69 protein-coding genes, 3 tRNA genes and 1 riboswitch are annotated in these 82,999 nt (G+C 62.8%); of the genes, 31 read left to right on the top strand and 41 right to left on the bottom strand.

Annotated elements, in window-relative coordinates:
• Window positions 1-321: 321 nt before the first annotated feature.
• The 6 genes from HMPREF2757_RS09055 to HMPREF2757_RS09030 form a co-directional block, all read right to left on the bottom strand.
• Window positions 322-1,530, bottom strand: coding sequence for an MFS transporter (locus HMPREF2757_RS09055; protein ID WP_070576345.1), 1,209 nt, complete (start codon window positions 1,528-1,530; stop codon window positions 322-324).
• 97 nt (window positions 1,531-1,627) lie between these two features.
• Window positions 1,628-3,286, bottom strand: a complete 1,659-nt coding sequence (pgm, locus tag HMPREF2757_RS09050) for a phosphoglucomutase (alpha-D-glucose-1,6-bisphosphate-dependent) (protein ID WP_070575690.1) — start codon at window positions 3,284-3,286, stop codon at window positions 1,628-1,630.
• A gap of 292 nt (window positions 3,287-3,578) precedes the next feature.
• Window positions 3,579-3,908, bottom strand: a complete 330-nt coding sequence (locus HMPREF2757_RS09045) for a rhodanese-like domain-containing protein (protein ID WP_070575687.1) — start codon at window positions 3,906-3,908, stop codon at window positions 3,579-3,581.
• Between the two features lie 2 nt (window positions 3,909-3,910).
• Entirely contained in the window at window positions 3,911-5,416 is a 1,506-nt protein-coding gene (locus HMPREF2757_RS09040; RefSeq protein ID WP_218079089.1) for an acetyl-CoA hydrolase/transferase family protein, read from the bottom strand.
• Window positions 5,417-5,445: 29 nt separating this feature from the next.
• Window positions 5,446-6,102 carry a DUF421 domain-containing protein gene (locus HMPREF2757_RS09035; protein WP_070575679.1) on the bottom strand — a complete coding sequence of 219 codons (657 nt, stop codon included), beginning with the start codon at window positions 6,100-6,102 and terminating at the stop codon, window positions 5,446-5,448.
• A gap of 9 nt (window positions 6,103-6,111) precedes the next feature.
• Window positions 6,112-6,756, bottom strand: coding sequence for a TetR/AcrR family transcriptional regulator (locus HMPREF2757_RS09030; protein WP_070575676.1), 645 nt, complete (start codon window positions 6,754-6,756; stop codon window positions 6,112-6,114).
• 111 nt (window positions 6,757-6,867) lie between these two features.
• Here HMPREF2757_RS09030 and HMPREF2757_RS09025 point away from each other — a divergent pair, with 111 nt between their 5' ends.
• Window positions 6,868-8,514, top strand: a complete 1,647-nt coding sequence (locus HMPREF2757_RS09025; protein ID WP_070575673.1) for a thiamine pyrophosphate-binding protein — start codon at window positions 6,868-6,870, stop codon at window positions 8,512-8,514.
• Window positions 8,515-8,569: 55 nt separating this feature from the next.
• Entirely contained in the window at window positions 8,570-9,331 is a 762-nt protein-coding gene (locus HMPREF2757_RS09020; protein ID WP_070575670.1) for an SDR family NAD(P)-dependent oxidoreductase, read from the top strand.
• Window positions 9,332-9,479: 148 nt separating this feature from the next.
• Here the strand turns inward: HMPREF2757_RS09020 and HMPREF2757_RS09015 are convergent, their stop codons facing one another.
• Both HMPREF2757_RS09015 and HMPREF2757_RS09010 read right to left on the bottom strand, forming a co-directional pair.
• On the bottom strand, window positions 9,480-12,071 hold the full coding sequence (locus tag HMPREF2757_RS09015) for an excinuclease ABC subunit UvrA (RefSeq protein ID WP_070575667.1): 2,592 nt from the start codon (window positions 12,069-12,071) through the stop codon (window positions 9,480-9,482).
• A 90-nt stretch (window positions 12,072-12,161) separates the two neighbouring features.
• Window positions 12,162-12,773, bottom strand: a complete 612-nt coding sequence (locus HMPREF2757_RS09010) for a hypothetical protein (RefSeq protein WP_226829387.1) — start codon at window positions 12,771-12,773, stop codon at window positions 12,162-12,164.
• A gap of 94 nt (window positions 12,774-12,867) precedes the next feature.
• Between HMPREF2757_RS09010 and HMPREF2757_RS09005 the strand changes: the two genes are divergently transcribed.
• From HMPREF2757_RS09005 to HMPREF2757_RS11720, 7 genes are all read left to right on the top strand, one after another.
• A complete protein-coding gene (locus HMPREF2757_RS09005) occupies window positions 12,868-14,133 on the top strand; it encodes a sensor histidine kinase (RefSeq protein WP_070575662.1) in 1,266 nt (421 codons plus the stop codon).
• Window positions 14,121-14,765, top strand: coding sequence for a response regulator transcription factor (locus tag HMPREF2757_RS09000; protein ID WP_070575658.1), 645 nt, complete (start codon window positions 14,121-14,123; stop codon window positions 14,763-14,765). Before HMPREF2757_RS09005 ends, HMPREF2757_RS09000 begins: the two co-directional genes overlap by 13 nt.
• A 1-nt stretch (window position 14,766) precedes the next feature.
• Window positions 14,767-16,017, top strand: coding sequence for a hypothetical protein (locus HMPREF2757_RS11930; protein WP_070575655.1), 1,251 nt, complete (start codon window positions 14,767-14,769; stop codon window positions 16,015-16,017).
• 26 nt (window positions 16,018-16,043) lie between these two features.
• Window positions 16,044-17,531 (top strand): amino acid permease, encoded by a 1,488-nt coding sequence (locus tag HMPREF2757_RS08990; protein WP_083304217.1) that lies wholly within the window; start codon window positions 16,044-16,046, stop codon window positions 17,529-17,531.
• Between the two features lie 156 nt (window positions 17,532-17,687).
• The gene (idi, locus tag HMPREF2757_RS08985; protein ID WP_070575651.1) at window positions 17,688-18,200 is read left to right on the top strand and encodes an isopentenyl-diphosphate Delta-isomerase; all 513 of its coding nucleotides are present in this window, start codon (window positions 17,688-17,690) and stop codon (window positions 18,198-18,200) included.
• Window positions 18,193-18,936 carry a ribonuclease FAU-1 family protein gene (locus HMPREF2757_RS08980; protein ID WP_256278302.1) on the top strand — a complete coding sequence of 248 codons (744 nt, stop codon included), beginning with the start codon at window positions 18,193-18,195 and terminating at the stop codon, window positions 18,934-18,936. The genes idi and HMPREF2757_RS08980 overlap by 8 nt, the downstream gene beginning before the upstream one ends.
• A 118-nt stretch (window positions 18,937-19,054) precedes the next feature.
• Window positions 19,055-19,276 (top strand): hypothetical protein, encoded by a 222-nt coding sequence (locus HMPREF2757_RS11720; RefSeq protein ID WP_141750236.1) that lies wholly within the window; start codon window positions 19,055-19,057, stop codon window positions 19,274-19,276.
• Here HMPREF2757_RS11720 and HMPREF2757_RS08975 read toward each other — a convergent pair.
• Both HMPREF2757_RS08975 and HMPREF2757_RS08970 read right to left on the bottom strand, forming a co-directional pair.
• Window positions 19,263-19,853, bottom strand: coding sequence for a hypothetical protein (locus HMPREF2757_RS08975; RefSeq protein WP_070575648.1), 591 nt, complete (start codon window positions 19,851-19,853; stop codon window positions 19,263-19,265). The two genes, HMPREF2757_RS11720 and HMPREF2757_RS08975, sit on opposite strands and share 14 nt — an antisense overlap.
• A 214-nt stretch (window positions 19,854-20,067) precedes the next feature.
• Window positions 20,068-20,481 carry a hypothetical protein gene (locus tag HMPREF2757_RS08970; protein ID WP_256278301.1) on the bottom strand — a complete coding sequence of 138 codons (414 nt, stop codon included), beginning with the start codon at window positions 20,479-20,481 and terminating at the stop codon, window positions 20,068-20,070.
• Between the two features lie 300 nt (window positions 20,482-20,781).
• On the opposite strand from HMPREF2757_RS08970, the gene HMPREF2757_RS08965 reads away from it, so the two are divergent.
• Window positions 20,782-21,123, top strand: a complete 342-nt coding sequence (locus HMPREF2757_RS08965; RefSeq protein ID WP_070575646.1) for a histone-like nucleoid-structuring protein Lsr2 — start codon at window positions 20,782-20,784, stop codon at window positions 21,121-21,123.
• Here the strand turns inward: HMPREF2757_RS08965 and HMPREF2757_RS08960 are convergent.
• The 11 genes from HMPREF2757_RS08960 to ribD form a co-directional block, all read right to left on the bottom strand.
• Window positions 21,113-22,315, bottom strand: a complete 1,203-nt coding sequence (locus tag HMPREF2757_RS08960; protein WP_070575643.1) for an asparaginase — start codon at window positions 22,313-22,315, stop codon at window positions 21,113-21,115. The two genes, HMPREF2757_RS08965 and HMPREF2757_RS08960, sit on opposite strands and share 11 nt — an antisense overlap.
• 103 nt (window positions 22,316-22,418) lie before the next feature.
• Complete coding sequence (locus HMPREF2757_RS08955) at window positions 22,419-23,321, bottom strand: prenyltransferase (RefSeq protein ID WP_070575640.1); 903 nt, start codon at window positions 23,319-23,321, stop codon at window positions 22,419-22,421.
• A complete protein-coding gene (locus HMPREF2757_RS08950) occupies window positions 23,315-23,689 on the bottom strand; it encodes a lycopene cyclase domain-containing protein (RefSeq protein WP_070575637.1) in 375 nt (124 codons plus the stop codon). Before HMPREF2757_RS08950 ends, HMPREF2757_RS08955 begins: the two co-directional genes overlap by 7 nt.
• Entirely contained in the window at window positions 23,686-24,123 is a 438-nt protein-coding gene (locus tag HMPREF2757_RS08945) for a lycopene cyclase domain-containing protein (RefSeq protein WP_070575635.1), read from the bottom strand. Before HMPREF2757_RS08945 ends, HMPREF2757_RS08950 begins: the two co-directional genes overlap by 4 nt.
• Window positions 24,120-25,706, bottom strand: a complete 1,587-nt coding sequence (crtI, locus tag HMPREF2757_RS08940) for a phytoene desaturase family protein (RefSeq protein ID WP_070575632.1) — start codon at window positions 25,704-25,706, stop codon at window positions 24,120-24,122. Before crtI ends, HMPREF2757_RS08945 begins: the two co-directional genes overlap by 4 nt.
• Window positions 25,706-26,617, bottom strand: a complete 912-nt coding sequence (locus HMPREF2757_RS08935) for a phytoene/squalene synthase family protein (protein ID WP_070575629.1) — start codon at window positions 26,615-26,617, stop codon at window positions 25,706-25,708. Before HMPREF2757_RS08935 ends, crtI begins: the two co-directional genes overlap by 1 nt.
• Window positions 26,618-27,853, bottom strand: coding sequence for an amidase (locus HMPREF2757_RS08930; RefSeq protein WP_083304216.1), 1,236 nt, complete (start codon window positions 27,851-27,853; stop codon window positions 26,618-26,620).
• A gap of 159 nt (window positions 27,854-28,012) precedes the next feature.
• Window positions 28,013-28,489 carry a 6,7-dimethyl-8-ribityllumazine synthase gene (gene ribH / locus HMPREF2757_RS08925; protein ID WP_070575626.1) on the bottom strand — a complete coding sequence of 159 codons (477 nt, stop codon included), beginning with the start codon at window positions 28,487-28,489 and terminating at the stop codon, window positions 28,013-28,015.
• A complete protein-coding gene (locus HMPREF2757_RS08920; protein WP_070575623.1) occupies window positions 28,489-29,787 on the bottom strand; it encodes a bifunctional 3,4-dihydroxy-2-butanone-4-phosphate synthase/GTP cyclohydrolase II in 1,299 nt (432 codons plus the stop codon). The genes ribH and HMPREF2757_RS08920 overlap by 1 nt, the downstream gene beginning before the upstream one ends.
• Entirely contained in the window at window positions 29,784-30,464 is a 681-nt protein-coding gene (locus tag HMPREF2757_RS08915; RefSeq protein ID WP_070575621.1) for a riboflavin synthase, read from the bottom strand. The genes HMPREF2757_RS08920 and HMPREF2757_RS08915 overlap by 4 nt, the downstream gene beginning before the upstream one ends.
• Window positions 30,445-31,542 carry a bifunctional diaminohydroxyphosphoribosylaminopyrimidine deaminase/5-amino-6-(5-phosphoribosylamino)uracil reductase RibD gene (ribD, locus tag HMPREF2757_RS08910; RefSeq protein WP_070576330.1) on the bottom strand — a complete coding sequence of 366 codons (1,098 nt, stop codon included), beginning with the start codon at window positions 31,540-31,542 and terminating at the stop codon, window positions 30,445-30,447. Before ribD ends, HMPREF2757_RS08915 begins: the two co-directional genes overlap by 20 nt.
• Window positions 31,543-31,638: 96 nt before the next feature.
• Window positions 31,639-31,782, bottom strand: a riboswitch (FMN riboswitch).
• A gap of 95 nt (window positions 31,783-31,877) precedes the next feature.
• Between ribD and HMPREF2757_RS08905 the strand changes: the two genes are divergently transcribed.
• Both HMPREF2757_RS08905 and HMPREF2757_RS08900 read left to right on the top strand, forming a co-directional pair.
• Entirely contained in the window at window positions 31,878-32,309 is a 432-nt protein-coding gene (locus HMPREF2757_RS08905) for a MarR family winged helix-turn-helix transcriptional regulator (RefSeq protein ID WP_070575619.1), read from the top strand.
• A gap of 9 nt (window positions 32,310-32,318) precedes the next feature.
• On the top strand, window positions 32,319-33,104 hold the full coding sequence (locus tag HMPREF2757_RS08900; RefSeq protein ID WP_070575616.1) for a DUF3800 domain-containing protein: 786 nt from the start codon (window positions 32,319-32,321) through the stop codon (window positions 33,102-33,104).
• A 200-nt stretch (window positions 33,105-33,304) separates the two neighbouring features.
• On the opposite strand, the gene mgtE is transcribed toward HMPREF2757_RS08900, so the two are convergent.
• Window positions 33,305-34,648 carry a magnesium transporter gene (gene mgtE / locus HMPREF2757_RS08895; RefSeq protein ID WP_070575613.1) on the bottom strand — a complete coding sequence of 448 codons (1,344 nt, stop codon included), beginning with the start codon at window positions 34,646-34,648 and terminating at the stop codon, window positions 33,305-33,307.
• A 105-nt stretch (window positions 34,649-34,753) separates the two neighbouring features.
• On the opposite strand from mgtE, the gene HMPREF2757_RS08890 reads away from it, so the two are divergent.
• Entirely contained in the window at window positions 34,754-36,850 is a 2,097-nt protein-coding gene (locus HMPREF2757_RS08890; RefSeq protein ID WP_070575610.1) for a RecQ family ATP-dependent DNA helicase, read from the top strand.
• A gap of 56 nt (window positions 36,851-36,906) precedes the next feature.
• Here HMPREF2757_RS08890 and HMPREF2757_RS08885 read toward each other — a convergent pair whose 3' ends face one another.
• Window positions 36,907-37,710 carry a DedA family protein gene (locus HMPREF2757_RS08885; protein WP_070575607.1) on the bottom strand — a complete coding sequence of 268 codons (804 nt, stop codon included), beginning with the start codon at window positions 37,708-37,710 and terminating at the stop codon, window positions 36,907-36,909.
• A gap of 54 nt (window positions 37,711-37,764) precedes the next feature.
• Between HMPREF2757_RS08885 and HMPREF2757_RS08880 the strand changes: the two genes are divergently transcribed.
• Window positions 37,765-38,727: an alcohol dehydrogenase catalytic domain-containing protein gene (locus HMPREF2757_RS08880; protein WP_070575604.1), complete on the top strand. Its 963-nt coding sequence runs from the start codon at window positions 37,765-37,767 to the stop codon at window positions 38,725-38,727.
• A 107-nt stretch (window positions 38,728-38,834) separates the two neighbouring features.
• On the opposite strand, the gene HMPREF2757_RS08875 is transcribed toward HMPREF2757_RS08880, so the two are convergent.
• Entirely contained in the window at window positions 38,835-40,370 is a 1,536-nt protein-coding gene (locus tag HMPREF2757_RS08875; RefSeq protein WP_070575602.1) for a carboxylesterase/lipase family protein, read from the bottom strand.
• A 272-nt stretch (window positions 40,371-40,642) separates the two neighbouring features.
• On the opposite strand from HMPREF2757_RS08875, the gene dnaK reads away from it, so the two are divergent.
• From dnaK to HMPREF2757_RS08855, 4 genes are all read left to right on the top strand, one after another.
• On the top strand, window positions 40,643-42,493 hold the full coding sequence (gene dnaK / locus HMPREF2757_RS08870; RefSeq protein ID WP_070575600.1) for a molecular chaperone DnaK: 1,851 nt from the start codon (window positions 40,643-40,645) through the stop codon (window positions 42,491-42,493).
• A complete protein-coding gene (locus tag HMPREF2757_RS08865; RefSeq protein WP_070575597.1) occupies window positions 42,493-43,164 on the top strand; it encodes a nucleotide exchange factor GrpE in 672 nt (223 codons plus the stop codon). Before dnaK ends, HMPREF2757_RS08865 begins: the two co-directional genes overlap by 1 nt.
• 137 nt (window positions 43,165-43,301) lie before the next feature.
• A complete protein-coding gene (locus tag HMPREF2757_RS08860) occupies window positions 43,302-44,297 on the top strand; it encodes a DnaJ C-terminal domain-containing protein (RefSeq protein WP_070575595.1) in 996 nt (331 codons plus the stop codon).
• Window positions 44,297-44,752 carry a heat shock protein transcriptional repressor HspR gene (locus HMPREF2757_RS08855; RefSeq protein ID WP_070575592.1) on the top strand — a complete coding sequence of 152 codons (456 nt, stop codon included), beginning with the start codon at window positions 44,297-44,299 and terminating at the stop codon, window positions 44,750-44,752. The genes HMPREF2757_RS08860 and HMPREF2757_RS08855 overlap by 1 nt, the downstream gene beginning before the upstream one ends.
• Before the next feature lie 123 nt (window positions 44,753-44,875).
• On the opposite strand, the gene HMPREF2757_RS08850 is transcribed toward HMPREF2757_RS08855, so the two are convergent.
• From HMPREF2757_RS08850 to HMPREF2757_RS08840, 3 genes are all read right to left on the bottom strand, one after another.
• On the bottom strand, window positions 44,876-45,835 hold the full coding sequence (locus HMPREF2757_RS08850) for a hypothetical protein (protein ID WP_070575590.1): 960 nt from the start codon (window positions 45,833-45,835) through the stop codon (window positions 44,876-44,878).
• 227 nt (window positions 45,836-46,062) lie between these two features.
• Window positions 46,063-46,854: a maleylpyruvate isomerase family mycothiol-dependent enzyme gene (locus tag HMPREF2757_RS08845; RefSeq protein WP_070576326.1), complete on the bottom strand. Its 792-nt coding sequence runs from the start codon at window positions 46,852-46,854 to the stop codon at window positions 46,063-46,065.
• Window positions 46,855-46,947: 93 nt separating this feature from the next.
• The gene (locus HMPREF2757_RS08840; RefSeq protein WP_070575587.1) at window positions 46,948-48,075 is read right to left on the bottom strand and encodes a diacylglycerol/lipid kinase family protein; all 1,128 of its coding nucleotides are present in this window, start codon (window positions 48,073-48,075) and stop codon (window positions 46,948-46,950) included.
• Window positions 48,076-48,174: 99 nt separating this feature from the next.
• Here HMPREF2757_RS08840 and serS point away from each other — a divergent pair, with 99 nt between their 5' ends.
• Together serS and HMPREF2757_RS08830 are read left to right on the top strand one after the other, a co-directional pair.
• Complete coding sequence (gene serS, locus HMPREF2757_RS08835) at window positions 48,175-49,461, top strand: serine--tRNA ligase (protein WP_070575586.1); 1,287 nt, start codon at window positions 48,175-48,177, stop codon at window positions 49,459-49,461.
• A 37-nt stretch (window positions 49,462-49,498) separates the two neighbouring features.
• A complete protein-coding gene (locus HMPREF2757_RS08830) occupies window positions 49,499-50,332 on the top strand; it encodes an HAD family hydrolase (protein ID WP_070575583.1) in 834 nt (277 codons plus the stop codon).
• Here the strand turns inward: HMPREF2757_RS08830 and HMPREF2757_RS08825 are convergent.
• The 5 genes from HMPREF2757_RS08825 to ilvA all read right to left on the bottom strand — a co-directional run bounded on the left by HMPREF2757_RS08825 (window position 50,315) and on the right by ilvA (window position 54,931).
• On the bottom strand, window positions 50,315-51,196 hold the full coding sequence (locus HMPREF2757_RS08825) for an HAD family hydrolase (RefSeq protein ID WP_083304214.1): 882 nt from the start codon (window positions 51,194-51,196) through the stop codon (window positions 50,315-50,317). The genes HMPREF2757_RS08830 and HMPREF2757_RS08825 overlap by 18 nt on opposite strands.
• Window positions 51,193-51,786, bottom strand: coding sequence for a hypothetical protein (locus HMPREF2757_RS08820; protein ID WP_070575580.1), 594 nt, complete (start codon window positions 51,784-51,786; stop codon window positions 51,193-51,195). Before HMPREF2757_RS08820 ends, HMPREF2757_RS08825 begins: the two co-directional genes overlap by 4 nt.
• Window positions 51,786-52,316 (bottom strand): proteasome activator, encoded by a 531-nt coding sequence (locus HMPREF2757_RS08815; RefSeq protein WP_070575578.1) that lies wholly within the window; start codon window positions 52,314-52,316, stop codon window positions 51,786-51,788. The genes HMPREF2757_RS08820 and HMPREF2757_RS08815 overlap by 1 nt, the downstream gene beginning before the upstream one ends.
• Complete coding sequence (locus HMPREF2757_RS08810) at window positions 52,309-53,451, bottom strand: NAD(P)H-quinone oxidoreductase (RefSeq protein ID WP_256278300.1); 1,143 nt, start codon at window positions 53,449-53,451, stop codon at window positions 52,309-52,311. The genes HMPREF2757_RS08815 and HMPREF2757_RS08810 overlap by 8 nt, the downstream gene beginning before the upstream one ends.
• 145 nt (window positions 53,452-53,596) lie before the next feature.
• Complete coding sequence (gene ilvA / locus HMPREF2757_RS08805) at window positions 53,597-54,931, bottom strand: threonine ammonia-lyase IlvA (RefSeq protein ID WP_256278299.1); 1,335 nt, start codon at window positions 54,929-54,931, stop codon at window positions 53,597-53,599.
• 67 nt (window positions 54,932-54,998) lie between these two features.
• On the opposite strand from ilvA, the gene HMPREF2757_RS08800 reads away from it, so the two are divergent.
• The 8 genes from HMPREF2757_RS08800 to HMPREF2757_RS08765 all read left to right on the top strand — a co-directional run bounded on the left by HMPREF2757_RS08800 (window position 54,999) and on the right by HMPREF2757_RS08765 (window position 67,815).
• Window positions 54,999-57,257 carry a maltokinase N-terminal cap-like domain-containing protein gene (locus HMPREF2757_RS08800; protein WP_070575575.1) on the top strand — a complete coding sequence of 753 codons (2,259 nt, stop codon included), beginning with the start codon at window positions 54,999-55,001 and terminating at the stop codon, window positions 57,255-57,257.
• 177 nt (window positions 57,258-57,434) lie between these two features.
• A complete protein-coding gene (locus HMPREF2757_RS08795) occupies window positions 57,435-58,832 on the top strand; it encodes a hypothetical protein (protein ID WP_070575570.1) in 1,398 nt (465 codons plus the stop codon).
• A gap of 56 nt (window positions 58,833-58,888) precedes the next feature.
• Window positions 58,889-58,975 (top strand) — tRNA-Ser (locus tag HMPREF2757_RS08790).
• 411 nt (window positions 58,976-59,386) lie between these two features.
• A complete protein-coding gene (locus HMPREF2757_RS08785; RefSeq protein ID WP_070575559.1) occupies window positions 59,387-59,929 on the top strand; it encodes a peptidoglycan-binding protein in 543 nt (180 codons plus the stop codon).
• A gap of 106 nt (window positions 59,930-60,035) precedes the next feature.
• On the top strand, window positions 60,036-61,013 hold the full coding sequence (locus HMPREF2757_RS08780; protein ID WP_070575556.1) for an MBL fold metallo-hydrolase: 978 nt from the start codon (window positions 60,036-60,038) through the stop codon (window positions 61,011-61,013).
• Between the two features lie 40 nt (window positions 61,014-61,053).
• Window positions 61,054-62,220 carry a C45 family autoproteolytic acyltransferase/hydrolase gene (locus HMPREF2757_RS08775; protein ID WP_070575553.1) on the top strand — a complete coding sequence of 389 codons (1,167 nt, stop codon included), beginning with the start codon at window positions 61,054-61,056 and terminating at the stop codon, window positions 62,218-62,220.
• A gap of 272 nt (window positions 62,221-62,492) precedes the next feature.
• Window positions 62,493-65,351 carry an MMPL family transporter gene (locus tag HMPREF2757_RS08770; protein ID WP_070575549.1) on the top strand — a complete coding sequence of 953 codons (2,859 nt, stop codon included), beginning with the start codon at window positions 62,493-62,495 and terminating at the stop codon, window positions 65,349-65,351.
• Entirely contained in the window at window positions 65,344-67,815 is a 2,472-nt protein-coding gene (locus HMPREF2757_RS08765; RefSeq protein WP_070575547.1) for a YhgE/Pip domain-containing protein, read from the top strand. Before HMPREF2757_RS08770 ends, HMPREF2757_RS08765 begins: the two co-directional genes overlap by 8 nt.
• A gap of 64 nt (window positions 67,816-67,879) precedes the next feature.
• Here the strand turns inward: HMPREF2757_RS08765 and HMPREF2757_RS08760 are convergent, their stop codons facing one another.
• Both HMPREF2757_RS08760 and HMPREF2757_RS08755 read right to left on the bottom strand, forming a co-directional pair.
• Window positions 67,880-69,832: an FAD/NAD(P)-binding protein gene (locus HMPREF2757_RS08760; protein WP_070575545.1), complete on the bottom strand. Its 1,953-nt coding sequence runs from the start codon at window positions 69,830-69,832 to the stop codon at window positions 67,880-67,882.
• Window positions 69,825-71,864 carry an LCP family glycopolymer transferase gene (locus HMPREF2757_RS08755; RefSeq protein ID WP_070575542.1) on the bottom strand — a complete coding sequence of 680 codons (2,040 nt, stop codon included), beginning with the start codon at window positions 71,862-71,864 and terminating at the stop codon, window positions 69,825-69,827. The genes HMPREF2757_RS08760 and HMPREF2757_RS08755 overlap by 8 nt, the downstream gene beginning before the upstream one ends.
• A gap of 224 nt (window positions 71,865-72,088) precedes the next feature.
• On the opposite strand from HMPREF2757_RS08755, the gene HMPREF2757_RS08750 reads away from it, so the two are divergent.
• Both HMPREF2757_RS08750 and HMPREF2757_RS08745 read left to right on the top strand, forming a co-directional pair.
• A tRNA-Ser gene (locus tag HMPREF2757_RS08750) sits at window positions 72,089-72,177 on the top strand.
• Between the two features lie 71 nt (window positions 72,178-72,248).
• Complete coding sequence (locus HMPREF2757_RS08745; protein WP_070575539.1) at window positions 72,249-73,316, top strand: alpha/beta hydrolase fold domain-containing protein; 1,068 nt, start codon at window positions 72,249-72,251, stop codon at window positions 73,314-73,316.
• 78 nt (window positions 73,317-73,394) lie between these two features.
• Here HMPREF2757_RS08745 and HMPREF2757_RS08740 read toward each other — a convergent pair whose 3' ends face one another.
• Both HMPREF2757_RS08740 and HMPREF2757_RS08735 read right to left on the bottom strand, forming a co-directional pair.
• Complete coding sequence (locus tag HMPREF2757_RS08740; RefSeq protein ID WP_070575536.1) at window positions 73,395-74,501, bottom strand: baeRF3 domain-containing protein; 1,107 nt, start codon at window positions 74,499-74,501, stop codon at window positions 73,395-73,397.
• Between the two features lie 229 nt (window positions 74,502-74,730).
• Complete coding sequence (locus HMPREF2757_RS08735; RefSeq protein ID WP_070575534.1) at window positions 74,731-76,563, bottom strand: phosphoenolpyruvate carboxykinase (GTP); 1,833 nt, start codon at window positions 76,561-76,563, stop codon at window positions 74,731-74,733.
• A gap of 385 nt (window positions 76,564-76,948) precedes the next feature.
• Here HMPREF2757_RS08735 and HMPREF2757_RS08730 point away from each other — a divergent pair.
• A tRNA-Arg gene (locus tag HMPREF2757_RS08730) sits at window positions 76,949-77,021 on the top strand.
• Window positions 77,022-77,138: 117 nt separating this feature from the next.
• On the opposite strand, the gene HMPREF2757_RS11495 is transcribed toward HMPREF2757_RS08730, so the two are convergent.
• The 5 genes from HMPREF2757_RS11495 to eccCb form a co-directional block, all read right to left on the bottom strand.
• A complete protein-coding gene (locus HMPREF2757_RS11495; RefSeq protein ID WP_083304212.1) occupies window positions 77,139-77,990 on the bottom strand; it encodes a magnetosome magnetite crystal formation protein family in 852 nt (283 codons plus the stop codon).
• A gap of 5 nt (window positions 77,991-77,995) precedes the next feature.
• The gene (locus HMPREF2757_RS08720) at window positions 77,996-78,520 is read right to left on the bottom strand and encodes a hypothetical protein (RefSeq protein WP_070575531.1); all 525 of its coding nucleotides are present in this window, start codon (window positions 78,518-78,520) and stop codon (window positions 77,996-77,998) included.
• A gap of 86 nt (window positions 78,521-78,606) precedes the next feature.
• Complete coding sequence (locus tag HMPREF2757_RS08715; protein ID WP_070575528.1) at window positions 78,607-78,972, bottom strand: immunity protein Imm33 domain-containing protein; 366 nt, start codon at window positions 78,970-78,972, stop codon at window positions 78,607-78,609.
• A 2-nt stretch (window positions 78,973-78,974) separates the two neighbouring features.
• Complete coding sequence (locus tag HMPREF2757_RS08710; protein ID WP_070575525.1) at window positions 78,975-79,610, bottom strand: hypothetical protein; 636 nt, start codon at window positions 79,608-79,610, stop codon at window positions 78,975-78,977.
• A gap of 80 nt (window positions 79,611-79,690) precedes the next feature.
• Complete coding sequence (eccCb, locus tag HMPREF2757_RS08705) at window positions 79,691-82,138, bottom strand: type VII secretion protein EccCb (RefSeq protein WP_070575522.1); 2,448 nt, start codon at window positions 82,136-82,138, stop codon at window positions 79,691-79,693.
• Between the last annotated feature and the right edge of the window lie 861 nt (window positions 82,139-82,999).

Here is an 82,999-nt window from a genome sequence, read left to right as displayed (position 1 = left end):
TAGCAGTGGTTGCTAAAGCGTGGATCTGCGGCTAACGGGAGTGTGCTTGCGGCTAACGGGTGGATCCGTGGCTAACAGGAGTTGTGTCTGGGACGGCGGCCCGCAAGTGGGCAAAATTAATCCGCGATGGCCAGACGTTTTGCAGCCGGACCACCGCGGTATTCCAATAATACGCTGAGAATACGCGTAAAGAACAGTCACATTGTGTGATTTTCGTCAATAAATCTAACGCGGCGCCGACATGGGCGTGTCGACGGGTGCCTTCATTGATTTTCGGGGGAAGCGCTCGTCAAGCGAATGGCAGGTGAAAATGCGCCTTGGTCAGCTGAGAACGACTCGCTGCTGTTTCTGCGGTTCGAAGGCGCGGTTGGCGGCGAGGATGATGATGGCGCCGACCGTCATAGACACTGCGGCCACCAGATAGCCCTCGTGCGCGCCGTAGCGGTCGATGAAGACTCCCGACACTGCAGAGCCGATCGCAATGCCGAAGCCGATGGCCGTGGAAATCCATGCCAGGGCCTCTGTCATCCGCTTGGGTGGGGCCAGGGACTGCACGACTGAGCTTCCGGTGATGATCGTGGGGGAAACGGTCAAGCCCACAAGGAGCATGAACACTGCCAGCACGGGAATGTTCGGGGCGAACATCAGCGGCCACGACAGCAGTGCAAGGGCGCCCGCCGCGGCGGCGTAGCGCAGACGAACCGGTGCGCGGAAGTTCACTGCACCGTAGGCTATGCCCGCAATGAGCGAACCGAAAGCGTGGGCGGCCAGGGCGATTCCGGCAGCACTCTTCATGCCGTGTTCTTCGGCGCTGGCGATTGTTGACACATCGATTGCGCCGAAGTTGACGCCGAGGAAGAAGTGCCCGAAGACGGCAAGAAGGATTCCGGGATTCCCCAGCACTTTGCCGCGCGTAGCGCGCGGTTCTCGCTTGCTGGTGGGCGGCTCCGTCGCCTTCTGCGGGTAGAGCAGCAGCGAGCCGATCGTGACGGCGACAACGGAGAGGACGATGCCGGACGGGGCCCACAGTGCGGTGGCCAGCGCGGTGACAATCGCTGGGCCGGATACGAACATGAGCTCATCGGCAACCGCCTCCCACGAGAATGCGGTATCGAGTTCTTTCTGGGTCTTTGTCACCGCGGCCCACCGAGCGCGCACGAGCGCTCCCACCGAACCGACCGTCCCGCCTGCAATTGCGGCTGAGGCAAACACAAGGCCCGGCCACAGTCGCAGATAGACCACCAGCAGCAGGCACATGAGTGCTGTGACGTGGATGATGGTCGCGGGAACCATGATCTTGGCCTGGCCGTGCCGGTCGATCTGCTTGCCCAGAAGAGGGTTCGAAATCGCCTGAGCGGTCATGAAGGTGGCAGCAACGACTCCCGCCTGAGCGTAGGAACCCGTTTCTTCCTGGATGAAGAGAACCAGGCCCAAGCCCAGCAGGGCGATCGGCAGACGGGCGATAAGACCAGCCGCGGAGAACTTCAGGGTGCCGGGAATTCTGAAGATATCGCGGTAGGCAGAGAACATGGTCATATCCTAGACCGCGGAACAGTAGGCTGATGGCCTCCGTCTCACGGTGCGAACCGGGCCCAGCGCAGCTCCGGTCAGCAGTACCGAATCACCATCAGTCCGCCAGAACGGAATCGACGAGAGCCTGCGCTTCGTCAATGACGCGCTGCAGGTGTTCCCCGCCCCTCGACGATTCAGCGTAGATCTTGTAGATGTCCTCTGTTCCCGAAGGACGGGCGGCAAACCACGCGGATTCGGTTTCCACTTTCAGCCCGCCGATCGCAGCCTCATTGCCGGGTGCGTGCGAGCGCACCGCCGTAATCGGCTCGCCGGCCAAAGAGTCAGCCGTGACGCTGTCAGCCGAGATCGACTTGAGCTTGGCCTTCTGCTTGCGGTCGGCAGCCGCTTCCACCCTGCGGTAGGTGAAATCGCCGTGCTGTTGCGTCAGCTCGGCACAGCGCTGTGTGGGCGTCTGCCCCGTGACCGCGAGCATTTCTGCCGCCAGCAGGCTCATGATGATGCCGTCCTTGTCAGTGCTCCAAGGGCGACCCTGCTTGTCGAGGAACGAAGCCCCAGCGGACTCTTCGCCGCCGAAGAGCAAAGACGAGTCCAGAAGTCCCGGAACAAACCACTTGAACCCGACAGGCACCTCGTACACGGTCCTGCCGTGAGATGTGATGACCGAGTCGATCAGCCGCGAGCTCACGAGAGTCTTGCCCACTCCGGCCGCACCCAGCGCGCTGCCGCCGGCAGTCCAGGCGGGCCGGTGGGTGAGCAGGTAGTCAATTGCGGTGGCCAAGTAGTGGTTGGGGTTCATCAGCCCGGCATCCGGGGTGACGATGCCGTGGCGGTCGGCGTCAGGGTCGTTGCCGAGTGCGATGTCGAAGTTCGACCGTGCGCTGATCAGACCGGCCATGGCGTATTCGGATGAGCAGTCCATGCGGATCTTGCCGTCCCAGTCCAAGTGCATAAACGACCACGTGGGGTCGATTGTCGGATTGATGACGGTCAGGTCGAGGTCGTAGGCGTCGGCAATGGCCGCCCACACGTCGACCGCGGCGCCGCCGAGCGGATCGGCGCCGATCCGCAGGCCCGCCGACTGCAGCGCCGGTAGGTCGACGACATCGCCGAGTGCGCTGACATAGGCGCCGATGAAGTCGAAGTTCTGCGTGTTCTCCAGGTGGAAGGCCCGCTGGAACTGGGTGCGCGGAATGTCCTGCCAGGAGGAAAGAAGCTCATTGGCCCGGTCTTCAATCCACGCGGTCTCCTCCGCTCCAGCCGGCCCGCCGTGGGGCGGGTTGTATTTGATGCCGCCGTCGGTCGGCGGGTTGTGGCTGGGAGTCAAGATGATGCCGTCAGCCTGGCCGAAATGGGTGGCTGAGTCCCGATTGTGGCGCAGAACCGCAAAGCTCAGCACCGGGGTGGGAGTGTATCCGTCGCGGTCGTCGATGAACGTGGGGATATTCGATGCCGCCAGGACTTCGTTGACCGTGAGAAAAGCCGGTTCGGACAGTGCGTGCGTGTCACGGGCGAGGAACACCGGACCGGTGATGCCCTGGGCTCGCCGGTACTCCACGATCGCCTGGGTGATGGCGACGATGTGGGCCTCGTTGAACGAGCCTGCGCTGCTGGTGCCCCGGTGGCCCGAGGTGCCGAAGGACACCCGCTGGGCCGGGTCGTCTGGATTGGGGACGATGTCGTGGTAGTCGTCCAGCAGCTGCGGGATGTCGGTGAGGTCGCTTTCGGAAGCGGGATGTCCAGCACGGTCGTTCATATAGCAGAGTGTGCCGAAGTTATCGCTTCAGTTCCACCGTGAGGCGGTGAAATCTTGAATAGCGGATTCCGGTTACCCGGAATCGACTCACCGAGGTGCTCGGGGAATTTCGAAAATGGGACTGAGTCGTGCATTATGGGCAAAGCTCCAAAAACTCTCGGACCGGCTGTCGGCACGCCGGAAGCACCGCCGACAGCCCTGGTCAAGGCGGTGGTCCACGACTGCGCGCTTTGCCCAAAAAGAGCGGGCCGGAAAGGTTTTCCTTCCGGCCCGCTCGCTGTTTGTGCGAATCCTATTTCACATACGGCTGTCCGTCGCCTTCGGCCACAATCGGCAGTTCGGCTTCGTGATGCCACTGGTCCATGCCGCCGACAACCATGATGCAGTCGTGCCCGGCCATATTGAGGAACTGTGTTGCGTGTGCCGAACGGCGTCCGGTGCGGCAGATGACGTACACGTCAACGTCAAACGGCACCTCGTCCTGCCGTTCCTGCAGTTCGTCAAGGGGCACGTTGATGGCGTCTTTGATGTGACCGGCGGCGAACTCATCGCGGCCGCGGACGTCAAGGACGATCGCGTCGTCGGGGACTTCGGTGACTGAGCAGGTGGGTTCTTCGAACATGATCACATCTTTCCGTGCTCGCGCAGATTGATATGCCAGCTGAGCGCTTCGTCGAGAATGTGCGGTGTGTGCTGGCCGCCGGGATCGGCGGCTATGGCCCGGTCGAGGTAATCGGTGAGCCGGTCCCGGAACTGGGGATGAGCGCAGTTGTCGATGATGCGGCGGGCGCGCTTGATGGGCGACAGTCCGCGCAGGTCTGCGATTCCCTGTTCCGTGACGAGAACGTGGGTGTCGTGTTCCGTGTGGTCGACGTGGCTGGCAAACGGGACGATAGACGAAATCGCGTCGTCTTTGGCCGTTGAGGGCGAAACGAAGAAGTTGAGGAACGCATTGCGCGCGAAGTCACCAGAACCGCCGATGCCGTTGACGATCTTCGTGCCGGTGATGTGGGTCGAGTTGACGTTGCCGTAGATGTCGGCTTCGACCATGCCGTTGATGCCGATGACGCCCAGGCGGCGGACGATTTCGGGGTGGTTCGACATTTCCTGCGGGCGCAGAAGCAGACGGCCCTTGAACTTCTCGACATTGTCGTTGAAGTACTGGGCCTTTTCGCGCGTCAGCGACAGGGCGGTGGCAGACACCGAGGTGAAAGTGCCCTCTTCCAGCAGGCTCAGCAGGTTGTCCTGCACCACCTCGGTGAAGGATGTGAGGTTGCGGAATTCAGATTCCTGCAGCCCGGCGAGCACTGCGTTGGCGACGTTGCCGATGCCCGACTGCAGCGGCAGAAGGTTCTTCGGCAGGCGGTCGTTCTTGACTTCCGAGCGGAGGAAGTCGATGAGGTAGTTCGCCATCGCCTCGGATTTTTCGTCAACCGGGTTGAACTTGTTGTCGCGGTCCGGGGAGTTGGTTTTGACGACCGCGACGACTTTCGATTCGTCAACCCGCAGGTAGGGATCGCCGATTCGCTGGGCCGGGTCCAGAATCTGGATTGGGTTGCGGTGCGGCGGAATGTGCGTGCCGTAGTAGATGTCGTGGAAGCCTTCGATTTCGTTCGGCAGCCATTCGTTGACCTCCAGGATGACCTTGTCGGCCAGGTCGAGCCAGGTTTTGTTGTTGCCGACCGAAGCGCCGGGAACCAGCAGGCCATTGGGCAGGACTGCAGCGACTTCGATCACGGCGACGTTGAGCTTGCCGTAGAAGCCGAACCACACCTGCTGTGCCAGGTGGCTCAGGTGGGCGTCAAGGTAGTCGACTTCGCCCTTGTTGATGGCCGCACGCATGTCCGGGTCGGTGTTGAACGGGGTGCGAAAGCGCACGCCTTTCGCGTTTGCGAGTGCGCCGTCGAGTTCGTCCGAGGTTGATGCTCCGGTGAACAGGCCGATCGAAAAGTCTTCGCCCGCATCGTGTGCTGCTTCTATCCGGTGAGCGAGTGCCGTGGGGACGGCCTTGGGGTAACCGCTTCCGGTGAAGCCGGACATTCCGACGTTGTCGCCGGGGTTGATGAAACGAGCAGCGTCCTCAGCAGACATCACCTTGTCGGCGAGGACTGTATTCACAATGCGAGCCATGGCCACATTGTTCCAAATTGCGAAACGGCTCATTTCGCCGGGTCGGCACCCTCCGTGCCGTCCGGTGCAGCTTCGTCTTCATCTTCCGAGGTGCCGGTCGTCTTTCCTGCTTTAATCGCCTTGTGTAGGTCCTCCAGTGCCGCGTAGAACTCAGCCCGCGTGATCGGCTCGCGTCCGTCTTTGAGGTCCACCACGAGTGAACCGCCAGGTTCGAGGTCAACGGTGTCGACGGCGTCTAAGCCCATGCCGCCCTGGTGGCGCACGGCAGATTCGAGTTCGGCGCGGGTGATGCCGGCCCTGTGCATTTCCGGCCAGCGGATGTGCCCGTCGTCGATGAGTCTGCGCGAGTGTCCGCGCAAGCCGCGGCTGAGCCACGGCCAGTGCAGGGTCAGCCGTTCCAGGCCAGCGTTGGCGGCCACGAGGATTGCAGCGCCGAGCAGACCGCCGATGAGCGAAAAGTCCGGTCCGATGATGGCGTTCTGCACGACGTTTGACAGCAGCAGGACGACCACCAGGTCCAGTGAGTTCATCTGCGCGAGGAAGCGGGCGCCGGCTAAGCGGATGAGCACGGCGATGAACAGGTAGACCGCGACTGTGCGCAGTGCCTTGCCGAGAACGGACACGTCGAGTGTCCACATGCCCGTCAGCTCTGCCGGGTTGAACCCCAGCCATCCGAGGAACTCCACGGTCGGCTCTTAGGCGTCGGAGGGAATCGGCGGCAGAACGGTGGCGGTCAGGCGAGGGCCCCGCTCGCTGCAGCCGAGAATCCGCAGGCTCTGCTCAAGGTATTCGCGTTCGAGGTCTTCGACCTTCAGTGGGCCGTCCGGGCGCCACCACTGGGGGAGGACGTTGCTGATGGCAAGCACGGAGCGGGCCGCGAGGTCGGGGTTGTCGATGTCGAAAACGCCCTGCTCTTTGCCAAGGCGAACCTGTTCGTACAGCTGACCGCGGGTGAACACGCGCAGCTCGTCTATTTCGGGCCGGTATTCCTCTGACAGGCGCTCTGTTTCCAGAAGCAGAAGCCTGGAGCTTGCGAGGTTTGCTGCCCGGTAGCGCACAAGAACGCGCACAAACACCGCAACACGGCAGACGGGGTCCGGTTCGGCGGCCTTGAGGGCTTCGTCGATTGCGCTGTTGAACTCTTGGTAGCTGGTGCGGATGAGTTCGAAAAGAGCCGCCTGTTTGGAATCGAAGTAGTAGTAGAGCGCAGAGAGGTTCAGCCCCGCCGTGTTCGCGATGTCGCGGATGGACGCACCGTCGAATCCCTTTGCCGCAAATGTTTCTCGCGCGGCGCGCAGAATGGCGTCGCGGCCCTTGAGCTGCTTCCCTGAACGTTCCATAAAAGTCAGGCTATCGCAGGTTCAAACGATCGTTCTGCATACAAGAAGCGCGCTGCCGGGGTACAGTGCAGCCGTGCACCATGCGCAGCCGCTGTTACAAAGGAGTCCGCAGTGAAGAACTACGAAGCGATCAGCCGCTTCCTTGCCCACGAACGTTCTGGCAAACCGCTGTTCGGCCTTATGGGCGACGCCAACCTCGCGTACTTGGGTCATTTCATCGAGCAGACCGACGGCCGCTACGTCGGCATGTCGATTGAAGACGCCGTTGTCCTCGCGGCTGACGGCTATGCGCGCTTCTCCGGCGAAGTCGGGATGGCAACCGTCACCTTCGGCCCCGCGATCACCAACGCTTTGACCGCGTTGACGGAAGCCGTGCGCGCCCGCACGCCGCTCGTGCTGCTCACCGGCGACACCCCGGATGTCAACGAGCACTATCAGCGCATCGACATTGCCGCCGTTGCGGCAGTCGCGGGTGCTGCTTATGAGCGCTCCCATACCGGCGCGGACGCTGTGAAGACAATCCACAAGGCGGTCGCGCGCGCCCGCGCTCGTCAGCAGCCGGTCATCGTCAACATCCCGTACGCGCAGATGAACGACGAGGTTGACCTGCCTGATCTGCCCGATCTGAGTAAGCCCCTGTCCGTGCTCGGGCCAGACCCCGAACGGATCGAGGAGGCACTGGGCTACCTCATGTCGGCCCGCCGCCCGCTGATCCTGGCCGGCCGAGGTGCCATTGCCGCGGGTGCGCGGGATGGCGTGCTGCGCTTTGCCCGCATGATCGGTGCGCCCGTCATGACCTCGCTGATTGCCAAGGACCTCTTCCGCGGTGAACCGGAGAACCTCGGCATCCACGGCACACTGTCCAACGAAGTGGGCGTCGAATACATGGGGGAGGCCGATGTCGTCATCTCCTTCGGAGCCTCGCTGAACAACTGGCAGACCGACCACTACCACCTGCTCGAAGGCAAAAAAGTCATCCAGGTAGACATCTGCGCTGAGGCGCTCGGCAAATACGGGCCAGCCGACGTTGCCATCCAGGCCGATGCTGCGGCAGCTGTCGACGCGCTCGCCGCAACCCTGCTGGAAGCCGACCCGGACGCCGACGGTCGGCCCGCACCCAAGTACGTTGCGGCACTAGAGGACCGCCCCCAGCGGGAGGCCCTCGATGACTACCGCTCCACCTCGCGCGAAGACCACATTGATGTGCGTGATGCGGCCCGGCTGATCAGCACCGCCGTCAGCAATGACGGCAAGAAGCAGGTCAACCAGGTGTCCGACATCGGCATGTACTTCCCGTCGATCGTCCGGCACTTCGTGGTCGACCCAGGCAAGTGGGACTTCGGCGGCTACTTCGGGGCGATCGGCCTGGCCATCCCGCTGGGACTCGGTGCGGCCTACGCGGACTCTTCATGCCCGACGGTCGTGTGGGTGGGCGACGGGGCGGCAATGCATTCGCTCATGGAGGTCTCCACGGCCGTGCGCGATCGTCTTCCGCTGGTGGTCGTCGTACTCAATGACTCCTGCTATGGCGCGGAGTTCTACAAGCTGGAGAACTTCGGTGCCAAGGGCGAAACCTCGTTCGTCGAATGGCCGTCCTTTGCCGCCATGGCCCGCGGAATGGGCGCGGTCGGACACACTGTGAGCTCCCTGGAAGAGCTCAACGGGGTGCTGGAAGAACTCGGCGAAGTCACCGCGCCGACCGTCATCGAAGTGGTCACCGATCCGCTGGAGCGCTTCCGCCCGACTCCGCGATCATAAGGGGCACGGCTTCGGGTTAAAGTGAGCTGTGCAACACCACAGTGAGGAGATTGCTATGGAAATTCAGGGAGTATCCGCCCTCGTCACCGGCGGCGTGTCCGGTCTTGGCCGTGCGACAACCGAGCGTCTGCTCGCGGCCGGTGCCAGTGTCGTCATGATCGACCTCAACGAAGAAGCCGGTGCGAAGGCCGCAGAAGAACTCGGCGAACGCGCGCACTTCGTCAAGGCCGACGTGCAGAGCGAAGAGCAGGTCCAGGCCGCTGTCGACAAGGCAGTTGAACTCGGTCCCCTGCGGATCGTCGTCAACTGCGCCGGTGTGGGAACACCCGGCAAGCTCGTGTCACGCCGTGGGCCGCTGGAACTCGATGCCTTCAAGAAGGTCGTCGGCATCAACCTGGTCGGCACCGTCAACGTGGCACGCCTGGCAGCTGCGGCAATGCAGCAGGGCGAAGCCGACGGCGAAGAGCGCGGCGTCATCATCAACACCGCTTCGGTTGCGGCTTTTGACGGTCAGATCGGCCAGATTGCGTACTCGGCATCCAAGGGAGGTGTGGCTGCTGTCACCCTGCCGATGGCCCGCGAACTCGCCGAATCGCTCATCCGCGTGGTCACCATCGCACCGGGCATCTTCGAAACTCCGATGATGGCAGGCCTTCCGCAGGAAGCACAGGACTCACTGGGCAAGATGGTTCCGCACCCGGCACGCCTGGGCAAGCCCGCCGAATATGCGCAGCTGGTCGAATCGATCGTGCGCAACCCCATGCTCAACGGCGACACCATCCGCCTGGACGGCGCCATCCGCATGCAGCCCAAATGATCTGTCTGCGCTGAGGCAGTTGGTGTGACCGACCCAGCTGCGACCGGTCGAGGTGCCGTCCCCGCGCGAAAGGGGGCGGCACCTCGTCTGTTTTGGTGGGCGCGCCTTCACGTGGGTACATCCGCTCCCGCCAGCCGGATTGTGCGGCTCAGATCAAGCCGGCTCGTTCGGCTAACACCTGGGCCGTCACCGAGCGCGAATCCGGATGCGTGCCCTGCTGAGCGACCGCCGCAGGCGTCCCGGTGGCCAGGATCTGGCCGCCCTCGTCTCCGGCTCCCGGACCGACGTCGATGACGTGGTCTGCCTGCGCGACCACCCGAAGGTCGTGCTCGATGACGACCACCGTCGCGCCGTCGTCGACCAGACGACGCAGCTGGGTGAGCAGCAGGTCCACATCCGCCGGATGCAGCCCCGTCGTCGGCTCGTCCAGGAGGTACAGGCTGTGCTTGCGTCCGGAGCCGCGCTGCATTTCGGAGGCCAGCTTGATGCGCTGCGCCTCCCCACCCGAAAGCTCCGGGGAGCCCTGTCCCAGGCGCAGATAGCCCAGGCCGAGTGCGTGCAGGAATTCGACAGAGCGCAGAATCCTCGGCTCATCGGCGAAGACTCCCAGCGCCTCGTCCACAGTAAGCGCCAAGATATCCGCGATGCTGCGGCCGTTCCACTGCACTTCAAGGATCTCCTGTTTATAGCGCTTGCCGTGGCAGGCCGGGCAGGTGGTGTACGTGCCGGGCAGGAACACCAGCTCGACCTCGATGCTGCCAGCGCCATCGCACTCCGGGCAGCGGCCCTTTTTCGTGTTGTAGGAAAAGTCCGACACCGACATGCCCCGCCGCTTGGCCTCCGGGGTGTTGGCAAACAGCCTGCGGACATGATCGAACAGGCCCGTGTAGGTCGCGACGGTCGAACGCACCGTTCGCCCAATCGGCTTCTGAGTGATGTGAACCAACCGGCGGATCTTATCGACCTCCGCCAGGCTGTCCACCCGGAAATCTCGGGAGTCGTCGGAACCTGCCGTGGAATCAGCATCCGAGTCTTCGTCCGGGGTCTCTTCGGCGCCGATCACCTGCTTGGCCGAGCGGGACGCCACATCGGCCAGCACCCCGATGACCAGGGTGGATTTGCCGGAACCGGATACTCCCGTGACTGCGGTGAGCGTCCCCAGCGGGAAGTCCACGTCGGCCCCGTCGAAGGCGCGCGCGTACACGCCGGTCAGGCTGATGGATTCGCCGGTGCCGGCCGGGGTGTCCGTCAGTTCGGGAAAGTCCTCGTTCAGAGCGGCAGCAGTGGGCGAGTCCAGCTGCTCAGCTTTGGCGCGGAACTGCTCGGTAGGGCCGGAGAACACCAGCTCCCCGCCGCGCTCACCGGCGCGAGGGCCGATATCCACGATCCAATCGCATCCCGCCACCAGGGACATATCGTGCTCCACCAGAAGCACCGAATTGCCGGAAGCGATGAAGCGCTGCAGCAGCTCGGAGACTGCCTTCCGCTCCACGACGTGCAGGCCGGCCGAAGGCTCATCCAGCACATACACTGTGCCGAACAGGCTCGAGTTCAGCTGGGAAGCCAGCCGCAAACGCTGGTTCTCGCCCGCAGACAAGCTTCGTGCCGGGCGGGAGAGGCTCAGGTGCCCCAACCCCAGCTCGATCGCCGCGCGCACCGTGGGCAGCACCTGATCCAACAGCAGCTCTTCGGCCTCGTCGTGCTCGTTCCACTGCTGCTTCGCGATCCCTGCCAAGTGCTGGAGGCGGTCCTCCAGCACAGCCAGCACTTCCTTCAACGCCAAATCGTTGAATTCGTCGATGGGGTAACCGGCGTAGGTGACCTGCAGGGTATCCGGTTGGAACCCGCGGCCCTGGCAGGTTGGGCATGTCGATGAATGCATGAAGGAGAGCACCCGGCGGCGGGTCTTATCCGACTCTGTTTCCGCCAGGGAGTCGGTGAGGTAGGCGGCAACCGAGCGCCATTTGCCTTTATACGACCCTTGCATGGCGTTTTCGTCGCGCACTGGGTGGACGGTGACCACCGGCTGCTCGTCCGTGAACAGGATCCAGTCGCGGTCCTCTTGCGGAATATCCAGCCAGGGGACGTCGAGCGGGTAGCCGAGGGTGCCCAGAATGTCCCGGAAGTTCTTACCCAGCCACGCTCCCGGCCACGCGGCGATCGCGCCGTCCCAGATGGACAGACTGGGGTCCGGCACCATCGACTCTTCCGTCGGCCGGTGCACGGTGCGGGTTCCCTGGCACTCGGGGCACATCCCCGCGGTGGTGTTGGGGGAGAAGGCGTCGGAGTCGAGCCTGCCGTATTCCAGCCGCTCGCGCATGCCGGCCGGGTAGCTGCCGGAGCGGGAAAAGAGCAGCCGAATACTGTTCGAGATATTCGAGATCGTGCCCACGGAGGAGCGTGCCCCACCCAGGGTGGTGGACTGCTGCAGAGCCACCGTCGGCGGCAGTCCTGTGACCGATCCGACGCGCGGGTTGACCGCGCCGCCGATGAGACGTCGCGCGAAGGGGGAGACAGACTCCAAGTAGCGACGCTGCGCCTCCCCATGAATGGTGCCGAAGGCCAGGCTGGACTTGCCCGAACCCGACACCCCGGTGACCGCCACGAGGGTATCCCGGGGCAGATCGACGTCGATGTGTTTCAGGTTGTGAAGGTGTGCATCACGCACCTGGATCGTTGGATCGTGATCCGCACCCGCCGCAGCGTGCGGAGTCGGGAACTCGGACGTGGCGTGAGTCATGGGGGCTACGTTACCTCGCGGACTGCGCCCTTATCGGCGGCGTAGGCTGTCCGCGTGACCAGGCTAGAAGCCCCCGGCTGATCTTGGAGCTCACCCGGGCTGGGTCTGTTGGGTCGGCTGGTCCGACTGTGACTGGCGCATCTGCTTTGCCCGCTGGGCCTGCCTGCGCAGAATGAGCCCGCGGACGGAGCCCATGGCGATGAGCATGAGAGTGAGAACAAAGGACCCGAGGACGGTCGTCCAGGAGATATCCGGCTGAGCGGGGCTGTGGGTCAGCTGGTAGACGAGGGCTGACATGAGCGAGGCGCACACAGCCGGCGCTGTCCAGTTCAGCGACAGTCGTGCTGACAGTGAGATGAGCACAATGGCCCCGGCAGGTGCGGCCAACAGCGACACCATCCAGACCGACAGGATGACCAGGGAGGCCACGAGTGCTGACGGTGGGCCTACGTAGCCGTATTCGACTTCCATGGGGTCGTGGCGGATAGCTGACGGCAGGAGCGCCAGCGCGAGAACGCCCAGGGCGATGTCAACACCGAATGCCACTGTGCCGATCGAGTCACCGAACGGAGGCGGTGGAGCTATGAAACCCAGTGCTTCGAACACGTGGTAGAGAGCGAACATCGTGACGCCGGCGCTGGCCGCCAGGAAGAAGAGAATCTGCGTGCGGGCCTTTGAGCGCACCGGGGATTGCTGATTCATGCGGTTTACTGTAGAGCGACAAGTAGGGAAAACCCTCAGTGTTCCTCTGGCTTCCATCATGGGCATCGGGTTGGCCGCCCGCGAGGATTGAAGCATGAAATCACAAACACAGAACGGCAGCTGGATCAAACCAGCCGGACATCCGGGGATCATAGGCACAGCAAACCTGCTGGCCTCCGGTTTTGTCTGGTGGACGATCTCCTGCCTGTCAATCTTCTTGTTCTTCAGCGGCATTTCGGCACTGCCGGCTGCCGGTTCCGGCCTGGTCATACTGCTGGCGTGGTTCTTCTTTCAGTGGGGCGTCAACATTGCTGAGCGTCACCGTGCTGAATCGATCTACCGCCTGGGCTATCCGAAACCGCAGATGCCGCGGCGTCAGCCCGGATTCACCGAGTGGCTCAAATGGTTGGGCCGGTGCCTGATATCGCCCGTATTCTGGCGTGGAACAGGCCACCATTTCCTCAAGTCCTTCGCGGGTGCGCTTCTGGGAGCACTGACTTTCCTCGCGCTTGCGGTTTCCATGGTGTTCGTCAACAACACTGTGTCAGAGGCAATCGGCGAGCGCTTCGAAGTGGGTCTTGGAAGCGCACCGATGCGGTTTGCCCTAGCGGTTGTTCTGGTGGTCTTCACCGTGGCGATCCTGTGGTATTCGGCGATTCTGGACCGCGCAATCGACAAACTGCTGTTGGCACCGCCGAAAGCTGATGCCCTGACAAAAGAAGTGACGGCCCTCGACGACGCTCGCCAGGGAGCAGTCGGCGCTGCGGAAACCGAGCGCGCTCGCCTGGAGCGTGATCTCCACGACGGCGTGCAGCCCATGCTGGTTGCCCAGTCGATGAAGATCGGCATGGCGAAGACGAAACTCGAGACCGACCCCGAGGGTGCCCGCGCCCTCATCACCGAAGCGCACGAAGACTCCAAGCAGGCGGTTGCCGAACTGCGTCGCCTGGTGCGCGGACTGCAGCCTGCAGTGCTGGGCGACCGCGGCCTCGACGCTGCCCTGTCCGGTCTTGCCGCCCAGTCGGTCGTCCCGGTTGACCTCACCGTGAATCTTTCCGGGCGCATCGACCGCGATATCGAATCCGTTGCCTACTTCGTTGTGGCCGAAGCCCTCACCAACATCAACAAGCACGCTCAGGCCAGCCGCGCACAGGTGGAGGTCGGCATGAGTGCCGACGCTTCCCGACTGCAGATCGAGGTTTCTGACAACGGACGAGGCGGAGCCCACCTCCCGATCCACGGAAACTCCGGTCTTGCGGGACTGCAGGACCGGGTGCGGGCTGTGCGGGGCACCTGGGAATTCTCATCGCCCAATGGCGGACCAACCGAACTGAAAGTGGAGGTGCCATGCGCATTGTGATCGCCGAAGACTCCGTTCTCCTGCGGGAAGGACTGGTTCGTCTGCTCTCAGATGCGGGCCACACCATCGTCCACACAACGGGTGATGCCGCAAATCTGCTGGGAGCAATCAGCGCCCACAAACCAGACTTGGCCGTCATCGACGTGCGAATGCCGCCGACGTTCACGGACGAGGGCATCCGGGCGGCTGTGCTCATCCGCGCGCAGAACCCTGACGTTGGAGTCCTTGTCCTGTCCCAGTACGTCGAAGAGCGCTACGCATCTGACCTCATTGCAAATAACAGCGGAGGTTTCGGCTACCTGCTGAAAGACCGTGTGGCAGATGTCAGCGATTTCCTCGAAGCGGTCGACAAGGTCGCCTCCGGAGGCACTGTCCTCGACCCGGAAGTCGTCAGCCAGATTATGGTGCGCTCCCGCCGGGACACCGGAATTGAGCAGCTCTCCGCCCGTGAACGCGAAGTGCTGGCACTCATGGCCGAAGGCAAATCGAACTCTGCCATCGCATCCGCGCTGTTCTTAAGCGCCGGAGCAGTCGAAAAGCACATTTCGTCGGTGTTCACCAAACTCGGCCTGTCCGCCGACGCCGACGACAACCGCCGCATTCTTGCGGTTCTGAAGTTTTTGGGAGCCTGACATGAATACCCAGATCATGCCCACACCTCGTGACAACAATCAGCCCACGCCGGAGCCGAGCCAGCAGTCCACCCCGCAGCCCACTCCGGAGCCGGAGCCGCAGCCGGAGGAAAACAAGCTCCCGCGGTCCGCATCGGGCACCGCGTGGAAGACCGGGGTCGTCATAGCGGCGGTTCTTTCTCTGGTCGTGCCGCTCGGCGCAGTCGCATCGGCGATGGTGGTTGCAGCCAAATTCGGGGTCGAAACCCAGAACGGTGCGATTCCCGAAGGCATCGACAAGCTCGAAGTCAGAACGGGCCGCGCGGCTGTGACGCTCGTGGATTCGGCGCAGTTCGGCGACCGTGACGTGCCACCGGATGCACAGGCCACTGGATGGTTTGACGCGAGCTATCGCCAGCTCAAGGGCGACAGTGAGGGCAAAGCGCCCGTCACGGTGCAGACGAACGGTTCGACAGCGGTTCTGGACGTCAAATCTCAGGACAGCCAGGGTGTTGACGTGACCATCGGTCTGCCGGAAGCAGTGGCACAAAACCTCAACGTCGACGTGAAGGTCAGCGGCGGCGTACTTCAGGTTTTCGGCAACTACAAAGACATCGCCGCCTCAATGACCGGCGGTGCCGTGAACGTCGGTGGTGGAGCCGAGAAGCTGGCACTCGACGTCAAGGGCGGAAAAGCCGACATCGAGGGAACCTTCGATGAGACCAGCTGGGAAGTCCGCGGTGGTGAGGTTAGATCGCTGCCCGTCGAAGTGCGCAAGAAGATGTCAGTCAACGTCACCGCGGGATCAGCTGACCTGTCGCTGGACCCGAATATCCAGCCTGCCGACGGTGTCGACCTCAGCGTTGCAGCCGGATCGGCCGACCTGGAAGTGCCGGATCCGAAGAACGTGAAGGACGGACGCGGCTACGCCATCGTCGACGACGGAAAGGCCAATCTGGAAAACGACAAGATCGGAATCGAAGCCAGGCGAGTCGCTGACATGAAAGAAGTCGGCAAGGACATTCCGCTGAATCTCAACGCCGGTGCGGGGGATATTGAACTCGGGTATTCGGAGGTCGAAGAAGAGGACGAGTCCTCAGACGAAGAAGACGAGTACGCCGATGAAGGGGACGAGTACTCAGACGAAGAAGACGAGTCCTTAGACGATGTCGAGAGTGAGGCCCTTGATGAAGGCTTCTATGAAGACGGGCTAGAAGACGACGAGCCTGGTATGTGGCCACTTGACTATCTCCTCTGGTGGGCGAATAGTTAATAGCCCACTAACCGGAGGCCCCAGCAATGTCGCGTCATGACAAAAACCGTCTCAGCAGCGCTCGTGAGGAAGAGCCGATTCCCAAGGGTGCGCGCGGGCATAAGCGGCAGGCGCTCAAAAGAAGCATCAAGAGTCGCCACATGTTCATGATTGCGCTTGCTGGGGTCATCGGCACGGGCCTGTTCCTGGGCACGGGCGACGTCATCAGTCGGGCTGGTCCCGGAGGGACGATCGCGGCGTATGTCGTCGGAGGTTTTCTCCTGTGGCTGACCATGTCGTGCCTGGGCGAAACTTCGTCCGTGATGCCGGCCTCCGGGTCGTTCCAAGCCCATGCAACAAAGCTCCTGGGGCCCGGGACGGGGTTCACAATCGGCTGGATCTACTGGCTGTCGTGGGCAAGCTTCATCGGCCTGGAGTTCTTAGCCGCCGGTATTGTCATGAAGTTCTGGTTCCCTGACGTTCCCACGGCGGTGTGGTCCGGTGTCTTCATTGTGGTCCTGTTCGTCATCAACTTGTTCAGCGTTCGCGGCTTTGCAGAAGTCGAATCCGGTTTGGCTTTCGTCAAGGTCGCTGCTGTCGCCGCGTTCATCGTCGTCGGCGGACTGGTGCTTTTCGGGGTGGTGGGCATGGACGGCCAGACCGAGCCGCGCTGGGACAACTTCTATGCTGACGGCGGCTTCTTCCCCACGGGGATCGGCGCGGTTCTTGCCGCCATGATGACGGTGATCTACACGTTCATGGGCTCGGAGGTCATGGGAGTTGCCGCAGGCGAGGCGGAAAACCCGGCCAAGGCTGTGCCCAGGGCAGTGCGGACGATCGTGTTCCGCCTGGTGTTCTTGTACCTGGGCGCTGTCGTCATTCTCATAGCTCTCATTCCCTGGCGCCAGGCGGGACTGTCGGAAAGCCCGTTCGTCACGGTGTTCGAAGCCATCGGCATCCCCTTTGCTGCGGACATTATGAACTTCGTGGTGCTGGTGTCCATCCTGTCGGTGGGCAATACGGGGCTGTACATGTGTTCGCGCATCATGTGGTCGCTCGGCCACGATGGACATGCGCCGAAGTTCTTCACCCGCACACTCAAGAACGGTTCGCCCTACGGCGGTCTGATCTTCACGATGGCCTTCGGCCTGCTGTCGCTTCTGTCGAGCTTCGTTGCAGAAGACACGCTTTTTGTCTTCCTCATGTCGGTGTCCGGCATAGGCGGTGCGCTGTCGTGGATCACGATCGCACTGACCCAATACGCTTTCCGCACCAAGTTCGTGAAGTCCGGTGGGGACGTCAAGCAGCTTCCCTACAGGGTGCCCCTATTCCCGGCTGTGCCGATCCTCGTGGTGCTGCTGAATCTGGCAGTGTTCGTTGGTATGGCTCTAGACCCCACTCAGAGGCTGTCACTGGTGATCGGCCTGGGCGTGGTTCCTGTCTGCTACGGCGTGCATTGGCTGTTCATCCGACCGCGGGAGAAAGATGTCGCGTCGGCTGAAATGGAAGTGCGGCTGCCGGCAATGCAAGGCTGAGGCCGTGTCGCGCCGGAAGATCCCGAGGTACCTGCCCGGATCAGTTCGGCACAGCAGCTGTGCTGCACGGTTGGCTGGGAGTTTGTTTCGGCGGCAGCGGCTAGGGTGAGAACACCCCGCCAGTCACAGTGTCAGCCAGCCGCAAGGAGGGTCCCCATGACGGAGTACGTTGTTCTTCTCGATGAGGCGGGCAAGCCCATCGGCGAGGCTGACAAGGCGGCAGTGCATACGGCCGATACCCCGCTTCACCTGGCTTTTTCCTGTTTTCTCCACAACGATGCGGGCCAGGTGCTCATGACCCGCCGGGCGCTGGGCAAGGCCACGTGGCCGGGCGTGTGGACCAATTCCTTCTGCGGACATCCCGCGCCGGGGGAGTCATTCACCGCCGCGATCGAAAGGCGCGCCGCACAGGAACTGGGCACCAAGGTTGTTGACATCACCGAGATCCTGCCGGACTTCCGCTACCGGGCAATTGACGCATCGGGAGTTGTCGAAAACGAAATCTGTCCCGTGTTCTCCGCCAAGATCGACGGTGAGCTCCTGCCGGTGACCGACGAAGTCATGGACTTCGCATGGATTGAGCCCGATGCGCTGACAGACGTGCTGCGCCAAGCGCCGTTTGCCTTCAGCCCGTGGGTGGTCGAGGAATGGGCGCAGCTGCGTGGCTGAGATTCTCAACTCTGTTCGGGCTCGCGAACATTCCGGTCCGCTCGACCCACAGGGGCCCTTTGACGTACCCCACCCGGAAGGGCGGGGAGTGGGCGACGCGCCGTTCTTTGCTCACGGTTCGCTTCTGAATTGGCGATTCCGTCGGCACGATTTCGCCGCCCACGGCAGTGAGGTCATCCAGCCGGTGCGCGTTGTCCAGCACAATGAGCGCGGCCTGGTTGTGTGGCTTGCCGGGGACACGCCCACGGTCGACAGCCGCTTTGCGGGCCGGGAGGACGTCAATCCGCACGAACTGGGCTACGCCGAACGCTTTTCGCCCCAATCCACTGACCGTGTCAGCTATCGGCGGCACTGGCGCGGTACGGGCGTGCTGCGCATTGTGCCGACGGGCATGCCGTTTTCTGTGTGGCTTTTCTGGGCCGAAACGGGGCAGTTCCGCTGTTGGTACATCAACTTGGAGCACCCGCACACAATTGCTGGTGACTCCCTGTACACCGCGGACCATGTGCTCGACATTCTGGTGCGACCTGACGGGAGCGTGGAGGAAAAAGACCGCGACGAACTCGAAGCTGCTGTCCGCTTCGGTCAGTGGGATGAGGGCATTGCCGCAGCGATCGAGGCGGAGAAGCGCTTGGCCCTTGACCAGATGCGTGCCGGTCACTGGGCTTTTGACGATGCGTGGAAGCGCTTCCACCCCGACCCCTCGTGGACCCTGCCGCCGGCCCCGCGGCTGTAAACCGCACTGGGTGCTGACGCCGTCGGGCTGGTTTTGTCCGCCTGCAACCGCAGAATCACGCTTTAATGCAGAGTCACGCGTTGTTGCGCCGCATTTGCGCGCAAGTCTGCATTACCGCGTGAAACCGGGGCGTAGGGGGGCGACAGCCATCGCCACACCCGAAGGGTTCTCCGGCCTGTACAGGGTGCTGACCGGCGAGGATGCGAAGACGATGGGGCAGGAGATCGCCCGCGCGGCTGGCCGACCGGAGGCCCAGAGCGCCATCCGCCGACCCGGCCGCACACAGCCGAGCGACAGACCCTCCACCAGCCCTCGCCGCGGCGAGCTCAGCGGCTCTTGATCTTGCAGTAGGCCTGCACGGCGATCAGATCAGCGTCGTCCTCGCGGATCTCCGCCTGGTGCGTCTGGGTCGCCGGTTCGTCGAGACCGCGATCCACGTACCGCATCCAGTACGCCCAGCAGATCCCAGTGCCCCGGGCGGGGTGTCCGTGCTTGGACAGGAACCTGACCCCCAGCGGCAGGGTGCCGTCGTCGAGCGTGACCTCGTCGCGCAGCGCCGTGGCGATCGCAGTCGTCAGGACTCGGTCGTCGCCCATGAGGTGCGCGAGCGTCAGAGATTCCTCCAGGAGCCCCCCGGACGTGGGCCACGCATGGGGCAGGAGATCCTCGAGGGCGGCGATCGTCTCGGTGGCCGTGATGTCGATCCACCAGCCGGCGGGGAAGGTGAGCGTGTAGAGCTTCCTGCCCTCGCGGAAGGCGCGCGGCAGCCAGCTGGCCTTCATGGTGCCGGCCTCGTCCCATTCGGCGACGATCTCGCGCCAAAGCGCATCGAGGCCCTGCCCCATGGCGTCGGCGATCGGCTGGAGAGCACGGCGCTCGGCGTTGACGTCGGTGCGGTACGGGGCCAGCAGCTCCATGTAGGCCGTGACCCGGGTCCGCGCACGCGTAGATCGTCCGGCCCGGGGTGTCGTACCGGCTCCAGGCCTGCGGGCTCTCCTCCGGCGGGCGAGCGACCGGGTTGAGGGGGCCGTAGGACTCGCGCGCGATGCGCAACGCGGAATCCGGGCCCGCCACGAGGGCAAGCCCGGTCCGCGAGCAGATCCGCTGATCGAGCGAGGTCATCGCCGCGGGTCAGCCGCTGAACGAGTCGTCGACCAGGGCCTGCGCCGCCGTCGCGACCTCCGGGAGGCGTCCCTCTCGGATCGCGTTCACCGGAGTGTCGTACCCCAGCCAGGGGTTCGCTCCGATGAACCACACCCGGGCGGTGTGCTCACCTTCGGCCTGGGAGACCTTCTGCCACTGCTCGTAGGCGAAGTAGAGGCGCTTGACGGTCTCCGGGCGCGGGTTGGGGCCGGTGGACTTCGCCCACTTGTGCGAGGACTTCGTGTCCGAGGAGCCGGCGAGAGCCGAGACCAGGGTCCCTCCGAGCGAGGCGTTCAGGCGCCGGGTGATCTCACGGACGTCGAGGGCGATTGCACGTCGGTAGGCCTGGTTCTGGGTCGCTCGAGCATCTGCCGAGGTGGCGGAGGATGTCGTGGAAACCATGGGTGCCTCCCTTCCGAAGGTGTCACCCCATCGTACCGTTTATTTCCCCGGCATAGCTACCGTCATGCCACTGTTATTACACCCGTTTATCCGTCTGGTGTGACAGCCCGGGCCGCCAGCCGTTCGTCACCCTCGTGCTCGTCCATCGCATGCCTCCTCGATGCTGGTGGTCCTTGAACGCTACTCGTGCGGATCGAGAATTCGCCAAGCATTTGCACAGTCCCCGCCACGCAGAACCCCTCATCAAGCGTTCGCCGTTCTGTACGCTGAACGCAATATCTACCCAGGGGGACACACAGCATGGCCCGCAAGACTCGCATCGTCCTGACCGACGCCCTCGACGGCTCCGCGGCCACCTTGACGGTCGACTTCGCCCTCGACGGTGTCACCTACGAGATCGATCTCAACGACGAGAACGCGCAGAAGCTCCGCGACGAGTTCGCGGCATGGGCGGAGCATGCACGGCGCATCGGGGGGGCCGCGCCCGACGAGGCACCTCCCGCAGGCGCAGCGATGAGACGAAGCGGATCCGCGAGTGGGCGCAGGCCAGGCCCACATTTGCGCGCAAGTCTGCATTACCGCGTGAGTCTGGTGCGGGTTGGGTGGAGTCTGGCGTTGTTGGTGCGCTGCATCAGCCTGTGAAACCGGGGCGGAAGGGGGCGAACGCAGCCTCCACACCAGTCCGAACACCGGCGCTTACTCCACCAGCAGCGTTAACCCCACCAGCGGCCAGGGCCAACCGCAGTTGCAGCCGCGCCTTATAGGGATCGAGCACACCGGCGGGCACGAGCCCCATCTTCTGCAGGCCGATTTCAGCACCGGGGTAGCCGTAGGTGCTTTCTAGTGCAGAGCCCGATCCTGTCCGGGATGCATACACAACCGGCATCCGCTGAGCCAGCCGCTCAATCGCAGGCAGCGCTGACTGCGGCACGTGCCCGCCGCCAACACCGGCAAGAACACAGCCGGCATAACCTGCATCGGCAACAGCATCGAGGATGCTGAGCGAATCGCCCAGCCCCACGGCGATGACCGCCACCTGGGGGACAGTGTGTGCGCTGGTCAGCCCGGGATACTGGGGACGAGGTGCCGCCCCGGAAACCCCTGCCTCTTCGGCTGAACTCGACTCACCGGCCGCACCCACAGCACCAGCCAGACGGGCTCCCAACAGCCCGGCAGGAACATGGGGCAGAACGACGCGATCTTCGCTCACCCAGCCCAGCGGCCCGGCTGTGGGGCCGGAGGAAAAGGCGTGTGTGAAGCTCGTGTGGTTTTTGCGCACAAATACGGGGTCGTGGATTTCATCGGCCATCACCAGCACGCTCGGCAGGCCGCGCACCTGCGGGGACAGTGCAGTGATGACGGCGGCGCGCACATTGGCCGGGCCGTCGGCGCCGGGCAGGGACGGGTTGCGCATAGCCCCGGTGACGACGATCGGAATGCCCGAATCGTTGATCCGGGACAGGACAAACGCGGTCTCTTCCAGCGTGTCAGTTCCCTGTGTCAGCACAATGCCGGCGGCGCCTTCGCGTGCTGCGGTGCGGGCTGATTCCACCACGCCGAGCAGGTGTTCGACGGTGATAGACCCCGACCCGACCTGCGCCACCTGCTCGTATGTCAGCTGCAGACTGGATGACCAGCTGCCAGGCCCCGCGTTTCCTTCTTCGCCCGCCTGCTCGGCTGGTGGGTTCGAGTGTTCGAGCACCGCGTCTAGGTCAATCGTGTTGAGGTTGGCGGCGCGGGCAATGTCTTCACCGGAGACGCTGGGAGCAACCCCTCCGGATGAATCGGGAACAGACGCAATGGTTCCGCCCAGGGCGGCAATGTGGATCCTCATGTCTCCACAATAGGGCCCGAAACGCTCACAGAACCGCTCACCGGCGTGCTCACCAGAAGCACGCGTGATCCAGCAGGGGACCGGCAGTGCACCGCGCAAACCCTCAAAGCAGCGCGTCAGCCAGCAGAATTATGGTCAGGACAAAACCCGCCGCGTAGTTCAGCCACAGGAATACCTGCCAGCCGGTGCGGGTGCGTTCGGCGGATGCATCGTCAATGCTCAAAAAGCGCACCGTGTTGGCGGTATAGGCCAGCCCTACGACCGCCATGATGTCCAGCGGGAACGGGGTGAGACCCATGAGCACGGCCGCCGCCGCGTACAACCCCACCGCCACAGCCACTGTTCCGCGCGCGCCGAGTGCCGTGGCGATCGACTTGAGGCCGGCTTCGCGGTCAGGGCCGATGTCCTGCACCGCGCCGAATGCCTGGCTGGCCATGCCCCACAGGAAGAACGCGATGAGCCCCAAGGCTCCCGCTGCACTCACACCGGAGCCCAAAACCCCAACGTCAGCACCCGCCGCATCACCGCCAGCACCCCCAGCCAGCAGCGCCACGGCGAACCATGCCGGTGTGGAGAAGTGCAGTGAGCTGGTCACGGAGTCCAGTATGGGAATCTCTTTGAACCGCAGCCCCTTCGCTGAGTAGGCCACGACCGCAAACAGGCTGAAAAGCAGCGTCGCTTTTGCCGCCCACGGGGCACTCACCAGGAAATACAGTGCGAATGGCAGGCAGCTGATGACTGCGGCCCGCAGGGTCGGCCGGTGCAGGGCGGGATCGAGCACACTGCCCTCGACACCGCCTTTGCGGGGGTTGCGCATATCGGATTCGTAGTCGAAAACGTCGTTGATCCCGTACATGGCCAGGTTGTACGGCACTAAAAAGAACAGGCACCCCAACCAGAAGTCTAGGCTCAGGCCGCCGCCCATCAGCAGATACGCCGCACCGAACGGGTACGCCGTGTTGACCCAGCTGAGTGGGCGGGACGACAGGAACAGGTGCTTCAGCACTGCCTGTCACCACCGTCTAGGCGGTCTGCACCACCACTGCCGAGGCGCCTGTCACCGCTGCTGCACTCTGCGGCTTGCACTGGACGGGGCTGGAGCAGGTGGGCCCAGAGCGCTGGTAGGACGAGTACCGCGAAGACGGTGTAGGACAGGTCTTCGATCGGCATGAGCCCAATCGTGATGCCCGATGATGTTTCCGGCGAATAGTAGAACAGTCCAACGCCGATCATGAGGTTGTCGAAGATGATCGTCAGAACAATGAGCACTGCGGCAGTCAGCAGCCACGGGCGTGTGGGAATGCGCTTGCGGGCACCCCAGGCAAGGAGGGCTGCGGGTATGAGGAAGCAGGCGTTGAGCAGCGTGTACGTCATGGCTGACCAGCCTCACGGCCAGCTCGGTGCCCCGCTGCTTCTCGGGTTGCCCCACGCGGGGCACCTTGCCGGGTTGCCGACCCGGCACCTCGTCCGGCTCGCCATTCAGCGAGTTTCGCAGTGCCGGCAAACACGTTGGTGGTCAGCCACACCAGGAAGAACAGGAACAGCAGCTCTTCAACCGGCAGGTGCGGGGCCACGTCTATGCCCGTCATATATGGCGAATCGCCGCGAAAGAACACGCCCAGCCCAATGCCGAGGACATCCCACAGCAGGAACACGCCCCACACCCCGAAGTGCACTGCGGCAGTCCGGGCCCACGTGCGGGCTGACTTGTTGCGCAGCGCGGCACCCCAGAACAGGCCGTGGCGGAAATCGAGGATCGCCATGCCCAGCAGTGAAAATCCAAGTGCTGCCGCATAGGCCCAGTTCATGTGCGTCCCAACAGGTTGACGGCGTTCTCAGCGCTGATGAGGCACATGGGCAGCCCCACGCCCGGTGCCGTATAGGCGCCCGCATGGACGAGGCCGCGTGCGCGAGCCTGCTGCGGGAAACGGAACATGGCTGACTGGGCCAGAACATTGGCCGGGCCGAGAGCCGATCCGCGCCGCGGGTCGATATCGCCGGGACCAAAAGCCCGGCGCACTCGCAGATGCGAGACCAAATCAACACCGATGCTCGCGCCCAAAGACTCGATGATCCGATCGGCGTACTTCTCAAGCTGCGGTGAACCGGCACGCAGCTGCGGGTCAGCCGGGGCAGGCACCAGCACAAACAGGTTCTCCGAGCCCGCCGGAGCCACTGCCGCATCGGTGCGCGACGGGGCGCAGACATAGGCCGAGGCAGGCTGGGGCGGGCGTTTGTCTTCCCCGAAGATCTGCGTGAAGTTGCTGTCCCAGTCTGCAGTGAAGAACAGGTTGTGGTGGTGCAGCTGTGGGAGCGTGCGGTCAATGCCGAGCAGCAGTGTGACCGCGCCTATGCCGTAGTCGCGCCGAGCCCACCACGATTGACTCCGCGTCCTCAGTCGTGTGGGCAGCAGGGCTTCGAACGCTTCGAGATCGCAGGCCGCAGCAACCGCGTCACTGTCGAAGTCGACAACAGCACCCTCGCCACCTCGGGAGCTGCCCCGCGCGCCCACTGAGCCATCCCGTGAACCGGCCTTCGCCTCGTCAGTCGGTGAACCTCCCCGGCGGGCGGTGACGCCGACAACCCGCCGCCCGTGCGTGCGCACAGCCGTCACGGTGCAGTCGGTGCGGATGTCCACGCCCAGGCGCACTGCCGCCTGGGCCATGGAGGTGATGATGGTGTGCATTCCGCCCATGGGGTAGCGGACACCGTCGACAACATCGAGGTTCGTCATCAGGTGGTACATACTCGGCGCAGTTTTCGGCTCCGTGCCCAGAAACACCGCGGGGTAGCCCAGAATCTTCTGCAGCACGGGGTCGGTGACCGTCTGCTCAATCCGCCGCTGCATGGACTGGCCGAAAAGCCGCGGCAGCTGGGGCAGCCGGGCCAGCACATCGGGATGGGCAAACCGGCTGCACTCGCGCGCGGTGAAGTTCGTGTAGAGGAAGTGCTCAAGCGCCAGGCGATACGTGTCCGAGGCCGATTCCAGGTACCGGCGCACCCGCTCGACCGCACCGGGCTCGCGTGCACTGACCAGGGAGAGGAAGGCTTCGGTTTCACGGGGAACATCAACTGCCGAGGCGCCGCCTCCGCCCCCGCCGCCGCTGTCGTCCAGAAGTCCCGCTGGCCACACCCGGAAGCCGGGATCGAGTTCGTGCAGCCGCAGCGGATTGTCCTGGCCGAGCAGGTGGAAGAAGCGGTCGAACACCTCGGGCATGAGGTACCAGGACGGCCCCGTGTCGAAGACAAAACCGGCTTCTGTGTGCATGCCGGCCCGTCCGCCGAGTTCGCTGCGGGCTTCCAGCAGAGTCACCTTCCAGCCCCGCGCGGCGGCCAATGCGGCTGTGCCCAGACCGGCAATGCCGCCGCCGATGACGGTGAGTGAGCGCATCAGCCCTCCGGGGTGTCCACGCAGGTGCGGCTGCGGGCAGTGGCGGCACGGGCTGCGAAAACAGCTTTGCGCGGTGCGGGAATCCGCAGTCGCGTCTGCTGGAGTTCGCTGGCCGGTGTGGCGGCTATTCGCTCAGCGAGCTCTTCGAAGATGCCCAGTGCTGTGCCGACAGCGGTGCGGACACGCCACGGCAGCAGCGGCATCGCCTGACGGGCGGCGGCGAAATCGGTCTGGACGATGTTCAGCTGGCGGGATTTCTCTTCTTCCGTGAACGTGCCCGTGCTGCCCAGCAGATAGGTCCTGCCGAGTTCAGACGTGTCGGCGCCGAGGTCGCGCAGAAAGTTCACGCGCTGGAATGCCGCCCCCAAACCGCGTGCGCCGTTTTCCAGGATTCTCTGCTCTTCTGCGGTCGGGTTTTCGTCTTCCATGAAGATTGCCAGGCACATCAGCCCGATTACTTCAGCCGAACCGTGAATATAGGACTCCAGCGAACCCGGCGAATGGTGTTCCGGTCGGATGTCGCGGTACATGGACGAAAAGAACGGGTTCCACAGTTTCGGCCCTATTCCCGTGCGCCGGGCGGTGTCTGCGAAAGCGTGCGCAATGAGGTCAGGGGAGAACCCCGTTCGGCACGCTTCGGCTATGCGCTGTCGGAAATCATCGAGGGCTTCCGCCTGCGCGGCAGGGCCTGCGGGGTAGGCGCCGTCGACGATCTCGTCGGCAATGCGCACCACCGCGTAGAGGCTGGCAATGCTGCGTTCCATGCGTCTGGGCAGGAGTGACGCGGCAAAGGAGAACGAGGTCGAATAGGAGCGGATGACCGCCCCGGCCGCACGGTAGGCAGTCCGGGTGTAGCGCTGGGTGGGCGGCAGCAGGTCGAGACTCCTGCCCCGGGAAAAGGGCAGAGTCATTCAGTCGGCGTCCGCCTGCAGTCGGCGTTCGAGCTCAGCGGCGACAGCCAACACAGTGGCGTCCTCGCCGGGCTTTCCTGCCAAGTGCAGGCAAGCGGGGGCTCCGTTGGGGTACCTGCGACCGGTGGGGATGGTGATGGCCGGCCAGCCGAGCACGTTGAACAGCTGGGAGTAGCGGACAAAGGCCGGGCGGGCGTCCGGTCCGATGCTTCCCCACGGGACCGTTCCGCCGTCCAGTGCGGGCGACACGATGATGTCCACGTGCTCAAATGCGGACAGGGCCCGCTCACGCAGAATGTCCACATCGGCCAGTGCCTTCTGGTACTGGGATTCAGACACATCCGCCGACTGCTGCACCCGGTCGAGCACACCGGGGGTGAAGGCGCCCGGCTGGTCCTCGGCCAGCGGGCCCAGAATCCGGTAGGACTCGTATTTGCGGACCGTGTCATACAGGGGACTCGACACATCGATGAACGGCCCGAGATCAACCTCTTCTGTCGAGTCGAGGTAGTCCGCGCCGTCCTCAATCCAGTGCGGCTTGTTCAGTTCGAAAGTGCCGACGGTGACCGATGACGGAGCACCGGCTGAGAAGTCCACGACAGCTGAGAACACTCGGGTTGCCTCTGCGACGGTGCGGGCGAAGAATCCGAGAGTGTCAAATGACGGGGCCAGGGGGAACACGCCGTCTGTGCTGATTGCTCCGAGGGTGGGTTTGAAGCCGACAACCCCCTGGCAGCCGGCGGGAACGCGCACCGATCCGGCGGTGTCAGAGCCGACGGCGAAGGGAACCGCTCCGGCGGCCACAAGTGCGGCCGATCCCGAAGACGAACCCCCGCTGCACAGCTGAAGTCCGGCTGGGTTCATCACCGTGCCGAAAGCGGAGTGTTCGCCGAAGATGCCGTGGGAGAATTCCTGGCAGTTGGTCTTGGCAACAGGGATGGCGCCTGCCGCCATGAGCCGTTCGATGACTTCGGCGGTGCCTGTCGTCGCATCGGGGTGGTCGGCCACCTTGACGCGCGAACCCATCGACGTGGGGCAGCCGGCAATGAACACGACGTCCTTGACGGCGAAAGCCTGGCCTTCGAGGGCGCGCGGCGGCAGTCCCGCTTCTGCTCGTTCGGTCGCTTCGAGTGCGCATTCGCGGGCGAGTTCCGGCAGCATTTCGGTGACGGCGTTGAACTTGCCTCCGGCATTTGTCACTTCGCGGAGGATGCGTTCAATCTCGGCAACGGTCACTTCTACTCCCTATCCGGTCGGGCCACTCCAGTCCTGCTAAGGATAGCGGCCCGGTCCGGCGGAATTTCGGCGTGTGGGAAGCGCGTCGCCCAGGCGCGTGCGGGGACGACGCACTTCGCAGACCCCTGCATCGGGCAGTTCGGCACTTAAGCTGAGAGATCAGCGCAGTCGGCGCAGGACATCGGCGGTTGCCAAAGCCGCGGTTGCCGCCTCGTACCCCTTGTCTTCTTTCGAGCTTTCCAGCCCGGCTCGGTCGAGGGCCTGCTCTTCCGTGTCGCACGTGAGCAGGCCGAAGCCCACGGGCGTACTGGAATCGAGTGCCACGCGCCCCAAACCGTCGGTGGCGGCAGTGCACACGTAGTCGAAGTGCGGAGTGCCGCCGCGAATGACAACCCCGAGAGCGACAACGCAGTCATACTGTTTCGCCGCCGCCTGGGCGGCGATAGGCAGCTCAAACGAGCCCGGCACCCAGTGCACGGGCGCATCGATGCCGGCTTCTGCTGCGGCGCGCTGGGCACCGGCCACAAGACCGCCCATCACCTGGTCATGCCAGCGCGAGGCGATGATCGCCATGCTCAGCGGGCCTGCCTGAACTGCCGTGCGGGGTGAGATTTCGGGTGCTCCGTGTCCTGCCATCAGAGTGTCCTTTCCAGAAGGTGCGACATCCTGTCGCGCTTGGTTGCCAGGTAGGCGATGTTCTCCGGCCGCGGGGCGACTTCGGCATCCACGCGGGTCACGTCAATGTCCATGTGCTGCAGCGCGGTGATTTTGGTCGGATTGTTGGTCATGAGCCGCACCGAGTGCAGCCCCATGTCGGCGAGAATCGCGGCGACGGCGTCGTACTTGCGCGCATCAGCGGCAAAGCCCAGGCGCGTGTTGGCGTCCACGGTGTCCACGCCGGTGTCCTGCAGGGAATAGGCGGCGATTTTGCCGGCCAGCCCAATGCCGCGGCCTTCGTGTCCGCGCACGTAGATCACGTGCCCGCCTACTGTCGCAACGGTGCGCAGCGCCTGGGCCAGCTGTTCGCCGCAGTCGCAGCGGTGTGAACCGAAGACATCGCCTGTAAGGCACTCTGAATGGATCCGCACGAGCGGTGTGGAATCGGCGTTCGGCGGGCCGCTGAGCACCAGGTGGTCAGTCCCGTCGAAGGTGTACGCGGTTGCCGTGAGTGTCCCGAAGTCGGTGGGCAGGGGAACCGTCTCTCCGCGTACGAGGCGCCGCCCGGCTGTGTTTCCGCCTGCGGCTGCCGACTGGGCTGCGGTGGGGCCTGTTGACTGGTTTTTGCCCGAGGTGGTGGGCACTGGGGTCATTGGGGCGTCCGGATTGGCCTTGCGGTAGGCAATGAGGTCGGCGATCGTGACCATTGCCAGGCCGTGTTCGCGAGCGAACTCGGCAAGTGCCGCAAAGCGCATCATGGAGCCGTCGTCGTGGACGATTTCGGCGATGACCGCCGCTGGGCTGCGGCCTGCCAGGCGGGCGAAGTCGAGGCCTGCTTCGGTGTGGCCGTCCCGGGCGAGCACACCGTCATCCTGTGCGATGAGCGGGAACAGGTGGCCGGGCCGGGTGAGGTCTTCCGTGCGGGTATCGGGGTCTGCCAGGAGGCGCGCGGTGAGGCTGCGATCAGCTGCACTGATGCCGGTTGTCACGCCTGCTTTGGCGTCAACGCTCACGGTGTAGGCGGTGCCCTTGGGGTCTTCGTTGTCAGCCGTCATGGGTGGCAGCGCCAGCCGCTGGGCGGTTTGGGCGGGAATGGGTGCGCACACAACACCCGATGAGTACCGGATGATGAAGCCCATCCATTCGGCCGTCACGGCGTCTGCGGCCATGATGAGGTCGCCTTCGTTTTCACGGTCTTCGTCGTCGACCACGACAATCGGACGGCCTGCCGCAATCTGCTGTATCGCGTCTTCAATAGAGGCCAAGGTGGTGGTCATGGCTGGTCCTTTCGGGGTGTGAGGGCTGTGAATTCGGCGCGGCGTTCGGCGTATTTCGCAAGAATGTCGACCTCGATGTTGATGGGATGACCGGGTTTGACCTGGCCGAAGACTGTGCGTTCAAGCGTTGCTTCGATCAGCCCGACTTCCACCCAGTGCTCATCAGCACTGGCGGGGCTGACCGCGGTCAGGGTGAGGCTGGTGCCGGACAGGCTGATGGAGCCCTTCTCCACGGTGTAGGGGGCAAGGTCTGCGGGAATGTTCACGCGCACTGTGCGCCACAGGCCGTTGTCTTCGACGGAAGCCACGTGCCCCACGCCGTCCACATGCCCTTGGACAATGTGTCCGTCAAAGCGACCACCCGCAGGCATGCACCGTTCGAGGTTCACCGGATCACCCGGATGCAGGGCCCCAAGAGCTGAGCGGCGCAGCGTTTCGCCCATGAGCAGGGCACGGAAGGTGCCTTCGGACTGGGGCCCGGCTGGCGCCTCGTCATCTTCTTCTGCCTGTGCGGCAACCAGGGGTGCCGAGGTGAGGCACACCCCGTTGACCGCGAGCGAACCGCCCGGCGGGAGGTCGGCCACGAGCGGCCCGGCTTCCAGGGTCAGATAGGCGCTGTCGTCAGCCTGTTCAAGTGAGACGACGGTTCCGACGTGCTCAATGATTCCGGTGAACATGGTGTCCTTTCTCATCCGGGACCAGGCGCAGCAGAACATCCGCGCCGAGAACCTGTGGGTTGGGGTGGGCCGTGAGGTGCGCTGCTCCGGCAGTATCGAGGGTGAAGCCGTGCGCTTCACGCAAGGTGGTGACATTCAGTCCGGCCGTGCTGGGTAAGCCCTCACCTAAAAGCACGGGCGCTTGGTAGATCAGGAGCTCGTCGGCCAGATCGCGGCCTATGAAGCTGCTCACCAGCCGGGGACCGCCTTCGACAAGCAGGTGCTCAACACCGGCGGCTGTCAGCTTGGTCAGCGCCTGGTCGATTGTTTCGGCGGTGATGGTCCGCGGGTTGTTCGCCAGGTGGCTCTCCGGTGGCAGTGGGCGGCGGCCGATGACCACCGGGATCGGCTGGGAAGTGACCGCGGGGGTGCCGGGGCGGGCACTCAGCCGGGGGTTGTCGGCAAGCGCGGTGCCTGTGCCCACGGCAATCGCATCGACGCGGGCGCGAATCCCGTGCGCGTGAGCGCGGGCTTGTTCCCCCGTGATCCACTGGCTTGTGCCATCGGCCGCGGCAGAACACCCGTCGAGGCTCTGGGCGATCTTGCACGTGATGAACGGCCTGTTTTCGTGCACTGCACGCAGCCAGCGCGCATTGAGCGCCTGGCTTTCAGCGGCCAGCACTCCGGTCGTCACAGCAATGCCTGCCGCGCGCAGAACATCCGCGCCGCCGCGGGCTGTCGGGTTCGGATCGGCTGTGGCGATGACCGTGTGGGTGATCCCGGCGTCGATGATCCGCTGGGTGCACGGGCCGGTCCGGCCGGTGTGCGAACAGGGCTCCAGGGTCACGACCATCGTCGCCCCGACCGTGTCAATACCGTGGGCCCGGGCGAAGTCGAGAGCGGCAGCCTCAGCGTGCGCGGTTCCTGCCCCGGCGTGAAATCCCACGACCGGACCGGAGTGCAGCGGCAGCAGAACAGCGCCGACCAGGGGAGTGGCACCTCGCGAACCGTATGCGGCGTGATCGAGGGCAGCCCGCATGGCCTGCTCGTGAGTCAGGCCGGTGCTCTCAGGCAGAAGAAAAGCCGCCTGGACTTCCATAAGAACCTCCCGGTACAGCCGGGAGATGGGAGTCCACAGCGGCGCTGTGGGTTCGCAAAGACATGCCGGGTACACCGACAGTGCCTGCGCGAGCAGACCGTGTTCCTCCCATCCAGACTCTTACTGTCGGTCTCGGAATTGCACCGAGTCGGCCGGGTGTTCGCACGGCGTGTGCCGTGGAGCAGCCGGGTCGCGGACTGTCACCGCCGGTACGGAATTTCACCGTCCCCGGAACATCTGAAGCACATAGTAGCTCCTTGCTGTGACATGTGCGACACGGGGTCGGGTGTGCGCTCGTCTTTGCGGCGTGCATAGCCAAGTTATATAAATGAGGTATGGAAAATGAGCGCCTTGTCACTGATCTTGTTGCCGCGGCCGGGAGGTTCACCCGCGCTGTTCGCCGGGGCACTCACGGTGACGAAGGCTGGTCAGCGTGGCGTGCGCTGGCGGTCATCGACCAAAGTGAACGCACCACGGTCGGGCTGCTGGGGCAGCTGTACGGATGTTCGCAGCCTGCGGCCACGAAAATCGCGGCGCGCCTGACCGCGGACGGTTTCATTACACGCCGACCAGACCCCGATGATGCGCGCGCTTCCCTTCTGGAAATCACCGACAAGGGCCGACAGTGGCTCGTGTCTGAGCGCACCGCGGCGGTGAAGAAAATGGGTTCGGCGGTCGATGACCTCACGGCCGATGACGTCGCTGCGCTGACCCGCTCGGTCGACTTGCTCAACAGCATGGCGGCAGCCCTCGTCGACGACGAATAGAGGACTGTGATGCCTGAGAAATACTTCGCCTACGTTGACGAGACTGGTGACCTTGGTGACTTGAGCGTGAGCCCCAAAGCAAGCCCGCACTTCGGGATGGCCGCTATTGTTTTTCCTGCCAGCGCAGCTGGCGATGTTCGCCAATTGATCACAGACCTTAAGGGCGAATTCAAAGTTCCCCACGACAAGCCGTTTTCGTGGAAGGAGTACGTGCGAGATCACGACCGGCGCCTCCATGTTGCCGACCATCTCAGCATGTTGGACAAGGTGCAGGCCATCTACGTCTACACCGATAAGGCCGCCGTGACTGAGGGTACTTACACCACGGAACGTGGCGCGCTTTATAACTATGTTGCCGGAAAAATGTTGAAGAACATTCTCTGGGCGGCCCGGAACTCCGGCGTCAAGAAGGGTGATTTGACGATCCGCTTTTCACACGTCAAAGGCTTTGACCACGATGCCGTCAGTCGGCCCTACCTTGAAACGACTTTGCCGACTCAGAAAAGCCTCCCGATGGAGCTGCTTGACTCCCTCCAGTGGGTGGCTGCAACGAAGTACCGCGAGTCCGATGTCGCCGATCTCTTTGCAGGCTGCTTGAATGAGGCTCTGCGCCCTGGGCGGTACGGGCACGTGGAAGGACGCTACCTCCGCACGGTCTGGCCGCGTGTACGCGGCACGGAAAACTGCACAAACGCCAGCAACTACTGTGCCGTTCCCCTCGGACTTATGGCAATGCCGAATTACAAGGTGATCTCACCCGAGTGGTTCCCCTTGTCCCGATTGCCCCAAGATTAAGTGAGGAGCGGGTTAGCACTCCCCGGAGTCGATCCACTTAAGGAGTGCGGCGTTGTGCGCCGCCGAGCATCCGGGCGAGTGCTAACCCGCTCCTCCAGATAAACACCTCTAATATCGTGGTGTTTTCTACCCATAGGATACAGGGCCGCTTGTGCACGTATCAATAGCGCACGAGCTGTGGGCTCGCCGGTTCAACCGCTTCAGCTGAGCAGAATTGCCGTGGCGATCGAGAAGTAGATGATGAGGCCCGTTGCGTCGGCAAATGTGGAGATGAACGGGTTGGAGAACACCGCCGGGTCGGCGCCGACCTTCTTGGCGACAAGCGGCATGACCCCGCCGATTGTTGCGGCCATTGTGCAGATCGACAGAAGCGTAAGACCTATGACGGTGCCGATCCCCACATCGAAGGCCAGAGATGCTGCGAGGAAGCCCAGAACGCCCAGGGTGAGCCCCAGGGTGAAGCCCACGCGGGCTTCGCGCCAGATGATCTTGGGCATGTCGCGCACACGGACTTCGCCCATTGCCAGGGCGCGGGTAACTGTAGTGGCCGCCTGGTTGCCGGTGTTTCCGCCGGTGCCGGTCAGCAGCGGAATGAACAGCGCCAGTGCTGTCAGCTGTGCCAGCCGGTCTTCGAACACATTGAGCACCTGCACTGTCAGGACAGCTGACACCGCAAGCATCGTCAGCCACACAACGCGGGAGCGGAAGATGCTGAAGATCGAAGCCGACAGATAGGACTGCGCCAGGGGCTCTGAACCACCCGAGCGGGCGGTGTCTTCGGTGTCTTCTTCTTCGACGATGTCGATGACGTCGTCAATCGTCAGGATTCCCACCAGGCGCTGTTCGCGGTCGACAATCGGCATTGCAATGAGCTTGTCGCTTAAGAATCGGCGCGCGGTCTCTTCGCGGTCGTCGACAGCGCTGGCGCTCACCGGCTGGTTGGCAATGTCGCGGATGACAACCGAATCGTCTTCGCTCAACAGTCGGCGAAGGCCGATGACTCCCGTGAGTTTACGGCTGGAATCGACAACTGGCAGCAGGTAGATGGTTTCGGGGTCGTCAATCCTGCGGCGGACGTAGGCCATGGCTTCGCCCACCGTGAAGTCCTGGTTGATGCCGATGACCTCCGGCGACATGTAGCGGCCGATCGCTTCGGGCGGGTAGCCCAGGACCGAGGCGGTCATGTGGCGTTCGGAAGGGCTCAGGCCGGCCATGAGCCGGTCGGCAACCGCGGCCGGCAGTTCGTCGAACACGAGCGCGCGGTCGTCCGGGTCGAGCTCTTCGATGAGTTCCGCGACGTCGGTTGAGCGCAGTCCGCTGATCAGATCGGCCTGGTATGCCGGTGGAAGGTCTTCGAAGATGCCCAGGGCAGTGTCTTTGTCCAGCACCCGGTAGAGCACGGCGGCCTGTTTGGCCGGCATTGATTCGATGAGGTACTGGAGGTCGTCGGGGCTGACATTGCGCGCCGCGTGGGCGAGTTCGGCCAGTTCAGCTTCGCCCTTGGGGCGTGATCGCAGCGCTTCTTCTATAAGTTCGACGGACACTGCCCCTCCTTGCGCTGCCTGCGGGGAAGGCAGTGCGGCAGGCGGCGCGGTGCTGAAGGTGATTGGTCAGGCCGCCGTGTCGGTGCTCCCCCATAGACTTCGAATATGTCACGCGAAAACACTCTGCATGCTTCCGCCCAGTCGATCTTAGCCCAACTGACGGGGCGGCCAGACGCGGTTTTTCGCGACGGACAGCTGCAGGCGATCGACACTCTGGTCCGTGATCGGCGCCGGGCTCTTGTCGTCCAGCGCACCGGGTGGGGCAAGTCCGCCGTGTATTTTGTGTCCGCCCGACTGATCCGGCAAGCCGGGGGAGGACCGACGCTCGTCATTTCGCCTCTGCTGGCGCTCATGCGCGATCAGGTTGAGGCGGCCCACCGGGCGGGTGTCAGTGCTGTCACCATCAACTCGTCCAATGTCACCGAATGGGATGACGCCGTCGATGCGCTGCGCCAGGATCGCGTTGATGTTCTGTTTATATCTCCCGAACGGCTGACGAACCCGCGCTTTCGGGATCACGTGCTCGGCGAGGTTCTTAAGCGGGTCGGCATGATCGTCGTCGATGAGGCCCACTGCATTTCAGACTGGGGTCACGACTTCCGGCCGGACTACCGACGGATCGGCGCGCTTGTGCGCTCGCTTCCGGACTCCGTGCCCGTCTTGGCAACAACCGCCACCGCAAACGAAAGGGTGGTTGCCGATGTCGCAGCTCAGCTGGGCGAGGACACGGTGGTTGTCCGCGGTCCGCTCACACGCGATTCGCTGCGCCTGGGCGCTGCCGGTGTGTGGTCGGCTGAGGACCGCATCGCGTGGCTGTGTCAGCACATGGGCGACTTTCCCGGCAGCGGCATCGTCTACACGCTCACGGTGTCAGCGGCCGAAGACCTCGCCCGGGCGCTGAAGCAGGCCGGCTGGAATGTCGAGGCCTACACCGGCGGCACGGATGCCGAAGAGCGCACCCGGCTGGAAGACGCTTTGAAGAACAGCGAACTCAAAGCACTCGTTGCCACCAGCGCACTCGGCATGGGCTTTGACAAGCCGGACCTGGGGTTCGTTGTGCACTTCGGTGCTCCCGCCTCGCCCGTGGCCTACTACCAGCAGGTCGGCCGTGCAGGCCGCGCAGTTGAGCACGCAGATGTCCTCCTGCTGCCCGGCCGTGAAGACCGCGCAATCTGGGACTATTTCGCAACCGCATCCATGCCGGACCCTGAAGCAGCCGAGCGCGTCCTGCAGGTTCTTGCCTCAGCCGATGGTCCCATGTCCGTGCCCGCTTTGGAGCCGCTTGTCGACGTCAAGCGCTCGGCACTGGAACTGCTGCTGAAGACACTGCAGGCCGACGGCGCTGTCGAGCGGGTGCAGGGCGGCTATGTGTCCACCGGGGTCGGCTGGACATACGATGCTGAGCGCTACGCCGGTGTTGCTGCGGCCCGCGAACGCGAAGCGCGGGCAATGGAACAGTACTTGGCTACGGACGACTGCCGCATGGTGTTCCTGGCCCGCCAGCTGGACGACACCACGGCCGAGCCGTGCGGACGCTGTGACAACTGTGCGGGCACGTGGTGGTCAGAGAACATCGATCAGGGTCTGCGCGACAGCGCGCAGTCGCTCCTGTCCGCTGTCGGTCTGCCGGTCGCGCCGCGCGCCCAGTGGCCCACCGGAATGCCGAAGGCGGGCATTGACATCAAGGGCAAGATCCCAGAAGGCGAAAGAGCCGAAACCGGCCGGGTCATTGCCCGGCTGACCGACCTCGGGGCGGGGCAGACGCTGCGCCAGTTCCTGGCTCCGGCAGCTGACGATGAGCAGATTCCAAAGCCCATTGGCGATCTTGCGGTTTCGGTGCTGGCCGACTGGGACTGGGCAGTGCGTCCCGACTGTGTTGTCGGCATTCCCAGCACACACCGCCCGAACTCGGCTCAGTCGCTTGCCCAAGGGCTCGCAGCAGTGGGCCGCATGGAGTACTTGGGTCAACTGGAGCTTCTTCACGATCCCGGCAGCCCAGATGTCAACAGCGCCTACCGGGTCAAGAACCTGTGGGATGCGCTCAGGGCCAGTCCACAGCTGGAGGCTGCAGTGGCAGGGCGAACCGTTCTGCTGACGGACCTTGAAATCGCTTCGCGCTGGACCATGACCATTGCAGCGCGCCTTCTGCGGCAGGCCGGGGCGGCCGCGGTTCTGCCGTTTGCGCTTGCCCAGCGAGGGTGAGCCCGCCCAGCCGGGGCGCGAACCGAGCGCGAGAGGACGCGCTCGGCGCGTGTAGATCAGGACTCTGAGTTCTTTTTGCGGGCCGCTCGATCGCGCTCTTTTTTCGACGTCCAGATGACGGTGCCGATGATCAGCGCAAATGTGATCCAGATGGCGTATTTGTCAATGAGTTTGAGCAGGTCAACCGCCGGTTGGCCTATGAACCAGCCCAAACAGGCACTGATCGTGGACACCAGCAGGGCACACGCGATGTTGGCGCTGATGAACGTGCGGAACCGCATTCCAGACCATCCGGCCACCAGCCACACCAGGGAACCGGGCACACCGGGGAAGCGGCCGAACACCACGAGGGTCACCAGCAGCCACTGCGGCAGATTGCGGATTCTGGTTGCCTTCCGGTAGGCCGAAGGGGTGTTGGCCACCATGCGCACCACGTTTTCACCCCAGTGGCGGCCTGCCAGCCACCACAGCCAGTCGAACTTCACCGCACCGATGAAACCGGCCAGAATCGCCAAGGACAGCGGGTAGCCTTCAACATTCGCGAACGCACCGGCCCCGGCAATGACGGTTTTTGCGCCCGTGATGACAGACAACAGCACCGGCATTTTGGCAATGAGAAAGGGCCGGAAGGGAAAGAGCACAAGGAAGAACAGCGGCAGGCCGATGATGAAGCCCAACAGCACCTTGTCGGCTTTGGTGGGGGTGCGCTCGCCCCACGGCCAGGGGATCTGATTTGGGTTCTCTGCGCCGTCGTCCGAAGCGCCGTCGGCACGAGTGCTGTCGGCGTTTTCTGAGCTGTCGCCGGAAACGTCACCGGAGACATCGCCGTGCTTGTCGTCCGCTCTTTCTTCGTGTGCCATTCCAGTAGTCTAAAGAACGACCGCTGCCGGCAACGACGCGCGACAGGAGCTCTCATGCGAATCTTCGGCTTCACCGAATACGGCGGCCCGCAGGTGGCCGGTTTTCTCGATGTTCCAGCACCGCAGGCTGAGGGCGATGGTGTCCTCATCGACGTTGAAGCGACCACCGTCAATCCCGGTGATATCAAGGTTCGTTCCGGGCAGCGGCAGAAGTCTTTTCCGGTGCGCTTCCCCATGGCCATGGGCCGGGAAGCCGCGGGGACCATTCGAGCGCTGGGTCCGAACGCACCCGCTGGCCTGGATGTCGGTCAGCGGGTGTTCGGTTCGGCAGCACCGGGCATCGGCACTTTCGCAGAGCAGACGGTGCTGATCGGTGCCTCGGCCACCCCGGTGCCTGAAGAGCTGAGCGCCGGAAGGGCGGCGAGCATTCCGGTTGCCTTCGGAACCGCGCACGATGCCCTCAATCAGCTCCGCCTGCGACCGGGACAGCCGCTGTTGGTTCTCGGTGCGGGCGGAGGTGTGGGTTCGTCGGCGCTGTCCCTTGCCAAAGCCGCCGGGCTCACAGTGTGGGGAGTGGGTTCGGCAGGGAAGCACGATGTCATCACGCGCCTGGGTGCTCACCACATTGAGTCCGGTCCTGGGTGGGCTGACCGGGTGCGACAGCTGGGAACTCCCGCGGCTGTTCTCGATCTGGTGGGCGGTGAGGTGCTGCGCGAGGGTGCCCAGCTTCTAGCTGACGAGGCGCCCGGCGGCTGCGCTGGTGACGCTGCGGGCGAGGCTGCGGGCCAGCGGGTGCGGATCGTGTCGGCGGCTGATCCCGCTTTGGCGAAAGAACTTGGGGGATCCGGTATTGTTCGGCACCGCACACGCGAAGTCTTCGCCCGTATAGCCCAGTTGCTGGCCGCATCTGCGGCACCCACCTGGGTGTCGGCTCGCTACCGCTTTGCCGATGCCGCGCAGGCGGTTGCAGACGTCGAGGACGGCCACGCGGCCGGGAAGATCATCATCCGCATCTGACCGGCCAGTTGACGAAGCTGACCGCTGACGCCAGCCAGCACAGGTGACCGCAAGCGCGAGCCAACGCAGCCAGTGGAAGTCCGACGGTGCCTCGTCAGATGAGCCCGTCAGATCAGGCCGTGGGGTGCTGCGGGCTGGCGAACAAAGCACTTCCAGCGCTCCAGCAGCGGGTGCGGGCCGACCCGCTCTTCGTCGGTGTGGGCATCGAAAACCCGGGTGGCTCCGTCGTGGCTGAACTCCGGCCAGTCGGCCCGGCCGGTGCGGGCAAAGCGCAGCCAGGCATCCCGCATGCGGCGGCCGGTGCGGCGTTCGCGCTCGGTGGGGCCCTGCGGGAAGGTCAGCGCACCCATCCCGTCGGTGTAGTTCTCAAACAGCAGCGGAAGGTCGACCGTGTGGGCGGACTGGATTCCGCCGCGGGGGTCAGCCTCCAGCAGATAGGCCCAAGCACCCGGGATGGCCTGCGCTATATCGAGAGCCGGGACCGTGAACATGAAGTCGGTGTTAACGCGCTCGTAGACAACCGGCGGGCGGGCGGTGCCCTCTGGTGCAGTGACCAGTCGGCCGTACTGGGCTGCCTCCGGCTGGGTGCGTGGGCCGATGGTCGCCAGGGTGCGCTGTGCGACAGCGTCGTTGGGCTGGCTGCGCGCCAGGGCTATGAACAAGTTGAACTCTTCTGCGTTGCTGCCCACAAGCACTGGAATGTCCGGCGGTGTGCTGCGCAGCGCCTTCCACGGTCCGCGCGGCAGAACCGTGCCGTCGACCACCGGAGTCAGGGGCGGTTCAAAGGCCGAAGCGGCACCCCACGAACTCAGGCTGCGCTTGGCTGTGGCGGTGAGTTCTTCCAACACTGCGCGGCGTTCGGTGCGGCTGAGTGAACCGAAGAACTCCGGTGTTGCCTGCGCTTCCGGGCGAATCTGGCGTGCAGCCTCGACGGCTGCTTCCGTGACCTGGGCGGCGAGCTCGGCTTCGAGAATCATGGACGGCGGGGACTGCAGAATGGCGCGCTGGAACAGTCCCTGTGCACGGGGCATGGTCAGCAGGCAGTGAATGGCACCGGCTCCGGCGGATTCGCCGAAGACCGTCACCCGCTGCGGATCGCCGCCGAAAGCGGCGATGTTGTCCCTCACCCAGGCCAGTGCGGCAATCTGGTCGAGCAGACCGCGGTTGGCCGGAGCGCCGTCCAACTGGAGGAAGCCCTCGAGGCCCAGCCGGTAGTTGATGGAAACGAAAACGCAGCGCTCGCGGGCGAAAACACTGCCGTTGTACTGCGGTTCGGCTGAACTGCCCAGAACATAGGCCCCGCCGTGAATCCACACCATGACCGGCAGTGCTTGACCCTGCGTGCGCTCAGCTGGGGTCCACACGTTGAGGCTCAGCCAATCATCGCCTTCGCGGTGTTGCTCCAGGCCAATCTCGCCGGCGGGCATGAACTGCGGGCAGGGTGGGCCGAAGGAGGTTGCTTCGAACTGCCCACCGGGCAGGGTCTCCAGTGCCCGAGGCGCCTGGAAGGCTGCCGCTTCCGTCATCGGCTGGGCGTACGGGATTCCCAGATAGGACTCGACTTCGCCGTCGCTGAGCCCGCGGACGGTTCCGCAGGGGGCGGTGATTGTCGGCTGGCTGGTTTCTGCTGGTGTGAAAGTCATGGGCTCCGGTGCGTGACAGTGGGCTGAGGAATCTGCGGTCTGAGAGACCTCTGGTCTGCCCACCACGATAGCGGCCCAGGTGCAGTTGGGTGTGCTGCGAAAAAATTTTCTGCCGCCGGGGAATAAGGTCGCGCCATTCAGAGTTGAGCCTAGTGAACGCAAGTTTGATGATGGGCCTCGACTTAATGAGTTTGACGGTCCAGGCATCCAGTAGCAGACTTGAGTCAGATGCACTCACAGTGCGAAGGCTCTTTTGAAAGGAGACACGAACAATGGCTCGTGCAGTAGGTATTGACCTCGGAACCACCAACTCGGTCGTCGCAGTCCTCGAAGGCGGTGAACCGAAGGTCATCGCGAACGCTGAGGGCGGCCGCACCACCCCGTCGGTTGTCGCAGTGAACAAGAACGGCGATTCGCTGGTCGGTGAAATCGCCAAGCGCCAGGCTGTCACCAACGTCGAAAACACCGTGTCCTCGGTGAAGCGCCACATGGGCACCGACTGGACCACCAAGCTCGGCGGCAAGGACCTTACGGCGCCGGAAATCTCAGCCCGCATTCTGCAGAAGCTCAAGCACGACGCTGAAGAGTACCTGCAGGACACCGTGACCGACGCCGTCATCACCGTCCCCGCATACTTCAACGACGCCCAGCGTCAGGCAACCAAGGACGCCGGCCAGATTGCCGGTATGAATGTCCTGCGCATCATCAACGAACCCACGGCAGCGGCTCTGGCCTACGGTCTGGAGCGCGGCAAGGAAGACGAACTCATCCTCGTGTTCGACCTCGGCGGCGGAACCTTCGACGTTTCGCTCCTGGAAGTCGGCAAGGACGAAGACGACTTCTCTACCATTCAGGTGCGCGCCACCTCGGGTGACAACGAACTCGGCGGTGACGACTGGGACCAGCGCTTGGTCGACTACCTGGTCGGACAGGTCAAGAACGGCTACGGTGTGGACCTCACCAAGGACCCCACCGCCATGCAGCGCCTGAAGGAAGCTGCTGAGCAGGCCAAGAAGGAACTGTCCAGCGCAAGCAGCACCAATATTTCGCTGCAGTACCTGTCGATGAGCGAATCCGGCCCCATCCACCTGGATGAGAGCATCAGCCGCGCCAAGTTCGAAGAGCTCACCGAGGACCTCCTGGCCCGCACCAAGAAGCCCTTCGAGCAGGTCATCGCTGACGCTGGCGTGAGCCTGTCCGACATCGACCACGTGGTCCTTGTCGGCGGTTCCACCCGTATGCCCGCAGTGGCCGAAACGGTCAAGAAGCTCACCAACGGCAAGGAGCCCAACAAGGGTGTCAACCCGGACGAGGTCGTCGCAGTCGGCGCTGCCGTCCAGGCCGGTGTTCTGCGCGGTGACCGCAAGGACGTTCTGCTCATTGACGTCACCCCGCTGTCGCTGGGTCTGGAGACCAAGGGCGGCGTGATGACCAAGCTGATCGAGCGCAACTCGCCGATCCCCACCAAGAAGTCCGAAACCTTCACAACGGCCGAAGACAACCAGCCGTCCGTGTCGATTCAGGTCTTCCAGGGTGAGCGCGAGTTCACGCGCGACAACAAGCCGCTGGGCACCTTCGAGCTGACCGGCATTGCACCCGCCCCGCGCGGTGTGCCGCAGATTGAGGTGTCCTTCGACATCGACGCCAACGGCATTGTGCACGTGTCGGCAACCGACAAGGGCACCGGCCAGGAGCAGTCGATGACGATCACCGGCGGTTCGGCCATTCCGCAGGAAGACATCGACCGCATGGTGCGCGAAGCAGAAGAGCACGCTGACGAAGACAAGAAGCGTCGCGAAGCTGCCGACACGCGCAACAACGCCGAAACGGTGGCCTACCAGACGGACAAGCTCATCAAGGACAACGACGACAAGCTGCCCGAAGACGTCAAGAATGAGGTCCAGGCAGATGTCGACGCTCTGAAGGAAGCCCTCAAGGGTGACGATGACGACGCCGTCAAGCAGGCATACGACAAGCTCCAGCAGTCGCAGACCAAGCTGGGCGAGGCCATCTACTCGGCAGCTCAGGCTGAAGCCGGTGCGGAAGGTGCTCAGGCTGACGCCGGTTCTGCTGACGACGATGTCGTTGACGCCGAAGTCGTTGACGAAGACGAGGAGAAGTAATGACCGCCGAGAACCCAGACGGCCGCGACACCGACGACCAGGGCTTCTCGTTCAAGGACAACCGTCGGATTGATCCCGAAACCGGTCAGGCCCGCCCCGCGGGTCAGGCCGGGGAAGGGGCCGATACCCCGCAGTCTGAACAGCAGCCGGAGGGCCAGCCGGACGCGGAGCAGCCGGCGGCTGACGCTTCGGATCTCGGTGTTGAGATTCCCGACGACGCTTCGGGCATCGAAGACGCCGAACCGCAGCCGGAATCGGACGAAGCCAAGCGCTACCTTGACGACCTGCAGCGGCTCAACGCCGAATACGCGGCCTACCGTCGCCGTTCGGAACGCGATCAGCAGGCTGCTCGCACAGCCGGTCTGCAGGACGCGGTCGAAGCGCTCATGCCCGTGCTTGACGAAGTGAAGCTGGCCCGCGAAGCCGGTGATGTCACCGGCCCGTACGAAAAGCACGTCGACAGGCTCCTTGAAGCCCTCGGCAAGCTTGAAGTCGTGCAGTACGGCGAAGCCGGTGAGATCTTCGACCCGAACATCCACGACGCTCTCATGCAGCAGCCCTCGGCTGATGTAGAAGAGCCCACGGTGTTCATGGTCATGCAGCCGGGCTACAAGATCGGCGATCGCGTCATTCGGGCAGCTCGGGTGGGGGTTCACCTCCCTGAAGCCTGACACACTCACAATTGCCGAGGCGGAGCTTCCGACCACCTGGCGGGGCACCTGGGTGCCGTGCTGGGGGAGCGGGGCTCCGCCTCGGCGGCTAGAAGAACACAACAGCAGATCAGTTCGGCATTGAAAGGAGGGGCCGGATGAACTCGGGACCGCAGAATGAGTGGTTCGAGAAGGACTACTACAAAACGCTCGGAGTCTCCAAGGACGCCTCCGATGCTGAAATCAAAAAGGCCTACCGCAAACTGGCCCGCAAATACCACCCGGACGCCAATCCCGGCAACGCGGAAGCAGAAGAGAAGTTCAAGGAGATCTCGGCTGCGAACTCGGTGATCGGCGATCCTGAAACTCGCAAACAGTACGACCAGGTGCGCGCCATGGGCGGCGGCGCCAGGTTCCAGGCGGGCGCCGGCGGTGCCGGTGCTGGCGGCTTTGAGGACATCTTCTCGGGCCTGTTCAACACCGGCGGCACCGGAGCTCGGACTCGTGTCGGCGGGTACCCCGGCGGAGGGCCGGACTTGTCCGACCTGTTCGGCGGCGGCTTTGGCGGTGGCGGCTTCGGCGGCTACCAGCAGGCTCCGCAGAAGGGCGGGGACATCCGCTCGAAGGCACGCCTGAGCTTTACCGAGGCGATTGAAGGCGCCACTGTGAAGCTCAACATGCCCGGCGGAAAGCCGCTGACCGTCCGCACTCCCGCGGGAGTGAAAGACGGCCAGGAAGTCCGCGTGCGCGGTAAGGGCAAGCCCAGCCCCAATGGGGGCCAGCCCGGTGATGTCATCCTCACGGTCGAAGTCGCACCGCACAGTGTGTTCACACGCGATGGCAACAACCTGCGTATGACGCTGCCGGTCACGTTCCCGGAAGCGGCACTTGGAACACAGGTTTCCGTGCCGACTCTGGGCGGGCAGCCGGTCACCATGAAGATTCCCGCCGGTACGCCGTCTGGGCGCACACTGCGCCTGCGCGGCCGGGGCATCGACGCGAAGTCCGGCAAGGGCGACCTGCTGGTGACCGTTGAAGTGACTGTGCCGCGCAATCTCAGTGCCGAAGCGAAAAAGGCGGTTGAAGACTTTGCTGCCGCTACCGCAGGGGAGAATCCTCGTGAAGGCCTGCAGCGGAGGGCGGGTGAAGCCTGATGATTCCCGCAGACCGTCCTGTCTACATGATTTCTGTGGCGGCCGAATTGGCGGGCATGCACCCGCAGACGCTGCGGCAGTATGACCGACTGGGGCTGGTGACGCCTCAGCGGTCAGCTGGGCGCGGTCGACGCTACTCGGCTGACGACATCGAAAAGCTGCAGCTGGTGCAGCGACTGAGTCAGGATGACGGCATCAACCTCGAAGGCATTAAGCGGATTCTGCGGATGCGCGAAGAAATCGAGGCCATGCGCCGCGAACAGGAAGCTATGCGTGCCGAAATGGAGGCTATGCGCCGTCGTTTGGAAACTGCCGGCAGAATCTTTGCCGCAGCTTCGTCTGGCGATGTTGTGTCTCTGTTTGAGGACGGTCAGGGTGTTGGCCGCCGGGCACGCCCGGCCAGGCGCATTGCCGGTGTGCTCATGCCGGGAGCATCCGCTCGCCGCACACGCTAGTGCTGTGTTCCTCCGGCACGCCAGCGCTGAGAACGGCCGGGTTTGGAAACAGTGAAGGGGCGGCCCGTGTGGGCCGCCCCTTCACTGTGTTTCAGTTCAGAATCTCAGTTCTGCGACTGCCGCTCAGGCCTTGCGGTTGCGGCGGGTCAGCAGAACGGTCGCACCGCCGACGGTGAGCAGTGCGGCACCAGCTGCCAGAGCGCCGAGGCCCTGACCGGTGCGCGGGAGAGCGCCGGACGAAGCAGGAGCTTCCGATTCTTCATCAGCGTTGGCTTCGTCGGCATCAGACTTGTCGGAGTCAGAGGAATCACCGGAGATGGCTCCGCCGGTGCTGCCGGACTTCTTGTCTTCCTTCTTGTCCGACTTCTTAGCTTCGCTGACAACCTCGAAGGAGTCCTTGAGCGTCTCGCCGTCGAACTCAGCGGTGATGGTGTACTTGCCGACGTAGTCCTCGGCATTGCCGTCGGTGATTCCGGCCACGCTGAGGGCGGCGATGCCGTCTTCGTCAGCTTCGACGGTCTGTGAGTACGACTGGACGTTCTTTGCCTTGCCGGAGGTGCCGGTGACGGTGAACTTCACCTTGGTGCCGGGTTCAAGGCCGGAAACGGCAGCACCGATGCCCTTCTTCTTGTTGTTGAAGTCGCTGGCCTTGATCTTCTTTTCAGACAGGTGCAGAGTCGGCTCTGTAGCAGGTGCTTCTTCCTCAGACTCTTCGTCTTCAGCCGGGGCTTCTTCGCCGGACTCTTCGCCCTCGGTGCTGTCTTCGGCGCCTTCCTCGGCCCCTTCGCCGTCATTGGTGTCTTCGGCACCTTCGCCGGCACCTTCGCCTTCATCGGTGTCTTCGGCCCCTTCGCTGCCGTCGTCGTTGGCGTTGTTTTCGCCCTCGGTGCCGTCTTCGCCCTCCTCGGTCTTGCCGTCGGCGTCGGTGTTGCCGTCAGCCGAGGTTGTCGGGCTGCTTTCGGATGTTTCACTGGCTTCGGTTTCCGGGCCCTCCGAAGCGAAGGCGGGGGCTGCGGCGAATCCGAATGCGCCGGTCAGGCCGAGAGACAGGGCTACTGCGGGAGCGAGGATGGTCTTCTTCACGGTGATCCTTTTCCTAAAAGAGAGTGCGAAGCACCCGTGTGTTTGACCCCTTCAACCTAGCCGCACCTGTGTGAAAGATCAGTGTTTTCTTGGAACTTCCAGGTGAACATCTCGAAACGGCATCAAATGTGCAGGTCAGAGCGCTTGATATTCCGAGAGCCCGGGCGCTCAGATTCCGAGATCCCGGAATTTAGTGCTGTCTGGGCCTCGCATCTCGGTCCGGGTGCTCAGACCCAGGGAGGGGGAGTGGGCAGGTCTTCGGGGGTGGCCGTGCCCGAACCGCCCTTTGCGTCGTCCTGTCTTCCCGACGCAGGCCACCCGCGGCCGATTGCGTACTGCAGAAGTTCGTTGAATTCGCCTGTCACTTCGACCGGTGTGCTGAAGTCCGTTTCGTTCTTCTCGGTGCCTGGAATGTCGATGTGCCAGTCGCTGAGGTCATCTCGATCAGTCACATGGAAGAGAAAGTTCGCTCGTGTCTGAGTCTTCTTCCAGTGGTCAATGAGCTCAGCGAAGATGCGATCGGCCGCCGCTGTGGGAAAGTCGAGCGCGGTGTAGCCGATGTTGAGGTCAAGTGCGTGGACAAAGCACTCCCGGGCTCGTGCCCACGGAATGAACGATGCGGCAGTGTCCTCTCCCTGCCCGGTGCGGACAAGCGCAGACCACGCCTCGTCGTTCATGCTGCTGAGTGCCTGCGTGAGCTCTTCGGACGCTTCGTGGGCCATTGTGCTCACATCCCCGTCGGCGGTCGAAGCGGCAAGCTGCTCGATTTCGGCATCACGCGCTGCTCGTGACGGGTACATGGGGTTTTCCCGTCCGGTGCGCGCCCATTCGATCAGCCGCATAAAGGCGTCGGCATTGGCGATCACGTGCATGGCCACGTGCTTGCGGGTCCACCCCGGCAGCCGCGATGGGCTGTTCATACCGGTGTGCGTCACCTGGTCGAGAGCCTGCAGGTAGAAGCCTTCGGCGAGCATTCTCAGCTGGAGGTCGTCTGTCGTGCTTGGGGTGTCGTCAGCCATGGTCACGACAATACCCGCCGATTCTCTGTCACTTGCCGATTCGCTGTGCCGTGCTGTGAACAGTCTGCGGCTGCGCGGCAAGACCGCTGCTGTCTATCCCGGCAGGTTCCACTGGGCCGTGCGCATTTGGCGACGCTGATTCGGCGTGGGTGTGCGCAGAGTCAGAGCCCCGTGGACAACCTTCATTTCAAAGTAATCGCTCATGCCGGCAAAATCCCCGTCCAGCTGCAGGGCGAGTTCTTCTTCGGCTTCGATGATCACCGACGCGCACGTGAGGATTTCGGTGGCCGGTCCCCGCTTGCGGCGCCCGACCACCGAAAGCAGCACTGAGGCCCACTGCGCGATGTTCTTCGGCGTGGTCACCAAAACGTTGATGAGCCCGTCGTCCGGTCGTGAACCGGGAAGCAGCTCAAGGCCCGCCTGCACGCGGCCGGCGTTGGCTCCGAGCACCGAGCGAATGGAATATGAGCGCACTGGTTGGTCGTCGAACTTCATCTTGACCTTTGTGCGCTTGCCGGTCAGCTGCCGACTGCCGGCTTCGACATAGGCCAGCCAGCCGATCCGCTGTTTGAGCTCCGGCGACACGGTTTCCATGACCGCCGCGTCATAGCCCATGCCGGTCATGACAACAGAGGTGTCCGGTTCGGCGCCCGGGCTGGTGCGCGTGCGAATGACGTCAATGTGCCTGTCGTTGCCGTACATTGCGATTTTGATGGACCATTCGGGATTCTCAAAGAACAGGCCCGTGTTCCGGGCCAGCAGGTTCCCGGTGCCGATCGGCACCAGGCCAAGCGCAACATCGGTATCGGCAATCACATGCGCCACCGCGCGCACAGTGCCGTCCCCACCGGCGGCGATGATGAGGTCGACTCCTTCATCGAGCGCCTTCTGGGCCGCAGCGACCCCGCCGTCGTCTTCGTCAGACGGGATGATCAGCGGCTGGGCCCACCGCGAATTGCGCGCTTCGGTCTGGGCAGCGGCGATGATTGCCTGGGCTTCGGGTTTTGTGGGGTTGTACACCACGGCAAATCTGGGCTGCCTGTCTGACGAGGTGCCGCTGAGTTCGCCCTCTGCTGTCACCTGCGCGAGTTCTGAAGAGGTCTGGCGTTCCATGTTCCGGCGAATGCGCATTGCTCCGACGCTGTGTCCGATGGCGTATGCAATGAGGGCTACGACGACTATAAGAAGGACGGTCAGAACAGTCTGCGTGCCAAGATCCATGGTCTGAGCTTAGCTACTCCACCTGAAAGGTTCGTGCGGATGCGCGGGTTCGCGCGCCCGTCACCTGGATGTTCAATAGGGCGGGATAAGCTTGGGAGCGTGATTGATCTTGTGCAGCTGAGGAACAACCCGGACGTATTCAAGGCCTCACAGCGGGCCCGCGGCGGAAGCGTCGAACTTATTGACGACGTCCTGTCCGCCGATTCCGCCCGCAGGCAGAGTCTGACCGCTTTTGAAGAGGCTCGCGCCCAGCAGAAGGCCTTCGGCAAGAAGGTTTCGCAGGAAAAAGACCCAGAAGCCAAGAACACGCTCGTAGCTCAGGCCAAGCAGCTGGCCGAACGCGTCAAGTCACTCGAAGCTGACGCTTCGGAAGCCGAGCAGGCATTCACCACCGCGGTGCAGAAAGTGCCGAACCTCATCATCGACGGTGTGCCCTCCGGCGGGGAAGAAGACTCCGTGGAGATCCGCCGCGAAGGCAGTCCCCGCGATTTCGCCGCGGAGGGCTTTGAACCGAAAGACCATCTGGAGATCGGCGAAGGGCTTTCCGCAATCGACACCGGCCGCGGAGCCAAGGTGTCCGGATCTCGGTTCCATTACCTGACCGGTTTTGGTGCGCGCCTGGAAATGGCGCTGCTCAACCTGGCTATGGACACCGCGATCGAAGCCGGCTTCACCCCCGTCGTCACCCCGACTTTGGTCAAGCCCGAGATCATGTCCGGCACCGGATTCATGGGCGAGCACGCCGATGAGATCTACTTCCTGGAACGTGACGACCTCTACCTGGTCGGCACATCGGAAGTGGCCCTGGCCGGGTACTACAAAGACGAAATCATCGACCTGTCCGAAGGTCCCATCCGCCTGGGCGGCATTTCCAGCTGCTACCGCCGCGAAGCCGGGTCCTACGGTAAGGACACGCGTGGAATCATCCGAGTCCACCAGTTCCAGAAGGTCGAAATGTTCGCCTTCACCCACCAGGAAGACGCCGAAGCTGAACACCAGCGGATGCTGGATCTGCAGGAGAAAATGCTCGGCTTCTGCGAACTGCCCTACCGCGTAATCGACATCGCCGCGGGTGACCTCGGCGATTCCGCCGCCCGCAAGTACGACACAGAGGCGTGGGTTCCCACCCAGAACACCTACCGGGAACTGACCTCCACCTCGAACTGCACCACCTTCCAGTCCCGCCGCCTGAACATCCGCACCCGCGGCGAAGACGGCAAAACCGAAGCCGTTGCCACCCTCAACGGCACCATGGCGAACACCCGCTGGATCGTGGCAATCCTGGAAAACCACCAGCAGGCAGACGGGTCGGTCAGCGTTCCCGCTGCCCTGCAGCCCTATCTGGGCGGCATCAAGGCGTGGGGGCCGGAAGGACCGCGGCGCTGACACACCGACCACAGCCGGACGACCCACAGGAGAGATCGTGACCGAGTACATCGTCGCCCTTGACCTCGATGGAACAGTAGTCGACTACGAGAACCGACTGTCGGATTACACCCGCGCAGTCATCCGCGCGGTGTCCAGGCGAGGTCATCACGTTGTCATCGCCACCGGACGCACTGTCGAAGGGGCGCTCGATGTGGCCAACCGACTGGGCCTGACCCACGGCTACGTGGTTGCCTCCAACGGGGCTGTCATCGTCGAACTCGATGCCCAAGCCGACCGCGGATGGTCGGTCTACCACGTGGAGTGCTTTGATCCCGGCCCCGCGCTTGAGCGAATGTCCTCGGTTCTGCCCGAAGCCCTGTACATGGTCGAGGATGCCGATCTGGTGCGCTGGTCCTCCGGCCAGTTCCCCGACGGTGACCTCGCCGTGGGCAGCGATCTTCGTATGACCGATTTCGAAGACCTCAAAACCAAAACCGCCACGAGGATCGTCATGCGCGAAATGACGATCGACAACGCTGAATTCGAAGAGTCCGTCAAAACCATCGGCCTGCATGGGGTCACCTACTCCGTCGGCTGGTCGAACTGGCTGGACATCCAGCCCGACGGGGTTTCCAAAGCCAGCGCCATTCAGCGCGTGGCCGTTAACCTCGGTGTCGAACAGAAGCACACGATCGGCGCCGGTGACGGTTCGAACGACGTTGAAATGCTGCAGTGGGTCGACACTGCAATCGTCATGGGCCAGTCGAAGGAAAAGCTCGGCGCCTACGCCGACATCATCGCCGCCCCCGTTGAAGAAGACGGCCTGGCCGAACAGCTGGTGAACATCTTCGAACTGACGAAAGACGAAATCTCAGCCGAGTTCCGCTGAGCGGGCACTGGCAATCGCTTCGAGCACCGGGGCGATGCCGCCGTCAGTCAATGCCGGCGCCCGGAATGCTGTAGCCCGCAGCGCCTGCTGGTGGCCGTCGGCTATCGCAAAGCCCGCTCCGGCCCACGTGAGCATTTCAATGTCATTGGGCATGTCCCCGAAGGCTGCGACTTCCTGCGAGCTGATTCCCCGGTCGGCCGCAAAGACTTCGAGCGTGTGCGCTTTTGTGATCCCGAGTGCTGCCAGTTCGATCAGCCCGGACGAAGGGTTCGAATGGGTCGGGTGGAAAATCCCACGGGCAAGTGGGCGGACGGTGTTGAGAAGAGCCTCGGAATCATAGGAGCCCGGAACGCGGACAAGAACTTTGAGGACAGTGCCGAGTTCGGCTTCTTCGCCATAGGCGATTTCGGGAGCCTGTAAGCGCGCCCGAACGGCAGCCGATTCAGACAGTTCGGTTGCTGAATCGTGCACAAAGCCCGGTGCTGTGAAAGACCCTTCCGGGGTTTCATAGGCCAACGCGGCCCGCGGCAGGACAGAGTGCAGGCGCTGACGAAAAGCGACCAGCTGGTCGGTGTCGATTCCGTAGACCGCCGCCAAGTGTCCGCTGTGCATATCCAGCACTGCGGAGCCGTTGGCGCAGATAGCCCACTGCAGGCGCGGCAGCTGCTGGGCCACCGGGTCCATCCACCGAAGCGGTCTGCCCGTGACGGGAACAACGTCAGCGCCGGTTTCGCGAACAGCCTCAACTGCTTCGCGCACGCGCGCTGTTATGGGCGTGCCGGTCTCTAAAAGCGTGCCGTCGACATCCGTGGCGATCAGGCGGATGCGGGACAAAGCGCGGTCGTCCGGCAAGTGCATGCTCATGGCGATTCCTTTCCCAAGGTGCGCGCGTGGGCTTGGGCAATGAGGTGTTCGGCATCGTCGACGAAACGGGCGGCAGCTGCGGCTGAGGCGTCGGCCGCCGGTGCTTCAGCTGCTGGAAAGTCGTCGGCTGGGGTGCCCTCCGTGTCTGTCGGCTGGCCGGCCTCGTTGTGTGCAGTGCTTTTCACCTGCCGGGCCGTGACTCTCACATGAGCTGCCGCTTGGGCTGCCTCAGACACTTTGCTCGCCGCGTGGCTGAGCAGTTCGGGGAGATCGCCTGCCTGGCGGCGGACATCAGCTGGGAGGACCAGGCCTTCCACCGGCCACCTGCTGTGGGCGTATTCGGCAATGCCGGCTGCCCGCTGGTCGAGTTCGGACAGCCGATGGGTCAGTTCGACCACTGCCAGAACCGATGGGGTGTTGGGTGCTTCCTTCTGGGCTTGCACGGCGGTTGTATACAGCCTGTCGACAGCGCGGCCGAAGCGGTCGCGGTGCTGCCGCCACAGACCAGTGCCCAGGCGGGCATCCAATGAATGGTCCCGCTGGTCGCCGGTATCAGGCGTGCGTGATCGCAGCCATGAGAACAGTCCCACTACAGGTAGTTTCCAGGCCCTGCCGGGGCGTCTCCGGGCTTTTTGCCGGGTTGGACCACGGGGGCTGGCTGGCCTTCTCCGTTCATGGCCTGGCGGGCCATGATGGCGGTTTGAATGCTCTGCACCAGACCGTCAATCCACCCCGAAGCGTGCGAAACGGCTATGAGCAGTTCGCCGCGTGAGGGTGTGACGGGCAGCGCGGCGGCCCCGCGGTCATATTCTTCGAGCAGTTCGTCGCTGAGAACTTCTGCGAGGTCTTCGCGTACGCCCTTGTGGATCGCACTGAGCCGTTTGCGTCCGGCAGCATCGAGGTCGTCGGTTCCGCGCAGGTCTTCCAGCAGCCTGTTGAGGGTGCTGCCAATGCGCAGAACCCGGGAAGGGTCGGCGACATCGGGGGTTTCGTCGTCGCTTTCCGGGCTGTTTTCTTCGCTGTTTTCAGTGATGGCATCCGTGTCTGCATCAGCAGTCGGCTGCTGTTCTTCTTCGGATTCGATTGGGGCTTCAGCGGTGCTGGTGTCCGCTTCAGTCATGCGCACCTACCTTGAGGATTACCTTGCCGATGGCTTCGCCGTCCTCGAGCAGACGGTGGGCTTCGGCGACGTCGTCAATGGGCAGTTCCCGGTAGACCACCGGGGTGATGCGGCCGCTTGCCACGTGCGGCCAGAAGTCCTGAAGAAGGCCGGTGACCACGGCGGCTTTCTGTTCTTCTGAACGTGCGCGCAGAGTGGTTGCAATGACCGTCTGCCTGCGGACCATGAGTCGGCCAAGATTGAGTTCGGCTTTCGCACCGCCCTGCAGGCTGATGACCACCAGCCGACCGTCGCGCGTCAGTGCTTCCGTGTTGCGTTCGAGGTAGGCCGCGCCCATGATGTCGAGGATGACGTCAGCACCGGGACGCCGGCTGCTGTCGCGGGGAAGCCCAAAGAAATTGGGGGAGTCCGGCTGCCCGGCGTCTGCCGTTATCTGCTTGATCCGGTCGACAAAGTCTTCTTCGCGGTAGTTGATGACAGCGTCAGCGCCCAGTCTGCGGCAGAAATCGGCCTTGCGCTCACTGCCGACGGTTACGGCTGTTTTTGCTCCGTGGGCTTTGGCCATTTGGATGGCCGCCGTGCCGATGCCGGATCCGCCGCCGTGAATGAGCACCCATTCGCCCGGCTGCAAACCGGCGGTGGTGAACAGGTTTGAGTACACAGTCGCCATGACTTCCGGCAAAGCTGCGGCTTCCGTGAAGCTCATGGGGCGTTCAGTGTCGCTGTGCGGGTCGGAAACAGTGGGAATGGGCATCAGCTGGCCGATGGGCACCGGAACGTATTCGGCATAGCCGCCGCCGGTGAGCAGAGCGGCCACTCTGTCGCCGATCTGCACGGCCGTCAGAGAAGAACCGGCCCCGGAAGCAGCTCCGGTCTGGCGGCCAGCTGCATCCGCAGGATTGACCGAGACAACAGTTCCTGCGACTTCCAAACCGGGAATCTGCGTGGCACCTGCGGGCGGCTGGTAGTTGCCTTCGCGCTGCGCGATGTCGGCGCGATTGACCCCGGCGGCGGCAACGCGCACGAGGGCGTGGCCCGGCGGGCAGTCTGGAACGTCGACAGTATCGACCCGCAGGGCATCGCGCCCACCGGGTTCGGGGATTGTCACCGCGCGCATAGTCGTCAGTTCAGCCATGGGGCAAGCCTATCGGCAGGTACTGACACGAACTTTCAACCGGCACCTCGGCAAATCTGGCCCAGCACCTGGGCAGACTAAGACCCTGCCGTCCCGGCGCCTCGTCAGAGCTTGCGACCGCGCACCCAGCTGCGCCCAGCCGAACTCAGACGAACATGTGGAACAGCGGCGAGTCTTCCCCGACCTTCTCGATTTCGAGAGGCGATTCGTCCATCCTCTGCAGCAAGCCGGGCAGGTCAGCCGCATTGCCCAGCGTGATGCCTACGAACGCGGGTCCGGTTTCACGGCCTGAGCGCTTCATGTACTCAAACAGGGCGACATCGTCATCAGGGCCAAGAACTTCGTCGAGGAATCGGCGAAGAGCCCCGGGCTCCTGCGGGAAGTTCACAATGAAGTAGTGCTTGAGCCCCTCCCACACGAGTGAGCGCTCAAGGATCTCCGAGTAGCGGGAGATGTCGTTGTTGCCACCAGTGAGAACACACACGACAGACGAACCGGCGGGAACTTCGAGCGGGGCAAACGACCCTTCCGGTCCGACGGAGGCCGAAGCGATTGCGCCGGCAGGTTCGGCGATGATGCCGTCCACCTGGTACAGATCGAGCATTTCCTTGGCGATCCGGCCCTCTGGAACCGGGTGCAGCTCAAGGTCCATGTCGGCGATCATCCGGTAGGTGACATCGCCGGCCCGGCGCACCGCGGCACCATCGGCAAAGGAATCGATTTCAGGAAGCTCCACCGGTTTGCCCGCAGCCCGCGCGGCGATCATAGAGGCCGCCCCGGCAGGCTCCATGCCGATGACCTTGGTGTCGGGCATGGACTCGCGAGCGAATTCGGCAATGCCGGCGAGAACTCCGCCGCCGCCGATCGGCACGACAATGTAGTCGGGGTCGTAGCCCAGCTGATCGCGGATCTCAACGCCGATCGTGCCCTGCCCGGCGATTGTGCGCGGATGGTCGAACGCCGACACCATGAGAGCACCGGTGCGTTCGGCATAGCGTTTGGCCAGCGCCGATGAGTCGTCGTAGGTGGACCCCTCGATCACAACGGTCACGCGCTCACCGCCGAAATGGCGGATTCGCTGGATCTTCTGCTGCGGGGTGGTGCGCGGAACAATGATCCGCCCGTTGATCCCCAGATCGTTGCACGCCTGGGCAAAACCCTGCGCGTGATTGCCGGCCGAAGCGGCAACAACACCGCGGGCGCGCTCTTCCGGGGTCAGCTGCAGCATGAAGTTGAAAGCACCGCGCACCTTGTAGGACCGGACCGCCTGCAGGTCTTCGCGCTTGAGGTAGACGGAAGCTCCCGTCGCGGCCGACAGCCGCTCGGAAATGTGCAGAGGCGTCGAAACCACTTTCGGCTGAATTCGCGAGGCGGCCTCACGGATTTCAGCAGCTGTCGGGGGGACCTGGGGTTTCTTGCCGTCTATCAACACGTTTTCATTCTCAACCTCAGCTGATGGAACAGCAACTTCCCGCGTCATATCACAGAAAATCGAGTACTGGCCGATACAGTGGGAAGGTCAGTCCGGTTTGGTGAGGAGAACAACAGTGGCGATCAGCAGTGAGCTTGAGCACCTGCTTTCGGAGTGGCTGCCCCGACAGTCGTGGTTTCCGAGGCAGCAGGGGGTTCTCGGCCGCGTGCTCGCAACCTCCCCGGACGTGACCCCCATGTCTTCAGTTGAGGTGTTCCACATGGAACTGCCCGGCGGGGGAGAAGTGCACGGCTATGAGTCGGTCATTGCCGTCGGCAGCGCCACCGCGGGGGGAGAACAGCAGGTGCATCGCCTCAACATCCCCCTGACGTACAGAACTGAAGAAGAACCCAGTCTGCGCGCACACCTGATCGGCCGCATTGACGATCTGACTCTCGGCCGGGTCTGCGTGTACGACGCTGCGGCTGACCCAGCCTATGTGCTCACCATGGTTGGTGCGAGTGCCGCCGGACGCAGCTTTCCCGGCAACCAGATCAAAGCGCACCGCGTGAATTCGCGAGCGGTCAATGTCAATGATCTCAATTCGCCGGAAGCCGTGGCTGAGGCTCTCGGTTCTGCCCGGATCACGGTTTCGGACCGCGGCAATGTCACGAATGCGGTCATCGACCGCGGGGCGGAGCGTTCGGTTCTTACGGTCTTCCGCCTGCTCAATGCGGCTACCGCTGCCGCGCTGCACATGCCGGTGGCGTTGACAAAGGCCGGTTCGGCGGCTGTTCCGCACGTCGCCGGATGGGTTTCCGGCCGGTGGTTCGACGGCTACGGCCTGTCCGAATGCGAACTGCCGACCCTCATGCTGACCAGCGGCGAAGCCGAAGCTGACACCGCGTGGGCGCAGGCGGTCCGGTCGGCACTGGAAGTCGACTCCGGTTCGACTGCCAGCTTTGTCGACACCGCCGGGGCAATCGGCAGGCGGATCGGCGAACTGCACGGGGACCTCGCCAGCATTTTCGGCATCGTCGAATCCGAGGATGACGCAGGTGCGTGGATCAAGAAGTGGCAGAAGCGCGTTGACTGGGCGCTGGAGCGTTCACCGCTGACTCTCGAACCGCTGCGCGGCGATCTCAGACGGCACCGCAAATGGCTTGCTGAGCTTGAGTCGGTGGGCGGCCTGCAGCGCATTCACGGCGATCTCACGCTCGGCAACGTTGTTATGGCACCCACCGGGGGACCGCGGGTGCGAAACTTTGCCGAAGGCGCTGACGGCCAGGGCACAGAGCCGAAGCCTCCGGCGCTGGACCTGGTTGCGCTGCTGCGCTCCCTGGACTACGCGGCTGGATACGCTCGACTTAAGCGCACGGGCACTCTCGAATCTGACGATGCGCCGATCACCTCTGGTCTGTCTGCTGACGAGCTGCGCGAACTCACGGACTCACCGGAGTCCGAATGGTCGAAGCGGGCACAGAACTCGCTTCTGACCGGATATTCACGCGCTGTGGAAGGGTCTGTCACACTGGATGACCCAATCCTGCGCGCGGTGCTCATCGACCGCCTGCTGGTTGAGGTTGTCACGGAGCTGCGCAACCGTCCGGCCTGGCTGACCGTGCCGCTGGCAGCGCTGACGCTGGCGCTGCGCGGTCGTCCGTCGAAGGCCACCCCCCGCGGTACAGCTGCCCACCGCAGCGGCCCAATTGAACCGACCAAGGTGACGAAGACCTCGCGCGGTGAGGACAGCGCTTCCGCAGTCCGTGGCGAGGCTGCGGCTGATGACGATCACGAAAGCGCTTTTGGGCTCGGCGGCACGGCAATTCCGGTGATGGACACAGAGACTGCTGTCGACGACGCTGCCGACAGTGCGGAGGCTGAAGGCGCGGGCGCCGGACGGACGGGTGCTGCGGGCGAAGATGTGCAGGTCTCGGCCTGGTCGGTGCCAGGTGACAAGATCAGCGCGGAGGACTTCGCGCAGCGGTCTGAACTGCAGATTCCACAGCAAGACGAATTGGCGGGTGAGGCCGCCCCGGCTGCTGAACTCAACCAGAAGCCGGTCATCAGGCCCGTCGAGACAGTTGTCGAAGCCGACGGAGCAGCCGTTGCAGAAAGCGTCGAAGAAGCTGACAAGAGAATGCAGCCTGAGCCCAGCTGGCCGGATCTGGCTGGCAGGGGAACCGAAAAACAAGCCGAAGACAGCACAGGGCAACCACAGGGCGCCTCGTGGGATTCTGCCGAAGTCTCACCCCGGTGGGCGCCTGCGCAGCCGGGTGTGGGTGGGCTTGTCGTCGGCGACTACACCCTGAGCGAAGAAGACGACTACGATGTCGAAACGGCAGAAGAAGAGCAGCCGCCGGCGCAGCCGAAGTCAGCCCGCCGAGGTGACTGACAGCTGAGGCCCAGACACATGCGCGTTTAAGCGAGCTTGAAATGAAGCTCGCGCCCTCTGTGACGTACGAGGCCGGGCTCTGGGCGGGCACGGTCTGGCACGCTTCGATAGACTCGGATTCCGGCGGGATGTGCTCCCGTTCGAATTCAGCTCTCGCAGCCAAGGAAGCAGACACCGGTGCCGGAAACTCACGACACAAGCGACAGTTCTCATACGGGCAGCGCTGACTCGACTCAGCGGGAGGCACGTAAGCCGATCCTTGCGATCAGCGCTGTCGCTGTTGCGCTTCTTATTGCCGCTGTTGGCATTCGCGCTTGCGAGGACGACCCGGCGCCGCCTCAAGAACAGCAGACAGAGGTTGACTTCCTCAACCACGAACAGGCAGAGCGGATTGTCAGCGCTCTTCAGGATGAGGGTGCGGACGTCTTCCAGCTGGTCATCACCAGAAAACACGCGACAGCCCAGATCTTCGAACAGGACGGCAAACTGGGCACCCTGGTGTTCAGCCCAACCGGTGAACCCCAGAAGAAGGGCGGAGGGACGGCTCCTGCTGATGCCGCGCGCGTTCCTGCTGCTGACATCAGCGCAGACGCGTTCAAAGCCGCGGAGGACAAAACGCTTGACGTGATTGACGAAGCTGAGCGAATCCGCTCGCTGTCGATCGAACAGGACTACGGAAACTTCAATGGTCGCGATGCTGGACCGTCTGCCACGCTGCGAGCGGCGACTTCGGGTGAAGGCTTCGGCACCGGGTCGGGAACCGTTGTGTGGGATCTTGCTGCTGAGCGGATCCTCAGTGTTCCCAGCGCCGATGGGGCAGTGCCGAACGTAGCCCAGACGGACGAAGCCGAACAGCTGCTGGGCACCATGCCCGCAGTCGAAGCTATGGCAGAGCAGTCCGGCAAGCAGCTGGTCGCAGCGCTTGAGTACTACGGGGTGAAACAGGTCTTCAGCGTTGAATTCGCAGGCAATGAAACCCGTGCGGTTGTGCTGACCAAAGACGACAAGACAATCCAGTTGGACTTCGCCACGGGGGCTCCCACCGCAAGCAACTACACACACTCGGGACTTGCACCGCTGGATGACTGGAAAAAGCTGGCCGACACAGCACCCAGCGGCAGGCTGATGGAAGCTGTCGAGGGCCTCAAACTCCCATCCGAGTCAGCCGGAGCGCCGAAGGGTGCGGGCGCGGCTCTGTTCAACGCCGACAAGCGGACACCAGCACCGGAAAGCGCCCCGAGCGATGCCCCTGAAGGACAGGCGGAGGATGCCACCGCGAAGCCGACGGACGGCGCAACTGCCGAAGATGAAAAAGGCCAGGCGGCTGGCGAGCCGGACGGCACCCCGGAATCGGCTGGGCCCAGCGAAGAGCCGACACAGAAAAAGACCCCAGATCCGGTCGACATGACCAAACTGCCCACTCTTATGGTTCGCCACCACGGCGAACACGGTGATGTTGTGTTCGTCGATTCGCAGGCAGGCGACGCGGACCGGCCCACTAAGTGGGCGCTCGCCGATGGCAAACCGCTGGCCGAAGACGTACAGAGCGCATATTGGACCCGGGCCAGCCAGTAGCACCTCGTGAGTGATTCACCTTTGTGTGGCACAATGGTCAGGCGCTGTGCGCATCTGGTGAGTTGACAGAGCGGCCGAATGTGACGGTCTTGAAAACCGTTGAGTCCTCACGGGCTCCGTGGGTTCAAATCCCACACTCACCGCCGGACACCCCGGCAGTTCAATGAACTGCCGGGGTTTTCTGTTTGGGCAGCAGGGTGGTGCTCACGCCGCGGTGTGGCGCCGCTGATTGTGTGCAAGAAAACTCCCGATAGCCGGGATCTGCGCGAAAACAACCACTGCTAACGGGAGTTTTTGCTGCTGAAGGGTGGCAGCTGGACGAGGTGCCGAGGCGCCGACCCGGTTCTTCTTGTTTCGGAAGGTTGGGAAACGGCCAAGGAACACTGAGACTCCTTTGACCGGCAGTTTGTTGAAGGGCGGCTGCAGCCGTGGAATCGTGAAAACAGCCCCGGAGATTCGCTTCTTCGACTTCCCCGGCACCGCCCTGCAGGGCCCTGCAGACGACGCGAGCAGGGGCTGACAAAACAGAAGCAATCGAAACAGGAGCGAAGTCCGTGAAGACGCTTACCCGTATTTCTACGACCACCGCAATCGCCGCCGGAATTGCCGCCGTCGGAGTCCTGGCTTCAGGCCCCGCCATGGCCACCGAAGGCACCAAACCGGCAGTGTCTCCCAAAGCACAGGCGGCAGCACAGCAGCAGCTGAACCCGCAGCAGATCGAGAATGTTAAGACGATCATCCAGGTCGGCAAGGACAACAACATTCCGCGCCAAGGCATCAAGATCGCACTCATGACCGCACAGCAGGAATCAACTCTGCTCAACCTCAACTACGGGGACCGTGATTCACTGGGCCTGTTCCAGCAGCGCCCCTCCGCCGGATGGGGCAATCCCGCACAGGTCCAAGACCCTGTCTTCGCTGCGAAATCGTTCTACGGTGTGAATCCCGCAGTGTCCCCCAATGGCCTCCTCCAGATTCCGGGCTGGGAAACCATGGCACCCGGTGATGCAGCCCAAGCTGTTCAGGCTTCCGCATTCCCCAACGCCTACGCGAAATGGGACGGAATGGCAGAAGACCTCCTCAACCAATACTTCTGATAGCCAGCGGCTGACACAGCCCGGCGACGTTCGGACCGGCGGTGAGCAGGTGCCTCGGCGCGAAGCCCACCGTCGGCCCGAGCTGCCCCTTGACACAATGAGCACTATGAGTGCCGCTGCTGAATTGGTCGAGGGGACGTGGGCGATTCCGGTGCCCACACCCTTTGGCGGGCACACCGTTGCCTACCTGCTTGCAGAAGACACTGGGTTCAGCCTCATAGACACCGGGTGGGGCAGCCGCGAAGGGCTCACCGCTCTTATGGCGGGAATCGAGCAGGCCGGCTTCACTCCCGATGAGCTGAACGGTGCAGCGGTGACCCATCACCACTACGGTCATGCTGGCCTGCTGCAGGCGCTGAACCAGCCGGACATTTGGTGTGGCATCCACGGCCACGAACTCAAAACGCTTAAAGACATTCGCGACGGCAAAGCGCCCACGGCTGGTTTTGAAGTTCCTGTGCCCCGTGTGCCCGCCGGCACGGTGCTCCTAGCCGATGGCGCTCACCTGCCGCTGTCCGGCCGCACCGTGCAGGCCGTGTGGACGCCCGGCCACACGTTCGGCCACACGGTGTTGGTGGAAGATCACCCCGAGGGCGCGCTCCTGTATTCCGGCGATCACGTGCTGCCGGAAGAAGAATCACTCGAAGGCCGCCTGGGCTTGGATGTCGGCTATCTTCCCCGCTCGGTCAGTGCCTACACGGATTCCCTGAGAAAACTGGAGCAGCTGCCGCCTGACACGCTGGTGCTCCCAGGCGAAGGCCGTCCCTTCTACGGTCTGCACGACCGAGTCCAGCAGATTGTGCAGGCCCGAACCGCACGCACCGCCGCGGTCGCAGACGCTGCCAGACACACCGCAGACGCCGCTGCCCAGCCAGCGGCCAGCCGCCAAGCCGACAGCCTCCGCACCCGTGAAGCCCGCACACCAGAACATCGAGCCCTTGAACTCATCGCAGAAAAGACTGCGGACCTTTCTGATCTGCCACCGGGGTCCTTTGCGCGCTTCGCGGCTCTTATGGACACCGCTTCCCACATGTGGGCAGCCGGAGTTCCAGTGAACGCCCATCCGCTTTGGCACAGCCGATAGGCTTCGCATACAGCAGATTCTCCAGCAGCGAGGAGTTCACATGCCGGTTCCACACGAAGTCCGCTCCGAATCGATTGTGGTCAGCGGCCCCACCCCGCAGATGCGCGGGATGGCGAGGGCCACGCAGACCGCGCAGAGGATCCGTTCGGCACACAGAAGCTACACGCATCTGTTCCAAACCCTCGGCATAGAGGACAGCGCGGTCAAAGCAGCGGCAAAAGACTCCCTCGCCGCTCTGCGCGACTGGGACCCCGACCAGCATCAAGAAGTCACCGGCGCTGCAATGGGGGCGGGTCTTACGCCCGCTGATCTCATGGTCATCATTGCCCGCACGGAAATCATAACGCTCGCGGACCGCTCTGCACTCCCGTCCCAGCAGGACGGACCGCGGGAGGGAAGCTCCACCTCGGCACCTTCGGAATGTTCGACCATCACCATTGCCGCAGACCGTGCCGCCGCTGCCGCGGATCCAGCCGCCGGTGCCGGTGCGGGCGCTCCGTGCGTTGGCGCGCAGACGTGGGACTGGTATCCGGAGTTCGCAGACCTGTGGCACCTGCACTCTGTGGCTGCTCTGCCGGGCGGCTACGGCTACGCGGGTCTCGCCGAGTACGGCATGACCGGCAAAATAGGGGTCAATTCGGCTGGTCTGGGGTGTTTTCTCAACATTCTGTTCTCCACTGACGATGCGCCTGGTGGAGTTCCTGTGCACTCTGTTCTCGCGCGGATCCTAGGGGTTGCCGGAAGTGTTGACGAGGCGGTGCGGATGATTGAAGACGCACCCCTGTCGTCCAGTTCGGTCATCACGCTGATCGACTCTGAACAATCGGCGATGGTCGAAATCAGCGCTGGTAGGACCCGTGTGCTTGATCAGCGCGGCTACGCGGTGCACACCAACCACTTTTTGGATGGTGAGTTCGCGCAGACCGGCCTGCTCAGCCCGCCGAACGCCAACACCTTTGACCGGTTGGAGTTTCTGCAGGACGCAGTGAGCTGCGCCGGTGTGCCGCAGTGCGCGGAGGATCTTGTGCCTCTTCTGTGTTCAGACCTGGCTTCTGGCTGCGTGGCCAAACTGCCAAAACCCGGCGGCACTCTCGAAACGGCCACATTGGCCAGTGTTCGCATTGATCCCGCCCAGCGGAAGATTGCCGTCAGCCCGGGAGTTCCGCAGTACGTGAAAATGCGCACAGTCGTCTTGCAGGCACCCTGACGCCGCAACAGGCTGTAGGCAGTTGCTTCCGGTGAAATTCTTTTGGCGCGCTCGGCGTTCTCATTGCATACGATCAGCGTGTTTTCGGGCATTGCTCCGGCTGCGCGAGCCGTATGGGCGGTTGCAGCGTCAGCGGGTGTGAGCTGGGTTCACAGGTCCGCGCGTCATACTTGACTTAAGGTTTTCTGGGCGACGGTGAAGCGCTCAGTTGCTAACATCGCTGAGTACGTTTACTACTGGCCAGTAACTTCACGATTGTTCGGAGCTCCTGAATGTCGTCTTTTCTCTATGAACTCGGTGCGGCGGCCTACCGTCGACGGAAGACAACCGTTGCCGTGTGGCTTGCCATACTCGCCCTGCTCGGCGGGTGCGTTGCGCTGTTCTCAGACGACTTCTCCGATGAATTCGAGCTTCCCGGTGCCCAGTCCCAGGAAGCTCTTGACAACTTAGAGCTCACATTTCCGCAGGTCAGCGGTGGTCGCGGCCAGTTGACGATCGTCGCCCCCGACGGTGCTGACCTCAGAAGCGAGGAATACAAGAAGCCGATCGAGGCAGCTGCTGAGAAAATCGAGGACTACGACCACGTAGACGGCGCTACGAGCCCGTATGACGACATCATCGAAGGTTCGATCAGTGATGAGGGCAACGCCGCTCTGCTCAACGTCCAGTACGACGACGCAGAGGCCAATCTGCCCGACTCAGTCAAAACGGATCTTGAAAAAGCAGCTGACAATCTGCAGTCCCAACTGCCCGAAGGCACCGAGGTCGTTGCCGGCGGTGAGATCTTCAAGGTCACCGGCATCGAAATCTCCTGGGTGGAGGGCATCGGCGTTGTTGTGGCCTTCTTCGTGCTGTTTGTGACCTTCGGATCGTTCATCGCAGCCGGAATTCCGCTGGTCACCGCAATTGTCGGCGTAGCCATCGGCCTGCTGCTGGTGGTGCTGACAACGGCGTTCGCCACCGTGAACTCCACCGCCCCCATGCTTGCGCTCATGCTGGGCCTGGCAGTCGGAATCGACTACGCGCTCTTCATCATTTCGCGCGCTCGCCAGCTCAGCCGCGACGAAGGCCACAGCGCCCACGAATCCGCGGCACGGGCAACCGCCACCGCCGGTTCTGCCGTTGTGTTCGCCGGTATGACGGTCATCATCGCCCTTGTCGGACTGTCAATTGCGGGCATTCCCTTCCTGTCGGTCATGGGCTTCGGTGCGGCCGCAACCGTCGCAGTAGCCGTCCTTGTGGCCTTGACACTGGTTCCGGCAATCATGGGCTTCTTCGGCGAAAAGATGATGCCGAAGAAGAAAAAGAAAGCCACATCCGAAGACGCCCAGGCCGACAGCCCCCGTCGGCAGGCCAAGCCGAAGAAGGAGCGCCCGGCAACGCGGATCTTCCGGACGTGGGAGCACATTGTCACGAAGGTGCCAGCGCTGACGGTCATCATTGTGGTTGTGGGCCTCGGCCTGTTTGCCATTCCGGCGTCCAAACTGCAGCTGGCGCTGCCGAACAACGGCGGTGAGCCCGAAGGCACACCACCGCGAATCGCCTACGACCTCACCGAAAAGCACTTCGGGCCCGGTGCGAACGGTCCGCTGATCGTCACCGCGGACATCATCACCAGCGATGATCCGCTGCAGGACGTCGACGACATCAAAAAGGACCTTGAAAAGGTTGACGGCGTCAAGCAGATCGCCATGGCGACCCCCAATGAAAACGCCGACACCGCGATGGTTCAGGTCATCCCAGAGTACGGCCCGGACGATCCGCGCACAGAAGAAGTCGTCGAAAAGATCCGCGACATGCACGACTACTTCAAGGACAAGTACGGCTTTGAGACCGCGGTGACAGGTTCGACTGCGGTGGCCATCGACGTATCGAGCCAGTTGGGCAAGGCCCTGGTTCCCTTCGGCATCTTCGTCGTGGGTCTGTCGATTGTCCTGCTGATGATGGTGTTCCGGTCCGTGGCGGTGCCGATCAAGGCAGCTCTGGGCTTCCTCCTGTCGGTCATCACCGCCTTCGGTGTGGTGTCACTGGTCTTTGTGGAAGGGCACGGAGCCGAAGCGATCGGCATTGAACAGGTGGGTCCGGTCATTTCGTTCCTGCCGATCATCCTCATGGGCATCCTGTTCGGCCTGGCCATGGACTACGAGGTGTTCCTCGTGTCCGGTATGCGCGAAGCCTATGCGCACGGGGCGCCTGCTCGCGAAGCAATCGAGAGGGGCTTCCTGGCTTCCGCCGGTGTTGTCACGGCCGCGGCACTCATCATGTTCGCCGTGTTCGCAGCGTTTGTGCCCGCTGGCGAGCCGATCATCAAGTCAATCGCGCTGGGTCTGGCGGTGGGCATCACCGTTGACGCTTTCCTCATCCGCATGACCCTCGGCCCTGCGGTCATGGCAATGCTGGGCGAAAAGTCGTGGTGGCTGCCGAAGAAGCTCGACAAGATCCTGCCGCACTTCGATGTCGAAGGCGAAGGCCTTGCCCATCTGGTTGAGCAGCGCGACTGGCCGCAGAAGGACTCGCCGTACCTGCTCTACGGTGAGGACATCGGCATCAACGGACCCCGGGACAAGGGGCGCTCGGTTCGCGGTGACGTCGGCGATGCGGAAGGCAAGCTGGTCTCCGGGGTCAACATTGCGCTCAAACCGGGCGAGGTGTTCGCTGTCACCGGGCCTGGATCATCGGCTCTTGTCACTGCGCTGTCGGGCCGCATGCCGATCTCTGAGGGCGAACTCAAGATCCTCGACTGGGTTATGCCAGAACAGAGTGGGCACGTCCGGCGAGCGCTGCCGCTGATCGTCATGAGTCCGCGCGACGATTCGACGGCACCGTCGCATCGTTCGCTCTACCGCATGATCCAAGATCCGCCCAAGCTGGTCGTCATCGACCACGCTGACCAGCCGCAGGACTCACAGAGCGCGGCTCTGCTCAAGCGGCTGATCGACTCATCACTCCAGCGCGGCTCGGCGGTGATCCTAGGTCTTGTCACTGCGGATTCCGACTGGATGCTGCCGAAGAACTCCGAATACACACTCCTAGACCTTCACCGCAGCTCCGACCATTCGCCTTTTGCGGAAGCGGATGCTGATGCGCACCAAGAGTCTGTCCACCTGACAGGGGAAACACACCATGTTTAAGTTTGAACGGGCCGCTGCCGGTCAGCGGGTGACATGGTGGACCATCATCGGTCTGCTGCTCATCCCACTGCTTGTAGCCGGTGGCTATGTGGTGACTGCCCACGGGGCAGAAGAGAAAGTCCACACCATTCCGGGAGCCATCGTCAACAACGACGACGGAACTGAAATCGACGGCAAAACCGTGCCGTTGGGACGCCAGCTGGCCGCCGCTCTCATTGCGCCGGATGACGAAGACCAGGACAACCTCGACTGGCAGCTGTCAGATGACGAGGACGCCGCAGAGGGTCTGCGCAACGGCAAGTACGCCACGGTTGTGACTATCCCGAAGAACTTCTCCGAGCGCGTCATGTCGATTTCCGAAGACGACGGCAAGAACGCCGAACACGCCACGATCGACATTCAACAGTCCAAAGTGAAGCCGGTGCCGGACGTCATCATCGCCAAGGCGATCACGCAGGCGGCAACCCAGAGCTTCAACAAGGACTTCGCCAAGCAGTACCTCGACAACATCTACCTGGGCTTCAACGAAATCTCCGGGCAGATGCAGGAAGCAGCTGACGGTGCAGGGAAGCTGGATGACGGAGCCGGTGAGCTGCTGGACGGCACTGAGCAGCTGGACAGCGGTGTGCAGGAACTCGACAAGGGTGCTCAGAAGCTGTCCGACAAGGGCAAAGATCTGCGCAGCGGAGCTGGCGAACTGGCTGACGGGGCCGACGAGCTCTCGTCTGGTCTGAACACCATGAAGGACCAAACGGAGTCACTTCCCGGTCAGACGAAGAAGCTGTACAAGGGCGCTGACGGCCTGCACGACGGCATCGTCGAATACACCGGGGAGATCGACAAGGTTGTCAAAGCGCTGGACGGTTTTGACGCCGACAAGCTCAAAAAAGCCGTCGACGCTGCTGACAAGCTCGACAGCTCCATGGACACCATCGCCACTGGTGTGGAAGACATGCAGAAGGACGTCGACAAGCAGCTTGCCGCGGCCAAGAAGCTCATGAACGCCGACGGGACGTCGAAGGCCACAAGCCTCGATGACCTCCAGGCCGCCGGACTGATGACGGCAAAGGAGGTCTCGCAGGCGCGTGCGGCACTGTGCCCGTCACCCGATTCCAAGATCAGCAAGCAGGGCGCCCAGCAGTTCCAGAAGGACCTGAAGAAGGCCATGGGCGAAGCGGGAGTTTCCCCAGAGGTCCAGAAGACCCTCCTCGACCCCGAGCTTCAGAAGGCACTCGGCAGTGCGGTTTCCAAGACAAGCTGCGCCGCAGCCGAACGGGCCTTTGCGGCGGGAATCAGCTCCGCCTCGGTGGGGGTGCTGCAGAAGATCAGCGACGGTCTGCACACCAAGGGCGACTCCGGTCTCACCCTGCCGCAGGGTCTGCGCAAGCTTGCCGATGGAACAAGTGACCTCAACTCGGGCATCGAGGACAACCTCGGAGACATTGAAAAGGGCGTCAACGGACTCAAGGAAGGCAAGAAGGAAGTCCTCGGCGCCGGTAAGAAGCTGCGGGACGGATCCGGGCAGCTTGCCGACGGAACCGAGAAGCTCCACAAGGGCACGGGCAAGCTGACCGATGGCATCAGTGACGCCGCTGACGGTTCAGACAAGCTTGCCGACGGCGCTTCGAAGTACCGCGACGGCGTCGGCCAATACACCGACGGGGTCGACCAGCTGGCCGACGGCACCGAGGAACTGTCAGACAACACCCCCAAACTCGTTGACGGCACGAAGGAGCTCAAGGACGGCACCGGCGAGTTCTACGACCAACTCGAAGAGGGCAAGGACGAAATACCCACCTACGACAAATCGCATCGTTCGCAGCTGTCGGACGTCGTAGCGGCGTCCGTGCCGGGTGAAACGGCGAAGCTCAGCGCCTTGTCGCAGAACAGCGTCATCGGCGTGCTGTTCACCCTGCTGCTGTGGATCGGCTCGCTGCTGACCTACACGGTCCTGCGTGCTGTGCCCGCTTCGGCTGTTACATCCGGTCGGCCCTCGTGGCAGGTGGGTCTGAAATCGCTGGCGCCGGGCTTGGCGATTGCGGTCATCCACGCCTTCGTCATGACCGTCCTATTCCAGTTCATCTGGGGATTGGGCTTTGGAACGTTTGCGGGCATGTTCCTTTTGGCCCTGCTGGCGGGTGTGACGTTCACCGTCATCAACTTTGCACTCACGGCGCTGATGGGCGGCTTCGGCCGGATTCTGTCGGCGGCGATCATAGTGGCCGTTTTGTCGGTCAACATGATCAGCACCGCACCGACCGGGCTGGTGTCGCTGGTGAACATGCTGCCGCCGGCTCCCGCCGTTTCCGGCTTCACCGCGTTGGCGTCGGGCACACCGGGTGCCGGTGCGGCCGTCGGCCAGCTGGTGGTGTGGCTCATTGTCGGCGCCGCCGCGGCTTTGGCGGCAATCGCCAGCAAGCGAACCGTCACGGTGCCGCGCAGGCCCGCCTACCGGTACGTGTGATCAGCTGAAGAAGACGAGGCGGAAACTCAAGTGAGTTTCCGCCTCGTCTTCTGCTGTGTGCAGGTCAGGTGAGGTCGTCGATGATCGCTTGAGCGATCGTGTTGGCATCGATGAGGCTCTGTGCCCGCGAGTTGGGGTTGGCGGCAATCGCCAAGCCGAGCTGCACAGCTGAAAGCTGAATGGAGAAGGCAAAACGGCGCGGATGGACTGTGCCGTCGGCAGTGACGGTGCGGTAGGAAGGACCGTCAACATCGAGACCAGTCAGGGGCATATCGACACCCATCGGCGTCGTGACGACTGCCGGTCGCACCTGGCCGCGGTCGAGCATCGAGTTCATGAGTTCGTCATCGGCAAACCGGACGTTGTTCGCCGGTGTCGAAGCGTCCACCAGGGCTGTTGCCCGAATCGGCCTGTCTACGGCGGGACTGGTCGCTACGAAATGGCCGCGGCCGGGACCGCCCACGGTTTTGATCTGCACACCCGGGCCGACGAAATCGACAAGCCCTGCCTCTGTCAGCGCAATGAGCTCAGCAAAGCGCTGCGGGGGAGGGCCGTCGCAGATGCCGGACACAAAGCCCTCAAACCAGCCGCGGACTTCGGAAGTGAAGCTCAACGGGTCCAGTAGGCCGTCAACCACGACGGTCTTAAGCAGATTGCGGGCAGCCCACAGAGCGGCAAAAACGGCTTTGCCGGGTGAGCCCGAAGGTCCCGCCTGTGCTGCGGCGAGGTCGCGGCGCAGAAACTTCAGCATCCATTCGCGCAGATCAGAGTCCGGTTCGGCGAAATCGACCCCTTCCATGGGGCGCAGCAGTCGATGCAGATCGAGCGCAAAGCCGGGGTCGGCAAGAACTCGCTGTTCAACGGCCACCCAATTGGGGGAGGCCTGGGTCAACAGCCCCGCGGGGGAGGTTCCGGCGGCCCTGCCGCCCTTTTCAGTGCGACCGGCGCGAACCCCAATGTGTTCGGTGACAAAGTGGGTCAGCGCATCGTGCATGTGAACGGGGTCAGCGCGGAAAGCCTCGGGGCGCACGCGGTACAGGGTGCGATACCAAGCGGATCGGATGTCAGCCAGGATCAGCGGCCACAGGTGGTCATTGAAGCTCAGCTTCTGCCCCTCTGCCGCCTGGGCCTGTGCCAGATTCCGGATGTTCTCCGGAATGAAGTAGCGCAGCTGCCATTCGGAAAGCGGGTGCGCTTGTGTGATCGGCTTGCACCGGTAGGGGACACCACGGCGGGAGGACGGCACCAAGACCGGTTCGAGCCCGCTGGAATGGTATTTCAAGGTGCCGTCAGGATTCTGTGTAAAACGGCCGCCCCGGCCCGTGGTCAGCAGATCCTGCAGGTCGAAGTAGTTCAGCCCAAACCCGCGGAAGATCACAGGCTCTCCCGGTTTGAGGCGGTTGACGGGAGTTTCCGCCGGCAGACACGGCGGCAGATACTCAACGCCGGGTTCGCGGCTGAGCTCAGCGTAGGAGCGACGTTCATCCGTCAAGCGCGCTTCAATGTGCCCCACGCACAGCACGGTGAAGTCGACCGCCAGGCGGCTGCCATCGGACAGGCGCAGAACCTGCTGACCGTCCGTGCCATCAGGTTCGGCAATGTCCGTCACCCGCGCCTGGTGTTCGATGATGCGTGTTGCCTGGGAGCCCTCAGCCCGGGATGCAATCCGCTGATAGGAGTCGCGCAGATAGCGGCCGTACTCAACACGGCTGGGAAAATAGGATCCCGGGCTGCGCGGGTCAGACGACCACTCGGCCATCGACGGGCCCTGATTTGGGTTCGGCGCACCGCACGAATCATCTGCGAACACCGTCTGCTCAGCAGCCGTTGTGTTCATCAGCAGAGACGGGCTCTGATCCGTCCGCCACACCCTCCCGGCACCCGGCGGGAACGGGTCGATCACATGGATGTGCAGCCGGGGCGGCGCCTCGTCAGGCTGAGCGCAGGACAGTGCAACCAGACGTTCGAGAACAGTAAGGCCCCGAGGGCCCATGCCGATGATCGCAATGTCAGCCATCGGCACCGTTTTCGCTGTTGGCACCTCCGCGCAGCTGGTCGTTGTGCGGGTAGCCCGGCCAGGGGTCGCCAGGCGTGTAGCCGTGCGGGTAGCACTTGCCGTCGGCGGTTTCCGCGCCGCGGCCGCGTTCTTCGTCTTCTCCGCCCGACCCCGACTGGTCTGATGCGGAACCGGAGTCAGCCTGGGTGTCGTTGTCTGAATTGTCTGCGCCCTGCGACTTGGCAGAGTCGTCTGCGCTGTCCGTGTTGCCGCCCGATGAGCTCTTAGGACCGGAGGCGCTGTCAGAGTCCTTCTTGTCGTCGCCCGACTGCGTCTGTTCTTTCACCCAGGCGTGCAGGGCGTCGTAATCAGGGCTGAGAGTAGCCACGACGTCGTTGGTGATCTGTGCGGACTTCACTTCGGTGTTGCGCATGATCATGGCGAGGTCAGCAAAGGCACTGAGGTCTGACAGCGGGATGTCAGTGCGGATGTTGTCAGATGCGTTGGCTGCCAGCTTGGGGTACTTCAACGTCATTTCCTGCGGGCTCATCTGTTCGAGAGCGGCCTTGAGGAAACGCTGCTGACGGCACATGCGGTCGTAGTTGTCAGCACCGTCACGGCTGCGGGTGTACCAAAGTGCCTTTTTGCCTTCGAGGTGCTGCGGGCCCGGGTCGATCCACCCGAAGATCTGGTTCTTTGCGCCGGTGGTCTGGTTGGTGCCGCCGCCCATCGGGATGGGGCGTTCGACGTCGAGCTCAACTCCGCCCATCGTGGTGATGAGATCGGAGAAGCCCTTCATGTTCACGGCGGTCCAATAGTCCGTTTTGAGCCCCAGGGAAGCTTCAACCGCCTGGATGGTGGCGAACATTCCCGGTTCGAGACCGTGGGTGTCGCCAACCGCTTCCGGCGAGCTTTCGGCCCAGTCCCACACCGCGTTGATGAGGTCCTCCGAAGGGTTGCCGGTGGGCCGGAACCCGTTGGGGAACGTTTCAGCCAGTTTCGAGTCCTCTGGGAACAGCGGGAAGGCCAGGTTGCGCGGAACCGAGATGAGAGTTGTCTGTCCGCTGCGGGTGTTGATGCTGGCAACAAGCATGGTGTCGGGACGAACGCCCTCGCGGTTGTCGGCGCTGTCTTGGCCGATGAGGAAGACGTTGATCCGCTCTTGGTCTGCCCACAGATCCTCGCGTTTGAGAACCCTGGCGCCGTTTTCGCCGAAGACCTTCGACAGTGCTGTGGCCGTGACATTGGCGTAGGCCGCACCAACGCCCAAGGGGATGCCGACGATCACAATGAGGCTGGACACAAGGATCCAGCTGAGCACCTTCTGTGCCCGCGGCATGCGGAAGCCGCGCTTGGACACGGCAAAGGAACGCAGAATCACAAGGACCCAGATGATGAGTCCGACAATGAGCACAATCGATGTGAATCGCAGGATCTTCGGGCTGGACACTATGCGGCTGGCAAACGCCGTCGGACCGTAGATGAGAGCAGAGACAACGAGTGCCCCAATGCCCAGGAGAAAGCCAGACAGCAGAACCCATCCGGCGATGGACCTGCGGTCGCGGCGAATGATGGCAAGGCCGGGCAGCATGGTTCCCAGGGTCGTCCACGTGACAACAGAGGGAAATCCGTCGCCGCCGCGCTGACCGTGGCGCGGCTGGGCGTCGTCGTCTTCGGCGTAGCCGTGGTGTGTGGAGTATGCCGACTCTAAGTCCGAATCGTATTCTTCTTCGTCTTCGTCGGTGAAGTACCAGTTCTCTTCGAGTTCTCTCTGTTCGCGAAGTTCACGCCGTGACGGAAGGGGCCCGTCAAAGCGGTGCGTGGGGTGGTCTTCAGGCTTTGCGGCCGACCGGACACTGTGCGGATGGGTGGGGTGATCGCTGTCTGAGCCAGTGGGTTTGTCGCCGCGGAAATTGGGGCGCGATGAAGCGCGGAGGACATGGTGAGAGGAAAGATCAGCCCAGAAGCCATTCTCGGCACTGCCCCCACCGTCCGGCGTGTATTCGCCGTTAGCGGAGCCAGAGCCGCCTGTGGTGTCGTGGGAATCAGTCACCGTGTCGTCTCCTCGTAGTGTGCAGCCGTGCCGCCGTCAGAAGCGGCTTGGTGAGTATATGGCCCTCGGCTGAACAGCAAGTGTATCGAGCCTGTGAGCAGCATAGAGAACATTGACCATGCAGTTGACGAGTGCTGCGACGCACGGCGGGTGGTGCACTGGACTGGCGGCGGAAGGGTGCGCTTTTGCTCCCGGGGCGCTTGGACTGTAACCTGTATCTGCCTGGAGTTGTGGCTGAGCGGTCGAAAGCGTCACCCTGCTAAGGTGAAGTCCTCGTGTTTGGGGACCGAGGGTTCAAATCCCTCCAACTCCGCGCCTAGCCCCGGTGGTTCACAGAATCGCCGGGGCGTTTTCCTTGTCTGGTGTGGGTGAGACGATGGTTTCATGGCTGACGAACAGACTTTTGAATCCATTCCTGCACATATTCGCCGCGCCATGACGCCGGAGCAGACTGCGGTAGTCCGACATCAGCTTGCGCGCACATCTAGTGGGACGGACAAAGCTCGCGGTTCTAACACCGCAGGCGATGACCCCGTCGCAGCGATGCGCGCCGACTACAACGCCGAACGTGCATTCTGGAACGAGGGCGGCCCGCAGATGGCCAGCACTGACAACTTCACTCTGTCGCTGGCCGGTGCGACTGTGCCCGTGCGCATTCATCGTCCGGTGGAAAACGACGCCCTTCCGGTGATCATCTTTGTTCACGGCGGTGGTTTCACTGTCGGCAATCTTGATACCCACGACCGGATTCAGCGAGTTCTGGCCGCAGAATCAGGGGCGGCGGTCGTCGCCGTGGACTATTCGCTGACTCCGGAGACCGTCTTCCCGCAGGCTCTGCACGAAGTTGCCGCTGCCGCCGCCTACTTCGCAGCCCACGGTCAAGAACACGGCATCGACCCACGCCGTCTGTCTTTCGCCGGGGATTCAGCAGGGGCTATTCTTTCGCTCTCAGCTTCCCTGCTTCTGCGCGATGAACCCCACACAGCGGCCCAAGCCGCGGGTCTGAGCTCAGATCAGAGCGCACCTCGCAGCGCTTTTGAATCGATTCGCTCACTCCTGCTCTACTACGGCACGTACGGGCTGAGGGATTCCGCCACCATGCGCATGTACGGCGGATGGTGGGACGGTATGAGCATGGCGGATCTCGACTCAATGCGCGAGTCCTACTATCGGGGTGCCCAGCACGAAGCGAACCCCTATATCGACCCGCTGTCGGCCGACTACACCCAACCGGTGCCGCCCATGTTCATCGTCGGCGCTGAACTCGATCCGCTGGCCGATGATTCTCGCGCTCTCGCCCAGACGCTCGCCGCACACGGTAAGGACCACGAATTCCACATGGAGGAAGGTGCTCTCCATTCCTTCCTGCACTACGGCCGGATGATGGAAGCCACCCGCGACGTACTGACCTGGGGTGCCGAATACGCCGCCGCACGCTTCAACATCGCCTGAACCCACTCCGCAACAGCACACGAGGTGGAGCTGCAGAACACTGCAGCTCCACCTCGTGCGTTGGGGAAGGGGAGCGGGTCAGTAGCGGAAGGTGGCAACAGCCTCCGACGATTCCGGGAACTCAGCGACCGTGCGCACCGTGCCCTTGTTGGCGACGGTGGCGATAATCGCCTGGCTTGCCGGACCGTAGGCGTTTGTGGCGGCTAGGCGTTTGATGTCCCGCGGGGTGAACAGCGTGTCCACGCGACCTTCGGCGGCCGCCTGCACGATTTCGCCCAGATCGTAGGAGCCCTTGCCGGCGGCAATGAGCGAGCGGGCGCGTTCGACAACAGCGGCCTCGTCAGCCTGAACCTTGTCGTTGAGCACTTCCCAGGCCTTAGAGCGGAGCTCTTCGGGTCGGGTCTGCTCCGGGTTGCCGGGGATGACGACGTCCTGGACGTTCGGGTAGGGGCACAGGCTCTTGAACGGGCTCAGATACTCCTGCACCGAAGCCAGAACCAGCGGCTGTGAACGAGCGGTGCCCAGTTCAGCCGCAACACCTTCACCTACGCGGCGCAGGAAGTTTTCGCGCAGGTGGTCTTCCGTGTCAGAACCTCCGCCGGTTCCGTAGAAGCCAGTGCGCTCGCCGCCTGCGGAACGGTACTGGAGGTTGTGCTCCGGAAGTTCCGTGACGGTGGCATCGAAGTTCTCGGGAACTGCGCCCAGCGGCAGCTGTTCGATGTGATTGCGGCTGGCGTCGAACAGGCGGACAGAGTTCTTTGCGAGAGCAAGAACGTAGACGCGGCCGGACTGTTCGAGCATGGGGGCCAGCGGAACCACGTTGAAGTGGTCATCAACTGTGCGCAGTGCTGGGACTTCGAGTGGAATCCGGAAGATGCGATAGAAGCCATTGGCAGCGAAAACTGCCAGCCCGCGGCTTGTGTGCAGCCAGAACTCAGGGTCATCGAGGGCCTTTTGGGCCGGTTCGACGACAGCCGCGGCCTCGCTGCCGCTGAGACCCGCGCTTTCGAGGTCCGCTTTCGCCGCGCTGAGCTGATCGCGCATCTGCCCGGCGGCGATCTTGTCCTGGCCGCCGGAGACCTTGGTGGGAATGTAGATGGAGACCTTGCTGCCTGCGATCTGATCGCCTTCAATCAGAGCGTCGAACTCCAGCTGGTCGATGGTGCCTTGAGGGTTGTCAGTCATTGAAGATTCCTCTCCGCGATTGGGCGACACCGAAGTGTCATCTCGTCCCCTCACGGTAACGGGCGGCACGCGGTGTGAAAAGGGGAATTTCACGAAGAGAAACACGGTGTTTCGCACAGTTGATGTGCCGGACACAGAACGAGCGCCCGACCTCGGTTCTGGCTCGTGAACCTGAAGTCGGACGCTCGCTGGTCTGTGTTGTCAGCCGATGCCTGTGCGGCGGCTGGGGTCAGGCGAGACCCAGGCGCTGCCGAAGCTTGTCGACTTCTGCGCGCAGCTCGGCCGGAACGTGGTCGCCGAGTTCTGCGTACCACTCTTCGATCGACTTGAGCTCTTCAGCCCATTCTTCGGGCTTGATGGCAAGTGCCTTCTGCAGCTGCTCCGGTGTGACGTCGAGTCCGTCAACATCCAGCGCGCCTTCGGCAGGGGCTTTGCCAAGCGGGGTGTCAACGGCGTCAGCGGTGCCGACAACGCGTTCGAAGACCCACTTGAGGACACGCGAGTTCTCTGAGAATCCGGGCCACAGGAACGAATTGTCGTCGTCGCGGCGGAACCAGTTGACGTAGAAGATTTTCGGCAGCTTGGCACCTTCGGTCTTGCCGATGTTCAGCCAGTGCTGGAAGTAGTCGCCAACGTTGTAGCCGATGAAGGGACGCATGGCCATGGGGTCGCGGCGGACAACGCCGACCTTGCCTTCGGCGGCGGCGGTCTGTTCTGAGGACAGGACCGAGCCCATGAACACACCGTGCTGCCAGTCGTGGGTTTCGGTGACCAGCGGCATGGTGGTTTTGCGGCGTCCGCCGAACAGGATGGCGGAGATCGGAACGCCGTTGGGGTCCTGCCATTCCGGGGCGGCCGTGGGGACGTTCGCGATCGGGGTGCAGAAGCGCGAGTTCGGGTGGGCTGCCGGGGTTGAGGACTCGGGTGTCCAGTCGTTGCCCTTCCAGTCAGTCAGGTGGGCCGGTGCTTCGTCCGTCTTGCCTTCCCACCACACGGTGTTGTCGTCGGTCAGGGCGACGTTGGTGAAGATGTTGTTGCCGGCGTCGATTGCAGCCATGGCGGTCGGGTTGGTCGAGTAGCCGGTGCCGGGAGCAACGCCGAACAGGCCGTATTCGGGGTTGACGGCGTAGAGCTGGCCGTCTTCGCCGAAGCGCATCCACGCGATGTCGTCGCCGAGTGTTTCGGCCTTCCAGCCGGGAACGGTCGGCGTGATCATGGCGAGGTTTGTCTTGCCGCAGGCCGATGGGAAGGCGGCGGCGATGTACTTGGATTCGCCTTCGGGGTTGGTCAGCTTGATGATGAGCATGTGCTCGGCCAGCCAGCCTTCATCGCGGGCAATAGCCGAGGCGATGCGCAGGGAGTAGCACTTCTTGCCCAGCAGGGCATTGCCGCCGTAGCCGGAGCCGTAGGACCAGATGGAGCGGTCTTCCGGGAAGTGGGTGATGTACTTGGTTTCATTGCACGGCCAGGCGACGTCTTCTTCGCCCGGTTCGAGCGGAGCGCCCACCGAGTGCATGCATTCGACGAACTTGCCGTCGTTTTTGTCGATTGCGTCAAGAACCTTTGTGGAGACGCGGGCCATGATCTGCATGGACAGAACAACGTAGGGCGAGTCGGTGATTTCGATGCCGAACTGCGGGTGTTTGGCATCGATGTGTCCCATTGCGAACGGGATGACGTACATGGTGCGGCCGCGCATGGCACCGGCGAACAGCTCGTTGAGCTTGGCCCGCATTTCCTGCGGGTCCATCCAGTTGTTCAGAGGGCCGGCATCTTCTTCTTTTTCAGAGTTGATGAAGGTGCGCGATTCAACGCGGGCAACGTCTGCCGGGTCGGACTTTGCGTAGTAGGAGTTTGCCGGTTCGGACAGTTTGACGAGCGTGCCGGCTTCGACCAGCTGGTCGGTGATGGCCTGGCGCTGGTCTTCTTCGCCGGTGATCCACTCGATGCGGTCCGGGGTGGTGAGCTCGGCAGCGCGCTTGACGAATTCGAGGATCTTTTCGTTCTTCGTGGGTGCGCCTGCGAGCAGGTCTTCGACTGAGCCACGGTCGATGACGGTCATGCTTTCTCTCCAAGCTTTCGGTGTTCTTGAGACAAGCCAACCGTAGGAACGTGAAATGTACGCTGGAGAGGAAAACGGGCCGTTCATCATGTGCATTGGCTCACAAACCGATGGTTTATGACGCGTTTCTGAAGTTAGACAGACCGATTCTTTCGTTGCAATGACGTGTTCTTGCATTCGCGTGTGTTTTGGGTTCCGCTGGCCGCTGGCGTGGTTCGGTTGCGGGGCTTGGGCGGGTTTGAATGGCTTGCCTGAGCTGGTCCGGGTGTGCTCTGCCGCAAAGCGCGCGCTGCGCTGGTGCTTCTGACGTTGTGGGGAGCCTCACGCGGTCGGTTTTGGGTTTCCTTGAAACCCTGTGTATAGTTGGTCAGGTCCGCAAGGGCGTGCGCCACTAGCTCAACGGATAGAGCATCTGACTACGGATCAGAAGGTTGGGGGTTCGAATCCCTCGTGGCGCGCAGTGTGAAGTCCCGGGACATCGTTCACTCGATGTCTCGGGATTTTTTGTGTGGGGCTGGTGGTATGTCGGGTCATCGTTCCCTCGGCGGGCTCGCCGAGGGAACTTGTCAGTGTCCTTACTGCCCCGAAGTCTTGAAGATGCGCGGAACCGGCGCCCGGAAGACTTCTCCGCGACTCGACTTCACAATGCCAAGGATCACTACCACCAGGTGTGCGATAGACAGGAATATCCACGTGATGCCGAATATCGGCAGTGCCATTTCAAGAGGGGCAGGCATGCGGAGACCCGTTTCAGTATCTTCGCCGGTGATCATTCCGAATATAGTGGTGATGAAGAAGAGGGCCGGAACAACTATCTGCAGAAGACCCCAGCTTGCTGCGTTAACGCCGTTCTGCGCGGCAGTGCCGCCGACGTTCCGCTGATTGAGTCCCACCACAAGCATGACAACGCCGGCGAGGGCCGAATTGAGTATCGGAAGTGGAAAAAGAGCTATGAGCCCGAGGGTCCAGGCGGGAGTGCCGTTGAGGTTTATGTTGGTGCTCCTGGCCGGGTGGTGGTGTCGGGGGACATCTGGCCGCAGGCCCGTGACCTGCTGCCGATACACAAACTGGGCCGCACCCGAATCCCCCTCGCCAGAAACAGAATCATCAGACGCTGGTTCGGCTGGTGGTGTTGGTTCGGGTGGTTGTGCGTGGTGTGGTGTTTCGGTCACTTCGTCACTTTCTTCTTCGTCGGCCCATTCGGGTGCGATGATGCGGATGTTATCGGGTATGGGCAGGTAGTCGGGTACGTCCATGTTCTGGATGAGGTCACGCGGTATTTCATCCAGCCCGCTGCGTTCAAGAACGGCTTTCCAGGCATCAACAACCTGCTGACTGCTCCAGTCATCAGGGCAGGAGTACACCGTGCCGTTGCCCATACGCTGAGAGGTCATCCCATCGGCAAGCCATGAGATCTCACCGACCACATCATTCAGCCAAACACGATACCCAGGCCGAATATGCCAACTGAGCCGATGCCATAGCGCCAACTCGTTTCGATTGACAATCTCGACATACAGCGGATCAAAGGCAAGGACGAACCCTTCAAAAGACTCTCACTCAAAGCCTTGGTATGCTCGGGCGATAACCGCTGCACAGACGCCATAGCGTGATGCAACGGTATCCTCCGACCTACTGAATCAGAACCAATGGATAAATCCACACTGATATTGTTTTCGTATCCCGTGATCAATAGAGCGGGGTCGGCGTATCCCCACGCGGTTGTTGGTTTGCCGTGGTCATCCACGACAGGCAGTTCTTCAAACAAACGCTGCAGCTCTGCACGCGAACCATCCCAGGGAACATCCAGCAGGCTCGAACCCAAAGACGCATCACGAGCTTGCACGAACCCCAATAACGCCATCACCCGATCAGCAGCCCAGCCGGGGCTCTCACTCGGCCGACCCCAAAACGCACGGATACGACAATCCTGCCGCGACCACATGGTCTTAGCCATCACACACCCCTCCTAGGCGTGAAAACAACACAACACAGCCAACCGTTTCATCGATCACATCCTGCAGTGGGGGTGGTGGTTGTTGGTCATTGGCGGAATTGTGGTGGGATGTACTGCTCTTCGAGGGGGATTTTCCGCCCGGTGGGTGTATCGAAGATGTGTTTGCCGTCTTCGTCGATGACCATCTGCAGGTCCGAACCGATAGGCAGGTCCCAAATGCCGATGAGGGCTGGTTCCATGCCGCACAGTTCGTTGTAGTCAACAATCTCGAAGTTGTTCGTATCAGCCAGGTACTCGGATGTGTCGATCTCGCTGAAGATCCGCCAACCATTATCAGCAGGCGCCTTAGGAGGCACACGCAACATCCACTTGATCCGACCGGCACCGTTGAGGACATTATGCGTCGTCATCGCAGCACCAGCCTTGGGAATGAACTCAACATACTGAGACATCGTCAATCCTTTCCTACTCTCTCACTGACAGGGGGACATACAAAGGGCGGCTTGCCATCACCGTGCAGGCCATGCTGGGCAATATAGTCCTCAGCCCGCTTCTGCAGCCCAGCCATAGCAGGAGGCAGACCCAAATACATATCAGCAAGTATCGCCCCGGAGTGCCGGTTGATCACCACACCGAAGTCGATACCGGAGCGGGAAAACAGCTCATCATAGAAGAAATTCCTATCACCACCCAGACTAGACAAATAACGCACCAACTCCATCGGATAGCCGGATCTTCTTGAGCGTTGGTTTACATTCGCCCCGCCATCAAGCAAACGCGCCAATAAAGGCGCCTCACGCTCATAATCATGACCATGTGCCTGAAACAATATATGCAAGCAATTTGAACGATTGTAGCTTTCGACATATGAGGGGTCAGCACCCTTGTCCAAGAAGTAATTGACCAGCTCGATGCGATCAGCGACATTCCCCCGCCCAAGAGAAGTAACAAGAAGCTCATCAAGAGGCACGAGGGAATTAGCGCGGCCTTCGGGTGTTTCATATAGCTCGATGATGTCCCGGACCGGCATAGAGCCAAGATTCCCGTTATTCAAGTAGATAGGCGCATCGTCGTTATCAGTACTGGTCATCCTCGCGGCTCCTATTCCTGCCAGGATCCTGCGGTCGGTAATCGGCTAGATTTTGGAGTTTTTCTCTGGGCTGCTTGTGTTCAGTCATTGCTTGGGTCCGACGTTTCGTGGGCCACCTGAACGACAAAAGGCGAATCGCCTCGGCGTATGTAGCGGCCTCGCCCAGCCGGCATACGCTCTGGCCGCACTCTTGGCAGGATCTGCCCCTCGGCACGATCGCCGGACATCAGCAGCATCGCGCCTCCGGTTTCCCACGCAGCAAGGATGAATGGCGCGTACATCGCGCGCGATGCCCCGGTAACCGGGCGTGTGAGGATCACGTGGAAGTGAAGGTCACGCGCCATCGGCAGATGCTGCTGCAGAGGAGCAAACGGGTCCACCCCACCTGCTGTGATGATGTCGATGTCATCAATCATGAGCACGATGCGCGGTGCGGTTGCCGCTTCCGTGGCGGACCGTCCGGGCCGTTTTGCCAGCTCTGTGGCAATCGACTGCGACAGTCCGTTTGCCTGCTGAGGGGACCGGGCATGCGCGGCAAGGTACTCCTCTGGGATTGCTGCGCCCACATGGCCGCGCGAATCGACTACAGCGATTGCAAGTTCGTCCGGGGTAAAACGACGAATCAAACCGTCGGCGATGGTCCGCAGGGTGGTCGACTTCCCTGCGCGCGAATCACCGAGCACCACAAGGTGCTGATCGGTTTCCATAAGGTCCCAGAAGGTCGTGTCCATTGTGTCCTGGCGAAGCCCCAACGGCACCGAGTGAGGTTCGTCGAACTCGTCGGGCAATTCAGTAAGCGGCAGATGCGAAGGCAGCAAACGGATGGGCACCGCCGACGGCCCGGTCCAGGACCGGGCTACGTGTTGAGCCAGTGCCTGCAGAGCCTCACCCACATCATCGGCATCCGCCTCATCCATGATCGGCAGGGCAATCTGGCCTATCAGCTGATCGTCATTGAGGCCTCGACCCGCGGTGTCTTCAGGTAGGATCCCCGCAAGTTTGCGGTCGATGATGGAGTCGGAAGGATCGTTCAGCCGCAGCTCGATTCGGTTGCCGAACAGGGTTTGGTGAGCCATCCGCATCTCTCCCCAGCGGCCCATCGTCACAACTAGGTGGATGCCATAGCTGGCAGCCTGCATCATCAAAGCGGTGAACAGCCCTTCGAGCTGTTCGAACTCGCTGCGCAGAGCGCCGTAGCCATCCACAAGCAGAACGATGTCAGCACTGGATACGCTCGGGATTCGGCCTTGGGCGTGGAGTCGGCGAAACTCCTGCATGGAGTCAATGCGCAGCTGTTTGAACAGCGCTTCGCGTGCACGCAGCATTGCAGTCAGTTCTTCCAGCAAACGCTGCATGCGATCCTCGTCGCCGCGGGTGACCACACCGCCTACGTGGGGGAAGCCTTCCAGTCGGCGCAGGCCGGAACCGGTCAGGTCAAGCCCGTAGATTCCCACTTCCTTTGGGGTGTGGGTAAGCGCGAGTGACGCCGCGATGGTGCGCAGGGCCGTTGTGCGGCCGGACTGCGGGGCGCCGATGATGACCGCATGGCCGCCTGAGCGGGTCAGGTCGAGAGTCCAGGGAGCCTGCCGCTGCTTAACGGGGTCGTCTTTGAGACCGATAGTCGGAGCCAGTCGACCATTGCGCTCGGTGTCACTCACGAGCGTTCCCAATGGCAGCACGGGCGGCAGCGGAGGCAACCATATGGGCGATACAACTCCGTCATGCCCTCTCAGCCCACGGACCATTTCGTCCACGAGTGTGACTCCCACTTGGGGCCGTTCCAGTTCCGGTGTGCTTGTGGGGGACTGCTCGGCTGAGCTCTGTTGGCTGTTCAGGGTGTTGAACACCGGCAGCAGTGTTACGCGGGGTCCGTCGCTGCGCTGCTGGATTTGCTGAGTGCGCGGCACTGGGCCGGATACATAGCCTGCGCGAAAACGCTGATACACACTGGTATCCACCTTGAGGTAGCCGTACCCCGGCAGCGGCGGCAGATGGAACGCATCACCGGTTCCAAGCACCATCTGTGATTCCGACTCACTGAATGTGCGCAGCGCCAGATTGTAGGAAAGGTACGTGTCGAGTCCCCGCAGCTGTCCCGCTTCGAGCCTTTGGCTTGACAGCAGCAGGTGCACCCCGATGGAACGGCCGATGCGCCCGATCTGCAGGAACAGGTCCACGAACTCCCTTTCTGCCGTAAGAAGTTCGGCAAACTCGTCGATCACCACGAACAGGTGCGGCATCGGCGGCAGGTCCGGGCGTGTCAGCCGCAGTTCCCGATAGTGCGTGATGTTCGGCGATGAGTCTGCGGCTTTCAACAGCTGCTGGCGTCTGACCACTTCACCGTGCAGCGAAGAGCGCGCGCGAACCGTGAGCTGTGGGTCGTCAGCGAGGTTGTCAATCAGACCTGCGCAGTGCGGGAGCGATGCAAACGGCGAAAACGCTGCTCCGCCCTTGTAGTCGACGAGCACCATCGACAGGTCTTCGGGTGAATGGGTCAGGGCCAGAGACAGCACAAGGGTGCGCAGCATCTCGGATTTAAATGAACACGGCTTGTGGGTACGATACCTCCTACACAATTACGAGAAGGTAGGAACTACCGCTGTACGCGGCAAACATACGGTGTAAGTGGAATGTATGCGTCGTAAGTGGCTAAGTAGCACCGTGTGCGGCAAAACTATGTGGTAGACCAAATGCCCCTCAGACCCTTCAATACTCTGAGCCTCTGAAAAAATGAAAAATACGAAAGGTTGGTATACCCCCATTAATTAAATTTTTTCACTTTTTCTCTATGTCCGGGAAGTGAGGGTCCGCAGCCGGGGTTTTGCGAGCTACCTGTTTGTCACACAGACCTCCCACTGCCGTTAGAGGTACGGATATGTTGACACTCACCGCATGGTTACCGCACACAGACTGCAGGACTGCGTTGTACCGCACTGTGAATTGTTAGTTACAAAAAGGTATTGTGCAGACCGCACTACTGCTGTAATATGTACAGCAGATTGTCCGTGGTGAGTTTCTATACTTTCTGGTCTTGCTAGCCACGGACAAGGGATAACCCCGAGGATATGACGTAAAGAGATAGCCTCTCGACCGAGATAAGCACGGCCCCTCCAACGAGAATGACCGGCTGGTAACGGCATTACCGGCCACAAAAGCGGTCAGGTACAGAGTTAGCGCTCTGGTAAAGCAATGGACGCACTGACCAGCGTCTAGCGAGTTATGCACGGCTCTCCACGCCGCCTGAATATAGCCGGAAAAGCACCCCGCTCCGGGTAGTTAACACTGCTCAGGAGCGTTTTATTATGTCTGCACAAGACACCGCTACCCCGACTATTGAACGTCGCTTCTACTCTCTGTGAAGTGCCCCGGGTTTTGTTCCTAGGCGTTTG

This window comes from Brevibacterium sp. HMSC063G07 (genome assembly GCF_001810665.1).
GTDB lineage: Bacteria > Actinomycetota > Actinomycetes > Actinomycetales > Brevibacteriaceae > Brevibacterium.
The sequence above is the reverse complement of the archived record's forward strand: the minus strand, read 5'-3'. Positions and strand labels throughout refer to the sequence as shown.

Coding starts and splice junctions, on each gene's coding strand:
- HMPREF2757_RS09055 (WP_070576345.1), bottom strand. CDS start 1,530: ATGTTCTCTGCCTACCGCGATATCTTCAGAATTCCCGGCACCCTGAAG.
- pgm (WP_070575690.1), bottom strand. CDS start 3,286: ATGAACGACCGTGCTGGACATCCCGCTTCCGAAAGCGACCTCACCGAC.
- HMPREF2757_RS09045 (WP_070575687.1), bottom strand. CDS start 3,908: ATGTTCGAAGAACCCACCTGCTCAGTCACCGAAGTCCCCGACGACGCG.
- HMPREF2757_RS09040 (WP_218079089.1), bottom strand. CDS start 5,416: ATGGCTCGCATTGTGAATACAGTCCTCGCCGACAAGGTGATGTCTGCT.
- HMPREF2757_RS09030 (WP_070575676.1), bottom strand. CDS start 6,756: ATGGAACGTTCAGGGAAGCAGCTCAAGGGCCGCGACGCCATTCTGCGC.
- HMPREF2757_RS09020 (WP_070575670.1), top strand. CDS start 8,570: ATGGAAATTCAGGGAGTATCCGCCCTCGTCACCGGCGGCGTGTCCGGT.
- HMPREF2757_RS09015 (WP_070575667.1), bottom strand. CDS start 12,071: ATGACTCACGCCACGTCCGAGTTCCCGACTCCGCACGCTGCGGCGGGT.
- HMPREF2757_RS09010 (WP_226829387.1), bottom strand. CDS start 12,773: ATGAATCAGCAATCCCCGGTGCGCTCAAAGGCCCGCACGCAGATTCTC.
- HMPREF2757_RS09005 (WP_070575662.1), top strand. CDS start 12,868: ATGAAATCACAAACACAGAACGGCAGCTGGATCAAACCAGCCGGACAT.
- HMPREF2757_RS09000 (WP_070575658.1), top strand. CDS start 14,121: ATGCGCATTGTGATCGCCGAAGACTCCGTTCTCCTGCGGGAAGGACTG.
- HMPREF2757_RS11930 (WP_070575655.1), top strand. CDS start 14,767: ATGAATACCCAGATCATGCCCACACCTCGTGACAACAATCAGCCCACG.
- HMPREF2757_RS08990 (WP_083304217.1), top strand. CDS start 16,044: ATGTCGCGTCATGACAAAAACCGTCTCAGCAGCGCTCGTGAGGAAGAG.
- idi (WP_070575651.1), top strand. CDS start 17,688: ATGACGGAGTACGTTGTTCTTCTCGATGAGGCGGGCAAGCCCATCGGC.
- HMPREF2757_RS08975 (WP_070575648.1), bottom strand. CDS start 19,853: ATGGAGCTGCTGGCCCCGTACCGCACCGACGTCAACGCCGAGCGCCGT.
- HMPREF2757_RS08970 (WP_256278301.1), bottom strand. CDS start 20,481: ATGGTTTCCACGACATCCTCCGCCACCTCGGCAGATGCTCGAGCGACC.
- HMPREF2757_RS08965 (WP_070575646.1), top strand. CDS start 20,782: ATGGCCCGCAAGACTCGCATCGTCCTGACCGACGCCCTCGACGGCTCC.
- HMPREF2757_RS08960 (WP_070575643.1), bottom strand. CDS start 22,315: ATGAGGATCCACATTGCCGCCCTGGGCGGAACCATTGCGTCTGTTCCC.
- HMPREF2757_RS08950 (WP_070575637.1), bottom strand. CDS start 23,689: ATGACGTACACGCTGCTCAACGCCTGCTTCCTCATACCCGCAGCCCTC.
- HMPREF2757_RS08945 (WP_070575635.1), bottom strand. CDS start 24,123: ATGAACTGGGCCTATGCGGCAGCACTTGGATTTTCACTGCTGGGCATG.
- crtI (WP_070575632.1), bottom strand. CDS start 25,706: ATGCGCTCACTCACCGTCATCGGCGGCGGCATTGCCGGTCTGGGCACA.
- HMPREF2757_RS08935 (WP_070575629.1), bottom strand. CDS start 26,617: ATGACTCTGCCCTTTTCCCGGGGCAGGAGTCTCGACCTGCTGCCGCCC.
- ribH (WP_070575626.1), bottom strand. CDS start 28,489: ATGGCAGGACACGGAGCACCCGAAATCTCACCCCGCACGGCAGTTCAG.
- HMPREF2757_RS08920 (WP_070575623.1), bottom strand. CDS start 29,787: ATGACCACCACCTTGGCCTCTATTGAAGACGCGATACAGCAGATTGCG.
- HMPREF2757_RS08915 (WP_070575621.1), bottom strand. CDS start 30,464: ATGTTCACCGGAATCATTGAGCACGTCGGAACCGTCGTCTCACTTGAA.
- ribD (WP_070576330.1), bottom strand. CDS start 31,542: ATGGAAGTCCAGGCGGCTTTTCTTCTGCCTGAGAGCACCGGCCTGACT.
- HMPREF2757_RS08905 (WP_070575619.1), top strand. CDS start 31,878: ATGGAAAATGAGCGCCTTGTCACTGATCTTGTTGCCGCGGCCGGGAGG.
- HMPREF2757_RS08900 (WP_070575616.1), top strand. CDS start 32,319: ATGCCTGAGAAATACTTCGCCTACGTTGACGAGACTGGTGACCTTGGT.
- HMPREF2757_RS08890 (WP_070575610.1), top strand. CDS start 34,754: ATGTCACGCGAAAACACTCTGCATGCTTCCGCCCAGTCGATCTTAGCC.
- HMPREF2757_RS08885 (WP_070575607.1), bottom strand. CDS start 37,710: ATGGCACACGAAGAAAGAGCGGACGACAAGCACGGCGATGTCTCCGGT.
- HMPREF2757_RS08880 (WP_070575604.1), top strand. CDS start 37,765: ATGCGAATCTTCGGCTTCACCGAATACGGCGGCCCGCAGGTGGCCGGT.
- HMPREF2757_RS08875 (WP_070575602.1), bottom strand. CDS start 40,370: ATGACTTTCACACCAGCAGAAACCAGCCAGCCGACAATCACCGCCCCC.
- dnaK (WP_070575600.1), top strand. CDS start 40,643: ATGGCTCGTGCAGTAGGTATTGACCTCGGAACCACCAACTCGGTCGTC.
- HMPREF2757_RS08865 (WP_070575597.1), top strand. CDS start 42,493: ATGACCGCCGAGAACCCAGACGGCCGCGACACCGACGACCAGGGCTTC.
- HMPREF2757_RS08860 (WP_070575595.1), top strand. CDS start 43,302: ATGAACTCGGGACCGCAGAATGAGTGGTTCGAGAAGGACTACTACAAA.
- HMPREF2757_RS08855 (WP_070575592.1), top strand. CDS start 44,297: ATGATTCCCGCAGACCGTCCTGTCTACATGATTTCTGTGGCGGCCGAA.
- HMPREF2757_RS08845 (WP_070576326.1), bottom strand. CDS start 46,854: ATGGCTGACGACACCCCAAGCACGACAGACGACCTCCAGCTGAGAATG.
- HMPREF2757_RS08840 (WP_070575587.1), bottom strand. CDS start 48,075: ATGGATCTTGGCACGCAGACTGTTCTGACCGTCCTTCTTATAGTCGTC.
- HMPREF2757_RS08825 (WP_083304214.1), bottom strand. CDS start 51,196: ATGAGCATGCACTTGCCGGACGACCGCGCTTTGTCCCGCATCCGCCTG.
- HMPREF2757_RS08815 (WP_070575578.1), bottom strand. CDS start 52,316: ATGACTGAAGCGGACACCAGCACCGCTGAAGCCCCAATCGAATCCGAA.
- HMPREF2757_RS08810 (WP_256278300.1), bottom strand. CDS start 53,451: ATGGCTGAACTGACGACTATGCGCGCGGTGACAATCCCCGAACCCGGT.
- ilvA (WP_256278299.1), bottom strand. CDS start 54,931: ATGACGCGGGAAGTTGCTGTTCCATCAGCTGAGGTTGAGAATGAAAAC.
- HMPREF2757_RS08780 (WP_070575556.1), top strand. CDS start 60,036: ATGAGTGCCGCTGCTGAATTGGTCGAGGGGACGTGGGCGATTCCGGTG.
- HMPREF2757_RS08775 (WP_070575553.1), top strand. CDS start 61,054: ATGCCGGTTCCACACGAAGTCCGCTCCGAATCGATTGTGGTCAGCGGC.
- HMPREF2757_RS08770 (WP_070575549.1), top strand. CDS start 62,493: ATGTCGTCTTTTCTCTATGAACTCGGTGCGGCGGCCTACCGTCGACGG.
- HMPREF2757_RS08765 (WP_070575547.1), top strand. CDS start 65,344: ATGTTTAAGTTTGAACGGGCCGCTGCCGGTCAGCGGGTGACATGGTGG.
- HMPREF2757_RS08760 (WP_070575545.1), bottom strand. CDS start 69,832: ATGGCTGACATTGCGATCATCGGCATGGGCCCTCGGGGCCTTACTGTT.
- HMPREF2757_RS08745 (WP_070575539.1), top strand. CDS start 72,249: ATGGCTGACGAACAGACTTTTGAATCCATTCCTGCACATATTCGCCGC.
- HMPREF2757_RS08740 (WP_070575536.1), bottom strand. CDS start 74,501: ATGACTGACAACCCTCAAGGCACCATCGACCAGCTGGAGTTCGACGCT.
- HMPREF2757_RS08735 (WP_070575534.1), bottom strand. CDS start 76,563: ATGACCGTCATCGACCGTGGCTCAGTCGAAGACCTGCTCGCAGGCGCA.
- HMPREF2757_RS08720 (WP_070575531.1), bottom strand. CDS start 78,520: ATGGCTAAGACCATGTGGTCGCGGCAGGATTGTCGTATCCGTGCGTTT.
- HMPREF2757_RS08715 (WP_070575528.1), bottom strand. CDS start 78,972: ATGTCTCAGTATGTTGAGTTCATTCCCAAGGCTGGTGCTGCGATGACG.
- HMPREF2757_RS08710 (WP_070575525.1), bottom strand. CDS start 79,610: ATGACCAGTACTGATAACGACGATGCGCCTATCTACTTGAATAACGGG.
- eccCb (WP_070575522.1), bottom strand. CDS start 82,138: ATGCTGCGCACCCTTGTGCTGTCTCTGGCCCTGACCCATTCACCCGAA.